Origin of the sequence: Pseudomonas sp. R32 (genome assembly GCF_009866705.1) — a bacterium.
In the GTDB taxonomy this organism is placed as follows: domain Bacteria; phylum Pseudomonadota; class Gammaproteobacteria; order Pseudomonadales; family Pseudomonadaceae; genus Aquipseudomonas; species Aquipseudomonas donghuensis.
The window spans coordinates 1,027,879-1,141,539 of record NZ_CP019396.1 but is presented as its reverse complement, the minus strand read 5'-3'; the positions used below and the strand labels follow the sequence as shown (position 1 = coordinate 1,141,539).

Sequence of the window (113,661 nt, the reverse complement as noted above, 5' to 3'; positions counted from 1 at the left end):
AGCCCGGCACTGCACAGCTCACCCTGGGCAGCCGCACCCTTAGCTTCACCGTGGGCAGCAAGAAGTACCCGGAGCAGCGCATCACCCTGAAGAACAAACGCCAGGTCAATCCCGACCCGGCCGACCTCAAGCGCATCGATGCCGAGCTTGCCGAGCAGATCAAGGCCTATCGCAGCTTCAGCCCCACCCTGCCGAGCAACCTGATCCTCGACAAACCAGTCAATGGCCCGCTGTCGAGCAAGTTCGGCGTGCGCCGCTTCTTCAATGGTGAAGAGCGCAACCCGCACGCCGGCCTGGACTTCGCCGTACCCGCCGGCACGCCGATCAAGACTCCGGCCAACGGCAAGGTGATCCTGATCGGCAACTACTTCTTCAACGGCAACACGGTGTTCGTCGACCATGGCCAGGGCTTCATCAGCATGTTCTGCCACATGTCCAGGATCGACGTGAAGCCCGGCCAGCAGCTCAGCCGCGGCGCCGTGGTTGGCCGCGTCGGCGCGACCGGCCGCGCCACCGGTCCGCACATGCACTGGAACGTCAGCCTCAACGATGCGCGGGTCGATCCAGCGATCTTCATCGGTGCCTTCCAGCCCTGACGCCTGGTTTGCGTCATTCAAAAAGACCGCGCAACTGGCGCGGTCTTTTCATAAATTACCCGCCATAAAATCTCGACAATCTGCATTTTTTAAGCATTTCTCTCAATCTTTTTGCAAGGCTTGCCATCTTTAACCCCACTGGTTAGGGTTGAAGCCATGAAAACCTTTCAGACCCTCATCCTGCTTCGTCAACACCGCAGCCTCTGCCTGGTCAGTGCACGACTACCAAGCTGAATCGCGTCGCCTCGCCTTTTCATCTCGTTTTCGTTCGGCGGGCCCCTTTCAAGGCCGCACATTCAAGGATTGCCTTCATGACCATGCTCAAAGACCCTTCGAAAAAATACAGCGCCTTCGCGACCGTCAACTTGCCGGACCGCACCTGGCCTTCGAAGACCATCACCCAGGCGCCGATCTGGTGCAGCTCGGACCTGCGTGATGGCAACCAGTCGTTGATCGAACCGATGGATGCGGTGAAGAAGCTGCGCTTCTGGAAGACCTTGGTCAGCGTTGGCGTCAAGGAAATCGAAGCCTCGTTCCCGTCCGCGTCGCAAACCGATTTCGACTTCGTGCGTACCCTGATTGAAGATGGCCACATTCCGGACGACACCACCATCCAGGTGCTGACCCAGGCCCGTGAAGACCTGATCGCGCGCACCTTCGAATCCCTGCGCGGGGCGAAAAAGGCCATCGTTCACCTGTACAACGCCACCAGCCCGTCGTTCCGCCGCATTGTCTTCAACCAGGACAAGCAAGGCGTGAAAGACATCGCGGTGAACGCGGCAAAATTGTTCGTCAAATACGCCGCCCAGCAGCCGGAAACCCAGTGGACCTTCCAGTACTCGCCGGAGACTTTCAGCGCCACCGAGCTTGAGTTCGCCAAGGAAGTCTGCGACGCAGTGATCGAGGTGTGGAACCCGACCCCTGAGCACAAGATCATCCTCAACCTGCCGGCTACCGTCGAAGTCTCGACGCCGAACATCTATGCCGACCAGATCGAATGGTTCGGCCGCAACGTCAACCGCCGCGACAGCGTGATCATCAGCCTGCACACCCACAACGACCGTGGCACTGGCGTAGCCGCTACCGAATTGGGCCTGATGGCTGGCGCCGACCGTGTCGAAGGCTGCCTGTTCGGTAACGGCGAGCGTACCGGCAACGTCGACCTGGTGACCCTGGCGTTGAACCTCTACACCCAGGGCATCGACCCTGAGCTGGATTTCTCCGACATCGACGGCGTGCGCAAGGTGGTCGAGGAGTGCAACCAGATCCCCGTGCACCCACGTCATCCGTACGTCGGTGACCTGGTGCACACCGCGTTCTCCGGCTCGCACCAGGACGCCATCCGCAAAGGCTTCACCCAGCAGAAAGAAGACGCCAAGTGGGAAGTGCCGTACCTGCCGATCGACCCGGCTGACATCGGCCGCAGCTACGAAGCTGTGATTCGCGTCAACAGCCAGTCGGGCAAGGGCGGCATCACCTACCTGCTCGAACAGGAATACGGCATCAGCCTGCCACGGCGCATGCAGATCGAGTTCAGCCAGGTGGTGCAGGGCGAAACCGACCGCCTGGGCCTGGAAATGACCGCCCAGCAGATCCACTCGCTGTTGCACCGCGAGTACCTGCAGGCCAACTCGCCATACGCCCTGGTCAGCCATCGCCTGCAGGAAGAGAACGGCCACAGCGCGGTGGAGGTGGAAGTCGCCGCAGAGGGCGAAACCACCCTGCACTGGCGCGGCAAGGGCAACGGCGCCCTCGAAGCCCTGGTGGCCGGCTTGCCGATCGCCGTGGAAATCATGGACTACAACGAGCACGCCATTGGTGCCGGCACCAACGCCAAGGCGGCGGCCTACATCGAACTGCGCGTCGCTGGTGGCCGCCCAGTGCACGGCGTGGGTATCGATGAAAACATCACCACGGCCAGCTTCAAGGCACTGTTCAGTGCCCTGAACCGCTCGCTGAGCCAACAAGCAGCCAAGGCCGCCTGAGCCACAGCCTGAGCTGTACGCTGCAACTGAAGTGCCCGCCTCCTTCCCGAGGCGGGCACTTTCGTTTGCGCCTGTGAAAATCGTCGGTCAGCTTACCGACAAGCCCCGGTATACTCCCCTCCTCGCTTTACCTTGCGCTGCGCGCACATCATGAAAGGACACTCGATGAGCAACTACCTCGAGCGGGCACTGAGCGGCCTGCGCACCATCGGCATCAACCTCGTTCGCCCCGTTCAGGACGCGCCTGTCCTGGTGTTGCTGGACCGCGTTGCACAATACGACACCACCAAGGTCACCTCCATCGCCACGGTTCTGCAGCAGTCCACCGCCTTCAACGGCATGGTTCGCGAGCAGATCGAGGGCATGGACATCTCCACCCGCTTCATGGACATCACCCAGAGCTTCACCTCGATCCGTGAAGACGCTGCCGCCATGGCCGGCTGGATGGACGACGGGCGCCTGGACAGCATGGAAAAACTCAAGCTGGCCTGGATGAACATGCGCCGCGGCTCGATCCCCAGCCGCTTCAACGACATTCGCGACAACTACCTGCAGGTGTGCAAGTCGGCCAACGACCAGATCAGCCGCGAGACGGTGATCCTCGAATCCTATATGGACTTTCGCATGGCCATGAAAGCCGCCGAGGTCGAAGCCCAGCAGGTGCTGGCCATTGCCGGCCAGGCCCTGGAACAGCGCACCGCCGAACTGAATGAGGCCAACCAGCAGGTCGCCGCCGCCGAATCGGCCGAGCCGGCCCAACGCGCGGCCCTGGAACTGCGCCGCGACGAAGCCGTGCGCGCCCTGCAGGATGAAGACAAGCGCTACCAGATCGTCAAGGACATCGCCGATGACCTCAAGGTCGGCTACAACACTGCCGAGATGGTCTTCGCCCGGATCAACCAGGTGCACGTGATCAAGGAGCGCCAGTACCAGCGCATGGTCTCGTTCTTCTCGACCAACGAAGTGGTACTCACCGGCCTGGCCGTGTCGTTCACCGCCAACAGCGGCCTGGCCGAGGCCACCCATACCCTCAACGCCACCACTGACGGTATCAGCAAGGGCCTCGAAGCCCTGGGCAGCACCGGCAACCAGCAGCTTGAAGCCGCGGTCAAGGCCAGCTACGGCTCGACCATCAAGGTCGATTCGGTGCGCGCCCTGGCCGATGCCACGCTGTCGTTCCAGACCGACATGAACAGCCTCACCGAAACCTACCGGGCAGAATCGAGCAACGCTTCGCGCGACATCGCCGCCGCGGTCGAGGATGCCAAACGTAAATTCGCCGCGCTGCTCAGCAAGGCGGCCTGATGAGTAGCATTCCACTCTCCGAACAGCTCGGAGCGATGGCGTTCGTCGACGAATTGCGCCACCAGCAGATGCAGCTCCAGGAACACCTGAACCTGCCCAAGCGCCGCACCGAAGTCGCGGCGCGTATTCGTGACTACTACCAGAGCCACAACATCGCCTTCGACGAGGCGCTGATCGACCAGGGCGTGCGCGAGTTCTTCGCCCGTCGGCTGATGTTCGAAGCCCCGCCGCTGAGCGGGTGGCAAAGGCTGCTGAGCAAGGCATCAATGGCGCGCAGCCAGCTCTACAAGCTATTTCTGGCGCTCATTGCCGCGGCGCTGATCACCCAGTGCACACGCATCGCCCATGACACCGGCGTGACGGTGGAAGTCCAGAACAGTGCCCGTGAGCTGCTTCGTCGTGATCAAGACCTGCGCAGCAACATCCAGCGGCAGCACGAGAAGCTTGAGCAATTGCAGCAAAAGGCTGTGGCACAGCCCGATGCCGCTGTCAGCCGCCTGCTCGAGTACGTCCGGCAAACCTTGCCGCCACTGGATCAGAGCTTTGCCAGCGATGTGCCGGATTTCATCCACAAGACCAACCGCGACAGCGTCAAGGCGCTGGTCGAGCAGCGTGAGGCGCAGCTCGAGCAGGCCCGCGACAACCTGTACGAGAGCCGGTACGCCTTAGCCACGGTCGAGGGCATCTACAAACAGCGCGATGAGCTGGCCAGCCTGTTGGCCACACCGACCTACCTGGAAGGCATCAAGCGGTTTGCCAAGCTCAAGGAGCTTGCCAGCTTGGCCGACCAGCAACTGCTGCAGGTCAAGGACGATAAAACGCTGAAAACAGCCACCCGGCAGGTCAACGAACTGGCTGAGCAGATCCTTTATACCAGCAGCTTGCTGGAGCAGTTCACCCTGCGCGAGCAACTGCTGCAGCGCTTCAAGGCGATGCCCCTGGCCGCTGGCGATCGTGCGCAACTGCAAGCGCTGTTCGCGCAAGCCAGCAACAGCCTGGACACCCAGGACACCTTCCAGGCCCAAGGTCAGCTTAAGCATCTTGAGCAGATGCTCGACTTCGCGGCCGTTGCGCTGACGATCCAGGTCGTGGACCGCACCGGGATCAAGTCCGGGGTCGAGCGTTGCTACGACGCCGCCGGTTGCAACCGCGGCGAGGCCACCGACAAAGGCAAGAGCTGGTTCCTGGTGGTCGAGGCCACCGACCCGGCTGGCATCAGCGCCAATGTCCCGGTCACCAGCTCTGAAACCGGCAAACAACGCTGGACCCGCTTGTTCGGCGTGCGCGTCAGCCAGGCCGAATACCTCAAGGTCAAGCAGGACAAGCTCGACGACGGCCATGTCGATGAGCGCATGATGGGCAGCAAGGCTGCCAATTCGCTGACCCTGCGCTTCAACCAGCGCACCACAAGCAACCCTGACATGATCCTGGACTGGTGAACACATGACGCCTAGTACCCTCACCAGCACCGTGGCACAGAACGCCCGCAGCAGCGAGGCCTTGCTGCGCAGTGCCGAACAGATGTTGTCGGCCCTGAGCGATCAGGAAGCACGCCTGGAGCAGGACATCCTCACGCGCCTGAGCAATATCGTCACGCTCAAGCTTGAACATCGCCCGGCCCTCGACCAGGACACCTTGCTGCAATTGCAGGCACGCCAGGAGGCCGAAGTGCAACTGCGCGCGGAGCTTGCCCAGGTCGAAAGCGATATTGCCGCCTCGCTGACCAGCCAGCACACCGTGCGCGAGCGTATTGAAAGCATCGAGCGCCAGGTGAAGGAGCAACTGGCGCTCGAACCTGCCTGGTGCGAGCTGGAGGAGCAACTGCTCGCCGCGCAAGAGGCCAATCGCGAAGCGATTACCGGCTACGCCGAGATCCGCCAGGAGTGCGTCGACAAGCTGCCCTCCTACAGTGCCAACCCGATCTATTACCACCTGCTCAAACGTGATTACGGCACCGACCAGTACCGCTACAACTTTCTGCACCGCTGGCTCGACAACAAGCTGGCCAAGCGCGTCAACTACCAGGGTAACCGCAGCAACGAGCTGATCCTGCGCGCCATGCAGACGCGCAACGAAGAACAGCAAGGCGAGCGCCTGGCCCTGATTGCCACGCGGCAAGCCGCGGTTGACCAGCACCTGGCCCAGGCGCGAACGGCGGCGGGCATGGACCCTTTGACCTGCGAAGACACCACGCTGAACAAACATATCGCCGCTGCCAAGGCGCGGGCCAACGAGCAGCACCAGCAATTGGCCGCTTTTGCCGGCAAGCAGGACCCGCACTACCTGCGGATCCGCCAGAACATCACCGAGCGCCTGCAGGCGCAAACGATCGAACAACTGCTGGTCGAAGTGCAAAAAACCCCGGACAGCAACGATGACAAGATCGCCGCCCAGCTCAAGGAACTGTACCCGCGCCTGCAGGATGTACAGGCGCGCTTGCCGGACCTGCGCGACCAGCATGACCGCGCCCTGCGTGACTACGAACGAGCCAAGGAACTGGAGCGGGCACTGCGCACCGATTACTACCGGGACAGCGATTACAGCTATAACACCAGCTTGAGCTTCGACCGCTTGCTGGCCGACTACATGACGCGCGATCTCAGCCTGCACGCCCTGGAAACCCTGCTGCAAAGTGGCCGGCGCCTGGTGCCGCGCAGCTCGTCATCCAGCGGCTCTTCGTCGAGCAGTTGGTCGAGCTCCGGCTCCAGTAGTTCAAGTTCGAGCAGTAGCGGTTTTTCCAGCTCCAGCAGCAGCGGTGGTGGGGGCTTCAGCACCAGCGACAGCTTTTGAGTACCCAGCCAGCCACGCCCGGATTTCAGGCGTGGCTGGCGTACAGGCCATCAGCCTCTGAGATGGTCAAAAACCCCAGAAACCGATATCGCCCTGCTCGCTATAGTGCTGGTAGCCCTCAAACAGGACCGCTTTTTTGATCTGCTCCCAGCTGAAGGGATTGATGGATGCGTCGCTGGGCAACATGACAATTTTCTGCGTAGCAAACGACGTGAGAAAGACCAGGTCTGCTCGAACCACGCGATCATATTCATCAACGACCAGGTCGACGAGATTGTTATCCGCCGCCTGTTTAAGCTTGCCGCCCGCCAGCATCTTGTGCGCATAGACCATGTTGACTTGATAAACATAGTTCGTCGCATGGGCCGGAACAGACAATGAACACTCGTCAGTGCTGGACTCGGAAAAGGCCTCGCCGTAGACGCTGGCCTCAGTGATCTCCGCACCTATTTTGATCGCCCCCAGCTTTACCCCAGCGCCGTAGGTTTTCGAGACGGCAGTCGCATAACTTTTGCTCATCCCCTGCTGGGTAGTGACTTTAAAGGTCTGTTCAACACTGAGCTTGTTGACCAGCGGCCTGAGGTACTCAAGGTAAGCAAAGATGGGTCGTGTCTGAACGTTCCAAGAAGAACCCAGGTAGCTGACACCACCTTCTACTGTCAGGCCCTCTACCCAGCATCCATAACTGGAAGCGCCTTCTGCAAACAAGTAGCGATCAATTTCATAGGCGCCTTCTTTAAAAGGCAAGTCGCGTATTGCTGGTTGCTGATTCATCGGTGAATTCCTTGTCAAAACGGGTAACGTCGGTAATGTCCAGGCACGCCTGCTGATCAGTAGCGTTTACGCGGATCGTTAAGCGCGTCCATATCAAAACTCCAGGCGCCGGCATTGACAGCCGCGGAGTACTTGTCGAGCAATATCAATTTGAACAGATCGTCTCTGGACAGAGGCTGTTCCACCTCTCGATCCAGTTCGCGGGCGCAAAGCCGATTGGTTGTCACCGAGGAAAGGAACAACAAGTCCTTTCGCCCCTCAGTCCGCGTGACGCAGGTATGATTGGAGCTGAACAGGCTGCCGATAGTGTCAGCAGCACCGAATGCGCGATGGGCATAGACCAGTGCCACCTGATAAACCAGGTAGGTCTCGCCACCCGGGACGAGTAACGATTGTTTTTGCGGCCGTGCGGGTGCCCAGGCCTGCTCGGAATTCATCCCGGTTTGAAGGTTTGAAAACGCATTGACTTGATCAATCGCCGGCGCCACGGAACAGTCTTTGGCCGTGCCCTTGAAGAACCAAAGGTGATGCCCCTGAGCAGCGGTGACTTCCATGGTCTGATTGCCAGTACCCTGTATCACCCGCGTATCAACATAAGCCAGATAGGCAAAAACCGGCCGGCTGATGGTCGGCCATTTGCGCTCCTTGAAGTTGACGTCGCCGTAGATTGACTGCCCGTCAAGCCAGCAGCCCCGGGTGAAGTTCTGATCACCGATCAAATAGCGTTCAATTTCGTATGACCCGCACTTGAGCGGGAACCCGACTGCCTCATGTACTTCTTCGTCTTGCATAACGCACCTCAGTTAAAAGTCGTTCAGCCTTTTAACCGTACGGCGCGGTCGATCATCTCGACAGCCGGACATGCTTCCCTTGAGCGTCAACACCCTCGACAAAATCACAGGCAAAAAAAAAGGTGCGCCGACCAAGCGCACCTCAAAGCCGTGTAGCACACAACGAATTCGGTTTCAGTCCAGCAGGGCCAGGGCCTCGGCGCTGCAAGCCTGGATGCGGGCCCAGTCGCGGTTGTTGATCCAGCTGCTGTCGAGCATCCAGGTACCGCCCACGCACATCACATTGGCCAGGGCCATGTACTGTTTCACATTGCCCGGATTGACCCCACCGGTGGGGCAGAAGCGCACGTCGCCGAACGGGCCGCCATAGGCCTTGATCGCCGCCACGCCGCCGCTGATCTCGGCCGGGAACAGCTTGAAGCGCCGGTAGCCGAGGGCGTAGCCCATCATGATTTCCGACGGCGTGCTGATGCCGGGCAGCAGCGGAATGTCGCTGTCGACGCCCGCTTCGAGCAAGTCCTGGGTGATGCCCGGGGTGACCACGAACTGCGCGCCGGCCGCTTGCACGGCGGCAAACATGTTGCGGTCCAGTACCGTGCCCGCCCCGATACACAGCTGCGGGCGCTGCTCACGCAGCACCTGGATGGCCTTGAGGCCGTGGGCGGAGCGCAAGGTCACTTCCAGGGTCTTGATGCCACCGGCGGCCAGGGCGTCGGCCAGGGGCAGAATGTCTTCTTCGCGGGCGATGGTGATCACCGGCAAAATGCGCGCCTGGGTGCAGATCTGATCGATCCGGGCAATCTTGTCGGCCATGGAAGCTCCCGGCTGTTTCAGTTCATGCGTGGTCATAACGGCAGATCCTTGGCTCATGGGCACCAGTAAATATCCAGAGGGTCTTGTAAGAAGGCGCGAATCGGCATTTGCGCCGAGTCGTCGCCGGCCAGCGCGGCGCGCAGGGTAGCGAGTTTGCCCGCACCTTGCACCGACAAGGCGGTAAAGCCGGCACGGGCCAGCAGTGCGCGGGTCATGCTCAAGCGCTGATGCGGCACCGCCGGCGCCCGCATCGCCAGGCAGCGACGCGGGCTGCTTGGGTCAAGGCCTTCGGCAAGGTTCGGGCTGTTGGGGAACAGCGAGGCGGTATGGCCATCGTCGCCCATGCCCAGCACCAGTACGTCGATCCCTGGCAGTTCGGCCAGGGCCTGATCGGCTTCCTGCGCAGCGGCCTCAAGACTGCCTGCGGCGCGATAGAGGCTGAGGAAACGCGCCTTGGCAGCAGGACCGGTCAACAAATGGCGCTTGAGCAGGCCGGCATTGCTGTCGGCATGCTCGACCGGCACCCAGCGCTCGTCAGCCAGGGTCACCAGCACCTTCGACCAGTCCAGCGGCTGCTTGAGCAGCGCCGCAAAGAAAGCCACCGGGCTGCGTCCACCGGACACTACCAGGGTGGCCTGGCCTTTAGCTGCAATGGCCATATTCAGGCGCCCGGCCACGTCCTTGGCCAGCCCTTCGGCCAATTGCGGCGCGGTGTTGAAATCATGTGCCGTGACGGTTGCCGGCAGTTGCAGTTCAGATATCGCCATACCAGGACCTCCCATCGCGGGTAATCAGTGCAATCGAGCTCATCGGCCCCCAGGAACCGGCGGCATAGGGCTTGGGCGCGTCGCCCGACTGTTTCCAGCCGGCGATCAGCTGATCGCACCACTTCCACGCGTATTCGATTTCATCCTTGCGCACAAACAGGTTCTGATTGCCGCGCATCACTTCCAGCAACAACCGCTCGTAGGCATCGGGGATCCGCGCGCTACGCCAGGTATCGGAGAAATTCAGCTGCAAGGGCCCGCTGCGCAGTTGCATGCCTTTGTCCAGGCCCTGCTCCTTGGTCATCACCCGCAGCGAGATACCTTCGTCCGGTTGCAGGCGGATGATCAGCTTGTTGCCAATCTGCAAACGCTGTTCCGGGGCGAAGATGTAGTGCGGGGTTTCCTTGAAGTGGATGACGATCTGCGACAGCTTCTGCGGCATGCGCTTGCCGGTGCGCAGGTAGAACGGCACCCCGGCCCAGCGCCAGTTGCGGATATCGGCGCGCAGAGCGACGAAGGTTTCGGTGTCGCTCTGGGCGTTGGCGTTGTCTTCTTCCAGGTAACCGGGCACCGGCTTGCCTTCGCTGTAGCCGGCAATGTACTGGCCGCGCACCACTTGCGTGCTCAAGCCCTCGCCCTTGATCGGCGCCAGGGCCTTGAGCACCTTGACCTTCTCGTCACGGATACTGTCGGCCGAGAGATCGCTGGGCGGGTCCATGGCAATCAGGCAGAGCAGTTGCAGCAGGTGGTTCTGGATCATGTCGCGCAGTTGCCCGGCCTTGTCGAAATAGCCCCAGCGCCCTTCGATGCCGACTTTTTCGGCGACGGTGATCTCCACGTGGGAGATCGAGTTCTGGTTCCACTGGGTTTCGAACAGGCTGTTGGCAAAACGCAGGGCAATGAGGTTCTGCACCGTCTCCTTGCCCAGGTAATGGTCAATGCGGTAGACGCGGTTTTCTGGAAAGTACTGGGCCACGGCGTCGTTGACCCGCCGTGAGGATTCCAGGTCATGGCCGATGGGTTTTTCCAGCACCACCCGGGTACGGGCGCTGAGGCCAACCTTGTCGAGGTTCTCGCAGATGCCGCCATACACCGCCGCCGGGGTGGCGAAGTAGGCGATCAACTGGCTGTCGCTGCCAACCTGCTCGGCCAGGGCCTGATAGTCATCGGCCTGGAGAAAATCCACGTGCAGGTAGCTCAGGCGGGCCAGGAAGCGCTGCAACACCGGCGCCTCGATCTGCCCGGCGGGCACGAACTCCCGCAGATGCGCTTCTATCGACGCCAGGTGTTGTTCAACGCTGCCCGCCTCGCGGGCCAGGGCCAGCACGCGGGTGTCGGCGTGCAGCAAATCGGCCCGGTCGAGCTGATAAAGCGCCGGAAATAGCTTGCGCAAGGCCAGGTCGCCAAGGGCGCCAAACAGGGCAAAGGTGCAGGGTTCAACGCTGATCGAAGCCATGATGTTGGTTCTTTTATCAAGTTGACGTAGAAATACCGTTTTCAATCGCAGTTTTCAAGGAATAATGTAGTAAAAACCACAACATTTTACCCAGTGGACAGATTCAAGTGGTGTGCCACCCATGCCATCAGTACGATAGGCCACCGTGTCAAAAGCCCGCAGCTGTCACCAGCCGGGTGCCTCATCGACCCAAGGAAAACACCCATGGACCGCGTGCGAAACCTCCTGGAGCAGATCCAGGGCCGCCTCGAAGAGCTGAACAAGGCTGAGCGTAAAGTCGCCGAAGTCATCCTGCTCAACCCCCAGCAAGCCACCCGTTTCAGCATTGCCGCCCTGGCCCAGGCCGCCAAGGTCAGCGAGCCGACGGTCAATCGCTTTTGCCGCTCGTTCGGCGTCAGCGGCTACCCCGAACTGAAGCTGCAACTGGCGCAGAGCCTGGCCAGCGGCGCTGCCTACGTCAGCCGGGCAGTGGAAGCCGACGATGATCCGGCGTCCTACACCCAGAAAATCTTCGGCAGCGCCATCGCCTCGCTGGACAGTGCCTGCCAGCAACTGGATCCGCAGCTGATCAGCCGCGCCGTCGACATGCTGATCCAGGCCCGGCAGATCCACTTCTTCGGCCTCGGCGCCTCGGCCCCGGTGGCGCTGGATGCCCAGCACAAGTTCTTCCGCTTCAACCTGGCGGTGTCGGCCCACGCCGATGTGCTGATGCAACGCATGCTGGCCTCGGTGGCCCACACCGGCGAGCTGTTCGTGATCATCTCCTACACCGGGCGCACCCGCGAGCTGGTTGAAGTCGCGCGCCTGGCCCGGGAAAACGGCGCCTCGGTACTCGGCCTGACCGCCGCCGACTCGCCATTGGCCAAGGCCAGCAGCCTGAGCCTGAACATCCCGCTGCCGGAAGACACCGACATCTATATGCCGATGACCTCGCGAATCATCCAGCTGACCGTGCTCGACGTGCTGGCCACCGGCATGACCTTGCGCCGCGGCGTCGACTTCCAGCCGCACCTGCGCAAAATCAAGGAAAGCCTCAACGCCAGCCGTTACCCGATCGACGACGAACTCAACTGAGCAGGTGCGCCTGCAAACGCAGGTGTGCTTGCTCCCCTGGCGCCAGGCTCAGGCTGTCACTGCTGCCACTGGCCGCCTCGACACAGACGAAGCCCAGGGTTTCGCTGCCACTGACACCCATCAACGGCCGACTGCCGGGGTGCCAGACCACGGTATCCTCGCTGTCACCGGTATCGATGCACAGCTGGCGCTGCCAAGCCGGATCGTGCAACTGCAGGGTCGCCGCATTGGGAAACACCCGCTGGCAACCGCCGTGGACCTTCAAAGCGCCCTTCTGGCGACAGGATTGACGGTTCAAACGGTCGTAACCTTCAATGTTTTCCAGCCCAGATAGCGCTATCTCAGAAACGTCACTAATACGCCAGTAAGCCAGCAGAGCATGACTCAACTGACAAGGCTGGCTGTCCTGGTGTTCGGTACTCAGCTGCAGCTCCATGCGTTTACCCAGCCTGGCCAACAGGTCGACCTGCCAGTCGCACAGTTGCAGGCGCCATTTGAGGGTCACGCCGTGTTCATCTTCGCTGCTGTCGATCAGCTTCCAGTCGAGCAAGCGCGCCCAGCCGTGGGCCGGCCACATGTCTTCGCTGGGATGACGGCCATACCAGGGCCAGCACACCGGCACGCCGCCACGGATGGCGCCAACTTGCGGCCACTGCGCCGCACACCACAGCCACGGGCGCTCGCCCTGCGGTTGGAAGTGCAACAATTGCGCACCCTGACGGCTGAACACCGCCTGGCATTGCGGGTGATCGATGATCAGCACATCGCGCTGCTGGTAACGCTCCCACTCGAAGGTCGGCCGCGGCCTCTGCGAGGTGAAGAAACGTTGTAGCGGGTGCTCTGGCATGGCTGGGAACTCTTGTTATTCAGTGGGAACGCTATCGCTGGCAAGCCAGCTCCCACAGGATCTGCGCAACCCATGTGGGAGCTGGCTTGCCAGCGATCGACCGCACAGCGGTCGCAATATGCGTAAATTTACAACATATCACCTCAGAACGACGACTGAATCTTCAACCCGGCGACCAGCGCGTTATCCACCTCATCGACCCCGCCCGGGCTCTTGATGTACTGCAGGTTCGGCCGCACGGTCAGCCAGTTGGTGACGTGGAAGCCGTAGTACAGCTCGGCGTTGTATTCGGTCTTCTGGATCGGCACGAAACCGGCGTCGTTGTAATCCTCGATGCCGCTTTGCTGATTGAGCAGTTGCGCGCGATCCTTCACATCATCGTTGACGTGAATGCGCGCCACGCCAAAGCCGATGTCATCCTTGGGCCGGCCATCGAAGGCACCCTTGTAGACCATGCCCACCTGCTGGTAGTTGTCCACCACGTTGGTGGCCTTGTCGTGCACGGTGAAGTTGGCGAACAGGCTCAGGCCGCGGTTGGCATCGCCGTTGTGCGCGGTGACCTGCTGCTGGGCCACCACCCACCAGCCATGCTTGCTCGAATGCGACTTGAAGGCGGCGCCGGTCAGCGCCTGGGGCTGGCCATTGACATCGTCATACAGGTCATCGGCCTTGGCCGTGCTGTAGTAGTAACCCAGGCGGTACTCGCCCGGCAGGCCATTGACCTGCGGCGACCAGACCAGTTCCACCGGCAGGATCATGCCCTTGGTGCCGCTGCCGCTGAGCTTGAAGCCGTTGCCGGTCTCGAGGTTGGAGGGGTTCTGCTCATACACGCCGACCTGGGCGAAGAACTCCGGGGTTATGTTGTACTTGACCCGCATCGCCCATTGGCTGACCGGCCAGTTGTACCAGATGCCACCCACCCAGTTGCCCACTTGCGAGCCGCAGAACGCCAGGTTCTGGAAGTCGCAGGGGAAGCTGTTGAAGTCCTCGCCTTCGCCAAAGCGCCCGACCTTCACGTCCAGGGCGCCGTCGAAGTACTTCTGTTTGACCCACATCTGCGTCAGGCGCCAGGTCTGGCCGCGGCCCCAGACCTCCTGAACCGAACTGAACTGCCCGGCGCGCGGGTCGCTGATACGGTCGTTGGACAGGTTGCGACCGCTACGCTCGGTGATCGCCAGCTTGAACTCGGCATCCTGCCAACCGAAGATCTTCTCCAGGTCCAGGTGCGCGCCGAGGGCGAACTGGTCACTGTAGCGGGCAGTCTTGTCGTCGTTGTAGCCACCGTTGAGGTTGCCGGCCACCTCACCGACGTAATCGAGGGTGAAGTCGTAGCCCTTCTCCAGCAATTCGGTACGGGTACCGCCCCAATCGCCGCTCATCCATTTCGACTCCGGGGCAAAGGCGCCGGCCGCCTGCACCCCGCAACTGACGCCCAGGGCCGCCAGCAGGGTCAATGGCGCCAGTGGCTTGATACGCTTGAAGTGATCCATCCCTTGTTTCCTCGTTTTATTGTTCTCGATGGGTTTCTACGTTCTCTAACGAATTCAGCGGCCCTTGAATTGGGCGACATTATCCTTGCCCGCCTGGGCCAGTACCGGCGCAGCGACGCCCAGGCGCTCGCCAGTGGCGGCATCGAACAGCAGCACCCGCGCCGGGTCGAACTGCAGGTTCAGGGTGTCGCCCACCTGGGTCGGTACATCCGGGGCCAGGCGGCAGCAGACTTTGGTCTGGTTCAAGGTAACGAACACCAGCAGGTCCGGGCCGGTGGGTTCGGTGACTTGCACCTCGGCACGAATACTCGGCAAACCATTGGCCTGGGCCGGGGCCAGGGCGATCTGTTCCGGGCGAATGCCGAGGATCACTTCACGGTCCTCCAGGCCCGCCGTCTCGATACCCAAGGGTAGCTCGCAGCGCGCCTGGCCACTGTCGAGCAGCGCCAGCAGGCGGCCGTCCTGGCGTTGCAGGCGCAGGGGAATGAAGTTCATCGGTGGCGAACCGATGAAGCTGGCGACGAACAGGTTGGCCGGATCGTTGTAGATCTGCTGCGGGGTGCCGAACTGCTGGATCAGCCCGTCCTTCATCACCGCCACCTTGTCGCCCAGGGTCATGGCCTCGATCTGATCGTGGGTGACGTACACCGTGGTGGTCTTCAGGCGTTGATGCATCAGCTTGATTTCGGTGCGCATCTCCACCCGCAGCTTGGCGTCGAGGTTGGACAGCGGCTCGTCGAACAGGTAGATCTTCGGTCGCCGCGCCAAGGCCCGGCCCATGGCCACGCGCTGCTGCTGCCCCCCGGACAGCTGACCGGGCTTGCGCGTGAGCAGATGCTCGATCTGCAGCAGCTTGGCCACCCGTGCCACCTCTTCATCGATGGCGGCGGCGGGCATCTTGCGCATCTTCAGGCCGAAAGCGATGTTGTCGCGCACGTTCATGGTCGGGTACAGCGCGTAAGACTGAAACACCATGGCGATGTCGCGATCCTTGGGGCTCATCCCGCTGATGTCGGCATCGTCCACCAGGATCGCCCCGCCGCTGATCTGTTCGAGGCCGGCGATGCAGTTCATCAGGGTCGATTTACCACAACCGGACGGGCCGACCAGGATCAGGAACTCGCCGGAGTCGATCGACAGCTCGATGTTTTTCAAGGTGTCCGGCAGGCCGCTGCCGTAGCTCTTGTTGACGTTGCGCAGTTCAAGCGTTGCCATTGTGTTTACCCCTTGACCGCGCCGGCCGTGAGCCCGCGCAGGAAATACTTGCCAGCCAGCACATAGACCAACAGGGTCGGTAACCCGGCGATCATCGCCGCCGCCATGTCGACGTTGTATTCCTTGACCCCGGTGCTGGTATTGACCAGGTTGTTCAGGGCCACGGTGATCGGTTGTGCGTCGCCGCTGGCGAACACCACGCCGAAGAGAAAGTCGTTCCAGATCTGGGTGAACTGCCAGATCAGGCAGACCATGATGATCGGCACCGACATCGGCAGCAGGATGCGCCCGAAGATGGTGAAGAACCCCGCGCCATCGAGCCGCGCCGCCCGCACCAGGGCATCCGGCACGCTGCAGTAGTAGTTGCGGAAAAACAGCGTGGTAAAGGCCAGGCCATAGACGATGTGTACCAGCACCAGGCCGCTGGTGGTGCTTGCCAGGCCAAGCTTGCCGAGGGTGAACGAGGCCGGCAGCAGCACGGTCTGGAACGGCAGGAAGCAACCGAACAGCAGCAGCCCGAAGAACAGCTGCGAGCCCCTGAAGCGCCACATCGACAGCACATAGCCATTGAGCGCACCGAGCAGGGTCGAGATCAGCACCGCCGGCACGGTGATCTTCACCGAGTTCCAGAAGTAGCCACCCACCGTGTCCCAGGCCTTGATCCAGCCAATGCCGGTGATCACCTCGGGCCAGCTCAGCAGATTGCCGGTACGGATGTCTTCCGGCGACTTGAAGCTGGTCAGCAGCATCACGATCAGCGGGATCAGGTACAGCGCGCAGGCCAGGATCAGGGTCGAATAGATGGCCAGGCGGCTGAGGCTCAATGAGCGGGGAGCGAGGGACCTAGTCATGGCGCTTGTTCCTCAGTTCCGAATACAGGTAAGGCACCAGGATCGACAGGATCGCGCCGAGCATCAGGATCGCACTGGCCGAGCCCATACCCATCTGCCCGCGGCTGAAGGTGAAGGAGTACATGAACATCGCCGGCAGGTCCGAGGCATAGCCCGGGCCGCCCGCGGTCATCGCCGCGACCAGGTCGAAGCTCTTGATCGCGATGTGCGCAAGGATCATCAACGCACTGAAAAATACCGGACGCAGGCTCGGCAGGACGATACGCAGGTAGATGCTCGGCAGGCTGGCGCCATCGACTTGCGCGGCGCGAATGATCGATTGATCGACGCCGCGCAGGCCGGCCAGGAACAGCGCCATGACAAAGCCCGAGGCCTGCCACACGGCGGCGATCACCAGGCAGTAGACGACCCGGTCGGGGTCCACCAGCCAGTCCAGGCGAAAGCCTTCCCAGCCCCAGTCGCGGAGCATCTTGTCCAGGCCCAGGCCGGGGTTGAGCAGCCATTTCCAGGCGGTGCCGGTGACGATCATCGACAGCGCCATCGGGTACAGGTAAATGGTGCGAATGAACCCTTCGCGGCGGATGCGCTGGTCGAGCAGCACCGCCAGCAGCACGCCGATCACCAGGCTGATGGCGATGAACATACCGCCGAACAGCAGCAGGTTCTTGCTCGCCACCCACCAGCGGTCGTTCTCCATCAGCCGCGCGTACTGCGCCAGGCCCACCCACTTGTAGCTGGGCATGAAGCTTGAGTTGGTGAAGGACAGGACGAAGGTCCAGAGGATGTAGCCGTAAAAGCCCACCAGGACGATCAGCATGCTCGGCGCCAGTACCAGTTTCGGTAGCCAGCGCTGCAGGGCGTCCAGGGGTGAGGCCTTGTTGATTGTGGCAACAGTGCTCATCAGAAAGTCTCGGTTGAAGGGCGGCGCTGCGCACCGCATCGCTGGCAAGCCAGCTCCCACAATGGACTGCATGCACCGACCCTATGGGAGCTGGCTTGCCAGCGATGAAGCCCCGCAGAGTCGTTGCCTACACCATCACTTGGCCGACTTGATCGCCGAATTCAGCTGTTTGACCGCCGTCGCCGGGTCGGCTTTCGGGTCGTTGAAGAAGTTGGTGACAACATCGAAGATCGCCCCTTGCACCGCCAGGGAGGTCGCCATGTTGTGGGCCATGCTCGGTTGCAGGCCGTCACCTTTTTCCGCTTCCTTGAAGTCCGCCGCCGACTTCTGCGTACAGGCGTCGAACTGGCTCATGTCCATGTCCTGGCGCACCGGCAGGGAGCCCTTGTTCTGGTTGAACACGGTCTGGAACCGCGGCTCCAGGGCGACCTTGGCCAGGTCGTTCTGGGCCTTGATGTCGTTCGCGTTCTTGAGCTTGAACATCGCCAGCGAATCGATGTTGTAGGCGAAGCTGCCCTGGGTGCCGGGGAAGGCCACGCACTGGTAGTCCTTGCCCGCGACCTTGCCGGCGGCAGTCCATTCGCTCTTGGCCCAGTCGCCCATGATCTGCATGCCGGCCTTGCCGTTGATGACCTCGCCAGCGGCAATGTTCCAGTCACGTCCGGCGCGGTTAGGGTCCATGTAGGTGCCCAGGCGTTGCAGGGTCTTGAACACCTCGATCATTTTTTCGCCGGTCAGGGTGTCTTCGTCCAGTTCGACAAAGGCTTGGTGATAGCCCTGGGGCCCGAGGATGCTCAGCACCAGGTCTTCGAACACGGTGCTGTCCTGCCACGGCTGGCCACCATGGGCCAGCGGGGTGAAGCCGGCAGCCTTGAGCTTGTCGGCGGCAGCGAACAGTTCGTCGAGGGTGGTCGGCACCTTGGCACCGGCCTTGTCGAACACCTGCGGATTGATCCACAACCAGTTGACCCGGTGGATGTTCACCGGCACCGCTACATAGTGGCCGTCGTACTGCATGAGCTGCGCAACTTTCTTTGGCAGCAGGGCATCCCAGTTGTTGGCTTTGGCGACATCATCGAGCTCAGTGAGCAGGCCCAGCGCGCCCCATTCCTGGATATCCGGCCCCTTGATCTGGGCGGCGCCCGGCGGGTTGCCGGCGACCGCGCGGCTTTTCAGCACGGTCATGGCCGCGGCGCCACCGCCACCGGCGACGGCATTGTCCTTCCAGGTGAAGCCGTCTTTCTCGACTTGTTCCTTGAGGGTTTTCACCGCCGCGGCTTCACCGCCGGAGGTCCACCAGTGGGTGACTTCGACCGTACCGTTAGCGGCAGCAACAGCACTCAAGGGCAACAAGGAGGCGAGAGAAATGACAGCGGCGAGGCGATTGATCGCATTCATCGAGAGGAACCTTTTCTTGTTGTTATGCAGGTGCAAGTCGTGGTGCTTGCGCTTGCATCAGAGTCTAACCAGCGGCACCTATGCCGGAGGTAACGAAGGGATGCGCGAATGTCACAGGCTGGTGACATTCGCTTTCAGTCACTGCTGCGCGGCAGGCTCAGGGTCACCCGCAAGCCGCCCTCACGCAGGTTGCGCAGGCTCACTTCACCGCCATGGCTGTGCGCGATGTTGCGCGCGATACCCAGCCCCAGACCGTAACCCTGCTGCTGCCCGGCCAGGCGAAAGTGCGGCTCGAACACCTGTTCCTGACGCTGCTCAGGCACACCCGGGCCCTCGTCGTCGACCTGCAAAACGAAGTCACTGTCGCTGTCGAGGATGCGCAGGTGAGCACGCTCGCCATACTTCAGGGCGTTGTCGATCAGGTTGCCGATGCAGCGCTTGAGCGCCAGTGGCTTGCCGGGATACGGCGCCAGCGCGCGGCCTTCAAGCGTGATCTGGCCGCTGCCCAGGTACGGCTCGACCAGGCATTCGAGCACCTGGTTGAGGTCGATACGCTCGATGTTCTCGTGGATGTCGGTGTCTTTCACGCATTGCAGTGCGCCCTTGACCAACATCTCCAGCTCATCCAGGTCGCGGCCGAACTTGGCCTGCAACGGCTCGTCATCCAGCAGCTCGACCCGCAGGCGCAAACGCGTGATCGGCGTGCGCAGGTCGTGGGAGATGGCGCTGAACAACTGGCTGCGTTCGGTCAGGTAGCGGCTGATGCGCTCGCGCATGGCATTGAAGGCCCGGCCCACCTCCTCCACTTCGCTGCCACCGCCTTCCGTCACCGGCTCGACATCGGCCCCCAGTGACATTTCCCTGGCAGCCAGGGCCAGGCGCTTGAGCGGGCGGCTCTGCCAGTGCACCAGTAAACCGATGAACAACAGCAGGAACGAGCTGGTGAGCACGATGAACCACAGCTGCTGACTCGGCAGACCCTGTTCTTCGAGGCTGGTGTAGGGCTCGGGCAGCAACGAGGCGATGTACAGCCATTCGTCTTCATCCAGGCGGATCTGGGTCACCAGCACTGGCGGGTTGATCGGCTCCAGGGTCAACGCATAGTGCGCCCAGGAGCGCGGCAGCTCATCGAGTTTCAGGCCGCTGTTGAAGATCCGCAGATCCTGCGGGCTGACGAACTGGATGGAGATTTCCAGCTGCGCGCCAAGGCGCTGGTGCAGCACGTCGCCGACGGCATCGATCACCGCTTGCTTGCGCGGCGTGGCCGCCAGCACCTGCATGCCCAGGGGTTTGTCATTGAGGGAAACGACAAAACGGGTGCCGCCCATGCTGCGCAACTGGTCGAGCACCATCGGCCGGTACGCCACCGGCAGCGAACGAAAGTAACTGACGCTGGCACTCATCGAATGGGCCAGGCTGCGCGCGCTGGCGACCAGGCCCTCCATCTGGCTGGCGCGCAGTTGCGACAGCCAGATCAGGCTCGACAGGCCCTGCGCCAGCAGCACCACCAGCAGGGTCAACAGCAGCATCCGCCCCAGCAGCGAGCGCGGCAGCGGCAGTCGCCAGCGCCCTTCAGTGCGCAGGCGCAACGTTGGCCGCCAGCAGGTAACCACTGCCGCGTACGGTACGAATCAAACGCGGCGGTTTGTCTGTGTCGCGCAGGCGTTGGCGCAGGCGGCTGACCGCCATGTCGACGATACGGTCCAGGGGCATCGGCTCGCGACCGCGGGTGGCATTGCCGATGGTGTCGCGGTCGAGGATCTGTTGCGGGTGATCGAGGAACAGTTTGAGCAAGGCAAAGTCGGCGCCGGAAAGGATCACCTCTTCACCATCGCGGTGGAACAAGCGGTGGCTGATGGTATCCAGGCGCCAGTCATCGAAGGCCAGCACATCACCGCCATTGCGCTCCTGGCCAAAACCGGCACGGCGCAACAGGGCTTTGATCCGCGCCTGCAGTTCACGCGGACTGAAGGGTTTACCCAGGTAATCATCGGCGCCCAGCTCCAGGCCGATGACCCGGTCGGCCTCGTCGGAGCTGGCAGTGAGCATGATGATCGGCACCTGCGCCAGGCGCGGATGCTGACGCACCCAGCGGCACAAGCTGAAACCGTCTTCGTCGGGCAGCATCACATCGAGGATCACCAGGTCGCAATCGCTGGCATCCAGAGCCTGGCGAAAGCCGCGCCCGTCGGCCACCGCCTGGACGCTGAAACCGGCACGGCTCAGGTAGGTTTGCAACAGCTCACGGATGTCCTGGTCGTCGTCGACCATCAGTATCGACTTGCTCACGCATCACTCCTTGTCTATCAGGGAGAGGGCCTCACGGGGCAAGCCCGCCCCCAGATATCAGCCGGCTTGTTGCAAAGCTACGCCAGCCCCGAGTAAACCGGAGAACTCAGCGGTTACCAACCATACCGGGACATCCTTGAAGTAGCCACTCATGCAGCCCTTGTCGGCAAAGCTGGCGCTAAAGCCGCTGCGCAGGAACAGTTCGGCAAAGCGCGGAATCACGCCGCCGACGATATACACCCCGGCGCGTGCGCCGAGAGTCAGGACATCATTGCCCGCTACCCGGCCCAGGAAGCAGCAGAACTGCTCGATCACCGCCAGGGCAACAGGCTCACCGGCCAGCGCCGCATCGGTGATCGCCGCCGGGCTCTGCAGCGGTGCGGGCAGGCCGTCCAGCGCGCAGATGGCCTGGTACAAACGCAACAGGCCGCCGCCGCTGAGGACGGATTCGGCGCTGACATGACCGATTTCGTTCTCGATCTGCTGACGAATCTGCGCTTCGCGGGCATTGCCCACCGGCAGGTCGACATGCCCGCCCTCGCCGGGCAAGGCCATCCAGCGGTCCTCTCCCAGGCTCAGCAAGGTGCCGACGCCAAGACCCGTGCCCGGGCCGATCACCAGGGCCGGGCGGCCGGCATCGGGCGTGCCGTCGCAAACGGTACGGTACTCGCCCGTCTGCAGACGGGTCATGCCCAGGGCCATGGCGGTGAAGTCGTTGATCAGCAGCAAGCGCTCGACCTGCAAGGTCTTGCAGAACGCCTGACGGCTGAGGCGCCAGTGGTTGTTGGTAAAGCGGAACTCATCGCCATCGACCGGCCCGGCCACCGCCAGGCACACCGCGCCCAGCTCACCGCGGGCCAGGCCATGATCGGCCAGATAGGCACCGATGGCCTGTTCCGGGCTGGTGTAGTCGGCCGTGGCAAAGACCTGCACCGCGTGCATGCGGTTGTCTTCCCAGAGGGCAAAGCGCGCGTTGGTGCCACCGATATCGCCGACCAGTGCGCGCTTCACTTGAGCGTCTCCAGTGCCGAGGTGAAGGCGCTGGCGCCCTTCTCCGCCGGGCTCAGGGCGGTACGCAGGAAGCCAAACAGCTCGCGGCCGCAGCCCAGGTCATTGCCGCTCGGCGCCGCCGGCAGTTCACGATCAGCCAGTTCGGCCGCACTGAGCTTCACGGTCAAGGTGCCGGCCACACCGTCGACGCGGACGATATCACCATCGCGCAGGCGTGCCAGCGGGCCGCCATCGAAGGCTTCAGGGCAAACATGAATGGCCGCGGGGATTTTCCCCGAAGCGCCGGACATACGCCCGTCGGTTACCAGTGCCACCTTGAAGCCACGATCCTGCAGCACGCCGAGGAACGGGGTCATCTTGTGCAACTCGGGCATGCCGTTGCAGCGCGGGCCCTGAAAGCGCATCACCGCGACAAAATCGCGCTCCAGCTCGCCGGCCTGGAACGCATCGGCCAGCGCCTGCTGGTCATGGAAGACCCGCGCCGGGGCTTCGACCACCTGATGTTCGGGAGCGACGGCGGAGACTTTCATCACCCCGCGCCCGAGGTTGCCTTCCATCACCCGCAGGCCGCCTTCGGGCGAGAACGGCCGCGCGACCGGACGCAGGATTGCCTCGTCCAGGCTCGCCTTTGGGCCTTCGCGCCAGACCAGCTTGCCACCCTCGAGGAACGGCTCCTGGGTGTAACGGCGCAGACCGTGGCCAGCGACGGTGTTGACGTCTTCGTGGAGCAAACCGGCATCGAGCAGTTCGCGAATCAGCAAGGCCATGCCGCCGGCGGCCTGGAAGTGGTTGATGTCGGCCTTGCCGTTCGGGTAGACGTGAGACAGGGTCGGCACCACCTCCGAAAGCTCGGCCATGTCCTGCCAGGTCAGCTGGATGCCCGCCGCCTGGGCAATCGCCGGCATGTGCAGGGTATGGTTGGTCGAGCCGCCGGTGGCGTGCAAGGCAACGATGGAGTTGACCAGGGCTTTCTCGTCGACGATCTCGCCCAGGGGCATGAAGTTACCGCTGGCCTTGGTCATGCGCGTGACCTGTTGGGCGGCCTCGGCGGTGAGGGCATCGCGCAGCGGCGTGTACGGGTTGACGAACGAGGCGCCCGGCAGGTGCAGGCCCATCACTTCCATCAGCAACTGGTTGGTGTTGGCGGTGCCGTAGAAGGTGCAGGTGCCGGGGCTGTGATAGGACTTCATCTCCGACTCCAGCAGCTCCTCGCGGCTGGCCTTGCCTTCGGCGTAACGCTGGCGCACATCGGCTTTCTCCTTGTTGGAGATGCCCGACGGCATTGGCCCGCCCGGGACGAACAGGGTCGGCAGATGGCCGAAGCGCAACGCGCCCATTAGCAGGCCGGGGACGATCTTGTCGCAGATACCGAGCATCAGCGCCGCGTCGAACATGTTGTGCGACAGGGCAATGGCGGTCGACATGGCGATCACTTCGCGGCTGGCGATGCCCAGCTCCATGCCTGGCTCACCCTGGGTGACCCCGTCGCACATGGCCGGCACGCCACCGGCGAACTGGCCGACCGAGCCAATCTCGCGCAGCGCCTGTTTGATCTGTTCGGGGTAATGCTCATAGGGCTGATGCGCCGAGAGCATGTCGTTGTAGGCGGAGACGATGGCGACGTTGGCCGCGTTCATCATTCGCAGGCTCTGTTTGTCCTGGCTGCCACAGCCGGCGACACCGTGAGCGAAGTTGGCGCATTGCAGCTTGGCGCGCATCGGCCCGTCGCTGGCGGCCCCGCGAATCAGTTCAAGGTAGCGTTCACGGGTGGGGCGACTGCGGGCGATCAGCCGTTGGGTGACCTCAAGAATGCGCGGATGCATGTACTGGACTCCAGGCTATCGGTGGTTGCGACCTCTGCGGCGGTTTCCCTTATCAACGATCGCGGCCTAGGCTCAAAAACAGGGGCGATGCGTTGCGGGAGGAACGGCTTGGCCGATCGCTCGTTGTAGATTGAACAAAATACTGCCAGCAAAAAGGCTTGTTTTCTATTTTTTTACGAATAATCTTGTAATTCCAACAACAAAAACAGATGCAGTGAAGCAAAACTTCAATTGCCACGGGCTTCACCCGGTCTGCCAGAGGTAGCTCCATGACCCTTCGTATCGCAATCAATGGCTTTGGCCGCATCGGCCGCAACATCCTTCGCGCACTCTATACCCAAGGCTACCGCCAGGACCTGCAGGTCGTCGCCATCAACGACCTGGGCGACAGTGCGATCAATGCCCATCTGCTCAAACACGACAGCGTCCACGGCAGCTTTGCTGCCACGGTTGAATCCGATCACGAGAGCATTACTGTCAACGGCGACCGCATTGCCGTCAGCGCCATCCGCAATCCGGCGGAGTTGCCATGGAAAGCCGAAGCCATCGATGTGGTGTTCGAATGCACCGGCTTGTTCACCGAACGCGCCAAGGCGGCCGCCCATCTTACTGCCGGGGCTGGCAAAGTCATTATCTCGGCACCGGCCAAGGGTGCTGATGCCACAGTGGTGTATGGGGTCAACCATGACATCCTGCGCCCTTCGCACCAAATCATCTCCAGTGCTTCGTGCACCACCAACTGCCTGGCGCCGCTGGCCCAGGTACTGCACCGCGAGTACGGTATCGAACAAGGCTTGATGACCACCATCCACGCCTACACCAACGACCAGAACCTGACCGATGTCTACCACAGCGACCCGTTCCGTGCCCGCTCGGCGACCCAGTCGATGATCCCGAGCAAGACCGGCGCGGCCGAAGCGGTGGGCCTGGTGCTGCCGGAGCTGGCCGGCAAGCTCACCGGCATGGCCGTGCGGGTGCCGGTGATCAACGTGTCGCTGGTCGACCTTACCGTCAACCTTGAGCGCGAGGCCACGGCCACGGCAGTCAATGAGTTGTTCAAGGAAGCCAGCCGGCATTCCAAGGTGCTGGGCTACAACAGCCTGCCGCTGGTGTCCTGTGATTTCAACCATAACCCGCTGTCGTCGATTTTCGATGCCAATCACACCCGCACCAACGGGCGCATGCTCAAGGTGCTGGCCTGGTACGACAACGAATGGGGCTTCTCCAATCGCATGCTGGATAACTGCCTGGCGCTGTGCAACGCCCGTTGACGATCGCTGTGGGAGCTGGCAAGCCAGTTCCCACAGGTCCAGTGTCGCAGGTTAAAAAACGCCAATACTTGACCAAGGCGTTGATGATAAGCATTATCATTCGCCACGCCATGGTCGGGTACCGCTGTGAGTCAGTCCCAGTTCAACGCCGTTTTCCTCGCGCAGCGCGTCAGCCTGCTGCGTACCCTGCAGCGCATGGTGGATAACCCCAGCACTGCCGAGGACCTGTTGCAGGAGACCTACCTGCGGGTGACCCGCGCCCTTGGCGAACGCCCCATCGAACACCTTGAACCCTTCGTGTTCCAGACTGCGCGCAACCTCGCCCTCGATCACTTGCGCGCACGCCGGGCGCAGTCGCGCAACCTGGTCGACGATGTACCCGAGCAGATCCTGCACAACGTCGCCGCGCCCAGCAGCAGCGCCGAAGACGCCGCCCACGCCGAACAATTGCTCAAGCGCCTGAGCGTCAGCCTCGCGCAATTGACCGAGCGCCAACAACGGATCTTCATCCTCAGCCGCCTGCATGGCGCCAGCTACCTGGAAATCGCCGAGCAGTTGAACGTCTCGGCAAGCACGGTTCAGAAGGAACTGAAACTGATCATGGCCATCTGTGTGGGGGTAGCCGACCGGCTGCAGTAAACAGCCTGTCGTCGATCGCAGCTAAACCCTTGCCATCCCCATGGATACCCCCGATCATTCGCGCAAAAGCGCCAACCCGCCAAGGACCCACCCGTGACCGACCGTCCCGCCCCTCGCCCCTCGCCACCTGGCCAAGGTGCCAGTGATCAGGCCATGGACCAGGCTCTGGACTGGCTGATTCGCCTGCAATGCGCGTCGGAACAAGATACCCAGGCCTTCGAAGCCTGGCTGGAAGCCGATCCGGCCAATGCCCGGGCCTACGTCGAGGCCGAAGCGATCTGGAACGGCGCGCCGTTGCGTCAGGTTGCCAGCCAGTTGCAACAGGGGCAGCGCCGCACGCTACGCTCACGCATCCGCCCGCACTACAAGCCCCTGGCCGCAGCCGCCGTGCTGCTGGTAGGGATTTTCACCCTTGGCAACCTGCCGCTGCGCCTGCAGGCCGACCACCTGACCGTGGTGGGTGAACGCCAGCGGCTACAGCTGGACGACGGCTCCAGGGTGTTGCTCAACACCAATTCGGCCTTTGCCAGCGACCTGCGCGACAACCGTCAGGTGGCCCGGCTGCTGCAGGGCGAGGCCTACTTCGAAGTGCCCGCCGGTACCCAACCGCCCCTGGAGCTGCAGGCCGGCCCGTTGCGGGCCAGCGTGCGCGACACCGATTTTGCCGTGCGCTACCTCAACGGCGAAGCCCAGGTGCGGGTGCAACGCGGTGACGTCGACCTGCAGGCCAGCAGCGACCAGCGCATTCGACTGTCGGCGGGGGACAGTATCAGCGTCGGGCCCAACGGTTTCAGCCAACGCGGGCGCCTGGACGCGCAGAAGGACCTGGCCTGGGTCCAGGGCCGCCTGGTATTCGAAAATTGTCCGTTGAGCCAGGTGCTGGCCGAACTGCGCCGCTACTACCCCGGCTGGATCATCAACGGTAATGAGCACCTGGCAAACGTCGCGGTCACTGGCAACTACCGCCTCGACCAACCCCTGGAAACCCTGCGCGCCCTTGCCCACATCACCTCGGCGCAGCTGCACGAATACCCGGCACTGGTCATTCTCAACTGACGCAAAAGTTTTTTTACGCGATCCCTGAAGCTGTTACGTCTCGTTATAGCCAATGCAACTGATTCTTATTTTTGAGTCAGCCAGCACCTATAACATTTGCGCGACAGGGAGCGCTTTCGATGCCCACTGGTTTCACTCGTCGGTCTTCAGCCACTTCACCTACCCCCGGCCTGCAGCGTTGCACGTTCTCCCTGCTGACCCTGGCCCTGCTCGCCAGCGGCGCCTGCAGCCTGCCGGCGCTGGCCGCGGAACCGGCCCAGGCCAGTGCCCCGCGGATGGGCGACTACCGCTTCGCCATCAGCCAGCAACCACTGGTGTCGGCGCTCAATGCCTTTACTGTGGTGACCGGCTGGCAAGTGGGCTTCTCCGCTGAACTGGCCGAAGGCGTGGCCTCCCCGGGGGCGCAGGGTTCGCTGAAGCCGGAAGCCGCGTTACAGCAACTGCTGGCCGGCACCGGCTTGAGCTACCGCACCCTCGGCAGCGGCAACGTGGTGATCGAACGCAGCGCCAGCAAGGCCATCGCCCTGCAGCAGATCACCGTCAGTGCCACCCGCAGCGCCCAGGACATCAGCCAGGTGCCGAGCACCGTCAGCGTGCAGACCCGTGAGCAGCTCGACCGGCAGAACGTCAACAGCATCAAGGACCTGGTCCGTTACGAGCCGGGTGTGTCGGTCAGCGGCACCGGGCAGCGCAGCGGCCTGAACGGTTACAACATCCGTGGTATCGACGGTGAACGGGTACTGACCCAGATCGACGGCGTGTCGATCCCCGACAGCTTCTTCTTCGGCCCCTACGCCCAGACCCAGCGCAACTACGTCGACCCTGAGATCGTCAAGCGCGTGGAGATCCTCCGTGGCCCGGCCTCGGTGCTGTACGGCAGCAACGCCATCGGCGGCGCGGTCAGCTACTTCACCCTCGACCCCGACGACATCATCAAGCCTGGCCAGGACCTCGGCGCACGCCTGAAGACCGGCTACAGCTCGGCAGATGAGAGCTGGCTGAACTCGGCCACCGTCGCCGGCCGCCAGGGGGAATTCGACGGCCTGCTGCACCTGAGCCAGCGCAACGGCCATGAAATCGAGTCCTACAGCAGCCACGGCGGCACAGGCCTGGCGCGTACCGCCGCCAACCCCGAAGACGTACGCACCACCAACATCCTCGCCAAGGCCGGCTGGAACTACGCTGACGACGCGCGCCTGGCCTTCACCTACGAAAGCTACAAGGACGACCGCGACCTGAAGCAGAAGAGCGCCGTGGGCGGGCCGTTCATTCCAGGCTTTGGCGCCATGAACTCGTACCGCGACCGCACCGGTAACGACACCGTGACCCGCGAGCGTTTCGGTATCAACCACGAATTCGCCCTGGGCAGCGTACTGGCCGACAACATGAAGTGGAGCCTGAACTACCAGATCGGCAAGACCGACCAGCGCACCGAAGAGCTCTACTTCGCATCGGGCCGCCAGGTGTTCCGTGACCGCCAGACCACCTACAAGGATCGCCAGTGGCTGTTCGACGCGCAACTGGACAAAGCCTTCAGCGTCGGCGCCACCGAGCACCTGCTGACCTACGGCACCACCCTCAAGCACCAGAAGGTCACCGGCTCGCGCAGCGGCACCGGCACCTGCCTGAACGTTGGTGGCGACTGTCAATTCATCGGCCAGGCCAGTGCCAAAGACAGCCAGGCCCTGGTCAGCGATTTCCCCGATCCGACCGTCAACACCTACAGCCTGTTCGCCCAGGACGAGATCCGCTGGAACCAGTGGACCTTCCTGCCGGGTGTGCGCTACGACTACACCGAACTCAAGCCGCACATGACCGACGAGTTCCTCCGCGGGGTTGGCGCCAGCGCCACCGACCCTGTCGATGACGACGCCAAGAAATGGCACCGGGTCTCGCCCAAGTTCGGCCTGACTTACGCCTTCAACGACAACTACACCTGGTACGGCCAGTACGCCGAAGGCTTCCGCACGCCAACCGCCAAGGCGCTGTACGGCCGCTTCGAGAACCCGGGGCTGGGCTACAGCGTGCGTGGCAACTCCAACCTCGAACCGGAAAAGAGCAAGAGCTACGAAACCGGTCTGCGCGGCAACTTCGAAGCGGGTAACTTCGATGTTGCGGTGTTCTACAACAAGTACCGCGACTTCATCAACGAAGACGCCGTGCAGGGCAGCAACCTGGGCCAGACCTTCGAAGCCAACAACATCAAGCACGCGACCATCAAGGGTGCCGAGTTCAAGGGCCGCCTGAACCTCGACGCCTTCGGTGCTCCGCACGGCGTGTACACCCAGGGCTCGCTGGCCTACGCCCACGGCCGCAACGACGACAGCGGCCAGCCACTCAACAGCGTCAACCCGCTGACCGCGGTGATGGGCCTGGGCTATGAGCAGGAACAATACGGCGCGCTGCTGAGCTGGACCCTGGTCAAGCGCAAGGACCGCGTCGACGACACCACCTTCTTTGCCCCCGACGGCACCAGCAAGCAGTTCCGCACCCCCGGCTACGGCGTGCTCGACCTGACCGGTTTCTACAAGGTCACTGACGACATCAGCGTCAACGCCGGTCTCTACAACCTGACCGACAAAAAGTACTGGCAGTGGGATGACGTGCGCGGCTACGACGGCCTCGGTGAAGCGGCAGTGACCGCCCCGGCCAACCTCGACCGCCTGACCATGCCGGGCCGCAACGTCGCCATCAACCTGGTCTGGGATATTTAAACCGCATCGCGGGGCAAGCCCGCTCCTACAGATTTTGTAGGAGCGGGCTTGCCCCGCGAAAAGCCTTTGAGGTGAGGTTTTTTTACTGTCACGCGTCTTCTCATTCGTCTAGTCATCAGGCACGCCCATTTCGCAAGGAATCACCATGACCGCCGCTACCACCGCCGAACGCGCCAGCCTGCGTTCGCAACGCTTGAACCAGCTGACCCACGCCCCGCACAGCGAACTGGACGCCCTGGTCAAATCCCACGCGCCGTTCGAAACCCGCGAGAGTTTCGCCCGCTTCGTGGTTGCCCAGTACCTGTTCCAGTCCGAGCTCAAAGCGCTGTACACCGATCCGGCACTGATCGCCATCGTCCCGGATCTGGCCGAACGCTGCCGCGCCGAACAGGCCGGCCTGGACCTGGCGGACCTGAACACCGAGATCCCGGCCGACTTCGCCGGCGCCCTGCAGAACCCAAGCCTGGGTGAAGCCATGGGCTGGATCTTCGTTTCCGAAGGTTCCAAGCTTGGCGCCGCGTTCCTGATCAAGCGTGCCGTAGGCCTGGGCCTGTCGGACAGCTTCGGTGCCCGTCACCTGGGCGAACCGGCCGGTGGCCGCGCCGAAGGCTGGAAACAGTTCACCCGCATCCTCGACGGCCTGCAACTGAGCGCCGAAGAAGAAGCCAAGGCCGAGCAAGGCGCCGTGGCCGCCTTCGAGCGCTTCACCGAACTGCTCAAACACGCCTATGCAACTGCGCCTAAAGCCGAACTGGCCTGATGCGTCGTACCCGGTTACCCTCGCGGTAACCGGGCCTTGCCCGTGCACACCGACAAGCCCATGACCCGCCCAGCCGCTTCAAAACTCTCACGCCTGCTGTTTGGCCTGCTGGCTTACGTCAGCCTCGGCATCGGCCTGGTGGCGATCGTGATTCCCGGCCTGCCCACCACCGAATTCATCCTCCTTGCCGCTTGGGCCGCCACCCGCAGTTCGCCGCGCCTGAGCGCCTGGCTGGAAAACCATCGCTTGTTCGGGCCGATCCTGAGCAACTGGCGCAACGGCAAGGTGATCCAGCGCCGGGCCAAGGTCAGCGCCACGCTCAGCATGCTGCTGTGCGCCAGCCTCATGCTGGTGTTCCTCGACCATCGCTGGCCGGTATTTCTCGCCATTGCCGGCATGACCCTGGGCAACCTGTGGATCTGGTCGCGGCCAGAAGCCGCGCCCTTGAGCCTTGACGACCGTTCATCGGCACACACTCATGGCTAAGGCTATAAGGCCGATGAACTGTTATCGCTAAATGGATGTAGCGAATCGAGCCCGTACGGTGGCTCGGTCCCTGCCGGCCTGCCTTTTAGCGAGTACGTCCATGTTCGACACGCTCTCGATCCGCCTGAAAATCGTCCTGCTCTCCGGCCTCTGCCTGCTTGGCGTGGTCGCACTTGTCGTCGGTATCAACCTGTATCAATCGCACCAGAGCGATGAACTGGTCGCTGACGCCAGCACCACCATGCTCACCCGCAACGTCCAGGCCCTGCTGCAGGCCCGCGCGGGCGAGAAAGCCGAGATGCTGCGGCGCACCTTCAGCGACAGCCAGACCGTCATCACCGCCCTCGCCGACCAGGTCCAGGACCTGCAACAACTGGCCCGTGACCGCGGCCTGAGCGGCGGCGACCTGCGCGAAGCGATCAACCAGAGCCTGGCCACCAGCTTCAAGCGCAACCCCGACGTGCTCGGCATCTGGCTGGCCTTCGAGGCCGATGGCCTGGAGGGCGGCGACAGTGCTTTTGCCAACGACGCCAAGCGCCTGAGCAACGAAAGCGGGCGCTTTGCCAGTTACTGGAGCCGTGCCCAGGGCCAGGCCCTGAACACGGTGATCAGCGATGTCGACCTGAACAAGACCGAGATCAACCTCAGCGGCACGCCCTACAACGTCTGGTACACCTGCTCGCGCAACAGCGCCCGGGCGTGCCTGCTCGAACCCTACTCCGACACCGTCGGCGGCAAGCAGATGCTGATGACCAGTATCACCATGCCGGTGCTGCACAACGGCAAGGTGATCGCCGTGGCCGGCGTGGACATCTCCCTCGATGCCCTGCAATCCGCTGCCGCCAAAGCCCAGCAGGAGCTGTTCAACGGCGCCGGGCGCTTGATGATCGTCGCCCCCAGCGGCCTGCTGGCCGCCAACAGCAACGATGCCGGCAAGGTCGGCAAACCCATCGACCAGGACGGCCAGCAAGCACTGCAAAAGCTCGCCGCCAACCAGCCGCTGATCCTTGAGCAAGGCCAGACCATCCGTGCCGTCAACCCGGTGCAACCGATTGCCGACAGCAAACCCTGGGGCATTCTGATCGACCTGCCCAAGCAGGTACTGCTGGCCGACGCCACCAGCCTTCAGGCTACCCTCGAGGACGCCCGCACCAGCGGCACCGTCAAGGTGCTGCTGTTCGCCACCCTCGCCGGCCTCGGCGGCCTGCTGCTGATGTGGCTGACCGCCACCGGCGTGACCCGCCCGCTGAACAGCGTGGCGAGCATGCTCGAAGACATCGCCAGCGGCGACGGCGACCTGACCCAGCGCCTGCGCTACGCGCGCAAGGACGAACTGGGCCGGCTGACCGGCGGCTTCAACCGCTTCCTCGACAAGCTGCAGCCGACCATCGCCCAGATCAAGCAGAGCATCACCCAGGCCCGAGCCACCGCCGACCAGTCCTCGGCGATTGCCCAGCGCACCAGCGAAGGCATGCAGGTGCAGTTTCGCGAGATCGACCAGGTGGCCACCGCCTCCAACGAGATGAGCGCCACCGCCCATGACGTCGCCAACAGCGCCGCCAGTGCCGCCGATGCCGCCCGAGGGGCCGACCGCTCGGCCAAGGACGGCATGGCAATCATCGAGCGCAGCACCCGCGACATTACCGTGCTTGCCGAACAGGTCAGCAAGGCCGTCGGCGAAGTGGAAACCCTGGCGCAGAACAGCGAGCAGATCGGCTCGGTGCTGGAAGTGATCCGCAGCATCGCCGAACAGACCAACCTGCTGGCCCTCAACGCCGCGATCGAAGCGGCCCGCGCCGGCGAAAGCGGCCGTGGCTTTGCCGTGGTGGCCGATGAAGTGCGCAATCTGGCACGGCGCACCCAGGACTCGGTGGAAGAGATCCGCCAGGTGATCGAACGCATCCAGAGCAACACCCGCGAGGTGGTCGCGACCATGCATTCGAGCCACGGCAAGGCCCAGGAAAACGCCGGGCAGATCCACCAGGCGGTGCAAGCGCTGGACAAAATCAGCGAGGCGGTCACGGTGATCAGCGACATGAACCTGCAGATCGCCAGTGCCGCCGAGCAGCAAAGCGCCGTGGCCGAAGAGGTCAACCGCAACGTCTCGGCGATTCGTGGCGTGACCGAAACCCTGACCGGCCAGGCCGCCGAATCGGCGCAGGTGAGCAGCCAGCTCAACACCCTGTCGTCGCAGCAGATGGCCCTGATGGATCAGTTCAGGGTTTGACCTGGCGCCGCTGATGGTCTGCAATGGCCCTTCTGCTGGAGGGCCATTGATGACCGCGCTACTCGACACCCTTGTCGCCGAACTGCAGCTGCCAACGGCACTGCGCAATACCCTGCGCTTTCACGGCAACGGCGCCCTGCCTTCGACTTTCGCCGTCACCGCGCTTGCCAGCAGCAGCGTTGCCGCCTGTGGCCTGGCAATCGCCGAACTGCTGCGGCGCCAGCTTGAGCAACAGCCTGCCGTTGAAGTTGACCGCCGCCTGAGCTCGTTCTGGTTCGCCACCAGCCTGCGCCCGCAAGGCTGGAGCACACCGCCCTTGTGGGACCCGATTGCCGGTGACTACCGCGCCGAGGACGGCTGGATTCGCCTGCATACCAACGCAGCTCATCATCGCGCCGCCGCCGAGAAGGTAGTGGGCCGTGCGGCTGATCGCGCACAAATGGCTGACCTGGTTGCGCGCTGGCGCGCAAGCGAGCTGGAAAGCGCGATAGTCACCGCTGGCGGTTGCGCCGCGCAAATGCACAGCGGGTCCGAATGGTCGGCCCATCCTCAGGGCCTGGCAGTGAATGCCGAGCCGTTGATTCACCGCCAACTGGCTCCAGCCTTTACAAGCAGACGCTGGAGCGGTAACGCCGTCCGACCTCTGGCCGGGGTCAAGGTGCTGGACCTGACCCGCATCCTCGCCGGCCCCACAGCCAGCCGCCTGCTGGCTGGCTTCGGCGCTGAGGTACTGCGGATCGACCCGCCAGGCTGGGAGGAACCGGCGGTGGTTGCCGAGGTGACCCTGGGTAAACGTTGTGCGCACCTGGACTTGCACGATGGGGATGATCGACGGGTGTTTGAACGCCTGCTCAGTGAAGCCGATATTCTCCTGCATGGTTACCGCGCCGATGCCCTCGAACGACTGGGGTATGCCAGCGAACAGCGCCGCCAGCTCAACCCCGGGCTCATCGATGTGAGCCTCAACGCCTACGGCTGGAGCGGCCCTTGGCAGCAGCGCCGGGGCTTCGACAGCCTGGTGCAGATGAGTTGCGGCATCGCTTGCGAAGGCATGCGCTGGCAACAGGCCGACCAGCCCGTGCCGCTGCCGGTGCAGGCGCTGGACCATGGCACCGGCTACCTGATGGCGGCTGCGGCGATCAAGGCGTACAGCGATCGCCTGGGCAGCGGTTGCGGGGCAACCTTGCGCCTGTCGCTGGCGCGCACGGCGAAGTTGTTGATCGATCAGGGCACCGTGGTAGCGGATGTGCCGTTGCAGGTAGAGACGGCGGCGGATCTGAACCCGCTACTGGAGCAGACGCCCTGGGGGACGGCGCGACGGCTAAAAGCGCCGCTGCGGGTTGCAGGGGCGCCGCTGGTTTGGGAGCGGGGGGCTTGTGAGCTGGGTTCTGCTGCTGCCTGTTGGTGAATGCGAGGGCCTCTCGCGGGCAAAGCCAGCCCCCACAGAGTGTGCTGCACACCGGTCTACTGTGGGAGCCGGCCTTGCCGGCGATGGGCTGCGCCGCAGCCCTGATTAAAGGCTCAACACCCCACTGTACAAGCCATAAGCCGCCAACCCCGCGCCCACCAGCACCGCAGCAAAGATCAGCTTCTCCCAAGTGGTAAACAGCGCCTGCCCCTGCTCATGCTTGGCCCTGGCGAACAGGATCACCCCCGGCGCGTACAGCAGCGCCGACAACAACAGGTACTTGAGCCCGCCGGCGTACAACAGCCAAATCGCATACACCAGGGCGATACCGGCAATCACCAAGTCCTTGCGTCGCGCCCCCGGGTGCCCTTCGTACGATTCCCCGCGCACCGCCAGCAATACCGCATAAGCCGCCGACCACAGATAGGGCACCAGGATCATCGACGACGCCAGGTAGATCAGGCTGGTGTAGGTCCCGGCAGAGAACAGCGTGATCAGCAGGAACAGCTGAATCATCACGTTGGTCAGCCACAGCGCATTGGAGGGAACGTGGTTGGCGTTTTCCCTGGCCAGAAAGCGCGGCATGGTCTGGTCGCGAGCGGTGGCAAAGAGAATCTCGGCACACAGCAAGGCCCACGACAGCAAGGCGCCGAGCAGCGACACCGCCAGGCCGATACTGATCAGCAAGGCCCCCCAGGGCCCGACAATATGTTCAAGCACCGAGGCCAGCGACGGGTTCTGCAAGGCCGCCAGTTCCGGCTGGGTCATCACCCCGAGCGACAGCACGTTGACCAGCACCAGCAGGGCCAGCACGCCAAGAAAGCCGACCACCGTGGCCTTGCCGACGTCCGAGCGCTTTGCCGCGCGCCCCGAATAGACGCTGGCACCCTCGATACCGATGAACACGAACACCGTCACCAGCATCATGTTGCGTACCTGGTCCAGCACCCCGCCGAACTTCGGGTTGCTCATGCCCCAGATATCACGAGTGAAGATGTCGGCGCGAAACGCCACGGCGGCAATGACGATGAACATCACCAGCGGCACGATCTTGGCCACGGTGGTGACCTGGTTGATGAACGCCGCCTCCTTGATTCCGCGCAGCACCAGAAAGTGCACCGCCCACAGCAGCAACGAGGCACAGGCAATGGCAATCGGCGTATTGCCCTCACCGAACACCGGAAAGTAGAAACCCAGGGTGCTGAACAGCAGCACGAAGTAGCCGACGTTGCCCAGCCAGGCGCTGATCCAGTAGCCCCAGGCCGAAGAAAAGCCCATGTAATCGCCAAAGCCGGCCTTGGCGTAGGCATACACCCCGGAGTCGAGCTCAGGTTTGCGGTTGGCCAGGGTCTGGAACACGAAGGCCAGCGCCAACATGCCCACCGCCGTAATCCCCCAGCCGATCAGTACCGCGCCGACGTCAGCACGTGCGGCCATGTTTTGCGGCAGCGAAAAAATCCCACCGCCGATCATCGAGCCGACCACCAAGGCGATCAACGCACCCAGGCGCAATTTCTGTCCAGGTTCGGACATGCAGATCCCCTTCTGTCTCGTGTTTGTAACGCCAGAGGTACACCCTGAGTTAAATACAAGCTCAGTCTTAGCGTCTATATATATTAAACCACTAAGCGCCCCCTGCTCATAACTAGTGCGTCTATGCCTGACGAACTAAACGGTGAGTTATGGGCACAATTTCCGCCTCTTCAAGCTAATAAGAAATTTTCTCAGTGAAAATTTGCGATTCCCCCAAAACGGACTAGCTTCAATTCTCGCAGCCCCCGCAAGAGCGATTGCTCTAAAACGCCATGGAGGTGCCGGTGGACAAGGCTTGCAGCACTGTGGTCGGCGTACTCCGGGAAGCTGTTTCAGTCATTGATTTGCAATGGAATGTCCTCATGAACTGACCTGAATCAGCTAATGAATTCGCCGCTGGATTTATTCTAGCGCCATCTCTTCTCCTGGTACGGAGTTATTCAATGTCAGACGCTCCCGGAAAACTACGACTTGGTGCGCTGGTTGCACTTGTTGTCGGCTCGATGATCGGCGGCGGGATCTTTTCGCTGCCGCAAAACATGGCCGCAAGTGCCGATGTAGGCGCTGTTCTGATCGGCTGGGGCATCACTGCCATCGGCATGCTGACCCTGGCTTTCGTATTCCAGACATTGGCCAATCGCAAGCCTGACCTGGACGGCGGGGTGTACGCCTACGCCAAGGCCGGTTTCGGCGATTACATGGGCTTTTCTTCGGCCTGGGGCTACTGGATCAGTGCCTGGCTCGGCAACGTCGGCTACTTCGTATTGCTGTTCAGCACGCTTGGCTACTTCTTCCCGATCTTTGGCGAGGGCAACACCCCGGCGGCGGTCATTGGCGCCTCGGTACTGCTCTGGGCCGTGCATTTCCTGGTGCTGCGCGGCATCAAGGAAGCGGCCTTCATCAACCTGGTCACCACCGTGGCCAAGGTCGTGCCGCTGGCGCTGTTCGTGCTGATCGCGCTGTTCGCCTTCAAGCTGGACATCTTCACCGCTGACATCTGGGGTTCGATGAACCCGGACCTGGGCAGCGTGATGAACCAGGTGCGCAACATGATGCTGGTCACCGTCTGGGTGTTCATCGGCATCGAAGGCGCGAGCATCTTCTCGGCCCGGGCGGAAAAACGCTCGGACGTGGGCAAGGCCACGGTCATCGGCTTCATCACCGTGCTGCTGTTCCTGGTGCTGGTCAACGTGCTGTCGCTGGGCATCATGACTCAACCGGAACTGGCCAAGCTGCAGAACCCGTCGATGGCTGCCGTGCTTGAGCACGTGGTCGGTCACTGGGGCGCGGTCCTGATCAGCGTCGGCCTGATCATCTCGCTGCTCGGCGCGCTGCTGTCCTGGGTGCTGCTGTGCGCCGAGATCATGTTCGCCGCCGCCAAAGACCACACCATGCCGGAGTTCCTGCGCCGCGAGAACGCCAACCACGTACCGGCCAATGCCTTGTGGCTGACCAACGCCATGGTGCAGATCTTCCTGGTCATCACCCTGTTCTCGGCCAGTACCTACCTGTCACTGATCTACCTCGCCACCTCGATGATCCTGGTGCCTTACCTGTGGTCGGCAGCCTATGCCTTCCTGCTCGCCCTGCGCAGTGAAACCTACGAACAGGCCCTGGCCGAACGCAAGAAAGACCTGATCATCGGCGCCATCGCCCTGCTCTACGCGGTCTGGCTGCTGTATGCCGGCGGCGTCAAATACCTGCTGCTCTCGGCCCTGCTCTATGCCCCTGGCGTGATCCTGTTCGCCAAGGCCAAGCGCGAGGTCGGCCAACCGATTTTTACCAACGTGGAGAAGCTGATCTTCGCCGCCGTGGTCCTTGGCGCCCTGGTGGCGGCCTACGGCCTGTACGACGGCTTCCTGACTCTGTAACCACCCGTTTTCGCAACTTGGAGGAAATGAACCATGTCCACGGATAAAGTTAAGTACGGCGTACATTCCGAAGCCGGCAAACTGCGCAAAGTGATGGTCTGCTCCCCTGGCCTGGCGCACCAGCGCCTGACCCCGAGCAACTGCGACGAACTGCTGTTCGATGACGTCATCTGGGTCAACCAGGCCAAGCGCGACCACTTCGACTTCGTCACCAAAATGCGCGAGCGCGGCATCGAAGTGCTGGAAATGCACAACCTGCTGACCGAGACCGTACAGAACCCCGAAGCACTGAAATGGATCCTCGACCGCAAGATCACCCCGGACACCGTCGGAGTCGGCCTGACCAACGAAGTGCGCAGCTGGCTCGAAGGCCTGGAGCCACGCAAGCTCGCCGAATTCCTGATCGGCGGCGTGGCCGGTGAAGACCTGCCCGACAGCGAAGGCGCCAGCGTCATCAAAATGTACCGCGACTACCTGGGCCACTCCAGCTTCCTGCTCGACCCACTGCCCAACACCCAGTTCACCCGCGACACCACCTGCTGGATCTACGGCGGCGTAACCCTCAACCCGATGTACTGGCCGGCGCGACGTCAGGAAACCCTGCTGACCACCGCCATCTACAAGTTCCACCCCGAGTTCAGCGGTGCCGACTTTGAAGTCTGGTACGGCGACCCGGACCATGACCACGGCAAAGCCACCCTCGAAGGCGGCGACGTCATGCCGATCGGCAATGGCGTGGTCCTGATCGGCATGGGCGAGCGCACCTCGCGCCAGGCCATCGGTCAACTGGCGCAATCGCTGTTTGCCAAAGGCGCGGTCGAGAAGGTCGTGGTGGCCGGCTTGCCGAAATCCCGCGCAGCGATGCACCTGGACACCGTGTTCAGCTTCTGCGACCGCGACCTGGTCACGATCTTCCCGGAAGTGGTCAAGGAAATCGTCCCGTTCGTCATCCGTCCGGACAGCAGCAAGCCGTACGGCATGGACGTGCGCCGCGAGAACAAGTCGTTCCTCGACGTGGTCGCCGAGTCCCTCAACCTCAAGCAGCTGCGCGTAGTGGAAACCGGCGGCAACAGCTTCGCCGCCGAACGCGAGCAATGGGATGACGGCAACAACGTGGTGGCGGTCGAGCCTGGCGTGGTCATCGGCTACGACCGCAACACCTACACCAACACCCTGCTGCGCAAGGCCGGTGTCGAAGTCATCACCATCAGCGCCGGCGAACTGGGCCGCGGTCGCGGCGGCGGTCACTGCATGACCTGCCCGATCGTGCGTGACCCTATCGACTACTAAAACGACCATCCAACCGTCTGCACCCACGGGTGCAGACGGGCCGATCACCGCTTTCCGTTCACACGAACAGGAGAATCATCATGGCGTTCAACATCCACAACCGTAACCTGCTGAGCCTGGAACACCACACCCCTCGCGAGTTGCGCTACCTGCTGGACCTGTCCCGCGACCTGAAACGTGCCAAGTACACCGGCACCGAGCAGCAGCACCTCAAAGGCAACAACATTGCGCTGATCTTCGAGAAAACCTCGACCCGCACCCGTTGCGCCTTTGAAGTGGCTGCCTACGACCAGGGCGCCAACGTCACCTACATCGACCCTAACTCCTCGCAGATCGGCCACAAGGAAAGCATGAAGGACACCGCCCGGGTGCTTGGGCGCATGTATGACGCCATCGAATACCGTGGCTTCAAGCAGGAAATCGTCGAAGAGCTGGCCAAGTTCGCCGGCGTCCCGGTGTTCAACGGCCTGACCGACGAATACCACCCGACCCAGATGATCGCCGACGTGCTGACCATGCGTGAACACGCCGACAAGCCGATCCACGACATCAGCTACGCCTACCTGGGCGATGCCCGCAACAACATGGGCAACTCGCTGCTGCTGGTCGGCGCCAAACTTGGCATGGACGTGCGCATCTGCGCGCCCAAAGCCCTGTGGCCGCACGACGACCTGGTCGCCCGTTGCAAGAAATACGCGGAAGAAAGCGGCGCACGCATCACCCTCACCGAAGACCCGAAAGCGGCGGTCAAGGGCGTCGATTTCATCCACACCGACGTCTGGGTATCGATGGGCGAGCCGGTTGAAGCCTGGGGCGAACGCATCCAGCAACTGCTGCCGTACCAGGTCAACGCCGAGCTGATGAAAGCCACCGGCAACCCGCGGACCAAGTTCATGCACTGCCTGCCAGCGTTCCACAACTCCGACACCAAGGTCGGCAAACAGATCGCCGAGCAGTACCCGAACCTGGCCAACGGTATCGAAGTGACCGACGACGTGTTCGAGTCGCCTGCCTGCATCGCCTTCGAGCAAGCGGAAAACCGCATGCACACCATCAAGGCGATCCTGGTCTCGACCCTGGCTGACCTGTAATCCAGCTGCCAATCTCTGTGGGAGCGGGCTTGCCCCGCGATAGCGTCACCGCGGTGCAGCAGATGCACCGCCATCGCGGGGCAAGCCCGCTCCTACAGGGTGGCATCTCCCTTTCCTAGAAGGACATCATCATGCGTATCGTTGTTGCATTGGGCGGCAACGCCCTGCTGCGCCGTGGCGAACCCATGACTGCAGACAATCAGCGCGCCAATATCCGCATCGCCGCCGAGCAGATCGCCAAGATCCATCCGGGCAACGAGCTGGTCATCGCCCACGGCAACGGCCCGCAAGTCGGTCTGCTGTCGTTGCAGGCGCAATCCTACAAGCCGGACGAAGCCTACCCATTGGACGTGCTCGGCGCTGAAACCGAAGGCATGATCGGTTACATCATCGAACAGGAGTTGGGTAACCTGCTGGACTTCGAAGTGCCGTTCGCCACCCTCCTGACCCAGGTGGAAGTGGACGCCAACGACCCGGCCTTCAAGGACCCGACCAAGTTCATCGGCCCGGTCTACAGCAAGGAAGACGCCGAGCGTCTGGCCAAGGAGAAAGGCTGGGTGGTCAAGGCCGACGGCGATAAATACCGCCGAGTGGTGGCCAGCCCCAAACCCAAGCGCATCTTCGAGATTCGCCCGATCAAATGGCTGCTGGAAAAGAGCAGCATCGTCATCTGCGCGGGCGGCGGCGGCATTCCGACCATGTATGACGCCGAGCGCAAGCTCAAGGGCATCGAAGCGGTAATCGACAAGGACCTGTGCTCGGCGCTGCTGGCCGAACAGCTCGAAGCCGACCTGCTGGTAATCGCCACCGACGTCAATGCCGCATTCATCGACTACGGCAAGCCGAGCCAGAAGGCCATTACCCAGGCGCATCCGGACGAGCTCGAACGCCTCGGTTTCGCCGCCGGCTCCATGGGCCCGAAAGTCCAGGCCGCTTGCGACTTCGCCCGCCATACCGGCAAAGTGGCGGTCATCGGTTCGCTGGCTGACATCGAGGATATCGTCAAGGGGACCGCCGGTACCCGGGTGAGCACCTCGAAGCCTGGAATCAGCTACCGTTGAATGCAGTGGGCGGGCTTGAGGGCCCGCCATTTTCAACCTTCCGGAGGATTGCACCATGGCCCAGTTTCAACCTGGTCACGTCCATATCGAGCGCACCGCACTGAACCAGAATGATCACAGCTACGACCTGAACATCAATTACGAAGTGGCGCAGGACCCCAGGGAAGGTCGAGGCATTCAGTTCCACATGCATGGCAACATCGAAGGCAAGCCGGTGGACGAAAAATTCTTCCTGGCCAAAGATCAGGTCCTCCCCAGTTTTCTCAGCCTTACCACACGCAAGGCCCAGAGCTACCTGCCAGCGCCGAAGAAGTTCGAGAGCCTCGGGTCGCCACACAAGATCTATGACCTGATGTTCGAAGATATTCGGACTCAGCTGAATATGAAGTCTGGCGACTCGGTCAAGCCAGAACATCTGGAATAACCTTCGGGCCTCATCGCTGGCAAGCCAGCTCCCACAGGGAAATGCATGCGCCGATCCTGTGGGAGCTGGCTTGCCGGCGATTCGACCGCAAAGCGGTCGCAAGGCATACTTGGTGCCTTCGGCAGCCTTGAACCCCTCCCCCCATGCGCATCCACGTCAGTTTCATCGACCGCGTCGGCATCACCCAGGAAGTGCTGGCCCTGCTCGGCGCCCGCAACCTCAACCTGGACGCTGTGGAGATGGTGCCGCCGAACGTCTACATCGACGCCCCGACCCTCAGCCCCCACGTGCTCGAAGAGCTGCACGACGCGCTGTTCAACGTGCAGGGCGTGCAAACCGTACAAGTGGTCGACATCCTCCCCGGCCAGCGTCGCCACCTGCAGCTCGATGCCTTGCTGGCGGCCATGAGCGACCCGGTGCTGGCCCTCGACAGCGCCGGCCACGTGTTGCTGGCCAACCCGGCGTTGGTGGCACTGTGCGGGCAGGAACCGTCCGACCGTTCGGTGGCCGACCTGTTTGGCGACCCCGGTTTGCTCGACGCCTTGATCGAACAGGGCTTTCATCTGCCCTTGCGCGAAGTGACCCTCAACGGCCAGACCCTGCTGCTCGATGCCACGCCGATCACCAACGCCGGCGCCCTGCTGACCCTGTACCAGCCCAACCGCATCGGTGAACGGTTGTCGGCGCTGCACCATGATCACGCCGAAGGTTTCGATGCGCTGCTGGGTGATTCGCCGCCGATCCGCACCCTCAAGGCCCGCGCCCTGCGCGTCGCAGCCCTGGATGCGCCGCTGCTGATTCACGGCGAAACCGGAACCGGCAAAGAGCTGGTGGCGCGCGCCTGCCACGCCATCAGCAGCCGTCACAACGCGCCCTTCCTGGCGCTCAACTGCGCGGCGCTGCCGGAGAACCTGGCCGAAAGCGAGCTGTTCGGCTACGCCCCCGGCGCCTTTACCGGCGCACAACGGGGCGGCAAGCCGGGGCTGATGGAGCTGGCCAACCAGGGCACGGTGTTTCTCGACGAGATCGGCGAAATGTCGCCGTACCTGCAAGCCAAGCTGCTGCGTTTTCTCAACGATGGCAGCTTTCGCCGGGTCGGCGGCGACCGTGAAGTGAAGGTCAACGTACGGATCCTCAGCGCCACCCACCGCGACCTGGAAAAGATGGTCGCCGAAGGCACCTTTCGCGAAGACCTGTTCTACCGCCTGAACGTACTCAACCTGCAGGTGCCGCCACTGCGCGAGCGCGGCCAGGACATCCTCCTGCTGGCGCGCTACTTCATGCAACAGGCCTGCACCCAGATCCAGCGCCCGCTGTGCCGCCTGGCCCCGGCCACTTACCCTGCGCTGCTGGGTAACCGCTGGCCGGGCAACGTGCGCCAGTTGCAGAACGTGATCTTCCGTGCCGCGGCCATCAGTGAAAGCAGCCTGGTGGACATCGGCGACCTGGACATCGCCGGCACCTCGGTGGCCCGCGGGCATGACGCTGAAGTCGATAGCCTGGAACAGGCAGTGGAAGACTTCGAACGCAACCTGCTGGCCAAGCTCTATATCAGTTACCCCTCAACCCGCCAGTTGGCCAGCCGCCTGCAAACCTCGCACACCGCCATTGCCCATCGCCTGCGCAAATACGGCATTCCGGCAAAGCCCTGAGCACCCGTATCGAAATCACTACACCGTAACGATATCAATACATCACAGTTTCAGGGCCGCAGTGCAAGGTTCTGATCCACTTGCGCTTTTTTTCCCGCCTTCTGGTGTAGCGATTTCGCTACAGCCAACCGAAACGCTCGCCCTTACAAATACATAACTTATTGTTTTATAACGATATTTAATAGATGGCCGCAATATTGCTATGGCATTACTCATCCCTGGGCTCATTTGAGCCACGCCCACAGCCGTCCCCTGCGGCCCTTGAGGAGTTTCCATGAGCGAGTTGCGTTTTACCGAAGATCACGAATGGCTGCGTAGCGAAGCGGACGGCAGCGTCACCGTCGGGATTACCGCCTTCGCCCAGAACGCCCTGGGCGATGTGGTCTACGTGCAACTGCCGGAGCTGCAACGCTACGAGCAAGGCGCCGAAGCCTCGACCGTCGAATCGGTCAAGGCCGCCAGCGGCGTGTACATGCCCCTGACCGGCGAAGTGGTAGCGGTCAATGACCAGCTCGAAGGCAACCCCGAGCTGGTCAACGAAGACCCGCTGGGTGAAGGCTGGTTCTTCCGTTTCATCCCGGCCGACGCCGGTGCCGTCGCGCAACTGCTCGACCAGGACGCCTACGACCGCCTGATCAAAGCCAACGCTGACGCCTGAGGAACCGCCATGACCATCAACCTCGGCACTGCCAACGAATTCATCGCCCGCCACATCGGCCCACGCCAGCGCGATGAGCAACACATGCTCGCCACCCTCGGTTTCGACTCGCTGGAGGCCATGAGCGCTGCGGTCATTCCTGACAGCATCAAGGGCACCAGCGTCCTTGAGCTGGGCGCAGGGCAAAGCGAAGCCGACGCCCTGGCCTCGCTCAAGGCCATCGCCGGCAACAACCAGTTGTTCAAGAGCTTCATCGGCCAGGGTTACTACAACTGCCACACCCCGGCACCGATCCTGCGCAACCTGCTGGAAAACCCGGCCTGGTACACCGCCTACACCCCGTACCAGCCAGAGATTTCCCAGGGCCGCCTGGAAGCGCTGCTGAATTTCCAGACCCTGATCAGCGACCTCACCGGGCTGCCGATCGCCAACGCATCCTTGCTCGACGAAGCCACCGCCGCCGCCGAAGCCATGACCTTCTGCAAGCGCCTGAGCAAGAACAAGGGCAGCCACGCCTTCTTCGCTTCCGTGCATTGCCACCCGCAGACCCTCGACGTACTGCGCACCCGTGCCGAACCACTGGGTATCGAGGTAGTGGTGGGTGATGAGCGTGAATTGAGCGATGTCAGCGCCTTCTTTGGCGCCCTGCTGCAATACCCGGCCAGCAACGGTGAAGTGTTCGATTACCGGGAGCTGGTCGAGCGCTTGCACGCAGCCAATGCCCTGGTCGCCGTGGCTGCCGACCTGCTGGCCCTGACTCTGCTGACCCCACCGGGCGAATTCGGCGCCGACGTGGCCATCGGCAGCGCCCAGCGCTTTGGTGTACCACTGGGCTTCGGTGGCCCGCATGCGGCGTACTTCTCGACCCGCGACGCGTTCAAGCGCGACATGCCGGGCCGTCTGGTCGGCGTGTCGATCGACCGCTTCGGCAAGACCGCCCTGCGCCTGGCCATGCAGACCCGTGAGCAGCATATCCGCCGCGAGAAGGCCACCAGCAACATCTGCACCGCCCAGGTGCTGCTGGCCAACATCGCCAGCATGTACGCCGTGTACCACGGCCCGCAGGGCCTGAAGCAGATCGCCGAACGCACCCACGCACTGACCGCGATCCTCAAGGCCGGCCTGCAGCAGTTGGGCGTGAAGGTCGAAGTCGAGCACTTCTTCGACACCCTGACCCTGGCCACCGGCAGCGCCACCGCCGCCCTCCATGACCAGGCTCGTGCCCAGCGCCTGAACCTGCGCCAGATCGACGCCCAGCGCCTGGGCCTGTCGCTGGATGAAACCAGCACCCAGGCCGACGTCGAAGCGCTGTGGCAGCTGTTCGCCGATGCTAAGGCCACGCCAGACTTCGCCGCCCTCGCGGCCCGCGCTCAGGTGCAATTGCCTGCAGCCCTGCTGCGCCAGTCGGCGATTCTCGAGCACCCGGTGTTCAACCGCTACCACAGCGAAACCGAGCTGATGCGCTACCTGCGCCGCCTGGCCGACAAGGACCTGGCCCTGGACCGCACCATGATTCCGCTGGGCTCGTGCACCATGAAGCTCAACGCTGCCAGCGAAATGATTCCGGTGACCTGGGCCGAGTTCGGCAACCTGCACCCGTTCGCACCGGCCGAGCAGAGCCAGGGCTACCAGCAACTGACCAGCGAACTGGAAGCCATGCTCTGCGCCGCCACCGGCTATGACGCCGTGTCGCTGCAGCCCAACGCCGGTTCCCAGGGCGAGTACGCAGGCCTGCTGGCGATCCGCGCCTACCACCAGAGCCGTGGCGAAGCGCGCCGCGACATCTGCCTGATCCCCTCCTCAGCCCACGGCACCAACCCGGCTACCGCGCACATGGCCGGTATGCGCGTGGTGGTCACCGCCTGTGACGCCCGTGGCAACGTCGACATCGACGACCTGCGCGCCAAGGCCATCGAGCACCGCGAACACCTCGCTGCGCTGATGATCACCTACCCCTCGACCCACGGCGTGTTCGAAGAAGCCATCGGCGAGATCTGCGCAATCATCCACGACAACGGCGGCCAGGTGTACATCGACGGCGCCAACATGAACGCCATGGTCGGCCTCTGCGCACCGGGCAAGTTCGGTGGCGACGTTTCGCACCTGAACCTGCACAAGACCTTCTGCATCCCTCACGGCGGTGGCGGCCCGGGCGTCGGCCCGATCGGCGTCAAATCGCACCTGGCGCCGTTCCTGCCCGGCCATGCGCACATGGACAACAAGCAGGGCGCGGTCTGCGCCGCACCGTTCGGCAGCGCCAGTATCCTGCCGATCACCTGGATGTACATTCGTATGATGGGAGGTGCCGGGCTCAAGCGCGCTTCGCAGATGGCCATCCTCAACGCCAACTACATCGCCCGCCGCCTGGAAGAGCACTATCCTGTGTTGTACACCGGCAGCAACGGCCTGGTGGCGCACGAGTGCATCCTCGATTTGCGCCCCCTCAAGGACAGCAGCGGGATCAGCGTCGATGACGTCGCCAAGCGCCTGATCGACTTCGGCTTCCATGCCCCGACCATGTCCTTCCCGGTGGCCGGCACGCTGATGATCGAACCGACCGAAAGCGAGTCTAAAGAAGAACTGGACCGCTTCTGCGAGGCGATGATCCGCATCCGCGAAGAGATTCGCGCGGTGGAAAGCGGTAGCCTGGACAAGGACGACAACCCGCTGAAGAACGCCCCGCACACCGCCGCGGAAATCGCCGGTGAATGGAGCCACCCGTACAGCCGCGAGCAGGCGGTGTATCCGCTGGCGTCGCTGGTGGAAGGCAAGTACTGGCCACCGGTTGGCCGGGTCGACAACGTCTTCGGCGACCGCAACCTGGTCTGCGCCTGCCCGTCGATCGAGAGCTATCAGGACGTCTGAGTCCGGCCTGATGGCCTAATCGCTGGCAAAGCCAGCTCCCACAGGTTCTGGAAATACCAAAGAACCCTGTGGGAGCCGGCCTTGCCGGCGATGCTTCTCCCCAACAATGAGGGTACGACCATGTCACTAAGCGTCTTCGACCTGTTCAAGATCGGCATCGGCCCCTCCAGCTCCCATACCGTTGGCCCGATGCGCGCCGCCGCGCGCTTTGCCGAAGGCCTGCGCCGCGACGACCTGCTGGCCGTCACGGCGTGCGTCAAGGTCGAGCTCTACGGCTCGCTCGGCGCCACCGGCAAGGGCCACGGCAGCGACAAGGCCGTGCTGCTTGGCCTGGAAGGCGAGCATCCGGACACGGTCGATACCGAAAGCATTCCCGCCCGCCTGCAGGCCATCCGCAGCAGCGGCCGGCTCACGCTGCTCGGCGAGCACGCGATCGACTTCGTCGAAAAACAGCACCTGGCGATGATCCGCAAACCCCTGGCCTTTCACCCCAACGGCATGATCTTCCGTGCCTTCGACGCCGCCGGTTTGCAGATTCGAAGCCGCGAATACTACTCGGTGGGCGGTGGCTTTGTAGTCGATGAGGACGCAGCCGGCGCCGATCGCATCGTCGAAGACAGCACCGTGCTGCCCTACCCGTTCAAGACCGCCAAAGAGCTGCTCGGCCATTGCACCGCACAGAACCTGTCGATCAGCCAGATCATGCTCGCCAACGAGGCGGCCTGGCGCCCGGAAAGCGAAACCCGCAGCGGCCTGCTGCACATCTGGCAAGTGATGCAGGACTGCGTGTCCGCCGGTTGCCGCAACGAAGGCATCCTGCCCGGCGGGCTCAAGGTCAAGCGCCGGGCCGCAGCGCTGTACCGCCAGCTGTGCAGCAACCCGGAGGCGAGCCTGCGCGACGCGCTGTCGGTGCTCGACTGGGTCAACCTGTATGCCCTGGCCGTCAATGAAGAAAACGCCTTTGGCGGACGCGTGGTCACCGCGCCGACCAATGGCGCCGCCGGTATCGTCCCGGCAGTGCTGCACTACTACATGCGCTTTATCCCGGGCGCCAACGACGACGGCGTGGTGCGCTTTCTGCTCACGGCCGCCGCCATCGGCATCCTCTATAAAGAGAACGCCTCGATCTCCGGTGCCGAAGTCGGTTGCCAGGGCGAGGTCGGCGTCGCCTGCTCGATGGCCGCCGGCGCCCTCTGCGAAGTCATGGGCGGCAGTGTGCAGCAGGTCGAGAACGCCGCCGAGATCGGTATGGAACACAACCTGGGCCTGACCTGCGACCCGATCGGCGGCTTGGTCCAGGTGCCCTGCATCGAACGCAACGCCATGGGCTCGGTCAAGGCGATCAATGCGGTGCGCATGGCCCTGCGCGGTGACGGGCAGCACTTCGTCTCGCTGGACAAAGTCATCCGCACCATGCGCCAGACCGGCGCCGACATGAAAAGCAAATACAAGGAGACCGCCCGCGGCGGTCTGGCCGTCAACATCATCGAATGCTGACACCCTCTCAAGCCCCAAGGAGTCATCAATGTCCACCGAAACACTGCTCAAGACCCCGCTGCACGCCCTGCACCTGGAACTGGGCGCCCGCATGGTGCCTTTCGCCGGTTACGACATGCCGGTTCAGTACCCGTTGGGGGTGATGAAAGAACACCTGCACAGCCGTGAACAGGCCGGCCTGTTCGACGTTTCGCACATGGGCCAGATCCGCCTGAGCGGCGCCGGTGCCGCCAAGGCCCTGGAGAGCCTGGTGCCGGTCGACATCATCGACCTGCCAGTGGGCATGCAGCGCTATGCCATGTTCACCAACGAACACGGCGGCATCCTCGACGACCTGATGGTTGCCAACCTGGGCAACAACGAACTGTTCCTGGTGGTCAACGCCGCCTGCAAGGAGCAGGACCTGGCGCACCTGCGCAAGCACATCGGCGACCAGTGCCAGATCCAGCCTCTGTTTGAAGAGCGCGCCCTGCTGGCCCTGCAGGGCCCGGCAGCGGTCAAGGTGCTGGAACGCCTGGCGCCAGAAGTGGCAAAAATGACCTTCATGCAGTTCCAGCCGGTACAACTGCTGGGCAGCGACTGCTTCGTCAGCCGTTCGGGCTACACCGGTGAAGACGGTTTCGAGATTTCCGTGCCGGCCGAAAACGCCGAAGCACTGGCCCGCCGCCTGCTGGCCGAAGCGGAGGTCGCCGCCATTGGCCTGGGCGCACGCGATTCGCTGCGCCTGGAAGCCGGCCTGTGCCTGTACGGCCACGACATGAACAGCCAGACCACGCCAATCGAAGCCAGCCTGCTCTGGGCCATTTCCAAGGTGCGCCGGGCCGATGGCGAACGTGCCGGTGGTTTCCCCGGTGCCGAGGCGATCTTCGCCCAGCAGCAAAACGGCGTTGCCCGTAAACGCGTAGGCCTGCTGCCGCAGGAACGCACCCCGGTCCGTGAAGGTGCTGAAATCGTCGATGAAGCGGGCACGGTAATCGGTAGCGTCTGCAGTGGCGGCTTTGGTCCGTCATTGAATGCGCCGGTGGCCATGGGCTACCTGGATGCGGCCCATATCGCCCTGGAAACTCCGCTGTGGGCCATTGTTCGCGGCAAACGCGTAGCGATGAAAGTCAGCAAGATGCCGTTTGTTGCCCAGCGTTACTATCGCGGCTGAATCGTTACTTGAAACTGGGTGTCATGACGCGTTCGGATTTTCGAATCCGAACGTGGTTTATAACTTTCGAAAAGCCTTGCAACACCGCTTGGAATGAGCCGGAAGCAATCGACCGAACGGCCGCTAAAAGGCACAGCCGCAGCGGTCTGCAGGGCTTGTTTTTGTCTTCAAAGTTAGCGTATTGTCTGTGCACTGTGTTTGCATGGGTCGCTATGGTTCGTGACCTGGGCAGTAGCTCTGATGTTTGCTACACCCGTTCGACGTCTCTTACTTTCCTGCAACCCAGCCCAGTACTCTTTCATTTGGAAGAAGCTGTTACTAATTCTAAGTTTCAAAGGAAATAAGACAATGTCCCAACGTCAGAGCGGTACCGTCAAGTGGTTTAACGACGAGAAAGGTTTTGGTTTCATCACTCCAGAAAGCGGTCCGGATCTGTTCGTACACTTCCGCGCTATTCAGGGCAACGGCTTCAAGAGCCTGAAAGAAGGCCAGAAAGTCACCTTCATCGCCGTGCAGGGCCAGAAAGGCATGCAGGCTGACGAAGTTATCGCGGAAGCCTGATTTCCCGATAGAAAAGCCCCTGCTGGCAACAGCAGGGGCTTTTTTGTGCGCGCTCGCTGAGTGCGGCCTGATGCGTAAACCGTGTCGCAGGGCAACGCATTGTGCGCGCAATTTCGTAGAATGGCGGTTTTGCCCAAGGAGGGCCATGTATGCCCAAGCAGTTGTTGCAGCCCCAGGGTGATTTCCCCCCGGTCGACCTGGGCCGCCGCCTGGCCGCCATGTTCTACGATTTTCTGCTGTGCACCGCGCTGCTGATCGTCACTGCCGGCGCCTACAAGATGATCCAGATGGCCATTATCGGCGAGGCGCGCATGCGCGAGCTGACCGAGGCTGGCGCGCTGGATGGCGATCCGCTGCTGTCGACCATCCTGCTGTTCGCCCTGTTCGGCTTCTTCGCCAAGTTCTGGACCCACGGCGGCCAGACCCTGGGGATGCAAGTGTGGGGTATTCGTGTACAGAACGCCGATGGCAGTGCCATCAGCCTGTGGCAGGCCCTGCTGCGTTTCGTCGTCGCCATCGCCTCCTGGCTGTGCCTGGGCCTGGGGTTTATCTGGGCCCTGTTCGACAAGCGCAAGCGCAGCTGGCACGACATCTATTCCGACACCCAGCTGGTGCGGATCCCCAAGCGCAAGAAATAGCAGGCAGAAAAAAGCCGACCCAAGGGTCGGCTTTTTCTTGTCTGCCGCGGCCTATCCAGCGCGCCGCAACAACCACAACCCCGCCACCGCACAGATCGCCGCCGGCAGCACCACCGCCAGCAACGGCGGGAAGCCGAACACCTGGCTCGAAGGCCCGAGCAAGTCCTGGGCGATGCGGAACACGAAGCCCACCAGCACACCGGTAAATACCCGCTGGCCGAGGGTAACCGAGCGCAGCGGGCCGAAGATGAAGGAGATGGCCATCAGCACCAGTGCGGCGGTGACCATCGGCTGCAGCACCTTGGTCCAGAACGCCAGCCAGTAACGGGCGTTGTTCAGGCCCTGGTCGGACAGGTAGTGGATGTAGTCCCAGAGCCCGGTAATCGACAGCGACTCTGGCGCTACGACCACGGTATTGAGCAGTTGCGGAGTGACGGATACGTCCCAGCGCTCTTCAGGGGTTTTGACCACTTCGGTGTGGTCTCCACGGAAATACGTGGTGGTAACGTCGCTGAGCAGCCAGTGATCGTCCTTGTACTGGGCGCGGCGGGCAAAGCTTGAGGTCTGCATGTGCCGCTCGTTGTCGAAACGGTAGCGGGTCACGCCGTACAGCAAGCCGTTGGGCTGCACCGAGTTGATGTGCACGAACTCGTCACCCTGACGGTGCCACATACCGCGCTTGGAGCTCTGCGCCTCACCACCGCCCTGGGCCAGGGAACGCTCGGCCTGGGCCTTGTTCTCGGTGACCGGGGCCAGGTACTCGCCAATCAGGATACCGGCCAGCATCAGCACCAGCATCGGTTTCATTACCGCCCAGACGATCCGGCCAATGGACACGCCCGCGGCGCGCATGATGGTCAGTTCGCTGCTGCTGGCCAGGCTGCCCAGGCCGATCAGGCAGCCGATCAGCGCAGCCATCGGCAGCATGTCGTAGAGGCGCCGCGGCGCGGTGAGCAAGACGAAGTTGCCAGCGTCCATCAACGTATAGGTATCGGTGACGTCACCCATTTCATCGATGAAGGCAAACAGCGAGGCCAGGCCGAGAATGATCCCGAGTACGGCCAGAATGGCCACCAGCACGCTTTTGCCGATGTAACTATCGAGCTTAACCATGGGCCACCTCCGCACGGCGAGCAGCGCGCTTGAGGCGCAGCGGCTCCCAGTACATCAGCCCCAGGCCGATCAGCAGGAACAGGCCATGGACCCACCAGATGCCCAGGCCGATCGGCAGTTTGCCTTTCTCCAGGGCGCCACGCACGGCAATCAGCATTGTCAGGTACGCCATATACAGAAGAATCGCCGGCAGCAGCTTGAGGAAACGGCCCTGGCGTGGGTTGACCCGCGACAGCGGCACTGCCAGCAGGGTCACGATGAACACCAGCAACGGCAGCGACAGACGCCATTGCAGCTCGGCGCGCTCGCGCAAGCCGTCGCTGCCGATCAGTTGCGAGGTCGGGATGGCTTCGCGCTCGGTGACTTCTTCACTGACCTCGGGCTTGGGCAACAGCACGCCGTAAGTGTCGTACTTGATTGCCCGGTAATCGGCCTGGCCAGGGTTGCCGTCATAGCGATAGCCGTTTTCCAGGATCAGGTAACGGTTGCCATCGGGGTTGACCTGCTGGTGGCCTTTTTCGGCAACCAGTACCGACGGGCCACGATCCTTGGTCTTGTCCTGGCTGAAGCGCTTCTCGGAGATGAACACGCCGGCAAGGTTGGCGCGGTCTTCCGACAGTTGTTCGGTGTAGGTCACCCGCGAACCATCGCGCAGGGTCTGGAAGCGCCCCGGCACCAGGGTGTCGAACTCGGTCAGGGCATCCTGCTGGTTGATGATCTGCGCCACCTGGGTGACGCCCTGAGGCGCCAGCCCCAGGCTCAGCCAGGCGACCAAGACGGCGACCAGCGCAGCCGGGGCCATGGTCATGCCCAGCAGGCGCTGCTGGCTCATGCCGGTGGCCGAGAGCACGGTCATCTCGCTTTCCAGGTACAACCGGCCATAGGCCAGGAGGATGCCGAGGAACAGGCCCAGGGGCAGGATCAGTTGCAGGAAGCCCGGCAGGCGATACCCCATGATCAGGAACAGTACGCTCGGATCGAGCACGCCCTGGGCAGCCTGCGCCAGGTATTTGATGAAGCGCCCACTCATGATGATGACCAGCAGCACGGCGCTGACGGCACTCAAGGTCACCAGGACCTCGCGGGACAGATAACGAAAGACGATCAAACCAGACACTCCTGGGTTGTCAGGCTCGGACAGCCGAACAAGGAATCCATAACAGCCAAGATAGTAGCCCGCTCGCCAGAGCGGACCCGGGTAAAAGTTGGCGCATTATCCTGTGATTGACCGTGCCTGTCACTTGGCGCCGCACAATGCTTCATCTCGGGGTTGTCAGGGCGGGCGAAGCAGGCTCAAACTGGGGGCTTTATCACTGGTACGCGACCACGCGGCCAGGAGCCTTGGCGCGCCGGCATACCGTGTGCGCACTGACAGATCATTCGGGGAACCTGACATGGAACTGGTTGTAAAAAGCGTAGCCGCTGCATCCTTGAAAACCGCCACGCTGGTGCTGCCCGTGGCTGAAGGCGGCAAACTCGGCGCCACCGCCAAGGCCATCGACGAGGCTACCGGCGGCGCCCTGGCCAGCGTGCTCAAGCGCGGCGACCTGACCGGCAAGGTCGGCCAGACCCTGCTGCTGCACAGCCTGCCCAACCTCAAGGCCGAGCGCGTACTGCTGGTCGGTACCGGCAAGGATGCCGAACTGGGTGATCGCAACTGGCGCAAAGTGGTCGCCAGCGTTCTGGCGGTGCTCAAGGGCCTGAACGGCAGCGATGCGGTGCTGGCCCTGGACGACGTCGCCGTCACCGGCCGCGAGGCCTCTTATGGCAAGACCCGCCTGCTGGCCGAAACCCTGCTCGATGGCCAGTACGTTTTCGACCAGTTCAAGAGCAAGAAGGCCGACCCCCGCGCCCTGAAGAAAATCACCCTGCTCAGCGCCAAGGCTGGCGTCAGCGACGTCGAGCGCGCGGTCAAGCACGCTGTCGCCATCGCCAACGGCATGGGCATCACCCGCGACCTGGGCAACCTGCCACCGAACGTCTGCCACCCGAGCTACCTGGCCGAACAGGCCAAGGCCCTGGGCAAGGAATTCAAAGGCCTGAAGGTCGAGGTGCTGGATGAGAAGAAAATCAAGGACCTGGGCATGGGCGCGTTCTACGCCGTGGGCCAGGGCAGCGACCAGCCACCACGGCTGATCGTGCTCAACTACCAGGGCGGCAAAAAGAGCGAGAAGCCTTTCGTGCTGGTGGGCAAGGGCATCACTTTCGACACCGGCGGCATCAGCCTCAAGCCCGGCGCCGGCATGGATGAAATGAAATTCGACATGGGCGGTGCCGCCAGCGTCTTCGGCACCCTGCGCGCCGTGCTCGAACTGCAACTGCCGATCAACCTGGTGTGCCTGCTGGCCTGCGCCGAGAACATGCCAAGCGGCGGTGCCACCCGTCCGGGCGACATCGTCACGACCATGAGCGGGCAGACCGTCGAGATTCTCAACACCGACGCCGAAGGCCGCCTGGTGCTGTGCGATACCCTGACCTACGCCGAGCGCTTCAAGCCGCAGGCGGTGATCGACATCGCCACCCTGACCGGCGCCTGCATCGTCGCCCTGGGCAGCCACACGTCCGGCCTGATGGGCAACAACGACGCGCTGGTCGGGCAACTGCTCGATGCCGGCAAGCGCGCCGACGATCGCGCCTGGCAGTTGCCGCTGTTCGATGAATACCAGGAGCAGCTCGACAGCCCGTTCGCCGACATCGCCAACATCGGCGGGCCGAAAGCCGGCACCATCACCGCCGGTTGCTTCCTCTCGCGCTTTACCAAGGCCTACGACTGGGCCCACCTGGACATCGCCGGCACCGCCTGGATCAGCGGCGGCAAGGACAAGGGCGCCACGGGCCGTCCGGTACCGCTGCTGACCCAGTACCTGCTCGACCGCGCCAACGCCTGAGATGACGCTGGCCGCCTGCGCCTTCTGGCGTAGCCGGCCGGCAGGCCGATCATGACCAAAGTCGATTTCTACATATTGCCCAGCGCCGCGCCCTCGGCGCGCCTGGATTTCGCCTGCAAGCTGTGCGAAAAGGCCTGGCGCCTCGGGCACCGGGTTTACCTGCATTGCAGCGACGCTGCCCAGCGCGATGAACTGGACGCACGCCTGTGGGCGTTCAAGGGCGAGGCCTTCGTGCCCCACAGCCCGGCTGAAGATGACCCGCAGGCCAGCGTGGCCCTTGGCCTTGGCGATGACGCCGGCAGCCATCAGGACCTGCTGATCAACCTGGACCTCAAGGTACCGCCCTTCGCTGCCGGTTTTGCCCGGATCGCCGAGATCGTGGTCGAAGAGCCGGCGATTCGTCTGGCGGCCCGAGAGAGTTTCCGTTTCTACCGCGAACAGGGCTATGCTCTGCAAGATCACCGCTTACAGCGACTCTGAAGACGATGGACAAATCCACTCCCCTGCCCCAATCCGCGCACCTGCTGGACGACCTGGAGTCGATCCGTCAGTTGCTTGGCGATGCATCCCTCGAGCCACCGCTGTTGACCGACACCGTCGAGGAGCAGATCCCGCTGCTGCTCGAAGAGGCCGAAGTGCCGCCAGCGCCCGTGCCTGAAGCCCCTGCCGACCCACAGGCCAAGCGCCAGGAAACCCTGCTGCACCTGGACGCCGAGCTGCGCGCAGCCGCGCAATTGATCATGCAAGACGTGATCAACGATTTCGCCCCGCATATCGAGAGCGAGATCAAGCGCCGGCTCGATGCCCGCCTCGAGCGCCTGCTTAACCAATAAAAAGCAGTTACAAGCTTCAAGCGACAAGCTGCAAGAGCCGTGCGGCGCTCTGAGCTTGTCGCTTGTCGCTTGAAGCTTGCCGCTTCGTTATACTCTCCGGCTTTCCTGAATAAATGCCTAAGGGTCCCGCCGCGCATGGATAAGACCTACCAGCCGCACGCTATTGAAACTTCCTGGTACAACACCTGGGAGTCCGAGAATTATTTCGCTCCGCAAGGCGCGGGCGATTCCTACACCATCATGATCCCGCCGCCGAACGTCACCGGCAGCCTGCACATGGGTCATGGCTTCAACAACGCGATCATGGACGCCCTGATCCGTTTCCGTCGCATGCAGGGCCGCAACACCCTGTGGCAGCCTGGCACCGACCACGCCGGTATCGCCACGCAGATGCTGGTCGAGCGCCAGCTTGAAGCCAAGGGCCAGAGCCGCCACGACCTGGGCCGCGAGAAATTCCTGGAAAAGGTCTGGGAATGGAAGGATCAGTCCGGTGGCAACATCAGCCGCCAGATTCGCCGCCTGGGCTCGTCAGTCGACTGGAGCCGCGAGCGCTTCACCATGGACGACGGCCTCTCTGAAGCCGTTAAAGAAGCTTTCGTGCGCCTGCATGAAGACGGCCTGATCTACCGCGGCAAGCGCCTGGTCAACTGGGATACCAAGCTGCACACGGCGATCTCCGACCTCGAAGTGGAAAACCACGACGAGAAGGGCCACCTGTGGAACCTGCGCTACCCGCTGGCTGATGGTGCCAAGACCGCCGACGGCAAGGACTACCTGATCGTCGCCACCACTCGTCCGGAAACCATGCTCGGCGACGCCGCCGTGGCCGTGAACCCGGAAGACGAGCGTTACAAAGCGCTGATCGGCAAGTTCGTCGAGCTGCCCCTGGTTGGTCGGCGCATCCCGATCATTGCCGACGACTACTGCGACCCTGAATTCGGCACCGGCTGCGTGAAGATCACCCCGGCCCACGACTTCAACGACTACGAAGTCGGCAAGCGCCACAACCTGCCGCTGCTGAACATCTTCGACAAGAACGCCTTCGTCCTGCCGGCCGCACAGGTGTTCAACCTCGACGGCAGCGTCAACGACAGCATCGACGCCACCCTGCCTGCCCAGTATGCCGGCCTGGACCGCTTCGTCGCGCGCAAGCAGATCGTTGCCGACTTCGACGCCGCGGGCCTGCTGGTCAGCGTCGACGACCACGCCCTGAAAGTACCGAAAGGCGATCGTTCAGGCACCGTCATCGAGCCGTGGCTGACCGACCAGTGGTACGTGTCGACCAAGCCGCTGGCGGAGCCGGCGATTGCTGCCGTTGAAGACGGCCGCATCCAGTTCGTGCCCAAGCAATACGAAAACATGTACTTCTCGTGGATGCGCGACATCCAGGACTGGTGCATCAGCCGTCAGCTGTGGTGGGGCCACCGTATTCCGGCCTGGTACGACGAGTCCGGCAAGGTCTATGTCGGGCGCAGCGAAGAAGAAGTGCGCAGCAAGCACAACCTCGGCGCAGACGTGGTCCTGAACCAGGACAACGATGTTCTCGATACCTGGTTCAGCTCGGGCCTGTGGACCTTCTCGACCCTGGGCTGGCCGCAGCAGACCGAATTCCTGAAGAAATTCCACTCCACCGACGTGCTGGTCACCGGCTTCGACATCATTTTCTTCTGGGTTGCCCGGATGATCATGCTGACCATGCACCTGGTGAAGAACGAGGACGGCACCCCGCAGGTACCGTTCAAGACCGTTTATGTTCACGGCCTGGTGCGCGATGGCCAGGGCCAGAAGATGTCCAAGTCCAAGGGCAACGTCCTTGACCCGCTGGACATCGTCGACGGCATCACCCTCGACGAGCTGCTGGAAAAACGCACCAGCGGCATGATGCAGCCAAAACTTGCCGAGAAGATCGCCAAGCAGACCAAGGCCGAGTTCCCGGAGGGCATCGCCAGCTACGGCACCGATGCCCTGCGCTTCACCTTCTGCTCGCTGGCCTCCACCGGTCGCGACATCAAGTTCGACATGGGCCGCGTCGAAGGCTACCGCAACTTCTGCAACAAGATCTGGAACGCAGCCCGCTACGTGCTGGACAAGGGCGAGGACTGCGGCCAGAACGGCGAAGCCTGCGAACTGTCGCTGGCCGATCGCTGGATCATCTCGCAGTTGCAGCGCACCGAAGCCGAAGTCACCCGCCAGCTCGATCAGTTCCGCTTCGACCTCGCCGCCCAGGCGCTCTACGAGTTCATCTGGAACCAGTATTGCGACTGGTACCTGGAGCTGTCCAAGCCGGTCCTGTGGGACGAGAACGCGCCGGTCGAACGCGCCCGTGGCACTCGCCGCACCCTGGTGCGGGTACTGGAAGTGGCACTGCGCCTGGCCCATCCGTTCATGCCGTTCATCACCGAAGAAATCTGGCAGCGCCTGGCGCCGCTGGCCGGGGCCGAAGGCAAGACCATCATGCTGCAGCCATGGCCAGTGGCCAACGAAAGCCGCATCGACGCCGCTGCCGAAGGCGACATCGAGTGGCTCAAGGAGCTGATGCTCGGCGTGCGCAACATCCGTGGCGAAATGAACATCGGCCCGGGCAAGCCACTGCAACTGTTCCTGAAAAACGCCAGCGCCGAAGACCAGCGTCGCCTGCAGGAAAACGAAGCGCTGCTGAAGAAGCTGGCGAAGATCGAGTCCTTCACCGTGCTCGGCGAACAGGACGAAGCGCCACTGAGCGCCACCGCCCTGGTTGGCGATCTGCAGGTGCTGGTGCCGATGGCCGGCCTGATCGACAAGGATGCCGAACTGGCTCGCCTGAACAAGGAAATCCAGCGTCTGCAGGGTGAAGTCCAGCGCGTCGGCGGCAAGCTGTCCAATGCCGCCTTCGTCGACAAGGCACCGCCTGCGGTGATCGACAAGGAGCGCGCCAAGCTGGCTGAAGCCGAACAGGCCCTGGCCAACTTCACCGAGCAGCATGCGCGGATTGCCGCCTTGTAACACTCGCTGACCTCAGTGATGCTTTCGCGGGTCAAGCCCGCTCCTACACAACCCTGTAGGAGCGGGCTTGACCCGCGATGCTTTCCACCGGACATCAACATGACCACAGCCAACAAACCGACCCTGCACCCGCGCAACCGCCACCAGGGCCGCTACGACTTCCCCCAACTGATCAAGAGCAGCCCTGAGCTGGGCCGATTCATGATCACCAATCCCCATGGCAAGCCCAGCATCGACTTTGCCAACCCCGAGGCTGTGCGGGTCTTCAACCGCGCCTTGCTCAAGGCTCAGTACGGTATCCAGCACTGGGACATCCCGGCCGACTATCTATGCCCACCGATCCCTGGCCGGGCGGATTACGTGCATGTGCTGGCCGATTTGCTCGCGCAAGAAAACAACGGCGAAATCCCCCGGGGTGCGCACGTCCAGGCCCTGGATATCGGCGTCGGCGCCAACTGCATCTACCCGTTGCTGGGCCACAGCGATTACCGCTGGCGCTTTCTCGGCTCGGACATCGACGCCACGGCGCTGGCTGCGGCCGGCGCCATCGTCCAGGCCAACGGCCTGGGCAAGGCCATCAACCTGCGCCAGCAAGGCAACCGCAAGCACATCCTGCTGGGGCTGCTGAACAGTGACGAGCGCTTCGACCTGACCCTGTGCAACCCGCCCTTCCACGCCTCGCGCGAAGAAGCCACCCGTGGCAGCCAGCGCAAATGGCGAGCCCTGGGCAAGGCCGACCCCAAGCGCAAGCTGCCGGTGCTGAACTTTGGCGGGCAAAACAACGAACTGTGGTGCGAAGGCGGCGAGATCCGCTTTGTCAGCCAGTTGGTGACGGAGAGCGCCAGCCTTGGCCAGCAGGTGCTGTGGTTCACCAGCCTGGTGTCCAAAGCCTCCAACCTGCCCGGCATCCAGGCGGCGCTGAAAAAGGCCGGTGCGCTCGATCAGCGAGTGGTGGAGATGGGCCAGGGGCAGAAGCAGAGCCGCATGATCGCCTGGACCTTCCAGGATGCTGCAGCGCGCCAAGCCTGGCGCCAGCAGCGCTGGAGCAAAACCAAGGCATAAAAAATCTATGGTCACCCCATTTTTTGCAATACTGATTAACGGATGAAATGGTTGGCTTGCTTAAATCTATCCGGCGTCAAATTGGGGCAAGCCCCGCGCCACGATGAGAGTCGCGCCTGACGATCCTTAAAAACCGCTCGGCTTCGAGAGCCGATTTTTATGCCAGGATCTTCGCCAGGCCGGTAGGCCGTTCAGTTCATCTATTGCTCAGCTATCGCAAAACCTGAAAGGTGAGTCGTGGTACAGCAACAACCGCAGGGTCAGGCGCTCAAGGCGCCTGGCCCTGTTTCGTATTGGGTGTGGTGAGCAGAAATCGCCCAAGCTATGCGGGCGAGCTTGTTGGCCAGCGCGCAGGCGACTACGTTTGAGTGCCGCCGCGTCAGAAGTGCTCGCACCCAGTCCGCCAACGGCCCTTTCTGCCGCTCCAGGTGCTGCATGTAGACTCTGGCGCATTGCACCAACAGCCGTCGCAGATTCTTGTCGCCACGCTTGCTGATACCTAGCAAATTAGCTTTGCCGCCTGTGCTGTATTGCCTGGGCACCAAGCCTAGAGATGCCGCAAAATCTCGACTGCAGCCGTATTGCTGGCCGTCGCCCATTTCCACAGCCAGCAGGCTGGCGGTGATCGGCCCGACACAGGGCATGCTCAGCAAACGACGCCCTAGATCATCGTCGGCCAGCTGGCCTGCCAGCTCTTTATCCAGCTCCTTAATTTGCTCGTCCAGATACACAAAATGGCCGTGCAGACGTTGCAGTAGCACCGTCAGCCGAACAGGCAGCTCGTGCTCCGCCAGTACAGCAGACAGACGCTTCATGACCGCCAGCCCCTGCGGCAAGCTAATGCCGAACTCAAGCAAGAACCCATGCATCTGGTTGACGGCCTTGGTGCGGTCGCGGATTAGTGACTCGCGTAGGCGATGCAACACAGAAAGGGTCTGCTGGGCTTCGGTCTTGGGCGAAACGAAACGCATCGAGGGGCGTGAAGCGGCTTCGCAGATTGCTTGCGCATCGACGAAATCGTTTTTATTGCCTTTGACAAAGGGCTTAACGAATTGAGGCGAGATCAGCCTGACCTGATGCCCTAAGGCAGCCAGCTCGCGAGCGACGAAGTGTGCACCGGCACACGCTTCCATAACCACGGTGCACGCTGGCAAATTGGCAAAAAACCGCATCATTTGCTGTCGTGAGAGTTTCTTGCGAAACAGCTCTCGGCCGGACTTATCCTGGCCGTGCAAATGGAAGGTGTGTTTGCCTAGGTCGATACCGACCAGTGCCAAATCGCTCATGGTGATGGCCTCCGGAAATAAAACACCCTGCGAAAGCGTAGCCCTCGCAGGGTGTCGGGGTGACCATCTCATTAACCGCGTCCGGGCAACCCGGACGCGGTTTTTTCGAGCTGTTTACAATTACTTGTTTACAGCGTCGGTCAGCACTTTGGCTGGCACGAACTTGACGACTTTCTTGGCAGCGATTTCGATGGCAGCGCCAGTCGAAGGGTTGCGGCCGGTACGGGCAGGACGCTCGGTGATTTTCAGTTTACCGATGCCTGGCAGGGTGATTTCGCTGCCATTTTCCAGCTGATCAGCAACGATCTGACCCAGTTGCTCCAGAGCGTTACGCGCGGTGGTTTTTGGCGCGTCGATAGCTTCAGCGATATCGGCGATCAGTTGGTCTTTGGTCAATGCCATGGTGGTGTTCCTTCCCTATCAAATTCAGTGAGTATGCAGAGTGCTACGTCAGTCATCGAGCCAGACCTGCGGGGGATCCGGCGGTCCGGTGTTACAGCCACGTCAATCGCGTATGTAGATACGTAAAACGACGTTTGGTTCGACGTGACGCGAGCGGTCTGCCAGCAATGCGCCACACACGGGGCGCAAGACCGGGCAAAACTACCACAGGAATAGATAAATATCCGCCTCCCTCAAGGCAAATGTGCAGGTTTTTCGGGGGTTTGCGCGAAAAAACGCAAAATTCTGAACAAAAAACGAACAACCGACATATCTGCCAACATCTGGCCACTGAATCACCCCTGGCATGAGGTACACTTGGCGACTTTGCAACGCGGCCAGCACCGCCCATTTTCGACCGAGAATCCCATGCCGATCCGTCATTGCATCGTCCACCTGATCGACAAGAAACCCGATGGTAGCCCCGCCGTGCTGCACGCACGCGACTCGGAACTGGCCGAGTCCGGTGCCATCGAAAACCTCCTGGCCGACCTCAACGACAGCTACAACGCCAAACAGGGCAAGGCCTGGGGCTTCTTCCACGCAGAATCCGGCGCCCACCCGTTCAGCGGCTGGCTCAAGGAATACCTGGAGGAAGGCAGCACCTTTACCGCCTTCAGCCGGGTCGCCGTCGAACACCTGCAAAAACTGATGGAAGAGTCCAACCTGTCCGTCGGTGGCCACGTCTTGTTCGCCCACTACCAGCAAGGCATGACCGACTACCTGGCCATCGCCCTGCTGCACCACAGCGAAGGCGTGGCGGTGAACGCCGACCTCGACGTGACCCCGTCGCGCCACCTGGACCTGGGCCAGCTGCACCTGGCTGCACGCATCAACCTCTCCGAGTGGCAGAACAACAAAGCCTCCAAGCAGTACATCTCGTTCATCAAGGGCAAGAACGGCAAGAAGGTCTCGGAGTACTTCCGCGACTTCATCGGCTGCCAGGAAGGTGTCGACGGCCCGGGCGAAACCCGTACCCTGCTCAAGGCCTTCAGTGACTTCGTCGAAAGCGAGGACCTGCCCGAAGAAGCCGCTCGAGAGAAAACCCAGACCCTGGTCGACTACGCCACCAGCCAGACCAAGGCCGGCGAGCCGGTGACCCTTGAGGAGCTTTCGGGGCTGATCGACGAAGACCGCCCTCGGGCCTTCTACGAGCACATCCGCAACAAGGACTACGGCCTGTCGCCGGAAATCCCGGCCGATAAACGCACCCTCAACCAGTTCCGCCGCTTCACCGGGCGCGCCGAGGGCCTGTCGATCAGCTTTGAAGCCCACCTGCTGGGCTCGAAGATCGAATACGACGAGGAAGCCGGTACCCTGATCATCAAGGGCCTGCCGACGCAACTGACCGATCAGCTCAAGCGTCGCAAGGACTGAGCCCCGACCAGGAGGCCACCAGCGCTTCCTTGGCACTTTTGCGCAGCTTCTTCACCAGCCGCTCCTGTTGCAGGGCCTTGGTCTTGTCCGGCCAGGCTTCGACATAGACCAAAGCCACTGCCGGGCTGGTACTGAAGTAGCGTGCGCCCTGGCCCTTCTGATGGGCCAGGAAGCGCCGTGCGGGGTTGTCACTGATCCCGCAATACAGCGAGCCATTGGCGGCGCGCACCAGGTAGACGTACCAGGGTTTGTTCAGGGGTTCGGGAGTGGGCTCGGACACGACGGCTACTATCAACGGCAAAGCGCACAGCTTAGCGCTTCAGCGCCCGGCCTGAAACGCCCGCAGGCCTTTCTGCGCCTGGGCACGCACCTTGCCCTGCACCAGTGGTGACCAGCCCAGCAACAACCCGCTGGTGCCCAATGCCTGGCGCGACCAGCCCCACAGGTCGAAGCTATCGTGGTGCTCGCAGATCTTGCCGTCCCGCAGGACGAAACGCGCCTGAATGTCGTTGACCACGGTACGGCCGGTCTGGCTGAACAGGTAGCGGGCGACCCAGTGCGCACTGGCGCTGCGTTCATCGGCACGCACGCTGTCGAAGGTCAGGGAAAAATCCTTGGCACGGGTGGTGAGCATGCGCCACATGTCACCCGCGTCCTTGCCGCGCAAGGTGCCGAAGGCCGGGTCGCTGAAGATGATATCGTCGCTGTAGCAGGCAACCATGGCTTCGGCATCCAGGCGCTGGAAGGCCTGGTAGAAGCGGGTGATCAAGGCAGTGTTGGCGTCGCTCATGGGCGGGTCCGTTTCGAAGGGAATAGACCTGAACGATAGTCCGCTGGAGTGGCAAAAAGCTATGGACATTTGCCTGGCGAATGTCTGCTTAAACCCGGGCCGCTTCGCAGCCATCGCCAGCAAGGCTGGCGCCCACAGGAGTGTGCAGCAGTTCCCCTGTGGGAGCCGGCCTTGCCGGCAATAGCCTCAACGCAATCTCAAACCCGCTCGCTGACCACCTGCACATGCAAGTTGCGCCCGGCCTTGAGGCCAAAACCAATGGCGCCAGCCCCCAGCACCGCAAAGATCCAGCCTACCGCACTCCAGCCGCCGGTCAAATCATGCACCAGGCCGACCGCGAACGGCCCCATCGAAGCCAGGGTATAGCCGATGCCTTGAGCCATACTCGACAGGTTGGCCGCCACATGGGCGTCTTTGGAGCGCAGCACGATCAGGGTCAGGGCCAGGGCGAAAGTGCCGCCCTGCCCCAAGCCAAGCACGATTGCCCAGCCCCACAGGCCATCCAGGGGCGCATACAGGCAGCCGAACAAACCGGCCAGGGCCATGAGCATGACGATCACGATGGCCAGGCGCTGGTCCTTGCCGCGGGTCGCCAGCCAGGGGGCGCTGAGCGAGCTGATCAACTGCACGATGACTGAGCCGGAAAGCACCAACCCGGCCTGGGTCGGGCTCAGGCCGCGACCGATGAGAATCGACGGCAGCCAGCCAAAGACGATATAGGCCAGCGACGACTGCAGGCCCATATACAAGGTCACCTGCCAGGCCAGCGGGTCGCGCAGCAGGCCACGCACCCGATAGGCGACGTGATGCGCACCGTGTCCCTCGCGCGCCTGGGGCAACCAGATCAGCGCGGCCAGCAATGCCGGGATCAACCAGAAACCCAGACCTAGCGACCAACTGTCACCCAGGCGCTCGCTCAGGGGGACGGTGGCGCCGGCCGCCATGGCCGCGCCCAGGCACAAAGCCATGGTGTAGACACCGGTCAGGGTCCCGGCGTGCTTGGGGAAATCACGTTTGACGATGCCAGGCAACAGTACGCCGATCACGCCGATGCTGGCCCCGGCCATGATGCTGCCGACGAACACGCCAGTACTGCCGAAGGCGCTACGCACGGCAATACCCGCTGCCAACACCAAAAGAATACCGAGGATCACCCGCTCGCTGCCAAAGCGCCGCGCCAGCAACGGTGCCAGCGGCGCGAACAGGCCCAGGCAAAGCACTGGCAAGGTCGTCAGCAAACCGGCCTGCGACGCTGTCAGGCCGAGGCTGTCGCAAACCTGGCTAAGCAGCGGCGCCATGCTCGACAACGCTGGCCGCAGGTTCAGCGCCACCAGCACCAGGCCGAGCAGCAACAGCCAGGGCCGCTTGAGCAGCACCGGCTGCTGTTGCACCTGTTCGTCGTCGGCCTCGGCGTCGATCAGCAGTTCTTCCAGCTCCGGCCCATTGGCTGGCGCCGCAGTTCGGGTTGTGTCATGGCCCATGGCAGTCTCGCAAGGTCAGGATTCGTTGATCAGGGTCCGGCTCAGGGCCTTGGCCCGGTCCGGATCGCGTTGTTCGATGGCATCGAGAATCTGCCCGTGCAGGTCGAAGACCAGCTGACAGCGGGGCGCGTGGGACAGGTTGTGGTGCAAGGTGGCGGCCACCACACCGGAAAAGTACCGATACAGCTCGCTCAGGGCCGGGTTGTGCGCGGCATCGACCAGGCGCTGGTGGAACACCAGATCGCAACGGATGTACTGCTCCAGGTCGGCATGAAAATGCGCGCCGCTGTGTTCGAGCGCTTCGCGAAGAGCGTGCAGGTCCGCGTCGGTACGGCGCAGCGCGGCCAGGCCAATGGCTTCGGCTTCAAGAATATGGCGAGTCTCGCGCGCCTGCTCCAGATCGCAGCGCGACAAGGCCTGTAGCGCCTGCAGCGGGTCGACGGCGCTGCGCAGGTAGCTGCCATCCCCCTGGCGGACTTCGACCAGGCCGCTGAACGCCAGCACGCGCATGGCTTCACGCACGGTGTTGCGACTGATGCCCAGTTCGCTGGCCAGTTCCGGTTCGGTGGGCAGGCGCTGGCCCACGGCCCAGGCACCGCTGGCCACGCGCTGGCGCAGTTGCTCGACGGCTTGTTCGACCAGGGAGCGCTTGATCAATAACGTCATGACATCCAATCATCGGATGAATTCAGAAGGGAAAGATTACCGGTAACAAGCATCGCGGGGCAAGCCCGCTCCCCCAGTGGGAGCGGGCTTGCCCCGCGATAAGGACTGAGCAGTTTCAGTTCAGCGCATCAAGCAACGCCTGGTTCTGCTCCGGGGTACCGATGGTGATGCGCAGGAACTGGGCAATCCGCGCCTGCTTGAAGTGCCGCACGATCACCCCTTGCTCGCGCAGGCGGGCCGCAAGCTCGGCGGCGTCCTGCTGCGGGTGGCGGGCAAAGATGAAGTTGGCCGCCGACGGCAGGACTTCAAAACCACGGGCGCTCAATTCCTTGACCAGCGACTCGCGGCTGTCGATCACTTTGCGGCAGGTTTCGTCGAAGTACGCACGGTCGGCGAACGCTGCCGCCGCACCGACAATCGCCATGCGATCGAGCGGGTAGGAGTTGAAGCTGTTCTTGATCCGCTCCAGGGCCTCGATCAGGTCCGGGTGGCCCACCGCCAGACCGACCCGCAGACCTGCCAGCGAGCGCGACTTGGACAGGGTCTGGGTGACCAGCAGGTTGTCGTAGCGATCCACCAGGCTGATGGCGGTCTGGCCGCCAAAGTCGATGTAGGCTTCATCGACCACCACCACCGAATCCGGGTTGGCCTTGAGCAGTTGCTCGATGGCCTCCAGGGCCAGCAGGCAACCGGTCGGTGCGTTGGGGTTGGGGAAGATAATCCCGCCATTGGCCTTGCGGTAATCGTCGACACGGATCTGGAACTGCTCATCCAGCGCCACCGCCTCGAACGGGATGCCGTACAGGCCGCAGTAGACCGGGTAGAAGCTGTAGCTGATGTCTGGGAACAACAGCGGCGCATCGTGCTGGAACAGGCCATGGAAGATGTGCGCCAGCACTTCGTCCGAACCGTTGCCGAGAAATACCTGGTTGCCCTGCACGCCGTAGTATTCGGCCACCGCCTGCTTGAGCAGGTCGCTGTTAGGGTCCGGGTACAGGCGCAGGTTGTCGTTCAACTCGCCACGCATGGCTTCCAGCGCCTTGGGCGATGGGCCGTAGGGGTTTTCATTGGTGTTGAGCTTGACCAGCTTGGCCAGCTTTGGCTGCTCGCCCGGCACGTAAGGCACCAGGTCCTTGACGAAGGGGCTCCAGAATTTACTCATGTTCAGTTCCCCTTTTTGTTATCGGCAAGGATGCGGTATTCGGCGCTGCGGGCGTGGGCGGTCAGCGATTCGCCACGGGCCAGTACCGAGGCGGTGTGGCCCAGCTCGGAAGCGCCCTGCTCGGAGCAGAAGATGATCGACGAACGCTTCTGGAAGTCGTACACCCCCAGCGGCGACGAGAAGCGCGCAGTGCCGGAGGTTGGCAGTACGTGGTTGGGGCCTGCGCAGTAATCGCCCAGGGCTTCGCTGGTGTGGCGGCCCATGAAGATCGCACCGGCATGGCGAATCTGCGGCAGCCAGGCTTGCGGATCGGCCACCGACAACTCCAGGTGCTCCGGCGCAATACGGTTGGCAACGTCCATCGCCTGCTGCATGTCGCGCACCTGGATCAGCGCACCACGGCCGTTGATCGAGGTCTTGATGATCTCGGCGCGTTCCATGGTCGGCAGCAGCTTGTCGATGCTGGCGGCAACCTTGTCGAGGAACGCGGCGTCAGGGCTGACCAGAATCGCCTGGGCATCTTCGTCGTGCTCGGCCTGGGAGAACAGGTCCATGGCGATCCAGTCCGGGTCGGTCTGGCCGTCGCATACCACGAGAATCTCCGACGGGCCGGCGATCATGTCGATACCTACCTGACCGAACACATGACGCTTGGCGGTGGCCACGTAGATGTTGCCCGGGCCAACCACCTTGTCGACCTGTGGCACGCTTTCGGTGCCATAGGCCAGGGCGGCAACCGCCTGGGCGCCACCGATGGTGAAGACCCGGTCGACACCGGCGATGCAGGCGGCGGCCAGGACCAGCTCGTTGACCTCGCCACGCGGGGTCGGCACCACCATGACCACTTCACCGACACCGGCGACCTTGGCCGGAATCGCGTTCATCAGTACCGACGAGGGGTACGACGCCTTGCCGCCTGGCACATACAGGCCGGCGCGGTCCAGTGGCGTGACCTTCTGGCCGAGCACGGTGCCGTCGGCTTCGGTGTAGCTCCAGGAATCCTGCTTCTGCCGTTCGTGGTAGCTGCGCACCCGCTCTGCGGCTTTTTCCAGCGCTTCACGCTGGGCCGGGGTGATGCGGGTCAGGGCCAGCTCCAGGCGCTCGCGACCGAGGATCAGGTCGTTGATCGAAGTGGCTTGCACGCCATCGAAACGCTGGGTGAACTCCACCAGCGCCGCATCGCCGCGCTCGCGCACGGCCTTGATGATGTCGAGCACGCGCTGGTTGACCGCGTCGTCAGAGACACTTTCCCAGCTCAGCAGATGATCCAGATGTCGGGCGAAATCCGGGTCAGCGGCATTGAGTCGGGCGATTGCAGTGGACGTGGTCATAGCGAGGGCCTCAATAAATGGCGAATGCTCAGGCGCCCTAAGCTACCAGTCCATCCGCGCGGGCACCCGAGAAAATTGGCTATGACGCGGATAGACGGGCGCGACAGCGAAGGCCGCGCGCAGGAGGTAGAAAGTCTTAGCCGCGGTGTCGCGATTCGACCGCCTGGCGCAGGGTGTCGATCAGGCTCTGGATGCGGGCGTGCTGCATCTTCATCGAAGCCTTGTTGACCACCAGCCGGGAGCTGATGGTGGCAATCAGTTCCTGGGGTTCCAGGCCGTTGGCACGCAGGGTATTGCCGGTGTCGACGACGTCGATGATCTTGTCGGCCAGGCCGATCAGCGGCGCCAGCTCCATCGAGCCATACAGCTTGATGATATCGACCTGACGGCCTTGTTCGGCGTAGTAGCGCTTGGCAACGTTGACGAACTTGGTGGCGATGCGCAAACGGCCTTTAGGCTCGGCAGCGCCGATCTTGCCGGCGGTCATCAGCTTGCACTGGGCAATCTGCAGGTCCAGCGGCTCGTACAGGCCCTGGCCACCGTACTCCATCAGCACGTCCTTGCCGGCCACGCCCAGATCGGCGGCACCATGCTCGACATAGGTCGGCACGTCGGTGGCGCGCACGATCAGCAGACGAACGTCTTCCTGAGTCGTAGGAATGATCAGCTTGCGGCTCTTGTCCGGGTTCTCGGTCGGAACGATACCGGCTTCCGCCAGCAGCGGCAGGGTGTCGTCGAGAATCCGACCTTTGGATAGCGCGATGGTCAACATGGGAAACGTCGGTCCTTATGCGGCTACAGCCGGCCGGGCACTCAACAGGCCCGACCGCATTAATTCGGTGCAGCAATTGGCTGGCGCGTCCCTGCGCCACTCACAGACTAGCCCGGTACGCGACGGATCTTGGCGCCGAGCATCTGCAGTTTTTCCTCGATGCACTCGTAACCACGGTCGATGTGGTAGATGCGGTCGATCAGCGTATCGCCTTCGGCAACCAGCGCCGACAGCACCAGGCTGGCCGAAGCCCGCAGGTCGGTGGCCATTACTGGAGCGCCTTTGAGGGTCTTGGTCCCGGTCACGATGGCAGTGTTGCCTTCGACCTGGATCAGGGCGCCCATGCGGTGCATTTCGTAGACGTGCATGAAGCGGTTTTCGAAGATCGTCTCGATCACCGCGCCGGTGCCTTCGGCAATGGCGTTGAGGGAGATGAACTGCGCCTGCATGTCGGTCGGGAACGCTGGGTACGGAGCGGTACGCAGGTTGACGGCTTTGGGCCGCTTGCCGTGCATGTCCAGCTCGATCCAGTCTTCACCGGTGGTGACTTCGGCACCAGCTTCCTTGAGTTTTTCAAGGACGGCTTCGAGGATGGTCGGATCGGTGTCCTTGACCTTGACGCGGCCGCCAGTAACGGCAGCAGCCACCAGGTAGGTACCGGTTTCGATACGGTCAGGCATGACGCGGTAGGTCGCCGAACCCAGACGCTCGACGCCGTCGATGGTGATGGTGTCGGTACCGGCGCCCTGAACCTTGGCGCCCATGGCGTTGAGGAAGTTGGCGAGGTCGACCACTTCCGGCTCGCGCGCGGCGTTTTGCAGCACGCTGCGGCCTTTGGCCAGGGCTGCGGCCATCATGATGTTCTCGGTACCGGTCACGCTGACGGTATCAAAGAAGAAGTGCGCGCCACGCAGGCCGCCTTCAGGGGCCTTGGCCTTGATGTAGCCGCCTTCGACCTCGATCTTCGCGCCCATGGCTTCCAGGCCACGGATGTGCAGGTCGACCGGACGCGAACCAATGGCGCAACCGCCAGGCAGGGCCACTTCGGCCTCGCCGAAACGGGCGACCATCGGGCCCAGCACCAGGATCGAGGCGCGCATGGTTTTCACCAGCTCGTACGGCGCGACCAGGGTCTTGATGGTGCGTGGGTCGATTTCGACCGAGAGCTTCTCGTCGATCACCGGCTCAATGCCCATGCGGCCGAACAGCTCGATCATCGTGGTGATGTCGTGCAGGTGTGGCAGGTTGCCCACGGTGACCGGGCCATCGCAGAGCAAGGTCGCCGCCAGAATCGGCAGGGCAGCGTTCTTTGCCCCGGAAATGCGGATTTCGCCATCGAGGCGAACGCCGCCAGTAATAATCAGTTTGTCCATTAGAGTCTCGCCGCCAAGTTGGCTCAGGTGCGCTCAGCCCAGGCTGCGCTGCTGAAAAATTTCATGGTTACCGCATGGATGCTGCCATCGGTGATCCACGGGTTAAGGTGAGCATAGATCTGCTGCTGACGCTTGACCGGGCTCAGGGCCGCCAATTCATCGCTGATCACGTTCAACTGGAAGTTGCAGCCTTCGCCTTCAACTTCGACCCGGGTTCCCGGCAACTTTTCTTCAAGGAAGTTCTTAACTTCTACGGCCTGCATGCTCAACCTCAATCGGCGCCCTGTGCGCGCGGGTCGGCCATCATACAAAAAAGCCCCTCGCCTGCGAACCCCGTAATCGGAGACTCTGACAGAGGGGCCAGTCGCTGGCTGGCGGTCATTGACCGGCCAGCACCTCATCGAGGTCATAAACTTCGGCGATTTCACGCATGTCCTGGGGCATGGAGCGGACCTGCACGGCCTTGCCCGCCGCCTTGCCATCGCGCATGAACGCCAGCAGCAGGGACAGGCCGACGCTGCTGGATTTCTCGACCTTCGAGCAATCCAGCACCAAAGCCTGGGCCTTGCACGCCGCGATCAGGGCCTTGCCTTCCTTGCGCAAGGCAGGCCCGCTGCGGTAATCCAGGACCCCGGCCAGGTTCAATACACCCGGCTCGCTCATGGTCACGGCGTTGTCGGTCATTGCGCTTGCTTCTCGGCCGCTTGCTCGGTGGACTCCTTGGCCTTGGCCACTTCGCCGGCCCAGCCGTCGATGGTCTTGTCCAGGTTGTTGCCGTTGCGCTGCATGGCGTCGGCGAACTGGTCACGGAACAGCTTGCCGATGTTGATGCCGTTGACGATGACGTTACGCACTTTCCACTCGCCATTGAGCTTGGTCAGGGTGTACTGCACCGGGTAAACGGCACCGTTGTTGCCCTTGACCGTCATGTCGACGCTGGCGCGCTCATCACCGTCCTGCTTGGCATTGCCGACAGTGATGCCCTGGTTGTTGTATTCGAGCAGGGCGTTGCCGTAGAACTGCATCAGGCTGCGCTTGAAGTTCTCCTGGAAGCGCTGCATCTGCGCCGGGCTGGCCTGGCGCGAATACTTGACGGTCATGATGCTTTTCGAGATGCCGTCGGCATCGACGACCGGGCCCAGGTTGGCATTGAGCGCATCGTAGAACGCACTCGGGTTGGCCTTGTACTGTTCTTTGTTGGTCTTGAGGTCAGACAACAACTGGCTGGTGGTCTTCTCGATCACCTCTTTGGGGGACTGAGCAGCCGCGCCGGCCATCAGTGGCAGCGCTGCCAGCAACACCAGCAAGCTGCGTCGCAGGATAGAAATCATGGAAACTCCTTATTTAGCTTCTTTGCCAACGGTATTGAGCAGGAACTTGCCAATCAGATCTTCCAGTACCAGCGCCGACTGGGTGTCGTGAATGGTTGCACCATCCTTGAGCACCGCATCTTCTCCGCCCACGCTGATACCGATGTACTTCTCGCCGAGCAGCCCTGCGGTGAGGATAGATGCAGTGGAGTCGACCGGCAGATTGTCTACCCGTTTTTCCAGCTGCAGCGTCACCCGACCGGTAAAGGTGTCACGATCCAGATCGATGGCGGTGACCTTGCCGATGGTCACACCGGCCATGGTCACTTTAGCTCTGACAGTCAAACCGGCGATATTGTCGAAATTGGCATAAAGTTTATAGGTATCGCTGCTCGGGCTCGCCGACAGGCCGCTGACACGCAGGGCCAGCAGGATCAGCGCCAGGATCCCGGCCAGAAGAAACAGGCCGACACCGATTTCCAGGGTGCGGTTTTGCATCAGAAATCTCCAAACATCAAGGCGGTCAGAATAAAGTCCAGACCCAGGACTGCCAATGAGGCATAGACCACGGTCTTGGTAGTGGCACGACTGATCCCCTCTGAAGTGGGCTCGCAGTCATAGCCCTGGAATACGGCAATCCAGGTCACGACGAAGGCAAAAACCAGGCTCTTGATCACCCCGTTGAGCACATCGTCGGTAAAGGAAACACTGTTCTGCATGTTGGCCCAGAACGAGCCTTCATAGACGCCCAGCCAGTCCACGGCAACCCAGGAGCCACCCCAGATGCCGACCACGCTGAAGATCAGCGCCAGCAACGGCAGGGAGATGAAACCGGCCCACAACCGTGGGGCAACGATGTACTTGAGCGGGTCGACACCGATCATTTCCAGGCTGGACAACTGCTCGGTGGACTTCATGTTGCCGATCTCGGCGGTCAGCGCCGAGCCTGCACGGCCGGCAAACAGCAAGGCGGTAACCACCGGCCCGAGTTCACGCAGCAAGGTCAGGGCAACCATCTGCCCCACCGCCTGTTCCGAGCCGTACTTGGTCAGGATGCTGAACCCCTGCAGGGCCAGCACCATGCCGATGAACACCCCGGAAACGACAATGATCGCCAGCGACAGCACGCCAACCGAATACAGCTGCCGGACCAGCAGCTGGAAGCCGCCGCCGGTGCCGCTGCGCCCTACCAGCGAATGCAGCAGGAACAAAAAGGAGCGGCCGAGTACGGCCAGCACGTCGATGGCCGAACGGCCAAAACGACGAATACGTTCGAGCATGGATTTTTTGCGCATCAACGCTTCCCCAGAAGATCGGCGCGGTAATCCGGCGCAGGAAAGTGAAAGGGCACCGGACCATCCGGATCGCCTTTCATGAATTGACGAATGCGCGGGTTATCGGAGCCCATCAGTTCCTCTGGCGTGCCCTGCCCCAGGACCTGACCATCACCCACCACGTAGATGTAGTCGGCAATGCTGGCGGTTTCGGCCAGATCATGGGAAACCACGATACTGGTGATGCCCAGGGCGTCGTTGAGCAGGCGGATCAGCCGTACCAGCACCCCCATGGCAATCGGATCCTGGCCGACGAACGGCTCGTCGTACATGAGGATCTGCGGGTCCAGAGCGATGGCCCTGGCCAGGGCGACGCGACGCTTCATGCCTCCGGACAACTCGTCGGGCATCAGCTCGATGGCGCCGCGCAGGCCAACGGCCTGGAGCTTCATCAGGACGATGTCGCGAATCATCTCGTCGGACAGCTGGGTATGTACCCGCAACGGGAAGGCGACGTTCTCGAACACATCGAGATCGGTGAACAGCGCGCCGCTCTGGAACAGCACGCCCATTTGCTTGCGGGCATCGAACAGGTCACTGCGCGACAGGGTCGGCAGATTCTGCCCTGCCACCCAGACTTCGCCGCTGGCCGGACGCAACTGTGCGCCCATCAGCCTCAGCAGCGTGGTCTTGCCGCACCCGGAAGGCCCCATGATACCGGTAACCTTGCCGCGCGGAATGCGTATGTCGACATTATTGAAGATGCTGCGCGAACCGCGCTTGAAGGTTACGCCCTTCAATTCGACCGCGTAGGCGTTATCAACGCTCATCTAGACTCCTTGCGATGCAGCCTTCTCACTCAGACGCGCGCCCCCTTCGTGGAGGCACGCCCGCACCGAGCGGGCCGAACAGCAGCGAACTATAGCACCGCTGATAGGGCCGCCCCAAGGCCGCCACGGTGCTTGTTCAGGTATGGTTAAGCTAAGTGGACGACTGTATGACAATCACAAGGTGAGGCTTTTGCCCTTTACCGCTATAATCGCCGCCTTTTCATCAGGCAATCCGATTTTCGACATGAGCCAATCCAGCGACCTGATCCAATCCGCGCAGCGCACCATCCGTTTCGAACTCGAGGCGGTTGAGGGCCTGCTGGCCCACATCGACGCCGATTTCGTCAAGGCATGCGAGCTGATCCTGGCCAGCAAAGGCCGGGTAGTGGTGGTCGGCATGGGCAAGTCGGGGCACATCGGCAACAAGATCGCCGCCACCCTGGCCAGCACCGGTACGCCGGCGTTTTTCGTCCACCCGGCCGAAGCCAGTCATGGCGACATGGGCATGATCACCCGTGATGACGTGATCCTGGCCCTGTCCAACTCGGGCTCGACGGCCGAGATCGTCACCCTGTTGCCGCTGATCAAGCGCCTGGGCATCCAGTTGATCAGCCTCACCGGCAACCCCGACTCGCCGCTGGCCAAGGCCGCCGAGGTCAACCTCGACGCCCGTGTCGCCCAGGAAGCCTGCCCGCTCAACCTGGCACCGACCTCCTCGACCACCGCAGCACTGGTACTGGGCGATGCCCTGGCCATCGCGCTGCTCGAGGCCCGCGGCTTTACCGCTGAAGACTTCGCGTTCTCGCACCCCGGCGGCGCCCTCGGCCGACGCCTGCTGCTCAAAGTCGAGAACGTCATGCACGCTGGCAACGAGTTGCCGCAGGTTCAGCGCGGTACCCTGCTCAAGGACGCGCTCCTCGAAATGTCTCGCAAAGGTTTGGGCATGACCGTGGTACTCGAAGCCGACGGACGGCTGGCCGGGATCTTCACCGACGGCGATCTGCGCCGTAGCCTCGATCGCAACATCGATGTGCACAAGACCCTCATCGAGGAAGTCATGACCGCCCACGGCAAGACCGCCCGCGCCGAGATGCTCGCCGCCGAGGCCCTGAAGATCATGGAAGACCACAAGATCAGCGCCCTGGTGGTGATCGACAAGGACGAGCGCCCGGTTGGCGCCCTGAACATGCACGACCTGTTGCGTGCGGGAGTGATGTAAATGACCCAGGACCTGCTCCAGCGCGGCAAAGCCATCAAACTGGCGGTTTTCGACGTAGACGGCGTACTCACCGATGGGCGCCTGTACTTTCTCGAAGACGGCAGCGAATTCAAGACCTTCAACACCCTCGACGGCCAGGGCATCAAGATGCTCATGAACTCGGGCGTGACCACCGCCATCATCAGCGGGCGCAAGACCCCGGTGGTCGAGCGCCGGGCAAAGAACCTCGGCATTCCTCACCTGTACCAGGGCCGCGAAGATAAATTGGTGGTATTGGACGAGCTTCTTGGCCAGCTCAACCTAAGCTATGAACAGGTTGCCTATCTGGGCGACGACCTGCCTGACCTGCCCGTGATCCGACGGGTCGGGCTGGGCATGGCGGTGGCCAACGCCGCCGCCTTCGTTCGCGAGCACGCTCATGGGGTGACCCTGGCGCGCGGCGGCGAAGGTGCCGCTCGCGAGTTCTGCGAACTGATCCTGCAAGCCCAGGGCAATCTTGAAGCGGCCAACAGCCATTACCTGTAGAGCGACACATGTTCAGTAAGAAAATCCGCAATATTGCGCTGTTCAGTGTGATTGCCGCCTTGCTGGTGGCGATCGGCTACTGGAACATCAGCCCTGAGAGCTTCCTCGACAACAAGCCTGTTGTCGGGCCCGACCAGAGCGCCATTGACTATTACGCCGTGAACGCCCGCAGCGTGCAGTTCCTGCCCGACGGCAAGATGCAGTACGAGATGACTGCCGACAAGGTCGAGCACCTCAAGGCCAGCGAAGTGACCTTGCTGACCACGCCGGACCTGCAGATGTACCGTGGCACCACTTACCCGTGGCACGTGCAAAGCGAGCGCGGCGAGGTCAACCCCGATGGCAGCGAAGTCGAACTGATCGACTCGGTACGGGTTGCCCGCACCGATGAAAAAAACCGCACCATGATCATTACCACCAGCCGCATGACGGTATTCCCGCAGAAGCAATATGCGCAAACCGAGCAAGCCGTTAGAATCGACGGCGCCGGTGGCGTAACTACGGGCAATGGAATGAAAGCGTATTTGAAAGACGGCAGGATGGACCTGCTGTCCAACGTAAGAGGACAGTATGAGGCTCGTTAAAACCCTCCCCTTTTTGCTCAGCCTGAGCGCAGCACTGGGAAGCGCGAGCGCCTGGGCCCTGCCGACCGACCGTGACCAGCCGATCCGTATCCAGGCTGACCATGCTCAACTGGATGACAAACAAGGCGTCGCCACCTACACCGGTGACGTGATCATCACCCAGGGCTCGATGATGATCAAAGGCAACACCGTGACCATCACCCGCACTGCCGGTGGCGACATCGACGTGGTGACCTCGGTGGGCAACCTGGCCTACTTCGAACAGCAGCAGAGCGCGGCCAAGCCAGACAAGATGCAAGGCTATGGCAAGACCATCCAGTACAATGCGCCGCAAAACCGCATCGTCCTGATCGACCGCGCCAAAGTGATCAACGAAGGCAACACCACCGAAGGCGAGAAGATCGTCTACGACACGGTGAAACAGATCGCTACCGCCGGTCGCGGTGGCAAAGTCACCGAGTCGCGCCCACGCATCGACATGGTGATCCAGCCGAAGAAGAAGGCCGAGTAAATGGCAACCCTCAAAGCCCAGCACCTGGCCAAGAGCTACAAGAGCCGGCAAGTGGTCCGCGACGTCAGCCTGTCGATCGACAGCGGCCAGATCGTCGGCCTGCTCGGCCCCAACGGCGCCGGCAAGACCACCTGTTTCTACATGATCGTCGGCCTGGTCCAGGCCGATCAGGGCCGCGTCCTGATCGACGACCACGATGTCAGCCATCAGCCCATGCACGGCCGCGCGCGCGCCGGTATCGGCTACCTGCCGCAGGAAGCCTCGATCTTTCGCAAGCTGTCGGTGGCCGACAACATCATGGCCATCCTTGAAACCCGCAAGGACCTCGACCGCGATGGCCGGCGCAAGGAACTGGAAAGCCTGCTGCAGGAATTCCACATCAGCCACATCCGCGACAACCTCGGCATGAGCCTCTCCGGTGGCGAGCGTCGCCGCGTCGAGATCGCCCGCGCCCTGGCCACTGCGCCGAAGTTCATTTTGCTCGACGAACCCTTTGCCGGTGTCGACCCGATCTCGGTCGGCGACATCAAGCAGATCATCCACCACCTGAAGGCCAAGGGCATTGGCGTTCTGATCACCGACCACAACGTCCGTGAAACCCTGGATATCTGTGAAACCGCTTACATCGTCAACGATGGCCAACTGATCGCCGAAGGCGATGCAGAGACCATCCTGGCCAACGATCTGGTCAAAGAGGTTTACCTCGGCCATGAGTTCCGCCTGTAGGCTCAAGGTGTAAGGCGCTGCCAGAGCGCTCTCGATCAAGCCAGTTCATGGCTTAATTGTTACGGCGCTCTAGGCAAACGCTGCAATTTCAGGCATATAATTTGCTTAAAGTTGGCGCTTCGGTGCCCTTGTAGTGGATGGCGCATGTGCGCCGGCAAATAAGGTGTTAAGCCCCTGCCATGAAACCATCGCTCGTCCTAAGAATGGGCCAGCAACTGACGATGACCCCGCAGTTGCAACAGGCCATACGTCTGCTCCAGCTTTCTACCCTGGACCTCCAGCAGGAAATCCAGGAAGCGCTGGAATCAAACCCGATGCTCGAACGCCAGGAAGACGGCGACGACTTCGACAACAGCGACCCGATGGCCGACAACGCCGAGAGCAAACCCGTCGCCGAAGTTCAGGAAACCAGCTTCCAGGAGACCGCCCCGACGGTGGACAACCTCGAAGAAGGCGAATGGAACGAGCGCATCCCCAACGAGCTACCGGTCGATACCGCCTGGGAAGACATCTACCAGACCAGCGCCAGCAGCCTGCCCAGCAACGACGATGACGAGTGGGACTTCACCACCCGCACCTCCGCTGGCGAAAGCCTGCAGAGCCACCTGCTCTGGCAGCTCAACCTGGCACCGATGTCCGACACCGACCGGCTGATCGCCGTGACCCTGATCGACTGCATCAACAACCAGGGCTACCTCGACGAAACCCTGGAAGAAATCTGCGACTCCTTCGACCCCGAGCTCGACATCGAGCTGGATGAAGTCGAAGCCGTGCTGCACCGTATTCAACAGTTCGAACCGGCCGGCATCGGCGCGCGCAACCTCAGCGAGTGCCTGTTGCTGCAATTGCGCCAACTGCCGCCAGGCACCCCGTGGATGGCCGAAGCCCAGCGCCTGGTCAGCGACTACATCGACCTGCTCGGTGGCCGCGACTACAGCCAGCTGATGCGCCGCATGAAGCTCAAGGAAGATGAACTGCGCCAGGTCATCGAACTGGTGCAGAGCCTCAACCCGCGCCCAGGTTCGCAGATCGAGTCCAGCGAAGCCGAATACGTGGTGCCGGACGTGATCGTGCGCAAGGACAACGAGCGCTGGCTGGTCGAGCTCAACCAGGAAGCGGTACCGCGCCTGCGGGTCAACCCGCAGTACGCCGGCTTCGTTCGCCGCGCCGACACCAGCGCCGACAACACCTTCATGCGCAACCAGTTGCAAGAGGCGCGCTGGTTCATCAAGAGCCTGCAAAGCCGTAACGAGACCCTGATGAAGGTCGCCACCCAGATCGTCGAGCACCAGCGTGGCTTCCTCGATCACGGCGATGAGGCGATGAAGCCGCTGGTGCTGCACGATATCGCTGAAGCGGTGGGCATGCACGAATCGACCATTTCCCGGGTCACCACGCAAAAATACATGCACACCCCTCGCGGTATTTACGAGCTGAAGTACTTTTTCTCCAGCCACGTCAGCACCTCCGAAGGCGGCGAGTGCTCGTCCACGGCGATCCGCGCGATCATCAAAAAACTGGTTGCAGCGGAAAATCAGAAAAAGCCATTGAGTGACAGCAAGATCGCTGGTTTACTGGAGGCACAAGGCATCCAGGTAGCACGTCGCACCGTCGCCAAGTACCGCGAGTCCCTCGGCATTGCACCGTCGAGCGAGCGCAAGCGATTGATGTAACGGCTCCTGAGGTGTGCCACCGCAGTTCAGTGGCAGGCGCAACACCTGCCTCTTATGCACCGGCAACAAAGGAGAAGCTGTATGCAAGTCAATATCAGTGGACAGCATGTAGAAGTTACTCAGCCCCTGCGTGAGTACGTCGAGCAGAAGTTGAAACGGCTGGAGGGGCATTTCGACAAGATTACCAATGTGACGGTAATCATGAAGGTCGAGAAGTTGCAGCAGAAGATTGAAGCAACGCTGTTCATTCCCGGCGGCGAAGTGGTTGCAAATGCCGAACACCAAGACATGTATGCAGCGATCGATGCCTTGACTGACAAGCTCGACCGCCAACTGAAAAAACACAAGGAAAAACAGCAAAGCCTGCTGCAAGGTGCAGCGGCCCGCTGATCCCCCTCATCCATGATCCGACTTGAAACCATCCTGACCCCCGGCCGTTCCCTTGTGAACGTGCCGGGCGGCAGTAAAAAGCGTGCGCTCGAACAGATCGCCAATCTGATCGGCAAACAAGTGCCCGAGCTGGACACCCAGGACGTGTACGAAGCCCTGATCGCCCGGGAAAAACTGGGCTCTACCGGCTTCGGCAACGGCATTGCCATTCCGCATTGCCGCCTCAAGGGCTGCGAATCGCCGGTCAGCGCACTGTTGCACCTTGACGCCCCTATCGATTTCGACGCCATCGATGGCGCCCCGGTCGACCTGCTGTTCGTACTGCTGGTCCCGGAAGCGGCTACCGATGCGCACCTGGAGCTGCTGCGCCAGATCGCCAGCATGCTCGATAGCAAGGACGTACGCGACAAACTGCGTGCGGCCACCAGTAACGAATCCTTGTACCAGGTCGTACTGGACGTACAGAACGGGCACTGAACATGCGCTTGATCATCGTTAGCGGCCGGTCCGGCTCCGGCAAGAGCACCGCCCTCGATGTACTTGAGGACAACGGTTACTACTGCATCGACAACCTGCCGGCGGGCTTGCTGCCGCAGCTGGCCGAAAACGCCCTGATCAATACCGAACTGATGCAGCCCAAGGTGGCGGTGTCGATCGACGCGCGCAACCTGCCAAGCCACCTCACGCGCTTCCCCGAACTGCTTGAGGAAGCCCGTAGCCGGCACATCCAGTGCGATGTCCTGTACCTGGACGCCGACGAAGAAACCCTGCTCAAGCGTTTCTCGGAAACCCGTCGCCGCCACCCGCTGACCAATGCCGAACGCTCGTTGGCCGAAGCCATCAAGGTCGAGAGCGATTTGCTCGGGCCGATCGCCGACCTCGCTGACTTGAAGATCGACACCACCAACCTGAACCTCTATCAGTTGCGTGATTCGATCAAGTTGCGCCTGCTGAACCAGCCGGAGCCAGGCACGGCCTTCCTGGTCGAGTCCTTCGGCTTCAAGCGCGGCATGCCGGTAGACGCCGACCTGGTGTTCGATGTGCGCTGCCTGCCCAACCCTTACTGGAAGCCGGAACTTCGCGACCATTCAGGGCTGGAGCAACCGGTGATCGACTACCTGGCAGCACAGCCGGATGTCGAGGACATGTTCCAGGACATCTCCAGCTACCTGCTCAAATGGTTGCCACGCTTTGCCGCCAGCAACCGCGCCTATGTCACCATTGCCATCGGCTGCACCGGCGGTCACCACCGCTCGGTGTACCTGACCGAGCGACTGGGACAGCTGCTGCAACAATCGTTGAAGAACGTCCAGGTTCGCCACCGCGACCTCTAGCCCACAGGATCCCCGCCTCGATGCCCGCTCGTGAAATCACCATCATCAACAAGCTGGGGCTGCACGCCCGGGCGGCGGCGAAATTCGTAGGTGTAGCCGGACGCTTTCCCTGCCAGGTCCGAGTGGGCCGTACACCCCAGAGCCTGGTCGACGGCAAGAGCATCATGGCCGTGATGATGCTCGCAGCTGGCAAGGGCACTCAGGTGCACCTGCACACCGAAGGCGAAGAAGACGACGCAGCACTGGCTGCACTGGTCGAGCTGATCAACAACTACTTCGACGAGGGCGAGTAACCCGCCCCCGTTTTCTCAAGACAGCGCCGTGTCCATCACCATCATCAGGCAGAAGCCGATGCACAGGCCAAGACTGGCCAGCCGGTGATGGCCATTGCTGCGCGATTCCGGAATGATTTCCTGGGTCACCACCAGCAACATCGCACCTGCCGCGCAGGCCAGCCCCAATGGCAGCAACAACTCCGCCACGCTAACCAGCCAGGCGCACACCACTGCCGCCAGCGGCTCGACCAGACCTGAAGCCGCACCGATCAGAAACGCCTTGAAACGGGCCATCCCCGCCCCTGCCAGCACCAGGGCGATGACCAGGCCTTCGGGCACATCCTGCAAGGCGATACCCATGGCCAGGCTGTCGGCATCAGGCATGCCGCCGCCGGCAGACACGCCAATGGCCATCCCTTCCGGAATGTTATGGGCAATGATGGCGATGACGAACACCCAGATCCGCGCGGCGATCACCGGCTGCTGGGCAGTACCGACCAGCGCCTCCGGTGAAGCGCCGGAGACCTTCAGGTCCACCAGGTACAGACAGAAGGCCCCGAACAGCAAGCCGAAGCTGATCAAGCCACCCGCGCCCCATTTACCCAGGCCAATGGCCTGGGCGGCATCCAGCCCGGGAATGATCAGCGAGAAAGCCGTGGCCGCCAGCATCACCCCGGCACCGAAGCCCAGCAGGGTATCGGCGAGCGCCACCGGCATGTTGCGGATCACCAGCACCGGCACGGCGCCCAGGGCAGTGCCCAGGGCGCACAGCGCACCGCCTTCAAGTGCCCGTAGCATGCGCGGCTCCAGATCAAGCCAGGCGATACCCTGAGCCACCAGCAGCGCGAAGCCGACCAGCAGCAACAGGGTACCGAGCGCCAGGCGAAACAGCCGCACTCCGGCAATGGACATCACATCCGAACGCATACCAGCGCGACTCACACAAGCGCGGCTGCGTAACGACGCTCTACCTCGGACCAGTCGATCACGTTGTAGAACGCGTTGATGTATTCCGGACGGCGGTTCTGGTACAGCAGGTAGTAAGCGTGCTCCCAGACGTCCAGGCCGAGGATCGGCGTATTGCCGTTCATCAGCGGGCTGTCCTGGTTACCACTGCTTTCGACCACCAGGGTCTTGGCCGGGGTCACGCTCAACCAGGCCCAGCCGCTGCCGAAACGGGTCAGCGCAGCCTTGGTAAAGGCTTCCTTGAAGGCGTCGGAGCCACCCAATTGCTCCTCGATGGCCTTGGCCACGGCGCCTTGTGGCAAGCCGCCGCCCTTGGGCGACATCACCGTCCAGAACAGCGAGTGGTTGGCGTGGCCGCCCCCCTGGTTGATCACGGCGTTCTGCAGTTTTTCCGGCAGCTGTTTAACGCTGGCGACCAGTTTTTCCACCGGCCACTCGGCATACTCGCTGCCTTCTACCGCCGCATTGAGGTTGTTGATGTAGGTCTGGTGGTGCTTGCTGTGGTGAATCTGCATGGTCTGGGTATCGATGTGCGGTTCCAGCGCATCGTAGGCGTAAGGCAATGCAGGCAAGGTATAAGGCATATCACTGGATTCCATATCGTAGGGCTGAAGGCGCGGTGCTTTCCTGGCCGGCATGCAGGGCCGGCTGCGGCTCGTGCCGGTAGAGCAGACGTTCGGTGCGCGGGTACTGGCCGTACTCGCTGATAAAGCTCAGCAACTCGGTGTAGGTCTTGCTGCTGTGGCGCAGCGCAGCTTCACGCAACCTCGGCGCCAGGCGTGGGTCCTGGGCGCTCTGCAGCAGCCGCTGGTGAATGGCGCAGAGGTACTCGGCGCTTTCCTGCGGCTGATTCAGGCGCAGGTGCAAGTCGGCCAGGTTATGGTGGGCGATGACACAAGCGGCCACCGCTTCGTCGGCGTCATGCCAGCGCTCGAACAACACCTGGGCAAGCGCCAGGGCCTGCAGATACAACTCGCGGGCATCGACCAGCTCGCCCTGCTCGAACAAGCGGTTGGCAATTTCGGTGGTGCGTTTCCAGTGCTGCATGACTAACCTCCAGAGCGGTGGACCGGCTCAGATCCCGCCAGCGGTGAGCTTTTCCGGATCGAGCAGCGCTTCAAGCTGGCTGCGCGGCAGGTCGGTATGTTCCAGGGCCACGTCAATAATCGGGCGACCCTGCTTGTAGGCGGTCTTGGCGATCTCGGCGGCCTTTTGGTAGCCGATGATCGGGTTCAGCGCGGTCACCAGGATCGGGTTGCGTGCCAACGCTTCCTTGAGTTTTGGCTCGTTGACCTTGAAGCTGGCAATCGCCTTGTCGGCCAGCAGGCGGCTGGCATTGGCCATCAGCTCGATGCTGCTGAGCAGGTTCTGGGCAATGATCGGCAGCATCACGTTGAGCTCGAAGTTGCCCGACTGTCCGGCCACGGCGATGGTCGCGTCGTTGCCGATCACCTGCGCGGCAACCATGGCGGTAGCCTCCGGAATAACCGGGTTGACCTTGCCCGGCATGATCGAGGAGCCCGGCTGCAAGCCTTCGAGCTCGATTTCGCCAAGGCCCGCCAGTGGCCCGGAGTTCATCCAGCGCAAGTCGTTGGCGATCTTCATCAGCGCCACCGCCGTTGTCTTGAGCTGGCCGGAAACGGCCACTGCGGTGTCTTGCGAGCCGATCAGGGCAAACAGGTTATCCCCAGGGACGAACTCGACGCGGGTCAGCGCGGTCAGTTGCCGGCTGAAGCGGGCAGCGAATTCAGGGTGGGCATTGATGCCGGTGCCCACCGCGGTACCGCCCTGGGCCAGCGCCTGCAGGCTTGGCAAGGTGGCTTGCAGGTGAGCAATAGCCGCCTTGATCTGCGCCGCCCAGCCACCCAGCACCTGGCTCATGCGCACCGGCATGGCGTCCATCAGGTGGGTGCGGCCGGTCTTGATGAACGGATGCACCTGTTCAGCCTTGGCGTCGATGACCTTGACCAGATGGTTTAGTGCCGGCAGCAACTGCTCATGCAAGGCCAGCGCGGCGCTGACATGAATGGTGGTCGGGATGATGTCGTTGCTGCTTTGCCCACAGTTGACATGATCGTTGGGGTTGACCGTGTCGCCCAGCACGCGGCTGGCCAGGGTGGCGATCACCTCGTTGGCGTTCATGTTCGAGCTGGTCCCGGAACCGGTCTGGAAGATATCCACCGGGAAGTGCTGCATGAAATCGCCCGCCAGCAGTTGCTCCACGGCGTTGACGATCGCCTCGCCCCGGGCCGGGTCCAGCTGTTTGAGCTCGATATTGGCCTTGGCCGCGGCAGCCTTGGCCAGCAGCAGCGCGCGAATGAACTGGGTCGGCATGCGTTGCTGGCTGATGGGAAAGTTGTTCACCGCGCGCTGGGTCTGGGCGCCATACAGGGCCTCGGCCGGCACCAGCAGTTCACCCATGCTGTCGCGCTCGATACGGGTATTACTCATCATCAAGTCCTTGCATCAGTTCATCGTAGGAAATCGAAGGCAGCAGCACGCAGTTCGCCAATTGCAGGGCGAAGGGCTGCCAACGCTGGTTGTGTTCATGGCGATCGAGGTTGCGCAGCTCCAGCAGCGGGCGCCAGGCCTGGTCCAGGCACAGGCAGCGCCAATGCCAGGGCAGTGCACGATCGCAGGCGGTATCCAGCAACAGGCGAAATGAAGTCAGGGCGACGGTCCAGGCGCTGGTACCGGTGCAGCACACCAGGTAGCGGCCTTCAGTGAGGTAGTGCTCGATCAGGCGCGGCTCGTCCGGGTCCAGGGCACAGCGAATGCGCCGGCTCAGCCAGCGCCAGTTTTCCAGGTAGGGCAATTCGTGGAGGACTGGTTTCATGAACATCATCGCCGAGATAATGATATTCATTATTAGGTGATAATCAGAATCAGTTCAAGGACAAGAAAAAAAGAAAAACAAAAAGCCCGACACAGGGCCGGGCTTTGCAGGGGGTGTAGGAACGGGCTCTGCGCGCTCGATCGCTGGCAAGTCCAGCTCCCGCAGGTCCAGCTTACATCGAACCATTGTGGGAGCTGGCTTGCCAGCGATGAGGCCGGTAGGGGCTTAACTGCCCGCTACGGTCATCCGCTCAATCAATACCGAACCTGTGTGAATATTGCTGCGGGTTTCAAGATCATTACCGATCGCGACGATTTGCTGGAACATGTCCTTCATATTGCCGGCGATCGTCACCTCCTGAACAGCGAACTGAATCTCGCCGTTTTCAACCCAGAAGCCTGCGGCACCACGAGAATAGTCACCGGTGACCATGTTCAGGCCATGGCCCATCAGCTCGGTGACCAACAGCCCGCGGCCCATGCGCCGCAGCAAGGCCGCCTGGTCTTCGACGCCATGGGTAACGAACAGGTTATGCACGCCACCGGCGTTGGCGGTGCTCGGCAAGCCGAGCTTGCGTCCGGAATAGGTGCCCAGCACATAAGACACAAGCTGGCCATTCTCGACGAACGGTTTGGCGTAGGTTGCCAGGCCATCACCGTCGAAGGCCGCACTGCCCAACGCCCTTTGCAGGTGCGGACGCTCATCCAGCGTCAGCCAGCTCGGGAACAGGCGCTGGCCCATGGCGCCATCAAGGAAAGATGACTTGCGATACAGGTTGCCGCCGGAAATCGCCGAGAGGAAGCTGCCGAACAAACCGCCAGCAAGCTCGGCGGAGAACAGCACCGGTACTTCACAGGTCGGCACCGGGCGCGCGCCGAGGCGGCTGGCCGCCCGTTGCGCGGCGCGAATGCCGATGCTGCGCGGGTCGGCCAGCAATTCGCCCTGGCGGTTGACGTCATACCAGTAATCGCGCTGCATCTGCCCGTCGGCTTCGGCAATCATCACGCAGCTCAGGCTGTGCCGGGTCGAAGCGTAGCCGCCAATAAAGCCATGGCTGTTGCCGTAAACGCGGCAGCCCTGGTGGGTGTTAAGGGTGGTGCCGTCGGCGTTCTTGATCCGTGCATCGGCGTCGAAGGCCGCAGCCTCGCACTCAAGCGCCTTCTCGATAGCCTGCTCGGGGGTGATGTCCCAGGCATGGTACAGGTCGAAATCCGGCTGTTCACGGGCCATCAGTGCCGGATCGGCAAGCCCGGCGCACTCGTCTTCGGAGGTGTGCTTGGCAATCGCCAAGGCGGCGGCGACGGTTTCCCGGATCGCCTCGCTGCCGCTGGCCGACGTGCTCGCCGAGCCCTTGCGCTGCCCCACGTACAAGGTAATGCCGAAACCCTGGTCGCGGTTGAACTCCACGGTTTCGACTTCGCGCTGGCGCACCGAGGTCGACAACCCCTGCTCCAGCGATACCGCCACTTCACAGGCGCTGGCGCCCTGGCGCCGGGCTTCGGCGATGATCTGCTCGACCTGCTCCTGCAACGCCGGCAGGGCCTGTGGACCTACGCTCTGGACTGCACTCATGGTTTTCTCCACTCAAATTCTGCGTTCGGCGCGGGTCAATCTACGACCGGACCGGACAAGCGGCCCCCGACTGGTTATCATGGCGGCGATTCTCAGCGGACTGCCCCCATGGTTGATTCTTACGACACCGCCTTTGACGGCGAAAAAAGCAAAACCCAGATCAAGCGCGAGATGCAGGCGCTGGTTGATATGGGCGAGCGCCTCACTACGCTCAAGCCCGACACCCTGGCCAAACTGCCGTTGACCGACGAACTGCGCATGGCCCTGGAAGAACACAAGCGGCATACCGCGAACGAGGCGAAAAGACGTCATAAATCGTTCATCGGCAAGCTGATGCGTGACCAGGACATCGACGCGATCAATGCGCTTCTTGACCAGCTCGACGCCTCCTCGCGCCAATACAACGAGCGCTTCCACAATCTCGAACGCTGGCGCGACCGGCTGATCGACGGCACCGACGAAGTCCTGGAGAAATTTGTCCAGGAGTATCCGGATGCCGATCGCCAGCAGCTGCGCTCGCTGATCCGCCAGGCCCAGCACGAGCTGGCGCGCAACAAAGCGCCAACCGCGAGCCGCAAGATCTTCAAATACATCCGCGAGCTCGACGAGATCCAACGCGGCCTGCGTTGAGCCCCGCACACGGGCAGGCGCCCTGCCTGCCCGGTTTCACCTTCATGCGCCCGTGCCACCGACGGTGATCGCATCGATCTTCAGGGTTGGCTGGCCGACGCCCACCGGCACCGACTGACCATCCTTGCCACAGGTACCGACACCGCTGTCCAGCGCCAGGTCGTTGCCGACCATCGATACCCGGCTCATGGCTTCCGGACCGTTACCGATCAGGGTTGCGCCTTTGACCGGAGCGGTGATCTTGCCGTCTTCGATCAGGTACGCCTCGCTGGTAGAGAACACGAACTTGCCGCTGGTGATGTCCACCTGTCCGCCGCCGAGGTTGGCGCAGTAGATGCCCTTTTTCACCGAGGCGATGATTTCTGCCGGGTCGCTCTCGCCAGCACGCATGTAGGTGTTGGTCATGCGCGGCATCGGCAGATGCGCATAGGACTCGCGGCGGCCATTACCGGTGCGCGCCATGCCCATCAGACGGGCGTTGAGCTTGTCCTGCATGTAGCCCTTGAGGATGCCGTTCTCGATCAGGGTGGTGCACTCGGTCGGAGTGCCTTCGTCATCGACGCTCAGCGAGCCGCGACGCCCTTCCAGGGTGCCATCATCGACGATGGTGCACAGGCTTGAAGCGACCTTTTCGCCCATGTGGCCGCTATAGGCCGAGCTGCCCTTGCGGTTGAAGTCACCTTCCAGGCCATGACCCACCGCCTCGTGCAGCAACACGCCGGACCAGCCCGAACCGAGCACCACCGGCAAGGTACCGGCCGGCGCCGGGATCGCTTCAAGGTTGACCAGCGCCTGGCGCAGGGCCTCGCGGGCAAAGCCCATGACCCGCTCGTCAGTGAAATAGCGGTAATCGGTACGCCCGCCACCGCCATGGCCGCCACGCTCGCGGCGACCGTTCTGCTCGACAATCACGCTGACGTTGAAACGCACCAGCGGGCGAATGTCGGCCGCCAGGCTGCCGTCGGCAGCGGCCACCAGGATGCGCTCCCAGACCCCGGCCATGCTGACGGTGACTTGCTGGATGCGTGGATCAAGCTTGCGCGTGGCGGCGTCGACCCGTTTGAGCAGGTCGACCTTTTCGGCGCGGCTGATGACTTCCAGCGGGTTGTCGGTGCCATACAACTGGACGACGTCCTGGCTGTTGAACGCTTGCACACTGCCATTCTGCCCGGCACGGGAAATCGACCGGGCCGCGCGGGCCGCCGACGTCAGGGCTTCGAGATTGATGGCATTGCTGTAGGCAAACCCGGTCTTCTCGCCGGACTGGGCACGCACGCCCACGCCCTGATCGAGGTTGAAGCTGCCTTCTTTGACGATGCCGTCTTCCAGTGCCCAGGATTCGGAAATCTGCCCCTGGAAGTACAGGTCGGCGGCATCGATGCCTGGCCCTGCCAGCTCGCCCAGCACTGACTGCAGGCTGTCGAGGGTCAGGCCGCCCGGCGCCAGCAGGTGTTCGCTGACAGTGGATAACATCTGGCTCATAGTCACTCCGAGGTGTGCGCAGGCCGCAAGGCGTCCTGCGAGAAAAAGCGCCGGTGCAAGGTCACCGGCATCCGCGCCCGGATGGACGCTTGTTCGCTGCTGTCGCGCTCGCCGAGCAGCACGGCCTCGCCACTGGCCTGTTCGGCGACGATGCGCCCCCAGGGGTCGACGATCGCCGCATGGCCATAGGTTTCCCGTGGCCCCGGGTGGGTGCCGCCCTGGGCTGCGGCCAGGACATAGCATTGGGTTTCAATGGCCCGTGCGCGTATCAGCACTTCCCAGTGCGCTGCACCGGTCACCGCAGTGAAGGCCGACGGGGCGCTGATCAATTCGGCCCCGGCCTCGCGCAGCGCACTGTACAGCTCAGGGAAGCGCAGGTCATAGCAGACGCTCAGGCCCAGACGACCCACCGGGGTATCGGCAACCACCACCTGCCCGCCGTGGGCATAGTCATCGGATTCGCGATAGCGGCCGCGGTTATCCGCCACATCGACATCGAACAAGTGCAGCTTGTCGTAGCGCGCCACCTGCTCGCCATGTTCATCGATCAGCAAGGAACAGGCGTGGGACTTGGCCTCGGCCTGGCCGATCGGCGGCAGCGGCAAGGTCCCGGCCACTATCCATAACTTGAGGTCGCGGGCAGTCTGTTTCAACCAGGGCAGGATCGGGCCTTCGCCCAGCGCTTCGGCGCGGCCGATTGCAGCGCTGTCGCGCCGGCCCATGGCGGCGAAGTTTTCCGGTAGCACGGCGAGCCGCGCGCCACCTGCGGCCGCCTGCTCAAGCAGGTGCCGGGCTCGCTCCAGGTTGGCCAGAACGTCGCTCTGGCTGACCATCTGGATAACCGCTGACTTCATGCCGGCTCCTAGCGTGTTTTTTCGAAAGGTTTGATAAAGCTTATCTTAGGCTCTTTCCACGGACCCTCGACGCGATAATGCACGCTGGCGTATCGCGCCACCCGATCACCGAGCAGCCGGTCAACCAGGAACAATGCCCCGCCGATGGCCGGCGCCCCGACAATCAGGGCGGCAATCGGCAGGTTGTTGGTCACCGGCAAGGTCACCAACAGGTTGGCGTCGACCCGGTCACGGACCATGTCCAGGGTGCCATCCAGTTCCAGGTTGCTGGACGGGCCCGTCAGGGTAATCGGCTCGCGGGTCACGTAGACCCCTTCACTGGCCACCAGCAGGCCCTTGACCCGGTCGTAGCTCAGGCCCTTGTCGAGCAGGTCGGAGAAGTCCAGGCGCAAGCGCCGACCAATCGAGTTGAAGTTGAGCAGGCCGAACACCCGCAGCGCCTGGGCGCCGCCTTCCACTTCAACGAACTGACCTTTGCGCAAGGCAGCATCGAGGCTGCCGGAGAAACGCTTGAGCCCGACCCAGGCAGGCGAGCCGGGCCAGCGACCATCGACATCGAGGCGGAAATCACGGCTGGTGACCGTCGGGGCAAAGTTCCAGGCCTTGAGGATGTCAGCCAGGTTCTTGCCTTCCAGGCGGCCCTTGTACCAACTGGCGCTGGCCCCCGGCGCGCCTTCCCAGCCACCGTTGCCGTCGATCTGCAGGCCTTTGACGCTGACGTCGAGGTCGTTGAGAGCGATACCTTTGGCGGTCGGGCGAACTTTTACCGCCCAGCTGCCGAGCAGGTCGTCACCGCGGAACAGCTTGTCGATGGTCAGGTCGACGGCTGGAATCTTGCGCGGATCGATGTTGGCCATCGGATCCGGACCGTCATCGGAAGAGACTTCAGCAGGGTCGGCGGGCGGCAGGTGAATGGTCTGCAGGTTGATCACCATCGGCGCCCCCTTGGCATCAGGGATGCGGGCGTTGCCGATGAGTTCCTTGCTGTCCAGGCGCAAGGCCCACAGGTTGCCGCTGCGGTCCACACGTACCACCGCCTGGGCCAGGTTCAGGCCAAAGCCCTTGAGCTGGCCAATACTCAGGTCGACGCCGCGCAGCATCTGCTTGGCACTGCCGCTCGGGTCATTGCCGGCAAAGCGATCAAGCTGCTTCTGCCAGGGCTCCAGGTCCAGCTCCGCCAGGCGGCCACGCACCCGCAGGCCCTGGCCCGGTGGCAACTGGGCGGTCCCGGCGCCGAACAGCAATTCGCCACGCCCCTGGTCGAGCTTGTCCATGGGCGCGGCATAGAACGCCTTGGCGACATCGGCGTAAGTGACATTGAAACGCCGCTCCGGCCCCTGCAAGGTCATGCTGAACTGGCTGTTGCGGGTTTCACTGGAAGCCTTGCCAAAGGGTGCTGGCAAGTCCACCGTCAAGCCCTTGAGGCTTGAATCGACCGTCAGCAGGTTTTCGCGACTGCCCAGGCTCACCTGCAACTGATAAGGCAATTCGCCGGACAGCGGCAGGGCCTGCTTGACCTGCAGCCAGTCGGTCAGCGCCTTGACAGGCATCTGGCCCTTGGCGTTGACGCGAGTTTGCAACTGGCCGGACTTGCCTTCGGCAAAGATCTGCGCGGTGATCGGCTTGTCGAAGGACCGTGCGCTGATGTTCTCGCCGCTCAGGCCCTTGTCGAAGTCAAAGCGGAAATCGCCCTTGAGCTGGTTCAGCTCCAAGGCTGGCGCGGCGATCTTCAACCGTGCATCGCCGGTAGCGAAATCGACCACGATCTTGGGCTTCTGCCCCTTGGCCAAGGGGATATCCAGCTTCAGCTTGCCCTTGAGGCTGCCCTCGCCTTCCCAGCCGGCGAAGATCGGCCCGGTGCCGATCGGGGCGTCCTGGAGAATCTTCAGGCCATCGCCGAGCCCGCCGTCGAATTCACCGTCCAGATAAAGGTGATTGTGTTCACCGGCCACGACATGGGGAATGTTGACCTCAACGTCACGCACCTGGGTATTGAGCAACTGCCCGCTTTGCGCCTTGATGCGCACGCCAGCGTCGTCGATGAACACATCACCGGCAACTTTCTGCACCTGCGGCCAGCCCGGCTGAAAGTCCAGGGCGGCATCGTGCACCTTGAAGAACAGGCTGATGCTCCGGGCCTGCGCCGGGGCACCGTGATTGATCGAGCCCTGATACTGGAAATACCCTTCATCAACCGCGCCCTTGAGGATTGCCGTGCGCAGCCATTCATCCAGCCCCGGGCTGAGCACCTCGGGCAGGTACTTGGCAGTGTAGCGACCATCGCCGTCAACCAGGCCGACACGCAGGTCCATGTAGTCTTCGCGGGTTTCATCGAACAGCAGGCGAATCAGGAAGTCGCCGGCGATCTTGCCCTCATCGCCCAGCACCTTGAGGTACGGCGCGATCAAGGTGAAGCCTTCCTGGTCCAGGCGCCAGGTCAGCCGTGCATTGGCCTTCTGGTAGTGCCAGGGTTTCTCGAAGATCGGGTACAGGTGCAGCATGAAGGCATCGGTATCCAGGCGCAGCTCGCCCTGGCCGAGGTCGCCGCTGATGCTGCCGCTGACATTCCCCGCCGCCGGGGCGCCGTGATAGGCATCAAAACCTACCCGCTCCAGGTTGGCAGCGAAGCTCAGGCGCTGGTCACCCTGGGCTTTAGGCCGGATATCCAGACGCACATTGCGCAAGGCCCCCGTGACCTTGAGGCCATCGACTACCGCCATGAGTTTTTCCGGAAGCGGTGCCAAGGCATCGAGCAGCGGCGTGACGGGCGTCAGGTCGAGGCGGTCGGCCTGGATCGCCCAGGTTTCATCGCTCGACTCGGTCGCTGCCGTCTGCTTGAGCTGCACGTGGGATTCCCAACGGGTCTTGCCCAGGCTCATGGCCAGGGAGTCGACCAGCACATCAAGCCCCTTCTCGCTTCGCTGGAACCAGGCATTGAGGGCCAGGTTATCGACCTGCACCGGCTTGCGTTCGGCATAGTTGCCGCGCAGCTGCGGCGCATTGAGGCGCACCATGGCGCTTTGCAACTGGCCCTTGCCCCAGTTCGCCCACAGCTCGCCACCCGCGCGCAGCTCGGTGGCCTGCCACTGGCCCAGCAGGCGAGGTGGCAGCCAGCGCGCCCAGTCGCTTTGCGGCAAGCTCAGGTAGGCATCGACTTCACCGTCGCGCCACTGGCTTGGGCGGATGCGGCTGCGCAGGCTCAACGCCAGCGGCTGGCCATCGGGCAGGGTCACCCGCGCATCCAGGCGCTGACGCACGCTGCCGGTCTGCAGGCCAAGGCTGACGTAGGTGAGGGTCATCGGCTCGCGCTGGAACGCCTGCAGCGTCACCTGGCTGTCGACCACCGTGACCTTGGACACCACCTGGATTTGCTTGAGCAGTTGCTCGGGGTCCAGCGGCTTGTCGTCTTTTTTCGGCAGCCCTTCCAGAGCCCAGGCGCCATTTTCATCTTCGCGCAGACTGAGCTGCAGGCCACCGACCTCGAGGTTGGCCAGGCGCACTTGACGCTCGACCAGGCTGGCCCAGAGGTCGGGCACCAGCTTGACGCCGTCCAGACGCAGGGCCGTTGCCCCTTCGCCGACCTGGATATCACGCACCCGTACAATCGGCGCCAGGCCGCTCCAGTGCCCTTCCAGGGCACCAATATGCACCGGCATGCCCAGGGCCTGCTCGGCCTTGGTCTCGACTTCGGCGCGGTACTCGGCCACCAGCGGAATGAACTGCCGACCGAGGCTGACATACAGCGCCACCAGCACCGCCAGCAAGGCGCTGAAGCCGAGCCCCCAGCGGGTCAAGGCGCCAAGAACGCGTATTAGTCGTTCCATGCCAGTGGCCCTCCAGATCGTGGCTTAACTATGGCCGCAACCCGGCGCTTTGCCAGCCGACGCACGGCGCAATGTTGTTCAGAACGAGTCAGAGGAGCACCACATCGTATTGTTCCTGGGAATACATGGACTCGACCTGGAAGCGAATGGTTCGACCGATGAAGGCTTCAAGCTCGGCAACATTGCCCGACTCTTCGTCCAGCAAGCGGTCTACCACCTTCTGGTTGGCCAGTACTCTATAGCCTTCGGCCTGATACGCACGGGCTTCGCGAAGGATCTCGCGGAAAATCTCGTAACAGACTGTCTCGGGGGTTTTCAGCTTGCCGCGCCCCTGGCAGCAGTAGCAGGGCTCGCACAGCACCTGCTCGAGGCTTTCGCGGGTGCGCTTGCGAGTCATCTGTACCAAGCCCAGTTCGGTGATGCCGATGATGTTGGTCTTGGCGTGGTCGCGCTCCAGCTGTTTTTCCAGGGTGCGTAGCACCTGGCGCTGGTGTTCTTCATCTTCCATGTCGATGAAGTCGATGATGATGATCCCGCCGATGTTGCGCAGGCGCAGTTGCCGGGCAATGGCGGTGGCCGCCTCAAGGTTGGTCTTGAAGATGGTTTCTTCGAGGTTGCGGTGGCCGACGAAGGCCCCGGTATTGACATCGATAGTGGTCATCGCCTCGGCCGGGTCGACCACCAGGTAGCCGCCGGACTTGAGCGGCACCTTGCGGTCCAGGGCACGCTGGATTTCGTCTTCGACGCCGTAGAGGTCGAAGATCGGTCGCTCGCCCGGGTAATGCTCCAGGCGATCGGCGATCTCCGGCATCAGTTCGGCGACGAACTGCGTGGTTTTCTGGAAGGTTTCCCGCGAGTCGATGCGAATCTTCTCGATCTTCGGGTTGACCAGGTCGCGCAAGGTGCGCAAGGCCAAGCCCAGGTCTTCATAGATTTCGGTCGGCGCGCCGACGGTCTTGATCTGAGTGCCGATCTGCTCCCAAAGCCTGCGCAGGTAGCGGATGTCCATGAGGATCTCATCGGCGCCGGCACCTTCGGCGGCGGTACGCAGGATGAAACCGCCGGCGTCCTGGATGTTCTCCTGGGCGATACAGTCGGTAACCACCTGTTTGAGGCGCTCACGCTCGGCTTCGTCTTCGATCTTCAGGGAAATGCCGACATGGCTGGTGCGCGGCATGTACACCAGGTAACGGGACGGGATCGACAGCTGGGTCGTCAGGCGCGCGCCTTTGGAGCCAATCGGGTCCTTGGTCACCTGCACCACCAGGCTCTGGCCCTCATGCACCAGGGCGCTGATGCTCTCGACCGACGAACCTTCGCGCAGGGAGATTTCCGACGCGTGGATGAACGCTGCGCGGTCCAGGCCGATGTCGACGAATGCCGCCTGCATGCCCGGCAGCACCCGCACCACCTTGCCTTTGTAGATGTTGCCAACGATGCCGCGGCGCTGGGTGCGCTCGACATGCACCTCCTGCAGTACACCGTTTTCCACCACCGCCACGCGTGATTCCATCGGTGTGATGTTGATCAGAATCTCTTCACTCATGGCAGGCTCTCGTCAAATGACTTCAGTAATGATGGATCGCGCGTTGGCGACTGGCTAGGGCAGTTCTGGCTTATCCTCGCTCAACGGGCCGACAGGCGCTGCCAGCAGGGGATGCCGAATTGGCCAAGCAGTCCAGCGGTTTCACTTAGAGGCAGGCCGACCACCGCCGAATAGCTGCCTTCAAGGCGCTGAACGAAAACGGCACCCAGGCCCTGTATGGCATAGCCGCCCGCCTTGTCGGCCGGCTCGCCGCTGGACCAGTAGGCCTCGGCTTCCTCGGCGCTGATGGGACGAAACAGCACATGGCTGCTGACACTGACGCTCAGGCAACGCTCATGATCGGCCACGGCGACTGCGGTCAGCACCTGATGCTGGCGCCCGGAAAGGGCTGCCAGCATCGCCAGGGCATCTTCGCGGTGTTGTGGCTTGCCGAGAATTCGACCTTCGAGCACCACGGCGGTATCGGCCCCCAACACCGCTACCGGGCTGTTGTTGCCCTGGGGCAACGACGCCAGGCCGGCGCAGGCTTTTTCCCGCGCCAGACGCTCGACATAAGCCTCGGCCAACTCGGCGGGCAGCGGCGTCTCGTCGATCGCGGCACTCAGCGAAGAAAAGGGAATGCCGATCTGGGTCAGCAACTCACGGCGGCGTGGCGAGCCAGAGGCCAGGTACAGCAGGGTCATCTTGACGTCTCCCTGTCAGCGTCGAATGTGAGTGCTCAGTTGATGCTCAGGCGGCGGCGCAGACCACGCAGGCCATAGCTGATCCACGGCCAGAGCAAGGCGCTGATGACCGCCGACCAGATCAGCGCCAGGGTCGGCAGGCGGTTGCCGGTCAGGGCGCTGAGCCACAGCTGGATCAACTGGGCCAGGCCGAAGATCACCAGGATCACCAGGCTCTGCTGCCACATCGGGAACATCCGCAGGCGCTGTTGCAACGACAGCACCAGGAAGGTGATCAGGGTCAGCACCAGAGCATTTTGGCCCAATAGCGTGCCGTACAGTACGTCTTCGGCCAGGCCCAGGACGAACGCGGTGGTCATGCCGACCCGGTGCGGCAGGGCCAGGGTCCAGAAGGCCAGCAGCAGTGCCAGCCACATCGGCCGGAACACTTCGGCGAAGGGCAGCATCGGCGATACGCTGAGCAGCATACCGATCAGAAAAGTCAGCCAGACGACCCAGCCATTACGACTGCGGGTGCTTACCATCAGTGTCTCTCCCGGGAAATGACTGGCGCGCCCGGCGTTGCAGCAGGGGCTGCGGGGGCTGCCGTGGCGGGCGGATGGGCACTGGTTGCCGGTGTGGCGGGTGCGGCAGGCGCTGGTGCTGCCGGCGTCGAAGCGGCCGCTGCCGGTGTGACCGCAGCAGGCGCAGCCGGGGACGCGGCAGGCGCAGCACCCACCGCCGAAGCAGGCAGGCCCTGGCGATCCGCCTGTTCCTGGGCAATCGCCGCATCACTGGCACGTTGCTCGGGCGAACGACTGTCGGTGAACACCAACAGCAGGTAGCGGCTGCGGTTAAGCGCAGCAGTCGGGATCGCCCGGACGATGGCAAACGGCTGGCCGGAGTCGTGGATCACTTCCTTGACCGTGGCCACCGGGTAACCGGCCGGGAAGCGCTGGCCGAGGCCCGAGCTCACCAGCAGGTCGCCTTCCTTGATGTCGGCGGTGTCGGCAACGTGGCGCAGCTCAAGGCGCTCCGGGTTGCCGGTACCGCTGGCAATCGCCCGCAAGCCGTTGCGGTTGACCTGCACCGGAATGCTGTGGGTGGTGTCGGTCAGCAGCAGCACCCGCGAGGTGTAGGGCATCAGTTCGACCACCTGGCCCATCAGGCCACGCGCGTCGAGCACCGGCTGACCGAGGACCACGCCATCGCGCTCGCCCTTGTTGATCAGGATCCGGTGGGTGAAGGGATTGGGATCGACGCCGATCAATTCGGCGACTTCGACCTTCTCGTTGACCAGCGCCGACGAGTTGAGCAACTCGCGCAGGCGCACGTTCTGCTCGGTCAGGGCCGCCAGCTTCTGCAGGCGACCTTGCAGCAGCAAGGCTTCGGTCTTGAGTTTCTCGTTTTCGGCAGCGAGTTCGGTACGGCTGCCAAACTGGCTGGCAACCCCCTGCCACAAGCGCTGGGGCAGATCGGTAACCAGGTAGGACGGCATCAGCACCAGGCCCATCTGGCTGCGCAGAGGCTTGAGCAGGGTGAAGCGTGCATCGACCACCATCAGGGTGATCGACAGCACAACCAGCACGAGCAGGTGTACGCCCAGCGAAGGGCCCTTGGCGAAAAGCGGTTTAATGGGCCGCTCCTCGTGGACGACGATTCAAGAGGTCATTCATACGGCAACGCACCGGCCTGCTTGCGGATTGACGGAAAATGACGCCCACACGGACGTCAGCCCAGCACATACAGGTAGCACTGTGAGCACTACCTGTAAACCGGGCGGCGTGAACTGCAGGTTCCAGCTTATTCGCTGGAGAGCAGGTCCATGGTGTGTTTGTCCATCATTTCCAGGGCACGGCCACCACCGCGCGCCACGCAGGTCAGCGGGTCTTCGGCGACGATCACCGGCAGGCCGGTTTCCTGGGCCAGCAGCTTGTCGAGGTCGCGCAGCAGGGCGCCACCACCGGTCAGCACCAGGCCACGCTCGGCGATGTCCGAAGCCAGCTCCGGCGGCGATTGCTCCAGGGCGCTCTTGACCGCCTGGACGATGGTCGCCAGGGACTCCTGCAGGGCTTCAAGCACTTCGTTGGAATTCAGGGTGAAGGCACGTGGCACGCCCTCGGCCAGGTTGCGGCCGCGGACATCGACTTCACGGACTTCGCCGCCCGGATAGGCGGTACCGATTTCCTGCTTGATGCGCTCAGCGGTGGATTCACCGATCAGGCTGCCGTAGTTGCGACGCACGTAGGTGACGATGGCCTCGTCGAAACGGTCGCCACCGACCCGTACGGATTCGGCGTAAACCACACCGTTCAGGGAGATCAGCGCGATTTCAGTGGTACCACCACCGATATCGACGACCATCGAACCGCGAGCCTCTTCAACCGGCAGGCCGGCACCGATGGCGGCGGCCATCGGCTCTTCGATCAGGAACACTTCACGGGCACCGGCGCCCAGCGCCGATTCACGAATGGCCCGGCGCTCGACCTGGGTCGATTTGCACGGCACGCAGATCAGCACCCGCGGGCTTGGCTGCAGGAAGCTGTTTTCGTGAACCTTGTTGATGAAGTACTGCAGCATTTTCTCGCAAACGCTGAAATCGGCGATCACGCCGTCTTTCATCGGACGAATGGCAGCAATGTTGCCAGGCGTACGGCCCAGCATGCGCTTGGCTTCAGTACCGACAGCGACGACACTTTTCTGGTTGCCGTGAGTACGAATGGCCACAACCGATGGCTCATTCAGGACGATACCGCGCTCACGCACGTAAATAAGGGTGTTGGCAGTGCCCAGGTCGATGGAAAGATCGCTGGAAAACATGCCACGCAGTTTCTTGAACATGGGAAAGTGACCCTAGGCAACGCGTGGGTAAAAAAGTGCGGCAAACTCTAACAACGGCGGGGATTTTGGGCAAGGCACCAATATGTTAAATTGGTGGTTTTTCCGAGCAAGCCTGCACATGATCGCGGCCTTATGACCGTAATACTGCCAGCATGTTCCTCATCGCGGACCAAATCCGTTTTTGTTTCCCCAGGAGATCCCCATGGCGCTTGAACGCTGCGACGTGGAAAAGATCGCTCATCTGGCCCGACTTGGCCTGAATGAAAGCGATCTGCCACGCACTACCGATGCCCTGAACAGTATTCTGGGACTGGTCGACCAGATGCAAGCAGTCGACACCACTGGCATCGAGCCACTGGCCCACCCACTGGAAGCCACTCAGCGCCTGCGCGCCGATGTGGTAACAGAAAGTAACCACCGTGACAGCTACCAGGCCATCGCCCCGGCGACGGAAAACGGCCTGTACCTGGTTCCGAAAGTCATCGAGTAAGGGAATAGAGCCTGCCATGCATCAATTGACCCTGGCCGAGATCGCCCGCGGACTCGCCGACAAGAAGTTTTCTTCCGAAGAGCTGACCCGTGCCCTGCTGGCGCGGATCCACCAGCTCGATCCGCAAATCAACAGCTTCATCAGTGTCACCGACGAACTGGCCATCAGCCAGGCCCGTGCTGCCGACGCCCGTCGCGCTGCCGGCGAGAGCGGCGCCCTGCTGGGCGCGCCGATCGGCCACAAGGACCTGTTCTGCACCCAGGGCATCCGCACCAGCTGCGCCTCGAAGATGCTCGACAACTTCAAGGCGCCGTATGACGCCACCGTGGTCAGCAAGCTGGCCGAAGCCGGTACCGTGACGCTGGGCAAGACCAACATGGACGAATTCGCCATGGGTTCGGCCAACGAGAGCAGCTACTACGGCCCGGTGAAAAACCCGTGGAATTTCGAGCACGTGCCTGGCGGTTCCTCCGGTGGTTCGGCTGCCGCGGTTGCCGCGCGCCTGCTGCCGGCGGCCACCGCCACCGACACCGGCGGCTCGATCCGCCAGCCGGCGGCACTCACCAGCCTGACTGGCCTGAAACCGACCTACGGCCGTGTTTCGCGCTGGGGCATGATTGCCTACGCATCGAGCCTCGACCAGGCTGGTCCGCTGGCCCGCACCGCCGAAGACTGCGCACTGCTGCTGCAAGGCATGGCCGGTTTCGACGCCAAGGACTCCACCAGCATCGATGAACCGGTGCCGGACTACAGCGCCAGCCTCAATGCCTCGCTCGAAGGCCTGCGCATCGGTCTGCCGAAGGAATACTTCGGCGCCGGCCTCGACCCGCGCATCGCCGACCTGGTCCAGGCCAGCGTCAAGGAGCTGGAAAAACTCGGCGCCGTGGTCAAGGAAATCAGCCTGCCGAACATGCAGCACGCGATTCCGGCCTACTACGTGATCGCCCCGGCTGAAGCCTCGTCCAACCTGTCGCGTTTCGACGGCGTGCGTTTCGGCTACCGCTGCGAGAACCCGGTCGACCTCACCGACCTGTACAAGCGCTCCCGTGGCGAAGGCTTCGGTGCCGAAGTGCAGCGCCGGATCATGGTCGGTGCCTACGCCCTGTCGGCCGGCTACTATGATGCCTACTACCTGCAGGCGCAGAAAATCCGCCGTCTGATCAAGAACGACTTCATGGCTGCCTTCAACGATGTCGACGTGATTCTCGGCCCGACCACGCCAAACCTGGCCTGGAAGATCGGCGCCAAGAACAACGACCCGGTCGCTGAATACCTGGAAGACGTCTACACCATCACCGCCAACCTCGCCGGCCTGCCAGGCCTGTCGATGCCGGCCGGTTTCGTCGATAGTCTGCCGGTTGGCGTGCAGTTGCTCGCGCCGTATTTCCACGAAGGCCGCCTGCTCAACGTCGCGCACCGCTATCAGCAAGTGACTGACTGGCACACTCGCGCACCTAACGGCTTCTGAGGGACCACCACATGCAATGGGAAGTTGTCATCGGGCTGGAGATTCACACCCAGCTCGCCACCCAGTCGAAGATTTTCTCCGGCAGCGCCACCACTTTCGGCTCCGAGCCAAACACCCAGGCCAGCCTGATCGACCTGGGGATGCCCGGCGTACTGCCGGTGCTGAACCAGGAAGCGGTGCGCATGGCCTGCATGTTCGGCCTGGCCATCGATGCCGAAATCGGCCAGCACAACGTGTTCGCGCGCAAGAACTACTTCTACCCCGACCTGCCCAAGGGCTATCAGATCAGCCAGATGGAGCTGCCGATCGTCGGCAAGGGCCACCTGGACATCGCCCTCGAAGATGGCACGGTCAAGCGCATCGGCATCACCCGTGCGCACCTTGAAGAAGACGCCGGCAAGAGCCTGCACGAAGACTTCAGCGGCTCCACCGGCATCGACCTCAACCGCGCCGGCACGCCGCTGCTGGAGATCGTCTCGGAACCTGACCTGCGCAGCGCCAAAGAGGCGGTCGCCTACGTCAAGGCCATCCATGCCCTGGTGCGTTACCTGGGCATCTGCGACGGCAACATGGCCGAAGGCTCGCTGCGTTGCGACTGCAACGTCTCGGTACGCCCCAAGGGCCAGGCCGAGTTCGGGACCCGCTGCGAGATCAAGAACGTCAACTCGTTCCGCTTCATCGAGCGCGCCATCAACACCGAAGTGCAACGCCAGATCGAACTGATCGAAGACGGCGGCAAGGTCATCCAGGAAACCCGCCTGTACGACCCGAACAAGGACGAGACCCGCTCCATGCGCAGCAAGGAGGAAGCCAACGATTACCGTTACTTCCCCGATCCGGACCTGCTGCCGGTGGTCATCGAGAACGCCTTCCTCGAAGCCACCCGCGCCACCCTGCCGGAGTTGCCACCGCAAAAGCGCGAGCGCTTCCAGAGCCAGTTCGGCCTGTCGGTCTACGATGCCAACGTGCTGGCGACCAGCCGTGAGCAGGCAGACTACTTCGAACAGGTGGTCGGCGTGTGCGGCGATGCCAAGCTTGCCGCCAACTGGGTCATGGTCGAGCTGGGCAGCCTGCTCAACAAACTGGGCCTGGAAATCGACCAGTCGCCGGTCAGTGCCGAGCACCTGGGCGGCATGCTCAAGCGCATCCTCGACAACACCATCAGCGGCAAGATCGCCAAGGTAGTGTTCGAGAAAATGGCCGCCGGTGACGGTGATGCCGACCAGATCATCGAAGCCGAGGGCCTGAAACAGGTCACCGACAGCGGTGCGATCGAGAAGGTCCTGGACGAAGTCCTGGCAGCCAATGCCGAGCAGGTCGAGCAGTACCGCGCTGCCGACGAGGCCAAGCGCGGCAAGATGTTCGGCTTCTTCGTCGGCCAGGCCATGAAAGCCTCCAAGGGCAAGGCCAACCCGCAGCAAGTGAACCAATTGCTCAAGAGCAAGCTCGAAGGGTAGTTCGCATTACCCTGTGGGAGCCGGCGTTGCCGGCGATGCAAGGCGAAGCCTTGCCAGTTTCTGGGGCTGCCGAGCAGCCCATCGCCGGCAACGCCGGCTCCCACAGGTGATCACTTCACCTCGGAGCAACTGATTTGATGTGGCGTCCCCTCAGCGCACTCGCGCTCTTCACCCTGCTGGCCGGCTGCGCCAGCCACGATATCGACCCGCGCGGTTACGACCAGACCGGTACCGCCTCCTATTACGGCTCCCGTCACCACGGCAAACGTACCGCCAGTGGCGAGCCCTTCAATCAACACGGTATGACCGCCGCCCACCGCAGCTTGCCGTTTGGCTCGCAGGTCAAGGTCACCAACCTGAACAACGATCGCAGCGTCGTGGTCCGCATCAACGACCGCGGCCCGCATACCCGCGGCCGGCTGATCGACCTGTCACGCGCTGCCGCGGAAAAACTCGGGATGATCCGTAGCGGAACCGCGCGCGTACGGGTACAAAGTCTCAGCGACTGACCTGCCCCCGGAGCACGACCATTTTCGACCTGGCCGCTTTACCCACCTTCAGCCTGCTGCAACTGAGCATCGGCCTGCTGTTGCTGATCGCCGGCGCCGAGCTGCTGGTACGCGCCGCCCTGCGCCTGGCCGCCAGCCTGCAAGTACGGCCGCTGATCATCGGCCTGAGCCTGGTGGCATTCGGCAGCAGCGCGCCGCAATTGACCGTCAGCCTGCAGGCCGCCTACACCGGCGCGCCCGACGTGGCCGTCGGCAGCGTGATCGGCAGCAATATCTTCAACATCCTGGTAACCCTGGGCCTGGCTGCGCTGATCATTCCGTTGCGGGTCTCCCGGCAACTGGTGCGCCTGGATATCCCGCTGATGATCGCCGCCAGCCTGGCGGTGTATCTGCTGGCCTTCAACGAACTGCTGGGCCGGCTGGAAGGCGCACTATTGCTGTGCGGCCTGTTCGGCTACCTGGCGATGCTCTGGCACCAGTCCCGTCATCATGCCCGCACCTACCCGGCCCCCGGCCCACGCCCGCAACGTGGTGGCCGCTTCTGGCTGGGGAGCGTGCTGCTGATGCTGGCCGGGCTTGGCCTGCTGAGCATGGCCGGTCATCTGCTGCTGGAGGCGGCGGTGGAGGTCGCCCAGGACCTGGGCCTGTCGGAACGGGTCATCGGCCTGACCGTGGTCGCCGTCTGTACCTCGCTACCGGAGCTGGCCACTTCGCTGATCGCCGCCCTGCGCGGCGAGCGCGAAATCGCCGTGGGCAATGTCATCGGCAGCAATCTGTTCAACCTGCTGGCGGTGCTCGGCCTGACTGCGCTGGTCGCCCCCGAGCCCTTGTCGATCTCACCCAATGCCCTGGCCTTCGACCTGCCGGTGATGCTCGGGGTCGCGGTGCTGGCCCTGCCGGTGTTCTACTCCGGCTACCGGGTGACGCGCGCCGAAGGTCTGGTGTTCCTCTGCCTGTACCTGGCTTATGGTCTGCACGTGGTGGCCTTTACCACCGGCATGCCACTGGCCAGCCGACTTGAAAAACTGATGCTGTTCTACGCATTGCCAGCACTGGGGGCGTTGCTGCTGTACACCACCCTGCGTGCCTGGCGCCGCCAACACTAAGGAAAACAAAAATGGGCGACAACAACAAAACCGGCGAACAGGTTCGCCGCCAGGTCATGGGTGATGCCTTCGTCGATCGCGCACTGAACAACGCCACCGACTTCACCCAGCCGCTGCAGGACTTCGTCAATGAGCATGCCTGGGGCAGCGTCTGGAGCCGCGAAGGCCTGCCCTTGAAAACCCGCAGCCTGATCACCCTCGCCGCCCTCACCGCACTCAAGTGCCCGCAAGAGCTCAAGGGCCACGTGCGCGGCGCCTTGAACAACGGTTGTACGGTCGAGGAGATTCGTGAGGCGCTGCTGCACTGCGCGGTGTATGCCGGTGTCCCGGCAGCCATCGATGCCTTCCGCGCCGCCCAGGAAGTGATCGACAGCTACCAGCAGGGCTGAACGATCACTTGCGCCAAGGCCGTCAGTTGCTGACGACTGGGGCCTTCTGGCCCTTTTTCTTCAGCCAGAAGGCCACGCCCAGGGTGGCGATCCAGGCCGGGATCAACATGACCGAAATGCGGATCGGCGGGGTCAGGTACATCACCACCAGAATCAGGCCGATGAACGCCAGGCACAGGTAGTTGGTCAGCGGATGCCCCCAGCTCTTGTAGAAGGTCGACTCGCCCGACGCCTGCTTGGCGCGGCGGAACTTCAGGTGGGTGATGCTGATGCTGGCCCAGTTGATCACCAGTGCCGAGACCGCCAGGGCCATCAACAGGCCGAAGGCCTCGCCCGGCATCAGGTAGTTGATCAACACGCACAGACCGGTGGCCAGGGCAGAAACGCCCAGGGCGGTCAGCGGTACGCCACGGCGGTTGACCTTGAGCAGGGCCCGCGGCGCGTCACCCTGGCTGGCCAGGCCGAACAGCATGCGGCTGTTGCAGTATACGCAGCTGTTGTACACCGACAGCGCGGCGGTCAATACCACCACGTTGAGGATGGTCGCCACCAGGTTGCTGTCCAGGTTGTGGAAGATCATCACGAACGGGCTGCCGCCCTGCACCACCTTCTGCCACGGATACAACGACAGCAGTACCGCCAGTGCACCGATGTAGAAAATCAGGATGCGATAGACCACCTGATTGGTGGCGCGCGGAATGCTGTGGCGCGGATCGTCGGCTTCGGCAGCGGTGATACCGACCAGCTCCAGGCCACCGAAAGAGAACATGATCACCGCCATGGCCATCAGCAAGCCGGTGAAGCCGTTGGGGAAGAAGCCGCCGTACTGCCAGAGGTTGGCCACGCTGGCATCCGGCCCGCCGTTACCACTGGCCAGCAGCCAGGCGCCAAAACCGATCATGCTGACGATGGCGATCACCTTGACCAGGGCGAACCAGAACTCCATCTCGCCATAGACCTTCACCTGGGTCAGGTTGATCAGGTTGATCACCACGAAGAAGATCGCCGCCGTGGCCCAGGTCGGAAAATCCGGCCACCAGTACTGCACATAGATGCCTACCGCTGTCAGTTCGGCCATACCGACCAGTACATAGACCACCCAGTAGTTCCAGCCAGAGACGAAACCGGCGAACTCGTTCCAGTAGCGGTGGGCAAAGTGGCTGAAGCTGCCGGCAACCGGCTCGTCGACCACCATCTCGCCCAGCTGGCGCATGATGAAGAACGCCATCAGGCCGGCAATCGCGTAACCCAGCAGCACGGCCGGGCCGGCCATCTGGATGGTCTGGGCAATGCCCAGAAACAGGCCGGTACCGATGGCGCCACCCAGGGCAATCAACTGGATATGGCGATTTTTCAACCCGCGCTGTAATCGCTCTGGGGGGATCTGTTCTTGCATGAAGTGTCCTTGAAGGTGGAAGGCAGTGTTGGCTTTATTGTCGGCACAGAATCTAGATCCAGCCGCCCCACTGCAAGAGGAAAATGCCGATATTCGTGGTTATGGCGGCCATCAGCGTGGTAATCACGATGATCGAGGCGGCCAGTTCATGGTTACCGTTGGCCGCCCGGGCCATGACATAACTGGCGGCGGCGGTCGGGCTACCGATGTACAGGAACAGGATGCCCAGTTCCGCCCCGCGAAAGCCGCAAAGCCAGGCAGCCAGGGTACCGATCACCGGCAGCCAGATCATCTTCACCAGGCTGGCGCTGACCGCCAGGCCGCCGCTTTCACGCAAGGAAGCCAGCGACAGGGTACCGCCGATGCAGATCAACGCCAGCGGCAGGGTCATCTGCGCCAGGTAATCGCCGGAGGTCAGCAGCCAGTTTGGCAGCGGCACTTGCCCGTAGGCCATGGGCGTAGCCAGCAACACGCTGATGATCAGCGGGTTGCGCAGGATACTCTTGAAGATGCTCCAGGGGTCGGACTTCATGCTCGGGCTGTACACCGCCAGCACCACCGATGACAGCGAGTTGTACAACAGAATCACCAGGCCGGCGAGGATCGCCCCCAGCGAGATGCCGTAATCGCCATACATACTCGCCGCCAGGGCCAGGCCAATGACCCCGTTATTGCCGCGAAAGCCGCCCTGGGTGTAGATGCCACGATCCTCGCGCGGGCAGCGCCACAGGGCAAAGCCCCAGGCCAGGGCAAAACTGCCCAGCGTGGCGACCACGAAAAACACCAGCAACCCGGGTTTGACCGCCGCCGTCAGGTCAGCGTGATAAATCCCGAGAAACAGCAGCGCCGGCATACAGACGTTGAACACCAGCGACGACGCGGTGTGGATGAAGCCGTCGTTGATGGCCTTGATGCGCTTGAGCAGCACGCCCATGAACAGCATGGCGAACACCGGCGCCGTGATGTTCAGCGTCTGGATAAAAAGGGCGAGCATGCAGGGTGGTCCCGATGGCTGTCGTTAGGGGGCTAATGATACGTCAGCCGCAAGTTGATGAATCGCATTCTGACGTAAGAAAAAAGAATTGTTGACGTAGGAGACAGATTGGATATGATCCAAACAACTGTACATATATACAGTTGTTTACGGAAATCCATGACATCTCAAAGGAGTTGAATATGTCAGGTATGCAAACCGGACTGCACGCCCAAAAGGCGCTCGCCACCACCGTGGTCGCCGACCTCGATGCCCTGTTCAGTGTCGACGGTATCAAGATCCCCGGCCCCGATACCCGTATCGTGCTGGTGCTCGATGGTCACCACACGATCAAATACCACCGCCTTGGCCTGCCCGCCAAACCGCCAACCAGCGGCAAGCCGGTGCTGCGCTTCGAAGGTGGTGAACACACCGCCATCGGCGACAACACCCTGCTGCGCTTCAGCCAGGACAGCGCGCCGATCCCCGCCTGGAAAGTCGCCCTGCACCTGCCCAACGGCCTGACCCTCAGCTATGGCCAGATCGTTGCCCTGGGCGGCGACTTCTATGGTGTTCCCGAGCGGCCGATTGCCGATGGCGCCAATGCTGAAGAACGCGTCCAGCGCTTTGCCGCCGCCTTTGATTCGCTGGCCGTGCTTCCCGCCTCCCGGGAAGAAGCCGGCAAGATCCTGGCGGTCATGCAACGGGAAATCGCCGCGGCCAACCAGGCGATCAAAGACGGTCGCCAGCCCCACGAAGCCTACGATCAGTTGGGCGACACCCTCTCGGAAGAATGGAACAAGATCACCGGAGGTGGCAGCTTCGTCTCGCCGATGTTCCCACTTGGCCGCTACCTGAAACTGGCTGCGAGCAACTGGGACCACTTTGGCGAATGGGCGCTGCTGGCCTATATCGCCGGCCACACCGCCGCTCTGCGCCAGGCCGTGAAAGCACGGGCCAGCGGCGATGACGGGCAGCTGGAGCTGGCCTACGCGATGAACGCCTTCGCTGACCACTTCCTCACCGACCTGTTCTCGGCCGGCCATGTGCGGGTGCCGCGCAAGGCCATCAAGGACAACGTCACTCCGGCCGACCTCGGCTCGCTGATCTCGCGCTTCATGCACGATGAAGACAGCAAGTACGGCCTGGTGCTGCGCAACGCCCAGGGCGATACCTGGCGTGGCTATGGCGACAAGCGCTACTTCGACAGCATCGATGTGGCCAACCGCAAGCAAGTGGGCCTGGCGGTGCAGAAGTCTGCCGATGAGATCTTCCAGGCGTTCGACAGCGGTAATCTGCCCGCGCCGACAGCCTATGGCGCCCTGCGCATCGCCGCCGACCTGCAGGCCGCGGTAGAGGGGCAAGTGCCGGGCAACTTCGCGCCGCTGTTCGCCCTGCGCAACGGCAAACTGATGCGCCGCGCCGACGTCAACAACCTCAATGACCCGGCGCAGATCGACAACTGGTGGGGCTGGAGCACCTACCTGCTGCTCAAGGACTACACCCCGAACACACCCGCCGGCTACCTCCAGGCCCCTGCCGGTGCACCGAGCGTGCGCGCCGACGGCTGGCAGACCCAGGTACCGAGCCAGCCGAACTGGCTGCCCGGCCATGCCGTGCGGTATGCGGTCAGTGTGGTCAACGGCCTGAATGAATCGTACATCGGCCCGTGGAGCGACTATGCCGAACTGACCGAGCGCTTCCAGCCGACCTTGACGGTGCCGGTGGACACCTCCGGCAAGTCAGTTTCGCGCAACCTGTTTCGCCAGTTCCGCGGTGGCTCGCCGGAACTGATCACCTCGCTGGATGCGAGCACCACGACCTACATCGATCAACACCCGTGATAAGGAAATCACTCATGAGCATTACCCTGAACATTGAGCTGGCGTCGGGCCAGTCTCTCAAGGATGTCCCCCTGGAACTGCTGCGCGATGGCGTAGTGATCGGCCGGGCCAAGCTGGCCGAGACGGGCAAGGTGGTGTTTGACGCCGCGCCCGGGGCCGGGCAGCTGGCAGTGAGGGTGGATCGAACGATCCTCGGCGGCAAGTAGATTCATCGCGGGGCAAGCCCGCTCCCACAGATAAGGCGCTGCTCCCGGGGTTGGCGCAGGACCTGTAGGAGCGGGCTTGCCCCGCGATTTGCGCTCAGCGCCGCACCGGGCGCTTCTGCAGTTTGCGCTGCAAGGTCCGCCGGTGCATGCCCAGGGCACGGGCCGTAGCGGAGATATTGCCTTCATGCTCGGTCAGCACGCGCTGGATGTGCTCCCACTGCAGGCGGTCGACCGACATCGGGTTTTCCGGCACCAGGCTGTCGAGGTCGGCATGCTCGGAGAGCAATGCGGCCAGCACATCGTCAGCATCGGCCGGCTTGCACAGGTAGTTGCAGGCACCGCGCTTGATCGCTTCAACCGCCGTGGCGATGCTCGAGTAACCGGTGAGGATCACCACGCGCATTTCCGGGTCCAGCTCCAGCAGCTTGGGCAGCAGTACCAAACCGGAATCGCCGTCCATCTTCAAGTCCAGCGTGGCGTAGTCCGGCACGTCGTCCTGGGCGATTTTCAGGCCCTCCTCGGCAGAACCTGCGGTGCTCACGCGAAAGCCGCGGCGACTCATCGCCCGGGCCATCACCCGGGTAAAGGTGGCGTCGTCGTCAACCAGCAACAGGTGCGGCAGCTCTTCGCCTTCAACCTGGATTTCATCACTCATCACACATCTCCTCGCGCGTCACGCGGCAGGCGCAGCTCGGTGAGCGTACCGCCTTCTTCATGACTATAGAGTTTTACCGAGCCGCCAGCACGGGTCACGCTGGCCTTGCTCAAGAACAGGCCCAGGCCGAAGCCTTTGCCCTTGGTGGTAAAGAAGGGTTTGCCGATCGATTCGGCAATCGCCGCCGGCACGCCGGGGCCATGGTCACGGATGCTGATCACCATGTCCTGGGCATCCCAATCCAGGCGTACTTCCAGATCATCCGGGCAGGCATCGGCGGCGTTGTTCAACAGGTTGAGCAGGGCCTGGGTCAGGTCCGGCGGCGGCGCCAGACGTGGCACGCTACCCTGGCCCAGGCGCTGGAAGCGGTAACTGGCTTCCGGGCGCATCAGGTGCCAGCGGTTGAGCGCCTCGTCGAGCCAGAAGGTCACTTCCTGGTTCTCGACGGCCAGGCGCCGGTTGGCTTCGGCGGCGCGCACCAGATTCTGCAGGGTTTCCTTGCACAGTTTGACCTGATCCTGCAGCACCGCCAGGTCTTCCTGCAGCAGCGGGTCGCTGTGGTCCTGGCGCATTTCCTTGATCAACACGCTCATGGTCGCCAAAGGCGTGCCCAGTTCATGGGCGGCGCCCGCCGCCTGGGTAGCCACGGCCAGCAGTTGCTGGTCACGCAGCCCCTCCTCCCGGCGCTCGGCGCGCAGTTGTTCCTGGCGGCGCAGCTCTTCGGCCATCTTCGCGGCGAAGAAGGTAATCACCGCGGCGGCCAGGGCGATACTCAGCCACATGCCGTAGACCTGCATCTTCTCCCGGGCCATGGGGAAGGTTTCCAGCGGGTAGAACTGCACCAGCAGCAGGCTGTAGGCCGCCAGGGCGATACCGGAAAGGATCAGCGAATAGACCCAGGGCAAGGTCACCGCGGCGATGGCCAGTGGCACCAGATAGTAGGACACGAAGGGGTTGGTCGACCCCCCCGAGTAATACAGCAAGGCACTGTGGATCAGCAGGTCACAGGCCAGCTGGAAGGCATACTCCAGCTCGGTGACCGGCAGCGTAAGACGCAAGCGCAAGGCCGTGAAGGCGCACAGCAGCATCGACAGGCCAAGGGTGATGACCAGCGACAGCCACGGCAGCGGCAGCAGTTCGGTCCAGTAGGCGACACCGACCGAGCCGGCCTGGGCGGCAAGCACCAGGATGCGGATGAAGGTCAGGCGCCAGAGGTTCTGACGGGTTGCAGACAACATTTGTACGGGGGCGAGCATGAGCTCTCCTGATGAGTGCTCCAGGCGAATCGTCGCGAGTATACCGAAGCTGTGGCCTGGTCTGCAGTGATGCGGCAAAGCGCCACACTTTTTTACACAACAATGATGGCCATTTTGAACCTCACTACACTGTTGCCAGTCTTATGGGCCTGCGCACACTGCTTCTGTTCAGTGTTCGCGCCTCAATTTCAAGGAGTCATACATGTCTATCACCCGCAGCAGCGCCGCCCTGGTCATGGCCACCAGCTTGCTTGCCAGCCTTCCGGCCCTGGCTGAAGAAGCCCCTCGCTACAACCAGATTTCGCTGCGCGCCGAAGTCAGTAAGGAAGTGGCCCGCGACCTGATGGTCGTGACCCTGTACAGCGAAGCGCAGAATACCGACCCGGGCAAGCTTGCCACGCAAATCACCGAAACCATGAACAAGGCGGTGAAACAGGCCCGCGAAGTCAAGGACGTGAAGATCAGCCAGGGCAGCCGCAACAGCTATCCGATCTACGACAACAAGGGCCAGAGGATCACCGGCTGGCGTGAGCGCGCCGAACTGCGTCTGGAAAGCGCCAACTTCCCGGCCCTGTCGCAACTCACCGGTACCCTGTTGCAGGACCTGAAAATGGGCGGCATGGACTTCTCCATCGCCCCGGCCACGCGCAAGACCAGCGAAGACGAGTTGCTCAAGGATGCCGTCAGCGCCTTCAAGGCCCGCGCCCAACTGGCCACCGAAGCGCTGGGCGGCAAAGGCTACAAAGTGGTCAACCTCAACCTCAACAGCAGCGGCTACCCACATCCTTATGCCCGTAGCGCGCCGATGATGATGAAAGCCGGCATGGCCGAAGACGCTGCTGCCGTTCCAGAAATCGAGGCGGGCACCAGCCAGGTGACCCTCAGCGCCGACGGCACCATCGAAGTCCAGATGCCGTAAACAACGTTACTTTTCTGCTGTTTCGCGGCAGCTTCGGCTGCCGCGAACCCTGTTACTCGTAGCACCTCACGCCCCAATTTAGTGCAAAGACTGACTCGATATAGAGACAACGTCTTCGAAATACACTGAAACACCCCCTCGCAAACGATCAACTCCATAAAAAATTATACGGATGCGACATTCTTGTACGTTCGTCCCACTGTTTTCCGTCACACATCCCTTTGAGTGTTGCATTGGGTATGGGGCCTGCATAAGTATCCGCAGGTCGGCTCACAAGGCCCCCTCAAATCAAAAATGACAACAATGAGGCCACCATGCTCAAACACGCGGTCATTCCGTTTCTGGTCGGCGCAGGCTTGCTTGCCGGCGCCCCCTCTGCCCTTGCGGCGACTAACCTGGTGTTTTGCTCCGAAGGCAGCCCTGCGGGCTTCGACCCTGGCCAATACACCACCGGAACCGACTTCGATGCCTCAGCCGAGACAGTCTTCAACCGTCTGAGCCAGTTCGAGCGTGGCGGCACTGCGGTCATCCCGGGCCTGGCAACTCGCTGGGACATTTCCGAGGATGGCCTGACCTATACCTTCCACCTGCGTGAAGGGGTCAAGTTCCATACCACCGATTTCTTCAAGCCGACCCGCGAATTCAACGCCGACGACGTGTTGTTCACCTTCAATCGGATGCTCGACAAGGACATGCCGTTCCGCAAGGCATACCCCACCGAGTTCCCGTACTTCACCGACATGGGCATGGACAAGAACATCGCCAAGGTCGAAAAGCTCGACGATCACACGGTCAAGTTCACCCTCAATGGCGTCGACGCCGCCTTCATCCAGAACCTGGCCATGAGCTTCGCCTCGATCCAGTCCGCCGAATACGCCGACCAGCTGCTCAAGCAGGGCAAGCCCGCCGACATCAACCAGAAACCGATCGGCACCGGCCCGTTCGTGTTCAGCAAGTACCAGAAAGACGCGCAGATTCGCTTCAAGGGCAACAAGGACTACTGGAAGCCTGACGATGTGAAGATCGACAACCTGATCTTCGCCATCACCACCGATGCCTCGGTGCGCATGCAGAAGCTCAAGAAGAACGAGTGCCAGGTCACCCTGTTCCCGCGCCCGGCCGATATCGAGCCGCTGAAGAACGACCCCAACCTGAAGATGCCTGACCAGGCCGGCTTCAACCTCGGCTACATCGCCTACAACGTGATGGACAAGATCAAGGGCAGCAACCAGCCCAACCCGATGGCCCAGCTCAAGGTCCGCGAAGCGCTGGACATGGCGGTGAACAAGCAGCAGATCATCGACTCGGTGTACCAGGGCGCCGGCCAGCTGGCGGTCAACGCCATGCCGCCGACCCAGTGGTCCTATGACACCACCATCAAGGACGCCAAGTACGATCCGGAAAAAGCCAGGCAACTGCTCAAGGAAGCCGGCATCAAGGAAGGCACCGAGATCAACCTCTGGGCCATGCCGGTGCAACGTCCGTACAACCCCAATGCCAAGCTGATGGCCGAGATGCTGCAGTCGGACTGGGCCAAGGTCGGCATCAAGGCCAAGATTGTCAGCTACGAGTGGGGTGAGTACATCAAGCGCTCCAAAGGCGGCGAAAACGGCGCCATGCTGATTGGCTGGAGCGGCGATAACGGTGACCCGGACAACTGGCTGGGCACCCTGTTCGGTTGTGATGCCCTGGAAGGCAACAACTTCTCCAAATGGTGCTACAAGCCGTACGACGACCTGGTCAAGCAAGCCAAGGCCACCTCCGACCAGGCCAAGCGCACCGAGTTGTACAAGCAAGCGCAACACATCCTCAAAGAACAGGTTCCGATGACACCCATCGCTCACTCGACGGTGTATCAACCTATGCGTTCAACCGTACAGGACTTCAAGATCAGCCCCTTTGGCTTGAACTCCTTCTATGGGGTCAGCGTGACCAAGTAGCAGCCAAACGGATCGGCCCCGCGACGCCACACGGCACCCGGGGCCGCAACCTGATGGCCTGGCAGGTCAACCGCTAGCGCATCGACAAGGAAACGTCGCCCGCTCTATCGGATACCTCCTACACACCTCTGCGCAATCGCACCTATCTGCAACGCCCTGATGGACCTACCGTCAAGGGTGCAGCGTAGTCGGCGCGATTCGTACAGCTGTGCGCCATGGACCACGTGAAAAACAACAAGAGAGAAGGGATTGTCATGCGCCACACTCCGATTTATGCGGCATTGCTGGGCCTTGGCCTGCTCGCCCAGGCCCCTACCAGCCTGGCCAACAACCTGGTGTTCTGCTCCGAAGGCAGCCCGGGCGGTTTTGACACGGCGCAGTACACCAGCGCCACCGACAACGACGCCGCCGAACCGATCTACAACCGCCTGGTGGAATTCGAACGCGGGGCGACGGCCGTGAAGCCAGCCCTGGCGAAAAGCTGGGAGGTTTCCGACGACGGCCTGACCTACACCTTCCACCTGCGCGAAGGGGTCAAGTTCCACAGCAACAAGGCTTTCACTCCCAGCCGCGACTTCAACGCCGACGACGTGCTGTTCAC

General features: G+C 62.5%; 106 protein-coding genes and 1 pseudogene (2 of these 107 cut by a window edge). 55 read left to right on the top strand and 52 right to left on the bottom strand.

Annotation, left to right across the window (positions count from 1 at the left end):
* From PspR32_RS05210 to PspR32_RS05190, 5 genes are all read left to right on the top strand, one after another.
* On the top strand, nt 1–596 hold the 3' portion of the coding sequence (locus tag PspR32_RS05210; RefSeq protein ID WP_010220155.1) for a M23 family metallopeptidase. The gene continues 229 nt to the left of window position 1, outside the view; 596 of the gene's 825 nt are visible here — the last part of the coding sequence; the start codon falls outside the window, past its left edge; it ends in the stop codon at nt 594–596.
* A gap of 311 nt (nt 597–907) precedes the next feature.
* The gene (gene leuA / locus PspR32_RS05205) at nt 908–2,581 is read left to right on the top strand and encodes a 2-isopropylmalate synthase (RefSeq protein WP_010220156.1); all 1,674 of its coding nucleotides are present in this window, start codon (nt 908–910) and stop codon (nt 2,579–2,581) included.
* A 165-nt stretch (nt 2,582–2,746) separates the two neighbouring features.
* Nucleotides 2,747–3,886: a hypothetical protein gene (locus tag PspR32_RS05200; protein WP_010220157.1), complete on the top strand. Its 1,140-nt coding sequence runs from the start codon at nt 2,747–2,749 to the stop codon at nt 3,884–3,886.
* Nucleotides 3,886–5,325, top strand: coding sequence for a DUF6384 family protein (locus PspR32_RS26310; RefSeq protein WP_232531810.1), 1,440 nt, complete (start codon nt 3,886–3,888; stop codon nt 5,323–5,325). Before PspR32_RS05200 ends, PspR32_RS26310 begins: the two co-directional genes overlap by 1 nt.
* A 4-nt stretch (nt 5,326–5,329) precedes the next feature.
* The gene (locus PspR32_RS05190; protein WP_036993989.1) at nt 5,330–6,676 is read left to right on the top strand and encodes a hypothetical protein; all 1,347 of its coding nucleotides are present in this window, start codon (nt 5,330–5,332) and stop codon (nt 6,674–6,676) included.
* A gap of 66 nt (nt 6,677–6,742) precedes the next feature.
* On the opposite strand, the gene PspR32_RS05185 is transcribed toward PspR32_RS05190, so the two are convergent.
* From PspR32_RS05185 to zwf, 5 genes are all read right to left on the bottom strand, one after another.
* Nucleotides 6,743–7,450, bottom strand: coding sequence for a monalysin family beta-barrel pore-forming toxin (locus PspR32_RS05185; protein ID WP_100781979.1), 708 nt, complete (start codon nt 7,448–7,450; stop codon nt 6,743–6,745).
* Between the two features lie 56 nt (nt 7,451–7,506).
* A complete protein-coding gene (locus PspR32_RS05180; protein WP_036993986.1) occupies nt 7,507–8,241 on the bottom strand; it encodes a monalysin family beta-barrel pore-forming toxin in 735 nt (244 codons plus the stop codon).
* A gap of 174 nt (nt 8,242–8,415) precedes the next feature.
* On the bottom strand, nt 8,416–9,090 hold the full coding sequence (locus tag PspR32_RS05175; protein WP_010220162.1) for a bifunctional 4-hydroxy-2-oxoglutarate aldolase/2-dehydro-3-deoxy-phosphogluconate aldolase: 675 nt from the start codon (nt 9,088–9,090) through the stop codon (nt 8,416–8,418).
* 17 nt (nt 9,091–9,107) lie between these two features.
* The gene (gene pgl, locus PspR32_RS05170; RefSeq protein ID WP_010220163.1) at nt 9,108–9,821 is read right to left on the bottom strand and encodes a 6-phosphogluconolactonase; all 714 of its coding nucleotides are present in this window, start codon (nt 9,819–9,821) and stop codon (nt 9,108–9,110) included.
* Complete coding sequence (gene zwf, locus PspR32_RS05165) at nt 9,808–11,277, bottom strand: glucose-6-phosphate dehydrogenase (protein ID WP_010220164.1); 1,470 nt, start codon at nt 11,275–11,277, stop codon at nt 9,808–9,810. The genes pgl and zwf overlap by 14 nt, the downstream gene beginning before the upstream one ends.
* A 213-nt stretch (nt 11,278–11,490) precedes the next feature.
* Between zwf and hexR the strand changes: the two genes are divergently transcribed.
* A complete protein-coding gene (gene hexR / locus PspR32_RS05160) occupies nt 11,491–12,351 on the top strand; it encodes a DNA-binding transcriptional regulator HexR (RefSeq protein WP_174242320.1) in 861 nt (286 codons plus the stop codon).
* On the opposite strand, the gene PspR32_RS05155 is transcribed toward hexR, so the two are convergent.
* The 10 genes from PspR32_RS05155 to edd all read right to left on the bottom strand — a co-directional run bounded on the left by PspR32_RS05155 (nt 12,344) and on the right by edd (nt 24,176).
* A complete protein-coding gene (locus tag PspR32_RS05155) occupies nt 12,344–13,198 on the bottom strand; it encodes a D-hexose-6-phosphate mutarotase (protein WP_010220167.1) in 855 nt (284 codons plus the stop codon). The two genes, hexR and PspR32_RS05155, sit on opposite strands and share 8 nt — an antisense overlap.
* Nucleotides 13,199–13,341: 143 nt before the next feature.
* Nucleotides 13,342–14,688, bottom strand: a complete 1,347-nt coding sequence (locus PspR32_RS05150; protein WP_010220169.1) for a carbohydrate porin — start codon at nt 14,686–14,688, stop codon at nt 13,342–13,344.
* A gap of 54 nt (nt 14,689–14,742) precedes the next feature.
* Complete coding sequence (locus tag PspR32_RS05145) at nt 14,743–15,903, bottom strand: ABC transporter ATP-binding protein (protein ID WP_010220170.1); 1,161 nt, start codon at nt 15,901–15,903, stop codon at nt 14,743–14,745.
* Between the two features lie 5 nt (nt 15,904–15,908).
* Nucleotides 15,909–16,754, bottom strand: coding sequence for a carbohydrate ABC transporter permease (locus PspR32_RS05140; RefSeq protein WP_100781976.1), 846 nt, complete (start codon nt 16,752–16,754; stop codon nt 15,909–15,911).
* Entirely contained in the window at nt 16,747–17,655 is a 909-nt protein-coding gene (locus PspR32_RS05135; RefSeq protein ID WP_010220172.1) for a carbohydrate ABC transporter permease, read from the bottom strand. Before PspR32_RS05135 ends, PspR32_RS05140 begins: the two co-directional genes overlap by 8 nt.
* Nucleotides 17,656–17,790: 135 nt before the next feature.
* Nucleotides 17,791–19,053 carry an ABC transporter substrate-binding protein gene (locus PspR32_RS05130; RefSeq protein ID WP_010220173.1) on the bottom strand — a complete coding sequence of 421 codons (1,263 nt, stop codon included), beginning with the start codon at nt 19,051–19,053 and terminating at the stop codon, nt 17,791–17,793.
* A gap of 134 nt (nt 19,054–19,187) precedes the next feature.
* Nucleotides 19,188–20,582 (bottom strand): ATP-binding protein, encoded by a 1,395-nt coding sequence (locus PspR32_RS05125; protein WP_269467562.1) that lies wholly within the window; start codon nt 20,580–20,582, stop codon nt 19,188–19,190.
* 43 nt (nt 20,583–20,625) lie between these two features.
* Nucleotides 20,626–21,324, bottom strand: a complete 699-nt coding sequence (locus PspR32_RS05120) for a response regulator (RefSeq protein WP_036994276.1) — start codon at nt 21,322–21,324, stop codon at nt 20,626–20,628.
* A 75-nt stretch (nt 21,325–21,399) separates the two neighbouring features.
* Complete coding sequence (locus PspR32_RS05115) at nt 21,400–22,353, bottom strand: glucokinase (RefSeq protein WP_159388163.1); 954 nt, start codon at nt 22,351–22,353, stop codon at nt 21,400–21,402.
* On the bottom strand, nt 22,350–24,176 hold the full coding sequence (edd, locus tag PspR32_RS05110; protein ID WP_010220177.1) for a phosphogluconate dehydratase: 1,827 nt from the start codon (nt 24,174–24,176) through the stop codon (nt 22,350–22,352). The genes PspR32_RS05115 and edd overlap by 4 nt, the downstream gene beginning before the upstream one ends.
* A gap of 269 nt (nt 24,177–24,445) precedes the next feature.
* On the opposite strand from edd, the gene gap reads away from it, so the two are divergent.
* From gap to PspR32_RS05070, 9 genes and pseudogenes are all read left to right on the top strand, one after another.
* Nucleotides 24,446–25,447: a type I glyceraldehyde-3-phosphate dehydrogenase gene (gene gap, locus PspR32_RS05105; protein WP_010220178.1), complete on the top strand. Its 1,002-nt coding sequence runs from the start codon at nt 24,446–24,448 to the stop codon at nt 25,445–25,447.
* Nucleotides 25,448–25,573: 126 nt separating this feature from the next.
* Nucleotides 25,574–26,086 (top strand): RNA polymerase sigma factor, encoded by a 513-nt coding sequence (locus tag PspR32_RS05100; protein WP_010220179.1) that lies wholly within the window; start codon nt 25,574–25,576, stop codon nt 26,084–26,086.
* Nucleotides 26,087–26,179: 93 nt separating this feature from the next.
* Nucleotides 26,180–27,142, top strand: coding sequence for a FecR family protein (locus tag PspR32_RS05095; protein ID WP_026001135.1), 963 nt, complete (start codon nt 26,180–26,182; stop codon nt 27,140–27,142).
* Between the two features lie 119 nt (nt 27,143–27,261).
* On the top strand, nt 27,262–29,856 hold the full coding sequence (locus PspR32_RS05090) for a TonB-dependent receptor (protein WP_232531809.1): 2,595 nt from the start codon (nt 27,262–27,264) through the stop codon (nt 29,854–29,856).
* Nucleotides 29,857–30,001: 145 nt separating this feature from the next.
* Nucleotides 30,002–30,616, top strand: a complete 615-nt coding sequence (locus tag PspR32_RS05085; protein WP_010220183.1) for a biliverdin-producing heme oxygenase — start codon at nt 30,002–30,004, stop codon at nt 30,614–30,616.
* 60 nt (nt 30,617–30,676) lie between these two features.
* Nucleotides 30,677–31,102, top strand: a complete 426-nt coding sequence (locus tag PspR32_RS05080) for a YbaN family protein (RefSeq protein WP_010220184.1) — start codon at nt 30,677–30,679, stop codon at nt 31,100–31,102.
* Between the two features lie 31 nt (nt 31,103–31,133).
* Nucleotides 31,134–32,471: pseudogene (locus tag PspR32_RS26625) on the top strand (PDC sensor domain-containing protein); the annotation flags it as partial.
* A gap of 102 nt (nt 32,472–32,573) precedes the next feature.
* Complete coding sequence (locus PspR32_RS26620; protein ID WP_371128687.1) at nt 32,574–33,329, top strand: methyl-accepting chemotaxis protein; 756 nt, start codon at nt 32,574–32,576, stop codon at nt 33,327–33,329.
* 49 nt (nt 33,330–33,378) lie between these two features.
* Entirely contained in the window at nt 33,379–34,737 is a 1,359-nt protein-coding gene (locus PspR32_RS05070) for a CoA transferase (RefSeq protein WP_010220186.1), read from the top strand.
* Between the two features lie 105 nt (nt 34,738–34,842).
* On the opposite strand, the gene arcD (PspR32_RS05065) is transcribed toward PspR32_RS05070, so the two are convergent.
* Nucleotides 34,843–36,270, bottom strand: coding sequence for an arginine-ornithine antiporter (gene arcD, locus PspR32_RS05065; protein ID WP_036993970.1), 1,428 nt, complete (start codon nt 36,268–36,270; stop codon nt 34,843–34,845).
* Nucleotides 36,271–36,713: 443 nt separating this feature from the next.
* Between arcD (PspR32_RS05065) and arcD (PspR32_RS05060) the strand changes: the two genes are divergently transcribed.
* The 12 genes from arcD (PspR32_RS05060) (at nt 36,714) to PspR32_RS05005 (ending at nt 51,031) form a co-directional block, all read left to right on the top strand.
* Nucleotides 36,714–38,141, top strand: coding sequence for an arginine-ornithine antiporter (arcD, locus tag PspR32_RS05060; protein ID WP_036993969.1), 1,428 nt, complete (start codon nt 36,714–36,716; stop codon nt 38,139–38,141).
* A gap of 33 nt (nt 38,142–38,174) precedes the next feature.
* Nucleotides 38,175–39,431, top strand: a complete 1,257-nt coding sequence (gene arcA / locus PspR32_RS05055) for an arginine deiminase (protein WP_010220189.1) — start codon at nt 38,175–38,177, stop codon at nt 39,429–39,431.
* Between the two features lie 80 nt (nt 39,432–39,511).
* A complete protein-coding gene (locus PspR32_RS05050) occupies nt 39,512–40,522 on the top strand; it encodes an ornithine carbamoyltransferase (protein WP_010220190.1) in 1,011 nt (336 codons plus the stop codon).
* A 131-nt stretch (nt 40,523–40,653) separates the two neighbouring features.
* Complete coding sequence (arcC, locus tag PspR32_RS05045; RefSeq protein WP_159388162.1) at nt 40,654–41,583, top strand: carbamate kinase; 930 nt, start codon at nt 40,654–40,656, stop codon at nt 41,581–41,583.
* Between the two features lie 55 nt (nt 41,584–41,638).
* Nucleotides 41,639–42,007: a DUF5064 family protein gene (locus PspR32_RS05040; RefSeq protein WP_010220192.1), complete on the top strand. Its 369-nt coding sequence runs from the start codon at nt 41,639–41,641 to the stop codon at nt 42,005–42,007.
* Between the two features lie 143 nt (nt 42,008–42,150).
* Nucleotides 42,151–43,659, top strand: a complete 1,509-nt coding sequence (locus tag PspR32_RS05035) for a sigma-54-dependent transcriptional regulator (RefSeq protein ID WP_159388161.1) — start codon at nt 42,151–42,153, stop codon at nt 43,657–43,659.
* A 274-nt stretch (nt 43,660–43,933) separates the two neighbouring features.
* A complete protein-coding gene (gcvH, locus tag PspR32_RS05030) occupies nt 43,934–44,317 on the top strand; it encodes a glycine cleavage system protein GcvH (RefSeq protein WP_010220195.1) in 384 nt (127 codons plus the stop codon).
* A 9-nt stretch (nt 44,318–44,326) separates the two neighbouring features.
* The gene (gcvP, locus tag PspR32_RS05025) at nt 44,327–47,182 is read left to right on the top strand and encodes an aminomethyl-transferring glycine dehydrogenase (RefSeq protein ID WP_100781973.1); all 2,856 of its coding nucleotides are present in this window, start codon (nt 44,327–44,329) and stop codon (nt 47,180–47,182) included.
* 120 nt (nt 47,183–47,302) lie between these two features.
* Nucleotides 47,303–48,679 carry an L-serine ammonia-lyase gene (locus tag PspR32_RS05020; RefSeq protein WP_036993965.1) on the top strand — a complete coding sequence of 459 codons (1,377 nt, stop codon included), beginning with the start codon at nt 47,303–47,305 and terminating at the stop codon, nt 48,677–48,679.
* Between the two features lie 28 nt (nt 48,680–48,707).
* Nucleotides 48,708–49,832: a glycine cleavage system aminomethyltransferase GcvT gene (gcvT, locus tag PspR32_RS05015; RefSeq protein WP_159388160.1), complete on the top strand. Its 1,125-nt coding sequence runs from the start codon at nt 48,708–48,710 to the stop codon at nt 49,830–49,832.
* 348 nt (nt 49,833–50,180) lie between these two features.
* A complete protein-coding gene (locus PspR32_RS05010) occupies nt 50,181–50,393 on the top strand; it encodes a cold-shock protein (protein ID WP_010220199.1) in 213 nt (70 codons plus the stop codon).
* A gap of 149 nt (nt 50,394–50,542) precedes the next feature.
* Complete coding sequence (locus PspR32_RS05005; RefSeq protein ID WP_010220200.1) at nt 50,543–51,031, top strand: RDD family protein; 489 nt, start codon at nt 50,543–50,545, stop codon at nt 51,029–51,031.
* 51 nt (nt 51,032–51,082) lie between these two features.
* Here the strand turns inward: PspR32_RS05005 and lptG are convergent, their stop codons facing one another.
* Complete coding sequence (gene lptG / locus PspR32_RS05000) at nt 51,083–52,144, bottom strand: LPS export ABC transporter permease LptG (protein WP_010220201.1); 1,062 nt, start codon at nt 52,142–52,144, stop codon at nt 51,083–51,085.
* Nucleotides 52,137–53,252, bottom strand: a complete 1,116-nt coding sequence (lptF, locus tag PspR32_RS04995) for an LPS export ABC transporter permease LptF (protein ID WP_010220204.1) — start codon at nt 53,250–53,252, stop codon at nt 52,137–52,139. Before lptF ends, lptG begins: the two co-directional genes overlap by 8 nt.
* Nucleotides 53,253–53,538: 286 nt before the next feature.
* On the opposite strand from lptF, the gene PspR32_RS04990 reads away from it, so the two are divergent.
* The 5 genes from PspR32_RS04990 to rlmF all read left to right on the top strand — a co-directional run bounded on the left by PspR32_RS04990 (nt 53,539) and on the right by rlmF (nt 59,909).
* Entirely contained in the window at nt 53,539–55,032 is a 1,494-nt protein-coding gene (locus PspR32_RS04990; RefSeq protein ID WP_159388159.1) for a leucyl aminopeptidase, read from the top strand.
* A 51-nt stretch (nt 55,033–55,083) separates the two neighbouring features.
* Nucleotides 55,084–55,512: a DNA polymerase III subunit chi gene (locus PspR32_RS04985; protein WP_010220206.1), complete on the top strand. Its 429-nt coding sequence runs from the start codon at nt 55,084–55,086 to the stop codon at nt 55,510–55,512.
* 5 nt (nt 55,513–55,517) lie between these two features.
* A complete protein-coding gene (locus PspR32_RS04980) occupies nt 55,518–55,865 on the top strand; it encodes a hypothetical protein (protein WP_010220207.1) in 348 nt (115 codons plus the stop codon).
* 135 nt (nt 55,866–56,000) lie between these two features.
* A complete protein-coding gene (locus PspR32_RS04975) occupies nt 56,001–58,847 on the top strand; it encodes a valine--tRNA ligase (protein ID WP_010220208.1) in 2,847 nt (948 codons plus the stop codon).
* Between the two features lie 99 nt (nt 58,848–58,946).
* Nucleotides 58,947–59,909 (top strand): 23S rRNA (adenine(1618)-N(6))-methyltransferase RlmF, encoded by a 963-nt coding sequence (gene rlmF / locus PspR32_RS04970; protein WP_010220210.1) that lies wholly within the window; start codon nt 58,947–58,949, stop codon nt 59,907–59,909.
* A 260-nt stretch (nt 59,910–60,169) separates the two neighbouring features.
* Here the strand turns inward: rlmF and PspR32_RS04965 are convergent, their stop codons facing one another.
* Both PspR32_RS04965 and PspR32_RS04960 read right to left on the bottom strand, forming a co-directional pair.
* A complete protein-coding gene (locus tag PspR32_RS04965; protein ID WP_159388107.1) occupies nt 60,170–61,195 on the bottom strand; it encodes an IS110 family transposase in 1,026 nt (341 codons plus the stop codon).
* Nucleotides 61,196–61,315: 120 nt separating this feature from the next.
* Nucleotides 61,316–61,597, bottom strand: coding sequence for an HU family DNA-binding protein (locus tag PspR32_RS04960; protein ID WP_009398256.1), 282 nt, complete (start codon nt 61,595–61,597; stop codon nt 61,316–61,318).
* A gap of 408 nt (nt 61,598–62,005) precedes the next feature.
* Here PspR32_RS04960 and yejK point away from each other — a divergent pair, with 408 nt between their 5' ends.
* The gene (gene yejK / locus PspR32_RS04955; protein ID WP_010220565.1) at nt 62,006–63,013 is read left to right on the top strand and encodes a nucleoid-associated protein YejK; all 1,008 of its coding nucleotides are present in this window, start codon (nt 62,006–62,008) and stop codon (nt 63,011–63,013) included.
* Here yejK and PspR32_RS04950 read toward each other — a convergent pair.
* The 14 genes from PspR32_RS04950 to PspR32_RS04885 all read right to left on the bottom strand — a co-directional run bounded on the left by PspR32_RS04950 (nt 62,994) and on the right by PspR32_RS04885 (nt 74,002).
* Nucleotides 62,994–63,293: a GIY-YIG nuclease family protein gene (locus PspR32_RS04950; protein ID WP_010220564.1), complete on the bottom strand. Its 300-nt coding sequence runs from the start codon at nt 63,291–63,293 to the stop codon at nt 62,994–62,996. The two genes, yejK and PspR32_RS04950, sit on opposite strands and share 20 nt — an antisense overlap.
* Before the next feature lie 39 nt (nt 63,294–63,332).
* Nucleotides 63,333–63,803 (bottom strand): nuclear transport factor 2 family protein, encoded by a 471-nt coding sequence (locus PspR32_RS04945; RefSeq protein WP_036993960.1) that lies wholly within the window; start codon nt 63,801–63,803, stop codon nt 63,333–63,335.
* A 197-nt stretch (nt 63,804–64,000) separates the two neighbouring features.
* A complete protein-coding gene (locus PspR32_RS04940) occupies nt 64,001–65,284 on the bottom strand; it encodes a CynX/NimT family MFS transporter (protein ID WP_010220562.1) in 1,284 nt (427 codons plus the stop codon).
* Nucleotides 65,285–65,299: 15 nt separating this feature from the next.
* Nucleotides 65,300–65,950 carry a FadR/GntR family transcriptional regulator gene (locus PspR32_RS04935; RefSeq protein ID WP_010220561.1) on the bottom strand — a complete coding sequence of 217 codons (651 nt, stop codon included), beginning with the start codon at nt 65,948–65,950 and terminating at the stop codon, nt 65,300–65,302.
* A gap of 115 nt (nt 65,951–66,065) precedes the next feature.
* The gene (gene hisC / locus PspR32_RS04930; RefSeq protein WP_010223369.1) at nt 66,066–67,112 is read right to left on the bottom strand and encodes a histidinol-phosphate transaminase; all 1,047 of its coding nucleotides are present in this window, start codon (nt 67,110–67,112) and stop codon (nt 66,066–66,068) included.
* A gap of 2 nt (nt 67,113–67,114) precedes the next feature.
* A complete protein-coding gene (gene hisD, locus PspR32_RS04925) occupies nt 67,115–68,443 on the bottom strand; it encodes a histidinol dehydrogenase (RefSeq protein WP_010223370.1) in 1,329 nt (442 codons plus the stop codon).
* A gap of 136 nt (nt 68,444–68,579) precedes the next feature.
* On the bottom strand, nt 68,580–69,215 hold the full coding sequence (gene hisG / locus PspR32_RS04920) for an ATP phosphoribosyltransferase (RefSeq protein ID WP_115088578.1): 636 nt from the start codon (nt 69,213–69,215) through the stop codon (nt 68,580–68,582).
* Between the two features lie 107 nt (nt 69,216–69,322).
* A complete protein-coding gene (murA, locus tag PspR32_RS04915) occupies nt 69,323–70,588 on the bottom strand; it encodes a UDP-N-acetylglucosamine 1-carboxyvinyltransferase (protein WP_010223372.1) in 1,266 nt (421 codons plus the stop codon).
* A 23-nt stretch (nt 70,589–70,611) separates the two neighbouring features.
* Nucleotides 70,612–70,851, bottom strand: a complete 240-nt coding sequence (locus PspR32_RS04910) for a BolA family protein (protein ID WP_010223373.1) — start codon at nt 70,849–70,851, stop codon at nt 70,612–70,614.
* Between the two features lie 115 nt (nt 70,852–70,966).
* Complete coding sequence (locus tag PspR32_RS04905) at nt 70,967–71,272, bottom strand: STAS domain-containing protein (RefSeq protein WP_010223374.1); 306 nt, start codon at nt 71,270–71,272, stop codon at nt 70,967–70,969.
* The gene (locus tag PspR32_RS04900) at nt 71,269–71,919 is read right to left on the bottom strand and encodes an MlaC/ttg2D family ABC transporter substrate-binding protein (protein WP_010223375.1); all 651 of its coding nucleotides are present in this window, start codon (nt 71,917–71,919) and stop codon (nt 71,269–71,271) included. The genes PspR32_RS04905 and PspR32_RS04900 overlap by 4 nt, the downstream gene beginning before the upstream one ends.
* A 9-nt stretch (nt 71,920–71,928) precedes the next feature.
* The gene (mlaD, locus tag PspR32_RS04895; RefSeq protein ID WP_010223376.1) at nt 71,929–72,396 is read right to left on the bottom strand and encodes an outer membrane lipid asymmetry maintenance protein MlaD; all 468 of its coding nucleotides are present in this window, start codon (nt 72,394–72,396) and stop codon (nt 71,929–71,931) included.
* A complete protein-coding gene (gene mlaE, locus PspR32_RS04890; protein WP_010223377.1) occupies nt 72,396–73,193 on the bottom strand; it encodes a lipid asymmetry maintenance ABC transporter permease subunit MlaE in 798 nt (265 codons plus the stop codon). The genes mlaD and mlaE overlap by 1 nt, the downstream gene beginning before the upstream one ends.
* Nucleotides 73,193–74,002: an ATP-binding cassette domain-containing protein gene (locus PspR32_RS04885; RefSeq protein ID WP_010223378.1), complete on the bottom strand. Its 810-nt coding sequence runs from the start codon at nt 74,000–74,002 to the stop codon at nt 73,193–73,195. The genes mlaE and PspR32_RS04885 overlap by 1 nt, the downstream gene beginning before the upstream one ends.
* 244 nt (nt 74,003–74,246) lie before the next feature.
* Here PspR32_RS04885 and PspR32_RS04880 point away from each other — a divergent pair, with 244 nt between their 5' ends.
* The 10 genes from PspR32_RS04880 to PspR32_RS04835 all read left to right on the top strand — a co-directional run bounded on the left by PspR32_RS04880 (nt 74,247) and on the right by PspR32_RS04835 (nt 81,257).
* Nucleotides 74,247–75,221: a KpsF/GutQ family sugar-phosphate isomerase gene (locus tag PspR32_RS04880; protein WP_159388158.1), complete on the top strand. Its 975-nt coding sequence runs from the start codon at nt 74,247–74,249 to the stop codon at nt 75,219–75,221.
* The gene (locus tag PspR32_RS04875) at nt 75,222–75,746 is read left to right on the top strand and encodes a KdsC family phosphatase (protein ID WP_010223380.1); all 525 of its coding nucleotides are present in this window, start codon (nt 75,222–75,224) and stop codon (nt 75,744–75,746) included.
* 8 nt (nt 75,747–75,754) lie between these two features.
* A complete protein-coding gene (gene lptC / locus PspR32_RS04870; protein ID WP_010223381.1) occupies nt 75,755–76,330 on the top strand; it encodes an LPS export ABC transporter periplasmic protein LptC in 576 nt (191 codons plus the stop codon).
* Nucleotides 76,317–76,841: a lipopolysaccharide transport periplasmic protein LptA gene (gene lptA, locus PspR32_RS04865; RefSeq protein WP_010223382.1), complete on the top strand. Its 525-nt coding sequence runs from the start codon at nt 76,317–76,319 to the stop codon at nt 76,839–76,841. The genes lptC and lptA overlap by 14 nt, the downstream gene beginning before the upstream one ends.
* Nucleotides 76,842–77,567 carry an LPS export ABC transporter ATP-binding protein gene (lptB, locus tag PspR32_RS04860; RefSeq protein WP_010223383.1) on the top strand — a complete coding sequence of 242 codons (726 nt, stop codon included), beginning with the start codon at nt 76,842–76,844 and terminating at the stop codon, nt 77,565–77,567.
* 179 nt (nt 77,568–77,746) lie between these two features.
* On the top strand, nt 77,747–79,240 hold the full coding sequence (locus PspR32_RS04855) for an RNA polymerase factor sigma-54 (RefSeq protein ID WP_010223384.1): 1,494 nt from the start codon (nt 77,747–77,749) through the stop codon (nt 79,238–79,240).
* Between the two features lie 81 nt (nt 79,241–79,321).
* Nucleotides 79,322–79,630: a ribosome hibernation-promoting factor, HPF/YfiA family gene (hpf, locus tag PspR32_RS04850; protein ID WP_010223385.1), complete on the top strand. Its 309-nt coding sequence runs from the start codon at nt 79,322–79,324 to the stop codon at nt 79,628–79,630.
* A gap of 12 nt (nt 79,631–79,642) precedes the next feature.
* Complete coding sequence (gene ptsN, locus PspR32_RS04845) at nt 79,643–80,107, top strand: PTS IIA-like nitrogen regulatory protein PtsN (RefSeq protein ID WP_010223386.1); 465 nt, start codon at nt 79,643–79,645, stop codon at nt 80,105–80,107.
* A 2-nt stretch (nt 80,108–80,109) separates the two neighbouring features.
* Entirely contained in the window at nt 80,110–80,964 is an 855-nt protein-coding gene (rapZ, locus tag PspR32_RS04840) for an RNase adapter RapZ (RefSeq protein WP_010223387.1), read from the top strand.
* A 20-nt stretch (nt 80,965–80,984) separates the two neighbouring features.
* Nucleotides 80,985–81,257, top strand: a complete 273-nt coding sequence (locus tag PspR32_RS04835) for an HPr family phosphocarrier protein (protein WP_010223388.1) — start codon at nt 80,985–80,987, stop codon at nt 81,255–81,257.
* Nucleotides 81,258–81,272: 15 nt separating this feature from the next.
* On the opposite strand, the gene PspR32_RS04830 is transcribed toward PspR32_RS04835, so the two are convergent.
* From PspR32_RS04830 to pmbA, 6 genes are all read right to left on the bottom strand, one after another.
* Nucleotides 81,273–82,166, bottom strand: coding sequence for a ZIP family metal transporter (locus PspR32_RS04830; protein WP_036993956.1), 894 nt, complete (start codon nt 82,164–82,166; stop codon nt 81,273–81,275).
* A gap of 11 nt (nt 82,167–82,177) precedes the next feature.
* Nucleotides 82,178–82,789, bottom strand: coding sequence for a superoxide dismutase (locus PspR32_RS04825; protein ID WP_159388157.1), 612 nt, complete (start codon nt 82,787–82,789; stop codon nt 82,178–82,180).
* A gap of 1 nt (nt 82,790) precedes the next feature.
* Nucleotides 82,791–83,252 (bottom strand): hypothetical protein, encoded by a 462-nt coding sequence (locus PspR32_RS04820; protein ID WP_010223392.1) that lies wholly within the window; start codon nt 83,250–83,252, stop codon nt 82,791–82,793.
* A 27-nt stretch (nt 83,253–83,279) separates the two neighbouring features.
* Nucleotides 83,280–84,656 (bottom strand): class II fumarate hydratase, encoded by a 1,377-nt coding sequence (locus PspR32_RS04815; RefSeq protein WP_159388156.1) that lies wholly within the window; start codon nt 84,654–84,656, stop codon nt 83,280–83,282.
* Entirely contained in the window at nt 84,649–85,050 is a 402-nt protein-coding gene (locus PspR32_RS04810; RefSeq protein WP_081492803.1) for a FagA protein, read from the bottom strand. The genes PspR32_RS04815 and PspR32_RS04810 overlap by 8 nt, the downstream gene beginning before the upstream one ends.
* 216 nt (nt 85,051–85,266) lie before the next feature.
* Nucleotides 85,267–86,613, bottom strand: coding sequence for a metalloprotease PmbA (gene pmbA / locus PspR32_RS04805; RefSeq protein ID WP_010223395.1), 1,347 nt, complete (start codon nt 86,611–86,613; stop codon nt 85,267–85,269).
* Between the two features lie 108 nt (nt 86,614–86,721).
* Here pmbA and yjgA point away from each other — a divergent pair, with 108 nt between their 5' ends.
* A complete protein-coding gene (gene yjgA, locus PspR32_RS04800; RefSeq protein WP_010223396.1) occupies nt 86,722–87,243 on the top strand; it encodes a ribosome biogenesis factor YjgA in 522 nt (173 codons plus the stop codon).
* A 42-nt stretch (nt 87,244–87,285) separates the two neighbouring features.
* Here the strand turns inward: yjgA and tldD are convergent, their stop codons facing one another.
* The 8 genes from tldD to mreB all read right to left on the bottom strand — a co-directional run bounded on the left by tldD (nt 87,286) and on the right by mreB (nt 98,452).
* Complete coding sequence (gene tldD / locus PspR32_RS04795) at nt 87,286–88,725, bottom strand: metalloprotease TldD (protein WP_010223397.1); 1,440 nt, start codon at nt 88,723–88,725, stop codon at nt 87,286–87,288.
* A gap of 2 nt (nt 88,726–88,727) precedes the next feature.
* Nucleotides 88,728–89,579: a carbon-nitrogen hydrolase family protein gene (locus PspR32_RS04790; protein ID WP_159388155.1), complete on the bottom strand. Its 852-nt coding sequence runs from the start codon at nt 89,577–89,579 to the stop codon at nt 88,728–88,730.
* A gap of 8 nt (nt 89,580–89,587) precedes the next feature.
* A complete protein-coding gene (locus PspR32_RS04785) occupies nt 89,588–93,403 on the bottom strand; it encodes a YhdP family protein (protein WP_159388154.1) in 3,816 nt (1,271 codons plus the stop codon).
* 88 nt (nt 93,404–93,491) lie between these two features.
* Nucleotides 93,492–94,949, bottom strand: coding sequence for a ribonuclease G (rng, locus tag PspR32_RS04780; RefSeq protein WP_010223400.1), 1,458 nt, complete (start codon nt 94,947–94,949; stop codon nt 93,492–93,494).
* A gap of 80 nt (nt 94,950–95,029) precedes the next feature.
* On the bottom strand, nt 95,030–95,632 hold the full coding sequence (locus tag PspR32_RS04775) for a Maf family protein (protein ID WP_159388153.1): 603 nt from the start codon (nt 95,630–95,632) through the stop codon (nt 95,030–95,032).
* 35 nt (nt 95,633–95,667) lie between these two features.
* The gene (gene mreD, locus PspR32_RS04770; protein ID WP_010223402.1) at nt 95,668–96,156 is read right to left on the bottom strand and encodes a rod shape-determining protein MreD; all 489 of its coding nucleotides are present in this window, start codon (nt 96,154–96,156) and stop codon (nt 95,668–95,670) included.
* Complete coding sequence (gene mreC / locus PspR32_RS04765) at nt 96,156–97,199, bottom strand: rod shape-determining protein MreC (protein WP_010223403.1); 1,044 nt, start codon at nt 97,197–97,199, stop codon at nt 96,156–96,158. The genes mreD and mreC overlap by 1 nt, the downstream gene beginning before the upstream one ends.
* A 215-nt stretch (nt 97,200–97,414) precedes the next feature.
* Complete coding sequence (gene mreB, locus PspR32_RS04760) at nt 97,415–98,452, bottom strand: rod shape-determining protein MreB (protein WP_008371426.1); 1,038 nt, start codon at nt 98,450–98,452, stop codon at nt 97,415–97,417.
* A gap of 202 nt (nt 98,453–98,654) precedes the next feature.
* Between mreB and gatC the strand changes: the two genes are divergently transcribed.
* The 6 genes from gatC (at nt 98,655) to PspR32_RS04730 (ending at nt 103,871) form a co-directional block, all read left to right on the top strand.
* The gene (gatC, locus tag PspR32_RS04755; protein ID WP_010223404.1) at nt 98,655–98,942 is read left to right on the top strand and encodes an Asp-tRNA(Asn)/Glu-tRNA(Gln) amidotransferase subunit GatC; all 288 of its coding nucleotides are present in this window, start codon (nt 98,655–98,657) and stop codon (nt 98,940–98,942) included.
* A 16-nt stretch (nt 98,943–98,958) separates the two neighbouring features.
* Nucleotides 98,959–100,410: an Asp-tRNA(Asn)/Glu-tRNA(Gln) amidotransferase subunit GatA gene (gene gatA / locus PspR32_RS04750; protein ID WP_159388152.1), complete on the top strand. Its 1,452-nt coding sequence runs from the start codon at nt 98,959–98,961 to the stop codon at nt 100,408–100,410.
* A gap of 11 nt (nt 100,411–100,421) precedes the next feature.
* Nucleotides 100,422–101,867 carry an Asp-tRNA(Asn)/Glu-tRNA(Gln) amidotransferase subunit GatB gene (gene gatB, locus PspR32_RS04745; protein WP_010223406.1) on the top strand — a complete coding sequence of 482 codons (1,446 nt, stop codon included), beginning with the start codon at nt 100,422–100,424 and terminating at the stop codon, nt 101,865–101,867.
* Between the two features lie 137 nt (nt 101,868–102,004).
* A complete protein-coding gene (locus PspR32_RS04740; RefSeq protein WP_010223407.1) occupies nt 102,005–102,376 on the top strand; it encodes a septal ring lytic transglycosylase RlpA family protein in 372 nt (123 codons plus the stop codon).
* A 62-nt stretch (nt 102,377–102,438) separates the two neighbouring features.
* Nucleotides 102,439–103,482, top strand: a complete 1,044-nt coding sequence (locus PspR32_RS04735; protein ID WP_036993949.1) for a calcium/sodium antiporter — start codon at nt 102,439–102,441, stop codon at nt 103,480–103,482.
* Between the two features lie 11 nt (nt 103,483–103,493).
* Nucleotides 103,494–103,871, top strand: a complete 378-nt coding sequence (locus tag PspR32_RS04730; protein WP_010223409.1) for a carboxymuconolactone decarboxylase family protein — start codon at nt 103,494–103,496, stop codon at nt 103,869–103,871.
* A gap of 22 nt (nt 103,872–103,893) precedes the next feature.
* On the opposite strand, the gene PspR32_RS04725 is transcribed toward PspR32_RS04730, so the two are convergent.
* The gene (locus PspR32_RS04725) at nt 103,894–105,267 is read right to left on the bottom strand and encodes an amino acid permease (RefSeq protein WP_010223410.1); all 1,374 of its coding nucleotides are present in this window, start codon (nt 105,265–105,267) and stop codon (nt 103,894–103,896) included.
* A gap of 52 nt (nt 105,268–105,319) precedes the next feature.
* Entirely contained in the window at nt 105,320–106,261 is a 942-nt protein-coding gene (locus PspR32_RS04720) for an AEC family transporter (protein WP_036993947.1), read from the bottom strand.
* Between the two features lie 182 nt (nt 106,262–106,443).
* Here PspR32_RS04720 and PspR32_RS04715 point away from each other — a divergent pair, with 182 nt between their 5' ends.
* Both PspR32_RS04715 and PspR32_RS04710 read left to right on the top strand, forming a co-directional pair.
* Nucleotides 106,444–108,084, top strand: a complete 1,641-nt coding sequence (locus PspR32_RS04715) for a phospholipase (RefSeq protein ID WP_159388151.1) — start codon at nt 106,444–106,446, stop codon at nt 108,082–108,084.
* A gap of 14 nt (nt 108,085–108,098) precedes the next feature.
* The gene (locus PspR32_RS04710) at nt 108,099–108,290 is read left to right on the top strand and encodes a hypothetical protein (RefSeq protein WP_036993946.1); all 192 of its coding nucleotides are present in this window, start codon (nt 108,099–108,101) and stop codon (nt 108,288–108,290) included.
* Between the two features lie 94 nt (nt 108,291–108,384).
* Here PspR32_RS04710 and PspR32_RS04705 read toward each other — a convergent pair whose 3' ends face one another.
* Both PspR32_RS04705 and PspR32_RS04700 read right to left on the bottom strand, forming a co-directional pair.
* A complete protein-coding gene (locus PspR32_RS04705; RefSeq protein WP_010223415.1) occupies nt 108,385–108,945 on the bottom strand; it encodes a response regulator transcription factor in 561 nt (186 codons plus the stop codon).
* A complete protein-coding gene (locus PspR32_RS04700; RefSeq protein ID WP_010223416.1) occupies nt 108,945–110,201 on the bottom strand; it encodes an ATP-binding protein in 1,257 nt (418 codons plus the stop codon). Before PspR32_RS04700 ends, PspR32_RS04705 begins: the two co-directional genes overlap by 1 nt.
* Nucleotides 110,202–110,403: 202 nt before the next feature.
* Here PspR32_RS04700 and PspR32_RS04695 point away from each other — a divergent pair, with 202 nt between their 5' ends.
* The 3 genes from PspR32_RS04695 to PspR32_RS04685 form a co-directional block, all read left to right on the top strand.
* Nucleotides 110,404–111,120: an SIMPL domain-containing protein gene (locus PspR32_RS04695; RefSeq protein WP_010223417.1), complete on the top strand. Its 717-nt coding sequence runs from the start codon at nt 110,404–110,406 to the stop codon at nt 111,118–111,120.
* A 314-nt stretch (nt 111,121–111,434) separates the two neighbouring features.
* A complete protein-coding gene (locus PspR32_RS04690; protein WP_010223418.1) occupies nt 111,435–113,060 on the top strand; it encodes an ABC transporter substrate-binding protein in 1,626 nt (541 codons plus the stop codon).
* Between the two features lie 254 nt (nt 113,061–113,314).
* Nucleotides 113,315–113,661, top strand: the beginning of a protein-coding gene (locus PspR32_RS04685) for an ABC transporter substrate-binding protein (RefSeq protein ID WP_010223419.1). Its footprint extends 1,246 nt past the window's final position; 347 of the gene's 1,593 nt are visible here — the first part of the coding sequence; the start codon lies at nt 113,315–113,317; the stop codon falls past the right edge of the window.

What these genes read in the sequence shown, in the direction of transcription:
- leuA (WP_010220156.1), top strand. Translation starts at nt 908, where the DNA reads ATGACCATGCTCAAAGACCCTTCGAAAAAATACAGCGCCTTCGCGACC.
- PspR32_RS05200 (WP_010220157.1), top strand. Translation starts at nt 2,747, where the DNA reads ATGAGCAACTACCTCGAGCGGGCACTGAGCGGCCTGCGCACCATCGGC.
- PspR32_RS26310 (WP_232531810.1), top strand. Translation starts at nt 3,886, where the DNA reads ATGAGTAGCATTCCACTCTCCGAACAGCTCGGAGCGATGGCGTTCGTC.
- PspR32_RS05190 (WP_036993989.1), top strand. Translation starts at nt 5,330, where the DNA reads ATGACGCCTAGTACCCTCACCAGCACCGTGGCACAGAACGCCCGCAGC.
- PspR32_RS05185 (WP_100781979.1), bottom strand. Translation starts at nt 7,450, where the DNA reads ATGAATCAGCAACCAGCAATACGCGACTTGCCTTTTAAAGAAGGCGCC.
- PspR32_RS05180 (WP_036993986.1), bottom strand. Translation starts at nt 8,241, where the DNA reads ATGCAAGACGAAGAAGTACATGAGGCAGTCGGGTTCCCGCTCAAGTGC.
- PspR32_RS05175 (WP_010220162.1), bottom strand. Translation starts at nt 9,090, where the DNA reads ATGACCACGCATGAACTGAAACAGCCGGGAGCTTCCATGGCCGACAAG.
- pgl (WP_010220163.1), bottom strand. Translation starts at nt 9,821, where the DNA reads ATGGCGATATCTGAACTGCAACTGCCGGCAACCGTCACGGCACATGAT.
- zwf (WP_010220164.1), bottom strand. Translation starts at nt 11,277, where the DNA reads ATGGCTTCGATCAGCGTTGAACCCTGCACCTTTGCCCTGTTTGGCGCC.
- PspR32_RS05155 (WP_010220167.1), bottom strand. Translation starts at nt 13,198, where the DNA reads ATGCCAGAGCACCCGCTACAACGTTTCTTCACCTCGCAGAGGCCGCGG.
- PspR32_RS05150 (WP_010220169.1), bottom strand. Translation starts at nt 14,688, where the DNA reads ATGGATCACTTCAAGCGTATCAAGCCACTGGCGCCATTGACCCTGCTG.
- PspR32_RS05145 (WP_010220170.1), bottom strand. Translation starts at nt 15,903, where the DNA reads ATGGCAACGCTTGAACTGCGCAACGTCAACAAGAGCTACGGCAGCGGC.
- PspR32_RS05140 (WP_100781976.1), bottom strand. Translation starts at nt 16,754, where the DNA reads ATGACTAGGTCCCTCGCTCCCCGCTCATTGAGCCTCAGCCGCCTGGCC.
- PspR32_RS05135 (WP_010220172.1), bottom strand. Translation starts at nt 17,655, where the DNA reads ATGAGCACTGTTGCCACAATCAACAAGGCCTCACCCCTGGACGCCCTG.
- PspR32_RS05130 (WP_010220173.1), bottom strand. Translation starts at nt 19,053, where the DNA reads ATGAATGCGATCAATCGCCTCGCCGCTGTCATTTCTCTCGCCTCCTTG.
- PspR32_RS05125 (WP_269467562.1), bottom strand. Translation starts at nt 20,582, where the DNA reads ATGCTGCTGTTGACCCTGCTGGTGGTGCTGCTGGCGCAGGGCCTGTCG.
- PspR32_RS05120 (WP_036994276.1), bottom strand. Translation starts at nt 21,324, where the DNA reads ATGGTCGACGACGACCAGGACATCCGTGAGCTGTTGCAAACCTACCTG.
- edd (WP_010220177.1), bottom strand. Translation starts at nt 24,176, where the DNA reads ATGCATCCGCGCATTCTTGAGGTCACCCAACGGCTGATCGCCCGCAGT.
- gap (WP_010220178.1), top strand. Translation starts at nt 24,446, where the DNA reads ATGACCCTTCGTATCGCAATCAATGGCTTTGGCCGCATCGGCCGCAAC.
- PspR32_RS05090 (WP_232531809.1), top strand. Translation starts at nt 27,262, where the DNA reads ATGCCCACTGGTTTCACTCGTCGGTCTTCAGCCACTTCACCTACCCCC.
- PspR32_RS05085 (WP_010220183.1), top strand. Translation starts at nt 30,002, where the DNA reads ATGACCGCCGCTACCACCGCCGAACGCGCCAGCCTGCGTTCGCAACGC.
- PspR32_RS05080 (WP_010220184.1), top strand. Translation starts at nt 30,677, where the DNA reads ATGACCCGCCCAGCCGCTTCAAAACTCTCACGCCTGCTGTTTGGCCTG.
- PspR32_RS26620 (WP_371128687.1), top strand. Translation starts at nt 32,574, where the DNA reads ATGCAGGTGCAGTTTCGCGAGATCGACCAGGTGGCCACCGCCTCCAAC.
- PspR32_RS05070 (WP_010220186.1), top strand. Translation starts at nt 33,379, where the DNA reads ATGACCGCGCTACTCGACACCCTTGTCGCCGAACTGCAGCTGCCAACG.
- arcD (WP_036993970.1), bottom strand. Translation starts at nt 36,270, where the DNA reads ATGTCCGAACCTGGACAGAAATTGCGCCTGGGTGCGTTGATCGCCTTG.
- arcD (WP_036993969.1), top strand. Translation starts at nt 36,714, where the DNA reads ATGTCAGACGCTCCCGGAAAACTACGACTTGGTGCGCTGGTTGCACTT.
- arcA (WP_010220189.1), top strand. Translation starts at nt 38,175, where the DNA reads ATGTCCACGGATAAAGTTAAGTACGGCGTACATTCCGAAGCCGGCAAA.
- PspR32_RS05050 (WP_010220190.1), top strand. Translation starts at nt 39,512, where the DNA reads ATGGCGTTCAACATCCACAACCGTAACCTGCTGAGCCTGGAACACCAC.
- arcC (WP_159388162.1), top strand. Translation starts at nt 40,654, where the DNA reads ATGCGTATCGTTGTTGCATTGGGCGGCAACGCCCTGCTGCGCCGTGGC.
- PspR32_RS05040 (WP_010220192.1), top strand. Translation starts at nt 41,639, where the DNA reads ATGGCCCAGTTTCAACCTGGTCACGTCCATATCGAGCGCACCGCACTG.
- PspR32_RS05035 (WP_159388161.1), top strand. Translation starts at nt 42,151, where the DNA reads ATGCGCATCCACGTCAGTTTCATCGACCGCGTCGGCATCACCCAGGAA.
- gcvH (WP_010220195.1), top strand. Translation starts at nt 43,934, where the DNA reads ATGAGCGAGTTGCGTTTTACCGAAGATCACGAATGGCTGCGTAGCGAA.
- gcvP (WP_100781973.1), top strand. Translation starts at nt 44,327, where the DNA reads ATGACCATCAACCTCGGCACTGCCAACGAATTCATCGCCCGCCACATC.
- PspR32_RS05020 (WP_036993965.1), top strand. Translation starts at nt 47,303, where the DNA reads ATGTCACTAAGCGTCTTCGACCTGTTCAAGATCGGCATCGGCCCCTCC.
- gcvT (WP_159388160.1), top strand. Translation starts at nt 48,708, where the DNA reads ATGTCCACCGAAACACTGCTCAAGACCCCGCTGCACGCCCTGCACCTG.
- PspR32_RS05010 (WP_010220199.1), top strand. Translation starts at nt 50,181, where the DNA reads ATGTCCCAACGTCAGAGCGGTACCGTCAAGTGGTTTAACGACGAGAAA.
- PspR32_RS05005 (WP_010220200.1), top strand. Translation starts at nt 50,543, where the DNA reads ATGCCCAAGCAGTTGTTGCAGCCCCAGGGTGATTTCCCCCCGGTCGAC.
- lptG (WP_010220201.1), bottom strand. Translation starts at nt 52,144, where the DNA reads ATGGTTAAGCTCGATAGTTACATCGGCAAAAGCGTGCTGGTGGCCATT.
- PspR32_RS04990 (WP_159388159.1), top strand. Translation starts at nt 53,539, where the DNA reads ATGGAACTGGTTGTAAAAAGCGTAGCCGCTGCATCCTTGAAAACCGCC.
- PspR32_RS04985 (WP_010220206.1), top strand. Translation starts at nt 55,084, where the DNA reads ATGACCAAAGTCGATTTCTACATATTGCCCAGCGCCGCGCCCTCGGCG.
- PspR32_RS04980 (WP_010220207.1), top strand. Translation starts at nt 55,518, where the DNA reads ATGGACAAATCCACTCCCCTGCCCCAATCCGCGCACCTGCTGGACGAC.
- PspR32_RS04975 (WP_010220208.1), top strand. Translation starts at nt 56,001, where the DNA reads ATGGATAAGACCTACCAGCCGCACGCTATTGAAACTTCCTGGTACAAC.
- rlmF (WP_010220210.1), top strand. Translation starts at nt 58,947, where the DNA reads ATGACCACAGCCAACAAACCGACCCTGCACCCGCGCAACCGCCACCAG.
- PspR32_RS04965 (WP_159388107.1), bottom strand. Translation starts at nt 61,195, where the DNA reads ATGAGCGATTTGGCACTGGTCGGTATCGACCTAGGCAAACACACCTTC.
- PspR32_RS04960 (WP_009398256.1), bottom strand. Translation starts at nt 61,597, where the DNA reads ATGGCATTGACCAAAGACCAACTGATCGCCGATATCGCTGAAGCTATC.
- yejK (WP_010220565.1), top strand. Translation starts at nt 62,006, where the DNA reads ATGCCGATCCGTCATTGCATCGTCCACCTGATCGACAAGAAACCCGAT.
- PspR32_RS04945 (WP_036993960.1), bottom strand. Translation starts at nt 63,803, where the DNA reads ATGAGCGACGCCAACACTGCCTTGATCACCCGCTTCTACCAGGCCTTC.
- PspR32_RS04940 (WP_010220562.1), bottom strand. Translation starts at nt 65,284, where the DNA reads ATGGGCCATGACACAACCCGAACTGCGGCGCCAGCCAATGGGCCGGAG.
- PspR32_RS04935 (WP_010220561.1), bottom strand. Translation starts at nt 65,950, where the DNA reads ATGACGTTATTGATCAAGCGCTCCCTGGTCGAACAAGCCGTCGAGCAA.
- hisC (WP_010223369.1), bottom strand. Translation starts at nt 67,112, where the DNA reads ATGAGTAAATTCTGGAGCCCCTTCGTCAAGGACCTGGTGCCTTACGTG.
- hisD (WP_010223370.1), bottom strand. Translation starts at nt 68,443, where the DNA reads ATGACCACGTCCACTGCAATCGCCCGACTCAATGCCGCTGACCCGGAT.
- hisG (WP_115088578.1), bottom strand. Translation starts at nt 69,215, where the DNA reads ATGTTGACCATCGCGCTATCCAAAGGTCGGATTCTCGACGACACCCTG.
- murA (WP_010223372.1), bottom strand. Translation starts at nt 70,588, where the DNA reads ATGGACAAACTGATTATTACTGGCGGCGTTCGCCTCGATGGCGAAATC.
- PspR32_RS04910 (WP_010223373.1), bottom strand. Translation starts at nt 70,851, where the DNA reads ATGCAGGCCGTAGAAGTTAAGAACTTCCTTGAAGAAAAGTTGCCGGGA.
- PspR32_RS04905 (WP_010223374.1), bottom strand. Translation starts at nt 71,272, where the DNA reads ATGACCGACAACGCCGTGACCATGAGCGAGCCGGGTGTATTGAACCTG.
- PspR32_RS04900 (WP_010223375.1), bottom strand. Translation starts at nt 71,919, where the DNA reads ATGATTTCTATCCTGCGACGCAGCTTGCTGGTGTTGCTGGCAGCGCTG.
- mlaD (WP_010223376.1), bottom strand. Translation starts at nt 72,396, where the DNA reads ATGCAAAACCGCACCCTGGAAATCGGTGTCGGCCTGTTTCTTCTGGCC.
- mlaE (WP_010223377.1), bottom strand. Translation starts at nt 73,193, where the DNA reads ATGCGCAAAAAATCCATGCTCGAACGTATTCGTCGTTTTGGCCGTTCG.
- PspR32_RS04885 (WP_010223378.1), bottom strand. Translation starts at nt 74,002, where the DNA reads ATGAGCGTTGATAACGCCTACGCGGTCGAATTGAAGGGCGTAACCTTC.
- PspR32_RS04880 (WP_159388158.1), top strand. Translation starts at nt 74,247, where the DNA reads ATGAGCCAATCCAGCGACCTGATCCAATCCGCGCAGCGCACCATCCGT.
- PspR32_RS04875 (WP_010223380.1), top strand. Translation starts at nt 75,222, where the DNA reads ATGACCCAGGACCTGCTCCAGCGCGGCAAAGCCATCAAACTGGCGGTT.
- lptC (WP_010223381.1), top strand. Translation starts at nt 75,755, where the DNA reads ATGTTCAGTAAGAAAATCCGCAATATTGCGCTGTTCAGTGTGATTGCC.
- lptA (WP_010223382.1), top strand. Translation starts at nt 76,317, where the DNA reads ATGAGGCTCGTTAAAACCCTCCCCTTTTTGCTCAGCCTGAGCGCAGCA.
- lptB (WP_010223383.1), top strand. Translation starts at nt 76,842, where the DNA reads ATGGCAACCCTCAAAGCCCAGCACCTGGCCAAGAGCTACAAGAGCCGG.
- PspR32_RS04855 (WP_010223384.1), top strand. Translation starts at nt 77,747, where the DNA reads ATGAAACCATCGCTCGTCCTAAGAATGGGCCAGCAACTGACGATGACC.
- hpf (WP_010223385.1), top strand. Translation starts at nt 79,322, where the DNA reads ATGCAAGTCAATATCAGTGGACAGCATGTAGAAGTTACTCAGCCCCTG.
- ptsN (WP_010223386.1), top strand. Translation starts at nt 79,643, where the DNA reads ATGATCCGACTTGAAACCATCCTGACCCCCGGCCGTTCCCTTGTGAAC.
- rapZ (WP_010223387.1), top strand. Translation starts at nt 80,110, where the DNA reads ATGCGCTTGATCATCGTTAGCGGCCGGTCCGGCTCCGGCAAGAGCACC.
- PspR32_RS04835 (WP_010223388.1), top strand. Translation starts at nt 80,985, where the DNA reads ATGCCCGCTCGTGAAATCACCATCATCAACAAGCTGGGGCTGCACGCC.
- PspR32_RS04830 (WP_036993956.1), bottom strand. Translation starts at nt 82,166, where the DNA reads ATGCGTTCGGATGTGATGTCCATTGCCGGAGTGCGGCTGTTTCGCCTG.
- PspR32_RS04825 (WP_159388157.1), bottom strand. Translation starts at nt 82,789, where the DNA reads ATGCCTTATACCTTGCCTGCATTGCCTTACGCCTACGATGCGCTGGAA.
- PspR32_RS04820 (WP_010223392.1), bottom strand. Translation starts at nt 83,252, where the DNA reads ATGCAGCACTGGAAACGCACCACCGAAATTGCCAACCGCTTGTTCGAG.
- PspR32_RS04815 (WP_159388156.1), bottom strand. Translation starts at nt 84,656, where the DNA reads ATGAGTAATACCCGTATCGAGCGCGACAGCATGGGTGAACTGCTGGTG.
- PspR32_RS04810 (WP_081492803.1), bottom strand. Translation starts at nt 85,050, where the DNA reads ATGATGTTCATGAAACCAGTCCTCCACGAATTGCCCTACCTGGAAAAC.
- pmbA (WP_010223395.1), bottom strand. Translation starts at nt 86,613, where the DNA reads ATGAGTGCAGTCCAGAGCGTAGGTCCACAGGCCCTGCCGGCGTTGCAG.
- yjgA (WP_010223396.1), top strand. Translation starts at nt 86,722, where the DNA reads ATGGTTGATTCTTACGACACCGCCTTTGACGGCGAAAAAAGCAAAACC.
- tldD (WP_010223397.1), bottom strand. Translation starts at nt 88,725, where the DNA reads ATGAGCCAGATGTTATCCACTGTCAGCGAACACCTGCTGGCGCCGGGC.
- PspR32_RS04790 (WP_159388155.1), bottom strand. Translation starts at nt 89,579, where the DNA reads ATGAAGTCAGCGGTTATCCAGATGGTCAGCCAGAGCGACGTTCTGGCC.
- PspR32_RS04785 (WP_159388154.1), bottom strand. Translation starts at nt 93,403, where the DNA reads ATGGAACGACTAATACGCGTTCTTGGCGCCTTGACCCGCTGGGGGCTC.
- rng (WP_010223400.1), bottom strand. Translation starts at nt 94,949, where the DNA reads ATGAGTGAAGAGATTCTGATCAACATCACACCGATGGAATCACGCGTG.
- PspR32_RS04775 (WP_159388153.1), bottom strand. Translation starts at nt 95,632, where the DNA reads ATGACCCTGCTGTACCTGGCCTCTGGCTCGCCACGCCGCCGTGAGTTG.
- mreD (WP_010223402.1), bottom strand. Translation starts at nt 96,156, where the DNA reads ATGGTAAGCACCCGCAGTCGTAATGGCTGGGTCGTCTGGCTGACTTTT.
- mreB (WP_008371426.1), bottom strand. Translation starts at nt 98,452, where the DNA reads ATGTTCAAGAAACTGCGTGGCATGTTTTCCAGCGATCTTTCCATCGAC.
- gatC (WP_010223404.1), top strand. Translation starts at nt 98,655, where the DNA reads ATGGCGCTTGAACGCTGCGACGTGGAAAAGATCGCTCATCTGGCCCGA.
- gatA (WP_159388152.1), top strand. Translation starts at nt 98,959, where the DNA reads ATGCATCAATTGACCCTGGCCGAGATCGCCCGCGGACTCGCCGACAAG.
- gatB (WP_010223406.1), top strand. Translation starts at nt 100,422, where the DNA reads ATGCAATGGGAAGTTGTCATCGGGCTGGAGATTCACACCCAGCTCGCC.
- PspR32_RS04740 (WP_010223407.1), top strand. Translation starts at nt 102,005, where the DNA reads ATGTGGCGTCCCCTCAGCGCACTCGCGCTCTTCACCCTGCTGGCCGGC.
- PspR32_RS04730 (WP_010223409.1), top strand. Translation starts at nt 103,494, where the DNA reads ATGGGCGACAACAACAAAACCGGCGAACAGGTTCGCCGCCAGGTCATG.
- PspR32_RS04725 (WP_010223410.1), bottom strand. Translation starts at nt 105,267, where the DNA reads ATGCAAGAACAGATCCCCCCAGAGCGATTACAGCGCGGGTTGAAAAAT.
- PspR32_RS04720 (WP_036993947.1), bottom strand. Translation starts at nt 106,261, where the DNA reads ATGCTCGCCCTTTTTATCCAGACGCTGAACATCACGGCGCCGGTGTTC.
- PspR32_RS04715 (WP_159388151.1), top strand. Translation starts at nt 106,444, where the DNA reads ATGTCAGGTATGCAAACCGGACTGCACGCCCAAAAGGCGCTCGCCACC.
- PspR32_RS04710 (WP_036993946.1), top strand. Translation starts at nt 108,099, where the DNA reads ATGAGCATTACCCTGAACATTGAGCTGGCGTCGGGCCAGTCTCTCAAG.
- PspR32_RS04705 (WP_010223415.1), bottom strand. Translation starts at nt 108,945, where the DNA reads ATGAGTGATGAAATCCAGGTTGAAGGCGAAGAGCTGCCGCACCTGTTG.
- PspR32_RS04700 (WP_010223416.1), bottom strand. Translation starts at nt 110,201, where the DNA reads ATGCTCGCCCCCGTACAAATGTTGTCTGCAACCCGTCAGAACCTCTGG.
- PspR32_RS04695 (WP_010223417.1), top strand. Translation starts at nt 110,404, where the DNA reads ATGTCTATCACCCGCAGCAGCGCCGCCCTGGTCATGGCCACCAGCTTG.
- PspR32_RS04690 (WP_010223418.1), top strand. Translation starts at nt 111,435, where the DNA reads ATGCTCAAACACGCGGTCATTCCGTTTCTGGTCGGCGCAGGCTTGCTT.